This is a genomic window from Chryseobacterium sp. c4a (assembly GCF_009900745.1).
Classification (GTDB): domain Bacteria; phylum Bacteroidota; class Bacteroidia; order Flavobacteriales; family Weeksellaceae; genus Chryseobacterium.
In genome coordinates, this window is record NZ_WXVU01000008.1 from 115,343 (window position 1) to 210,711 (window position 95,369).

Here is a 95,369-nt window from a genome sequence, read left to right on the forward strand (position 1 = left end):
CCTACAGGAAAAAGGATTTGTAGACTTCATTGTAAAAAGAACTGAAATTCAAGACACTGTTGCTAAAACCGTTAATTTATTAGCTGCAAAAGCATAATTTCTGTAACAAAAACAATACAATCTCTCTCTAATTAGGGAGAGATTTTTATTTATGAGGACTTTTAAGATATTTTTCAATACCATCCGGAGTATGAGTTTTAAGAAGATCATCCGTCTTTTATCGCTTGTTCTCCCCCATCCTCTTTTTGCCATACTGAGCTTTCATGCTACCGTTAAGGCATTTACCATTGCACAAGCAAAATTCCCTGAAACCGCTTCTAACAACGGTATCGGAAATGCTTTCAGACATGCCTTATGGTGCTGCTTTATCATGATGTATTGCTGCAAAATTTCTTCCCCAGAAAAAGCATTGGATTTCTGCAAAAGAATGACCGATATGCATGAAGAACTGTTTCCCAATCAACCTCTGGAAACCAAAATGGATCTCCACAACAACAAATTCGGAATGGATTACTTTATGGAGCTATTACCGGGAATTCACCGCCAATTTTTTGAAAAAAGCTTTTTTATAGACGGATTGGTAAAAAAAATGAATGATGCCAAAGTTCTAAAAAATCTGGATGATGATTTTGAAGGACATCTCGTTTATCTGGAAGAGTAATATTTATTGTTTCAAATGCTAAGAATACGCTGAGAGATTAAAAACTTTATGCATACTTTTCATTCACAAAGACACTTCGTTCAGCGATGGTTTCCAATAATCCCTGTGGCTAAGTGTAACGCCGTTGCGATCGTAAAATTTTCACTCCCAAATAAAAATCCTTGCCAACTCAGCGTTAAAATAAATCAGCATACAAAAGGCTGAAATCAAAGATTTTCAAAAGATTAAATGCATTTTTTAGCCACATGACTTAAACTTTCTATAAACTTAGTGGTTTAATTCTTTTGTGACTTTTGCAGTTTGAAGTATTTTTGATAAGTTTAAACAATTAAATCAATCAAATGGTTCTCAGCAGAATTTGGTCGGCTTTCATTATCATTGCCATTGCCATTGCCAGTATAAAATATATTTCATCAAGCCATTATAAAACCATTTTCAACGATATGGTCGTAGGAAAAGGGGGTGACACGGTGAAGATTGCCACCCAGCCTATGAGCAGCCTCTCCCCTATTGTGAAGGACAGTCTGATGAAAAAAAATGATTTTGCTGACAGCAGAATTCACTATAAAACAGATTCATTAAAGCAAAACGTAAACGTTTATCGCGTTCAGGAAGCCGATGGAGTTATCGGAACCTCTGAAACCGCAGTAAAAATATGCTTGGGATTGATTGGAATTATGACTCTTTTCATGGGATTCATGAGTATTGCTGAAAAAGCAGGGGGAATCAATCTTTTAAGCCGATTCATCCAACCTTTCTTTTCTAAATTATTTCCTGACATTCCCAAAAACCACCCGGCATTCGGGCATATGCTGATGAATTTCAGCGCCAATCTTCTAGGGTTGGATAATGCCGCTACTCCATTCGGATTAAAGGCGATGGAAAGTTTACAGACTCTAAATCCCAATAAAGATACAGCCAGCAATTCGCAGATTATGTTCCTGTGTCTTCATGCGGGAGGAATGACTCTTATTCCGGTATCCATCATTGCGATCAGAGCTTCAATGGGATCCAAAACACCTACTGATATCTTCCTGCCTTGTATGATAGCTACTTTTGCAGCAACTTTAGCTGCTATGATTATTGTTTCTTTATATCAAAAGATCAATCTTCTTCGTCCGGTAGTAATTGCTTATGTAGGAGGAATTTCAGCAATTATTGCCTTATTGGTTGTTTATTTGGTACAATTAAGCAAAGATGAACTTGATGATTTCAGCAAGGTATTGAGTAACGGTCTTATTCTGTTTATCTTCCTTGCTATCGTACTTGGAGCCGTTTATAAAAAGATCAACGTTTTTGATGCCTTTATTGAAGGTGCTAAAGAAGGATTCACCACCTGTGTAAAGATTATCCCTTACTTGGTTGGAATGCTTATCGCTATTTCTCTTTTAAGAACTTCAGGCGTTTTTGATGTTATTATTGACGGCATGAAATGGGTAGCTAACGTAGCCCACCTTGATCCAAGATTCGTTGATGGTCTTCCTACGGCGTTAATCAAACCTTTATCTGGTTCAGGAGCAAGAGGTATGATGGTAGATACGATGGCAACTTTCGGAGCAGACAGTTTCCAGGGTAAATTAGCAGCAGTTCTTCAGGGAAGCTCAGATACGACGTTTTACGTGATTGCAGTCTACTTTGGTGCTGTAGCCATTAAGAATACTAGATATACGGTAATTGCTATGCTTTTAGCAGATTTAGTCGGTATTATTACTTCTATTGCATTGGCTTACTTATTCTTTGCTTAATAAAGACTGTTTACCCGTTTACCAACAACTTTAAACATTAAACTCAAAACTTTAAACCCATTATGATCACAGATAAAGAATTCACCCTAAGACTTATCCGTCAGCTTACACAGGCGCTGGAAAAATTAATTCTGGACAAACCTGAAGAAAGTTTATTACAAAAAGAACTTGATTTTGATACTCTGATGAGAGATATTTTCAAGATGAATTTCACAGAAGTATCTTCAATGACTAAAGAGGAAATGATCGCACTTGTCAATGAAAGGCAGGAAAGAGATCATAAAGACTATTATGAGATGCTGGGAAATCTCTTCTATTTCAAAAGCAGAGAAGAACAGAATAAAGATTTCCAGGATAAGGCCAAAACATTCTATGAGCTGTATCTTCAGACCAGCGGAATTTTTGCCCTTCCTGTAATCAACAGAATCAATGAATTAAAAAAAGCACTTGAATAAAGTGCTTTTATATTTTTAGAATGTAATTTTATAAGTTCCGCTGGAAGAAACATTGGCTTTCTCGGCCTTTACATATTTCTTTACCCAAGCAACGGATGTAGATGATACACAAGGATCTGAAATTCCCCCTGTCCTTTTTGCAGACACTACATTTCCTGCTTTGTCTACCGTATAGGCAATTGTAATGGATCCGCTGGCTGTACAGCTATGAGAAGGCTGGGCACCCCCTCTTCCCATTGTTCCGGGAATATACCCTACCAGTTTTCTGTCAATTCCTACTTTACTATCTCCATTTCCTTCTCCACCTAATGGGTCTCCTGCATTTCCAGGGCCATTTCCATCACCTTGTCCACCAGGTTTCTGTCCTTTTCCACCAAGAAACTTTCCAATAGCGGCATTCCCTTGTCCATCACCGTTTCCAGTCTTTGAATTGGCTTTTACAGCTCCAGATTTTTTAGTGTTCTTTGCTGTACTGGTGTTGGTAGCCTCTTTTTTCTCTACTTTTTTAGATTCCTCTTTTTTAGCAACTGTATTTTTTGAATTATTCCCGGTAATCACTTTTTCCTTAGCTTCTACTTTCTTAGGCTCAGGTTTTACGACAGGTTCAGGCTTTACCTCTGTCTTTGTTTCAGGAACAGGAACTTCTACGGGTTCCGGTGTTGTTACTTCTGTCTCAGCAGCTAAGCTTCCCGGTTGTTCTGCGGGTTCTTCAACACCGTTTCCATTTCTGTTGTCCCCAAAGTTGACCAGCATTGTAGTGACTACCTCAGGTTCTTTATCCAGTTCAGGTTTTAATTTATAGTAAAAAACAAAAAGCAAAACGGCAGCCCAAATCAGGATAGAGAGTAATGCACTCTTTACCCGATCTCGGTTTTCTTCGTTTTTGTTTGCGGTATAGCTTCTCATCTTAAAAAATGATTCTTAGCATTTATTTATCTTTAACCGTTGCAATAGCAATGTTAAATTTATGTTTTTCAGCGATTTCCATAACAAAAACAACATCTTTATGCATGGTATTTTCGTCAGCTCTGATCGTGAAAGATTTATTAGTCTGCCCTGTTAATTTATCGGTGATAATCTGCTCAAGCTCTCCTTTATTTACAGGATTATCATCCACGAAATAAGAGCCATCCGGCTTAATACTTACGACAACAGGATTGGGGATATTATCGTCAACAGCTCCGGCTTTTGGCAAATTCACCTCTATTGCACTTTGATTGGCTGCAGAGGAGGTAATCATAAAGAAAATCAGCATCAACAGGATCACATCTGTCATCGCTGCTAAACTGAATTCCGGATTGGCTTTATTTCTTCTTTGAATTTTCATCGTAAGAAAGATTTATAAAGGTTTGTTGATAAGATCTAAAAATTCTCCTGACATATTCTGAGCCTTCAATACAAACTTGTCAATTCTCGTTAAAAGAATATTGTAACAGAAATTGGCAGGAATAGCTACAGCAAGACCTACTGCTGTTTGTCCTAATGCTGTATAAATACCTTCAGAGAGTGTTTTTGGAGAAAAAGATCCGGTTGCGTGTGATAAATTAAAGAAAGCAATAATCATCCCGATTACCGTTCCCAAAAGACCTAACATCGGTGCAATACTTGGTACTACAGCTAATAGATTCAGGTTTTTCTCCATATTGGCCACTTCTACCTGAGCTTGCGCTTCCATTGCACTTACAATATCGGAAACAGGACGTCCTAGTCTTGAAATTCCTTTTTCAAGAATTCTTCCTTCCGGAGAGTTCTGTGTTTTACAATAATCAGCAGCAGCCTCTATTTTTCCTTCCTTAATAAAGTCTTCAATATTATTCATGAAGTTGGAATCCGTCTTTGAAGTAAGCCTTTTAATAAAGAAAAATCTTTCAAAAAACAGATATAGGGAAAATACTCCAAGTAATAATACGGTTACCATCACTATTTTAGCGAAGGCTCCTCCGTGGAACATGATTTTCCAGAATGAAAATTCTAAATTGTCTGCGGCAACTGCAGGTGTAGTGATTTGTGCAAATAAAATCTGAGAAAGTTCCGTTAACAGCATTAAATGTGAATTTTATTAAAGTTTCAACGACAAATGTAGTGGAATATTATGAATTGCTCTCTTAAAAATTGCTTAAAAACAACTTAAATTTTGTTATGATTTATAAACAGCAAATTTCTTTCCAAAAGAAATTTTGAAAAGAAATCTGCTATTAAAAAGGAGTGATAAGTAGGCTTAGTCTTCGTCTACTTCAATATCATCCTGTTTGAACTCGCATTTTAACCTAAAAGGAATCGGAGTATCTGATCCGGTATAGAAATCATCAATGGTTCCCTTCCATATCATCTGAAGCTCTCCTTCTTCATTCTTCTCGAAAAGAAGTTCATTGTCATAAACATAGGCTTCTTCATCATCGAAAAGATCTACCTCTGTATAGGTATCTTCCTCAGAATCATTGATTTTGATTGTTTTTCCTTCTATTTCCGCAGAGTCGATAGGAAAATCGAAGATCTCAAGTGAAAGCTGCGGAAAGTTGTACTGTAATGAATCATCGTCTACGTGATCCAAACCGTCATCCGTGATAATTTCAACCTCTAAAAAATGTTGCTGGTTGCTGTAAACTGCTTTACAATAAGTATTTCTGATATTGTATTTTAGCGTTTCCTCCGGATGGTAAATTTTTAAAATCCCTTTCATTTTTTCTTAAAAAAAGAACTGTAATAATATGATTGTTAAACGTTTTAGACAAAGATAAAAAATTGATTTAATGTGAAAAGGATTTTGGATATTATTTTTTAAAATCAATTCATAGAATGTGAGGAATCTCCCAATAATACTTACTTTTGCTTTATAAAGATTCTGAAAATGAAAAATATTTTATCGAAAAGTATTCTGGGACTAGGACTGATAATGGGTCTTGCTTCGTGCAAAAAGACCGATTCTCCGCTTACAAAGGTAACTCCTACCAATCTGGATTCTATTGCCTCCAATTATTACGAACAGTATCTTAAACTATACCCTTTAGACGCTACTGCACAGGGAGATCTAAGATATAACGACCAGCTTCCCATCAATATTGATAAAGATTTTATTTCAGGAGAAGTGGCTTTTTACAACTCTGTACAAAAGCAATTGGAAAATGTAGATTATAAAACACTTTCTGATGAGGATAAAGTAGTATATGATGTATTGGATTATACTTTAAAAGATAAAATTGAAGCGTATGCTTATCATCCTGAATATATTCCATTCACTCAATTTGGGGGTCTTCCCTTAAACTTTCCTCTGTATGGAAGCGGACAAGGAAGCCAACCATTCAAAACTGAAAAAGACTATAGCGATTGGCTGAAAAGAATGGAAAAATTTCCTGAATGGATGGATGCTGCTACAGATAATTTCCGTGATGGAATCACCAACAAAGTTGTTCTTCCTAAAAAACTGATTGTCAAAATGATTCCTCAGATGAAAGCTGAAGAGATCACGACTCAGGATATGGAAAAAAACATTTTCTATGGCCCTATTAAAAATTTCCCTAAGAGCTTTACTCAGGCTCAAAAAGATAAATTTTCAGCACTTTATAAGGATGCCATTACCAAAAAAATCATTCCTGCCTATACTAAAATGGGAATCTTTCTCGAAAAAGAATATTTACCAAAAGGTAGGGATACTGATGGATACAACAGCCTTCCCAACGGAAACGAAATTTATGGCTACTACGTAAAGAGCTGGACAACAACGAAAAAATCACCAGAGGAAATCAACAAAATCGGACAGCAGCAGGTTGCTATGCTTCGTGCAGAGATGGAAAAAGTAAAGCAACAAGTTGGTTTTACAGGAACGTTGGAGGAATTTATCACGTACGTAAAAACAGATCCAAAGGCAATGCCTTATAAAACTTCTAAAGATGTTTTAAATGGGTTTAACAGCATTCTGACAAAGATTACTCCAAAGCTGAAAACCATGTTCAATGTAACTCCTAAAACAAAGTTTGAGATCAGACAAACAGAAAAGTTCAGAGAAGCAAGTGCAAGTGCAGAATATATTCCGGGAACTCCTGACGGAAAGAGAGCAGGAATTTTTTACGTTCCCCTTCCCGATCCTACTAAATTCAATGTGACTTCAGGCATGGAATCTCTGTTCTTACACGAAGCAATTCCGGGACACCATTATCAGGTTTCTCTTCAGCAGGAAAATACAAAGCTTCCCAAATTCATGAGATTCGGATGGTTTGGTGCTTATGGTGAGGGATGGGCACATTATTGTGAAACTTTAGGCCCTGAGTTTGGGTTATATACTGATCCTTACCAAAAAATGGGATATTTAAGCGACCAAATGCTGAGAGCAGTAAGATTGGTAGTAGACACAGGAATACATACTGGAAAAATGACCAGAGAAGAGGCTATTAAATATTTCCTTAGCAATATCTCTTATGATGAAGGAGCTGCAGTTGCTGAAGTGGAAAGATATATGGCGATGCCGGGGCAAGCTTTAGGATATAAAATCGGATCTTTAAGAATTCGTGAATTGAGAGAAAAATATCAAAAAGAGCTTGGTAATAAGTTTAATCTGGCAAGCTTCCATGATGAAGTATTAAGTCAGGGGTGCCTTCCATTGGATGTTCTGAACAGAAAGATGGAGCTTTGGGCGAAAAAACAAAAATAAAAATTATAGGTACTGAAAAAAACAGTACCTTTTTTATGCTTTAATTCTTCAAAAAAAATTGAATAAAAATGATCATAGAAAGCCTAAAATCTCTTTACAGCAGAGATTTAAACAAATTAAAAGCAGAAATTGAAGCCTACCAAAAGGAAGAAAATCTTTGGATAACAGATAAAAACATCTCTAATTCCGCAGGAAACTTATGTCTTCATTTGGTAGGAAACCTTAATCATTTCATAGGTGAGCAGCTTGGAAATACAGGCTACGTAAGAGAACGTGATCTGGAATTTTCACTAAAAAATGTTCCAAGGGCAGAACTTATAGAAAAAGTGGCGGCTACTGAAATTATGGTAAATAATGTACTTAGTCAATTATCAGAAGAGGATTTGAAAGAAGAATATTCACGTATGCCTTCTGAAGATAAAATGTCTACAGGATATTTTTTAATTCACCTGATTGCTCATTTGGATTATCATCTGGGGCAGATTAATTATCACAGAAGATTATTGGATATTTAATATTGTACCATCTTTCCTTAACGCAAAGGTAAAAAGGCACATGGTGCCATATTTCAAGTTCGCAAAGGCGTTTCACTCAGCAAAGAAATTATTATCTTGGCTGAATGAAGTCCCCTTGCGAACTATTTATAAAATAATATTTATAAATCTTTGCGATTTCTGCGTTAAGATAAAAGAGTGTTATTTTTCAAACATCATTTTCGTAATAAAATCTTTATCTCCTTTTCCTCTTGCCGGAGAATATTCTCTACCATAGAAAATAATCTGAAGATGAAGTTTATTCCACACTTCTTCAGGGAATAATTTCTTGGCATCTTTTTCTGTTTCTACCACATTTTTACCTGAGGTAAGCTTCCATTGGGTCATCAGGCGGTGAATATGGGTATCTACCGGAAAAGCGGGAAACCCAAAACCTTGGCTCATTACTACCGAAGCCGTTTTGTGTCCTACACCCGGAAGCGCTTCTAATTCTTCATAAGTCTGAGGAACAATACCATCATGTCTTTCTAGTAAAAGTTCGGCCATTCTCTTTAAGTTTTTGGCTTTGGTATTGGATAATCCTATTTCTTTAATTAATTCCTTGATCTGAAACTCTTCCAGCCTTGCCATTCTTTGTGGAGTTCCCGCTACCTCAAAAAGATTTGGAGTCACTTCGTTTACTTTTTTATCTGTTGTCTGTGCAGAAAGGGCAACAGCAACCATTAAAGTATAAGGATCCGTATGATCCAAAGGAATAGGTGTGGTAGGATATAATTTATCCAGTTCTATCTGAACGAGCTCAGCTCTTTGTTTTTTTGTCATTTTACCCTTAAATTTGAACAAAATTAAATCATTATGCTGAAAGTTGGAGATAAATTACCTCAATTTGAAGGAATAAATCAGGATGGAGAAGCAGTTTCTTCATCAAAATTAATTGGAAAAAAACTCGTTATTTTCTTTTATCCTCAGGCGAGCACTCCAACATGCACCGTTGAAGCCTGCAATCTGAGTGATAATTATTCTAGCCTTGAAAAAGCAGGATATCAATTATTGGGCGTAAGTGGTGATTCTGTAAAAAAGCAGAAAAACTTCCATAGCAAATTTGCTTTCCCTTACGACCTTATCGCCGATGAAAGCCATGATATTCTTGAAAAATTTGGGGTTTGGAAGGAGAAAAAAACGTTTGGAAAAACGTATATGGGAATTGTAAGAACCACTTTTATTTTTGATGAAAACGGAGTTTGTACAAGAGTTATTGAGAAAGTAACTTCAAAAACAGCTGCTGAACAGATCTTAGAAGGATAATCTCCTATACTGATAAAAAGAAAAAATCCACAAAGCTTTTTTGTGGATTTTTTGTATGATAATGCTTGATTTTACTCAGTTTCGTAATAATTCAGCTCTTCTGTTTCACCTGGAAGAGTAACATGCTTTTTAAACTTCAGTCCTAATTTTTCAATCAGTTTTTGTGAAGAAAGGTTATCTTTTGAAATGATTGCAGATATCTTAGACAATCCGAATTCGTCCATTCCGATTGATTTTACCTTTTGAGCGGCTTCATACGCATACCCTTTACCTTCAAACTCTTCCAGTAAAGAATATCCAATATCCACAACATCAAGCCCTTCTCTTTCAAAGATTCCCACGGCTCCTATTTTTTCGTTAGTATCTTTAGTTACCAAAAGGTAGTTTCCGAATCCCAATCTTTCAATCTGTGGGACAAATCTGTTCTGAATATAGTTTTCAGCATCTTCAATACTGTTTACATTTCGGTTGCCTATATATTGAACAAATTTAGGTCTGTTATAAAGTTCAAAAATAAAATCTCTGTCTTCGCCACCGGACATTGGACGAAGTATTAATCGCTCAGTTTCATAGGTATTATCTGCGCTTGGGTGTTTGTTTGGGCTCATCTTTCTTTGGTTCTTCTTTTTTCTCGACCTTTAAAAGTCTTGGATTATTAGCACATTTTTTATTGTAAAGCTCAATATAAGTTCCGTTATCTTTTATATTCGATACAAGTCCGGTTTTCTTATTCACCGTTACTGTATAATGTGTTTTCTGATAAGGACATTCCATTGAAGTTAATTTTCCAAGATCCAGATAATAATTCGTTTGATCTTCGTGGTAATTTCCTGCAAGATCTTTGAATTCTTCATCAATCATATAGCCGTCAGCAGCCAATAGTATAGCGGCCTCCTGAGCATTATCAGCTTTTCCTACAAACTTCTTTAAAGCTTCTGTATCAAGAATATAATTAATTTTCCCTCCGGAAGAATATGCTATATAATAAAAGCTATCTTCATTAGGAAACAGATTAAATCCGGAAAACTGAGGAGTATAGTTTAATTTTCCACCGGAGATTTTGATCTCCTCTCCTTTTCCATAGCTATTGTATACCAAAGTCCAGGAATCTACCTTATCATCAGGTTCAATTCGCTGTAAGGTATTAGGAATACTAGAAAACTTTTTCTTTTCCTGAGCATATCCTAACACTGTAAAAAGTAAAAGTACTAACGCTGTGAATCGGAGTGTAAATTTAATCATAGCCTAAAAATAAGCATAAAAGATACCAAATACTACATAAATTTATCTCCTTTCTTGAAATTTTTCAGATCCAGGACATAATCTTTGATCAGCTGGTCATTGTCTCTAGGACAAATAAGAAGAGCCTTGTCGGTATCTACCACAATATAATTTTCAAGACCATCAATAATGACTGCCTTGTTGTTATTTTTTAATCGGATAATATTTCCTTTTGAATTATAAGAAAGTAAATGCTTTAGTTTCACAGCATTTCCATCCTCATCTTTTTCTGTATTTTCATAAACGGAAGTCCATGTTCCAAGGTCACTCCAGCCCAAATCAGATGGAATAACATACACGTTTTTAGCTTTTTCTAAAATTCCGTTATCAATCGAAATTTTCTGAACTTTAGGATAAATGGTTTCTATACAGCTGTTCTCTTTTTCCGAATTATACTCGCAAGCCATAAAATGCTGTGTCATTTCGGGAAGGTACATTTCAAATGCATGGTGAATACTTTTGATATTCCAGATAAAAATCCCTGCATTCCAAAGGAAATCCCCACTATCTAAGAAACTTTGAGCAATTTCAAGGATTGGTTTTTCTGTAAAAGTTTTTACTTTGAAGTATTCCGAATTTTTCTTTTCTACAAACTGAATATATCCGTAGCCAGTATCAGGTCTTGTAGGAGTTATTCCCAATGTTACCAAATAATCATGCTTGGAAGCAAGATCAAAAGCCAGCACTACCTTTTCCAAAAAAACATCTTCTTTCAGGATCAGGTGATCTGCCGGAAGAACGATCATGGTAGCATTTGGATTGATTTCAGCAATTTTATTCGCCATGTATAGATTACATGCCGCTGTATTTTTCATCAGAGGTTCCCCCACAATATTTTCTTCAGGAATCTCCGGAAGCTGTTGATGAGAAAGAGCAACATACTCTTTATTGGTAATAACGAATATATGTTCTTTAGGAATTACCTTACTGATTCTGTCATAAGTTTGCTGAATCATGGTACGGCCTGTTCCTAAAATATCCTGAAATTGTTTGGGAAATTTCTGCGTACTCATTGGCCAGAATCGGCTCCCGATTCCTCCCGCCATTATCACGCAGTATCTATCTGATTTTAACATTCTTAGCTACATTTTTCTACCCTCGCTAAAGGCTTGAAAGAATACTTCCTTCCAGTAGCCAGGTTCTTACAAAGATAGTTCTTTTTAATCAGACCTTCTAATAAATACTTTTCGTTGCGATATATAAAAAATTCTCCCTTTTGAAGTTGTTCAATAAAATGTAGTCTATCATCCTGTTTTTCAGTATGAAAATATCTCACTAAATCAGGGCTTGCCATAAAATTAGCCTTGGGTGATTTTGAAAATTTCACGATGATAGGTTTCAGCTCTTCGTCATAAATTTCCAGACTTTCAAGAAGCATATTTCTAAAGGTTTCTTTCCATTCATTGCCATGAGGAGAAATTTTCCTTCCATATTTTTCAAACGCGATCAGATGTGCCAGCTCATGAGTCAGCACAAAGAAAAAAAGCTGTGGGGTAAGCGTAGAGTTTACCGTAATTTCATGAGAATTGTCTGGAAGCTTTCTATAATCTCCCAGTTTAGAATTTCTGTTTCGTGTAACTTTTATATGAATATAATAGTCGGAAAACCAAATTCTTAAGTATTTAATTGTATTTTGTGGTAAATATTTTTCTAACGATTGGATAGACATTTTACAAACTTAGTGGAATTCCTGCATAGAAATTCAATAATTTAAGACTGAAAAGATAATTATATTTCGCCTGAGCTACAGATCCCTGTGCATTTGCATAGTTATTTCTAGCAACATTAACATCATAAATTGTTGTTTTTCCTGCGGCATAACTTTTGTCGGCAAAATCAAGGGCTAATTTGGAACTCTTTTCTGCTTCTACCGCTGCCAGATATGATTCATGATTTGCATCAGCATCAAATTGAGCTTTTTGCACGTTCTGTCTTACCGTTTGCTTCTGTTGTGCCAATGTATTTTTAGCAATACTTTCATTAATCCTAGACTGCTCTACCTGCAATTTTGTAATCCCTTTATTAAAAATAGGAATATTTACAGAAAGACTGGCCTGCTGTCCGAAGTTGTCATTATACTGTTGGAAAAATCCTTTTTCCTTAATATAAACAAGAGCATTACCGATATTATCGGTATTCAAAAGGTTGTTATAGAATGTTCCAATTCCAACACTTGCTGTTATAGTAGGCCAATAAGCCGTTTTTGAAACCTCTGTCTGAGCTTCTGCAGAATTGATTCTGCTTTCAGCTGCTTTAATCTGAGGCTGGGATTCATAGGCAATTGACAGCACATCATCTACAGACTTAAGTTCAGGAGAGAGCTGATCTGAAACAGGAACATCTTCCACATCAAAATCTTTATAATCAGACAATTGTAATAGCTGAACCAGAGCAAATAGGCTACGTCCAACATTCACTTCCGCTGTTTTTAAATTTTGTTTTTCTCTGGCTAATGCGGCCTCTGCTTCTGCTAAAACAGTTTGAGCTGTTGTTCCTACAGATGTTGTTATTTTAGCTCTGTCATACTGTTTTTTTGCATTCTCAACAGCACTTTCAGAGATTTTTACAATCTCTTTATTTAATAATGTGGTTAAGTATTGCTGAGCAATCTGCAATGAAATATCATTTTTAATAGTTTCCACATCATATTGACTGGCCTGTAGATCAAACTCTGTTTTTCTAACAGTTTTTTCTAATCTGCCATTATTATACACTAGGATGTCTGCACCAATATTGACACTGTTACTGAACCTGTCATTTCTTAAACTTCCCGTTCCGAAAGACGTTTGTCCAAAACTGACAGTATTTCCTAAAGACGCTGAAACAGAAGGTAAATGCCCTTTTTTAGCAATTTTAAGATTTGCATCCTGTGATTGTTTGTTATATTGATTTTGGATAACCTGAAGATTATGCTCCACTGCATAGCTTACACATTCTTTTAAGGACCATTTCTTCTGAGCACTTAAACCCAGACAACTTAGTCCAAAAACGATAATCCAAACTTTTTTCATATTATGTAGATGTTTATTTGTTTTTAATGGTCATATGGAATCGTGCTATCTTTATACAGTATTTGTGTCTGCAAATCACAGCGATTTCATATTAAGATTTTTCCCTATTAGACGAAGTAAATATAAAAAAGTTACAGATTGAAAAAAATAGTTTCATTTTCATAAAACTTTTGAGAATTTTGTACCATGACAAATGAACAATATCAGGAAGCGATCGATTGGCTTTTCATACAAATGCCCAACTATCAAATAGATGGTCAAAAGGCATATAAACCGGGGCTTGACAACATTACCAAGCTTTGTGCTTATTTTGGAAATCCTCAGGAAAAAATAAAATGCATTCACATTGGCGGTACCAATGGAAAAGGATCTTCAAGCAATATGCTGGCCTCTGTACTTCAGGAAGCTGGTTATAAAGTAGGATTATACAACTCTCCCCATCTTATTGATTTCACAGAACGTATTAAGGTAAATGGTAAAAACTGTAATAAGGAGTTTGTCTTCAGTTTTATTCAAAAGCTTAAAAGTATTCCTGAAGATATCCGCCCGTCATTCTTTGAATTTACGACCATCATGGCTTTTGAATATTTTTATCAGCAGCAGGTAGACTATGCCATTATTGAAGTTGGGCTGGGAGGAAGATTGGATTCTACTAATATTATACAACCTCTGGTTTCTGCGATTACGAATGTTCAGCTTGACCATCAGAATATACTAGGAGATACGATTGAAGAAATCGCGGGAGAAAAAGCGGGTATCATTAAAAAGAATATTCCCGTCGTTTCAGGTGATGAAAAGGATGCTGTAAAAACAATTATCAGGGAAAAAGCCATCAAAGAAGATGCACCTTTTATAGATGCTACCCGACTTCACTCGGATCTCAGCTCGGATCTGAAAGGAAATTATCAGCAAAAAAATATTCGTGTAGTTCTGGGCATTGTTGAAGAACTAAGAAAACTACAGGTAAAAATTACAGATAAGGATCTGGAGACCGGATTACTGAATGTTCATCAGAATACAGGATTTATTGGTCGTTGGTTTGAATTTTCAAAGGATCCGCTTACCATCTGTGATACGGGACATAATCAGGCAGGATTAGAACATGTTTTTTCACAATTAAATTCTATAGACAGGCACAAACATATCATTTTGGGGTTTGTGAATGACAAAAAAATTGATGAAGTAATGAGTTTACTTCCTGAAAATTCTGAGTTTTATTTTGCCAAACCCTCCATAAATAGGGGAAGACACCCAGAAGATTATGAGAATTTACTTCAAGAGGCGAAAATTTTTTATAAAATTTTTAATTCCGTGCAAGAAGCGTATCTATCTGCAAAAGAACGATGTACAAACGAAGAAATGATTTTTATTGGCGGAAGTAACTTCATTGTTGGAGATTTTTTAGAAAAAAATTTAGAGTTTAAAGAATAAGTTGTATATTTGCACCACTCTAAACGAGAAAACAACAAAAAAGTCTAGAGGGTTCTTAGCTCAGTTGGTTCAGAGCATCTGGTTTACACCCAGAGGGTCGGGGGTTCGAATCCCTCAGGACCCACAGAAAAGGAAACGAAACCTTTAAAAAAAATTCGGGTTCTTAGCTCAGTTGGTTCAGAGCATCTGGTTTACACCCAGAGGGTCGGGGGTTCGAATCCCTCAGGACCCACAAAAAATCTCTCAGATTTCTGAGAGATTTTTTTATTTCTAATATACATCTGCTATTATTCTACACAAACCGGATAAAGTTTATTTCATCTTCCTGAAAAGCAATCCAAGCTTATATATATCCAGATAACGGAGACTCACATTTCCGCGAGAAAGCTTTCTTTTTATACCTCCTTCCCCTATATTGAATAAAAGCCCTAAAACAACTTTAAAAGGAGTGTTTTTAAGCTTATTATATGCCTTTACAAGTTTAACTTCTGATAATTTTGAACTCAGCGCTTCATCTTTAAGCATATGAGATAAACTTTCCACAGACTCTTCTACTTTACCGAGATAAATGATGTTGTTTTCCAAATCATTATTAAGAATCGGATTATCAATATGGTCTATCTTTATATTTGCGGCTTTTAAATCCATTGCAAAAAGAAGATCTTCATAGCCATATTTCTGAAAATCAGGATTAAAACCAACCTTACTCAGTGCTTCTTTTCGAATTACAAAATTATTGGTCTGAAAACTTAAATAAGGCTTTTCTCTACGTAATTTTACAGGAAGGTTTTCTCTTTCAACCGCAAATTTCCACCTCAAATAATGCTGTTCATCTGCTGTACCTAACACCTTTCGTCCTCCATAAATAATTTGAGTATCCGGATTTTTCTGTATACACTCTATGTATTTTTTTAAGAACTCCCCTCCTACTATTTTTCCATCACAATCCAGGAATAAAAGATATTCTCCTGTTGCATATTGCAAAAAAAGATTTCGGATCCGGGAACGGCCGATATTATTTTCAAGAAAAATAAAGTGAGGAATACCATTCTGGAGCTCCTTATTGATCTGTTTAAATTCTTCTTTCGAAGCATCATCTATCAATATAATTTCAGCATCAATTTTCTGGCTATCAATTTCTTTTTTTAAATCAAAAACAAATTCACGGACATCGAAATTGTAGACAGGAATACAGATTGAAAGTTTCATTTGCTCAGATTTTCTCAACCACCTTTTGAATACTGAACTCTTCAAGGCATGCCCAGTCTCCCCTGTAGCATTCTTTATCTCCAAAAACAGAGCATGGTCTGCAGGAAAGGTCTTTCACCTGTACCACATCTTCTTCACTCTGTCCAAATCCTAAAAATCCGGCATAAGGATGTGTTGCACACCATATAGAAACACATCGGGTTCCTACAAGGCTCGCCAAATGCATATTTGCAGAGTCCATGGAGATCATTACTTCAAGTTCCGAGATCTTTTGAAGTTCTTCTGTAAGGCTTAATTTTCCGGACAGACTTTGAGTATTCGGAATCTGGCTTTCCCAAGCCTCAAGAGTTTCTGTTTCTTTTTTTCCGCCTCCAAAGAAGTATACCGTATGTTTTTGGGCCAAAAGCCTAGCCAATTCAAATGACTTTTCCAGTGGAAGCATTTTTCCTTTATGCTGGGCAAAAGGGGCAAATCCAATTCCTGATTTACGATCAGAAATCGGTCTAAGCTTTTGAGAAAGCTCTACTTTAAAACCCATTGCACGGAAAACATCCGCATACCGTTCAACTGTTTTTTTCAACTGAACTTTATCCAAATTCCAGACATCGGTAAGATGTTCTTTCTCTTCTTTGCCTTTATCTATTTTAAAGACTTTTAAGCCTTTTCTCCTGTAGATTCTGTCCAAAACCTTAGTTCTGATCACATCATGAAGATTGGCAATATAATCAGGTTTAAACTCTTTAATCAATTCGTTTGCTAATCGGCTCAACCCAAAGAATCCCTTATAATCATCTACATTAATTCCTTTAAATATTACATTAGGAATACCTGTAAATAAAGCTTCAAAATTCTTTCTGGAAACCATGACAATCTCCACATCGGGATTTTGCTCCAAAAATTCCTTAAAAACAGGAACCGTCATGGCAACATCTCCAAATGCAGAAAAACGATATGCTAAAATTCTGGTCACGATTATGATTTCAGCTGGTAAGCAACTGCGTAAAATTTGATTTGTTTTGTCATAGCCATCAAACCATTCGCTCTGGATGGTGAAAGAAATTCCTGTAATCCGATCTCTGAAATGAATTCAAAATCAGAATCTAAAATTTCCTGAGTAGAATGCCCACTGTAAATGCTTACTAAAAGAGAAACGATACCTTTTGGTAAAATTCCGTCCGAATCAGCATTAAAGAAAAGTTTACCATCTTTAAATTCAGCATCTATCCACACCTTACTTTGACAACCTTTGATGAGGTTATCATCTGTTTTCTTGTCTTCTGAAAGACCTTTTAGTTCTTTTCCAAGATCAATGATGTACTCATATTTCTGCTCCCAATCGTCAAGAAACGCAAATTCGTCGATTATTTCCTGCTGTTTTTCTTTAATGGTCATTTTAAACAAATTTCTTTGTGCAAAGATAGTAAATTATGCTTTAGGCCTAAAGCTGTAAGCGATAAGCTAATTTTGGAAATATTATCCTGTTAGAAATAGCCTATTATTTAAAGCCTAATGAATTAGATGCGTTTTGAAAAACTTGTAAAAGTTTTATTTCTTCATTTTCCCAGCACAGTGTTTGAGATGCTTTTTCCAACTCAGGCTGATAGCTTATCCTTCCCTTTTCTAAAACCTTTTTTACAGCCTTGGCAATATTCTCTGGATGATGGTCTTTAATTATCTCGCCTACATCAAAATGATTTTTAATATTCTGAAGCTCAGGAAGGTTTGACAGAATTAAAGGAACTCTGGCCTGGATGCAATCTAAAACTTTATTAGGCAAAGAATACAGGTAACTGTCTCCTCCATTTTCTTCAATACTCATCCCACAATCGGCGGTGACTGTGATTTTTCTTAGGTCTTCAGGATTCAATTTTCCTAGAAACTGAACTTTATGCTGAAGTTTTTCACCCATCACCAATTCTTCATATTCTTTTTTTCTGGGCCCATCTCCTGCAATTTTTAATAGGACATGATCCAGATGATGCATCGCAAGAATCACTTTATCAATTCCTCTGAAAGGATTGATTGCCCCTTGATATAAAAGTATTTTAGGATTATTTTGTGGAATATCAATGGGAAAACCCAACCGTTTAGGTGCATTTTGAACCACTATCGGACTGATGCCATATTTTTTATGAAACCATTTTCCATAACTTCCGCTCGCCGTAATCATCCAAGTAAGCTCCGGAATGACAGTCTTTTCGACATAACGCCACAGTTTTTGTGACATTTTGCCCTGAACAGCAGGCATTTCGGAAAAAATCTCATGACTATCAAAAACCAATGGAATATTTAATTTTTTAGCGATAAGATAGTTGGGATACAATGCATCAATATCATTGGCATGAAGAATTGTATTTTGATCTGCCTTTTTTTTGAGCTCATGGTACAGCTTCCAGTTAAATTCAAAATAAGCCGTTTTCAGGCTTTTTGATGCCAAGTGGATTCTTGAGAATGGATAAGGGCGCTGCATTTTTTCAGCACCATTCCAATCATTTCCTATCAGCTCAATCTTATACCCGTTTTCATGTAAAGTCTGGCATACCTTTTCAATACGCTGGTCTGTATACAAATTACTGAAGGCAGATGTGATGACTTTTTTCTTCATTAGGCTTTCTTGCCAAACAATAAATGATAGATTTGGATAAAGCAGATAAGCCCATTCGGGATGATAACCGGCCATAATGGTCCGCTAAAGAAGCCATAAATGACAAAACAGATACAGCCGATCATGTTAACAACTCTGATTTTTCTTACATCTTTCAATATGAAACTCAGTACGATAAAAACTGAGGCTGAGTATCCGATGTAAGTGGTAATTTCAGGATTCATTGGAATTTTTTAAGGATAACAAACTTAATCATTTTCAATAAGATAATAAAATTTTTTCTGCCATAAAGTCATTTATTGATTTTTGGTAAAATATTTGTAATTTAGATAATGAATAAAAAGCAATGTTGCTTTTATTCTAATGAGATATATTATGGATTATAAGTTTTCACAAGGTTTGAGCCAAGTGTTCAAACAAAGCAAAAGCGAAGCTAAGAGGCTGAAAAGTGAATTTCTTAATACAGAACATCTACTTTTAGGTATTATAAAAACGGAAAACTCTGCTAAAGAAATCCTTCAAAACCTCAATGCGGATTTAACACAAATCAGAAGAAAAATTGAAACTCTAAATACAGCAAGTCTAAATCCTATTTCTGAGGAGGTTACCAATATTTCTTTCACCAAAATGGCAGATCATGCTATTAAACGTGCGGAGTTAGAATGCCGACAATACAAAAGCAATGAAATTAATACCGTTCACCTGCTTTTAGGTATTCTATATAAATATGAGGATCCTACTTCAAATATTTTGGGAGCTTACGACATCGACTATGAAGGTGTTTCAAGAGAGTACCAGACTATGCTTAAAAATTCCGGGCAGTCTCCACAAATGAGTGCCTATGATGACGACGATGAAAGAGAGGAATTTGAGCAAATGAGAAAGCCTACAGGAAACTTGGGCTCAGCGAAAAGCAAAACCCCTACATTGGACAACTTTGGTAGAGACTTAACGTCTTTGGCCAGAGATGGAAAATTAGACCCTGTAATCGGACGTGAAAAAGAAATTGAGAGAGTCTCTCAAATCTTATCCCGTAGAAAGAAAAACAACCCACTTCTTATTGGAGAACCTGGGGTTGGTAAATCTGCGATTGCTGAAGGGTTAGCTTTAAGAATTCAACAGAAAAAGGTTTCAAGAGTTCTTTATGGAAAACGTGTGATCACTTTGGATCTGGCAAGTTTAGTAGCCGGAACTAAATATCGTGGTCAGTTTGAAGAAAGAATGAAGGCCATCATGACCGAATTGGAGAAAAACAGAGATGTCATCCTATTCATTGATGAGCTTCACACTATTGTAGGTGCAGGAAGTTCTACAGGAAGTTTAGATGCATCTAATATGTTCAAACCAGCATTGGCAAGAGGTGAAATTCAATGCATCGGGGCTACTACTCTGGATGAATACCGTCAGTATATTGAAAAAGACGGAGCTTTAGAAAGAAGATTCCAGAAAGTAATGGTGGAACCTACCTCTATTGATGAAACCATTCAGATCTTGAACCAAATTAAGGATAAGTATGAAGAACACCACAATGTAATTTATACTCCTGAAGCTATTGCAGCGTGTGTCAATTTGACATCAAGATATATCACAGACCGTTTCTTACCAGACAAAGCGATTGATGCGATGGACGAAGCTGGGTCAAGAGTGTATATCAAGAACATGAAAGTTCCTACTGAAATCATTGATTTTGAAAAGAAAATCGAAGATATCAAGGAATTGAAGCAAAAAGCGGTAAAAGCTCAGGATTATCTTGAGGCAAGAAAGCTTAAAGATGAGGAAGAACGTCTTCAGATGGAGCTGAATGCTGCTCAGGAAAAGTGGGATAAAGATGTAAAAGAGAAAAAAGAAACCGTAAGCGAAGAAAATGTTGCAGAAGTGGTTTCTATGATGAGTGGAGTTCCGGTAACGAAGGTTGGTAAAAATGAGCTTGATAAATTAGCTCAGATGGATGAAAAACTGAACGGAAAAGTAATCGGTCAGGAAGACGCTGTGAAAAAAGTAGTGAAAGCTATTCAAAGAAACAGAGCTGGTCTTAAAGATCCTAACCGCCCAATCGGTACCTTTATCTTCCTTGGAACAACAGGAGTTGGTAAAACTGAGCTTGCCAAAGTAATGGCAAGAGAGCTTTTCGAATCTGATGAGTCTCTTATCCGAATCGATATGAGTGAATACATGGAAAAATTCGCTGTTTCAAGATTGGTAGGAGCGCCTCCGGGATACGTTGGATATGAAGAAGGCGGTCAATTAACTGAAGCGGTAAGAAGAAAACCTTATGCTGTGGTTCTTTTGGATGAGATTGAAAAAGCTCACCCTGATGTATTCAACATTTTGTTACAAATCCTTGATGAAGGGCACGTAACGGATAGTTTAGGAAGAAAAATTGATTTCAGAAATACCATCATTATCCTTACTTCCAACATTGGAACAAGAGATCTTAAAGATTTCGGAGATGGTGTAGGATTTGGTACTTCAGCTAAGAAAACTACATCAGACTCAAGAGCAAGAAGCACGATCGAAAACGCCCTTAAAAAGGCATTTGCTCCGGAATTCTTAAATAGAATTGACGACATTGTGATCTTCAACTCTCTTGTACAGGATGATATCAAGAAAATCATTGATATTGAACTGAACAAGCTGTATGGCAGACTTGAAAAATTAGGTTATAAAGTAGAATTAACTGAAGAAGCGAAAGACTTTATTTCTGAAAAAGGATGGGATAAAGACTTTGGTGCAAGACCATTGAAAAGAGCCATTCAGAAATACATTGAGGATTTATTGGCAGAAATGCTTGTCAATAAGCAACTGAATGAGGGTGAAACCGTAGTTCTAGACCTTAATGAAGCGAAAGACGGATTGGTAGGAAAAACTGCTAAGCCTAAGAAGTCTTCAGCTGCTGAGAAATCTTCTCAATCTTAAATAATTAATTTAATTTCAATAGAAAAGCACCGGGAATTTCCTGGTGCTTTTTGCTTTTAATAGGTTTTGGCTAAAGCCAATTGATTTTCTTAATTTTCATTGAATGGGCTAAAGCTCATCCTATTGAATTTATATTGTGAAGTTTAAATGATCTGCGTAATCTGGAAAACCTGCGAGATTATATTTACACACAATAATTTTTGTTGGAAAACGCTAAGACACAAAAGGGTCTTATATATGATACGTTTTTTAAGGTGCAGGGATTTTAATGGAATGCTGCTGAGTTTTTCAATATATATAATGGTTAGAGACCTACCACAAATCCGATATTCGGAACTAAACCATTTGAAAATACACTAGAATGTTCTTTCCAAAGTACATTATACATCAAACCGATCTGCATAAAAGAGTTGTTCCCTATTCTCTGCATATATCCTCCTCCAAGGTATAGTGCATTTTCTTCTCTGTTGTACTTATAATCGTAGTATTTATCGTTATAATTGATGAAATAATGCTGAAAATTGGCACTTAAATAAAATGATCGTGCAATATAATAATTCGCAAATGGGCCTATTCCAAACATGGTGGATCTATAATAATCGGAGGTCTGCCACGACACACTTCCCACCGCTCCTGCTTCCAGATCTTCAGTAAGACGATATCCTACTCTTGGGGAAGCCTGCAAATAAAAAGAGCTGTTGCTTCCAAATCCAAGGCCTATTCCACCCCCAAATGTCCATTTATTGTTTTCCTGCACGGGAGCACCTATTGAAACCTGGGAAAATACAGATCCTGAAGCCATCAGCATCATGGAAATAATAAACTTTTTCATATTTAAATATTTTATTTTGTTCTAAGGATATGGGTAAATCACCATCATTTTACAGGTATTTACGTTGCCTAAACCCTATTATTGGTGATTTTGATATTACTATCGTTTTTATCAATGTTTAAAATTATGGTTTTTTTACGAATTTTTTAGTCGTATTTTTGCCGCGTCAAACTAAGAACTCCCGTTAAGAGTTTCGTAAAATTGAAATACAATGAAAATAGTAGTAGGCCTCTCAGGAGGTGTAGACTCCAGTGTTACAGCATATTTGCTACAACAGCAAGGTCATGAAGTAGTGGCTTTGTTTATGAGAAACTGGAATGATGCTTCGGTAACATTAGAAGATGAATGTCCATGGATCGAAGACAGTAATGATGCCCTTATGGTGGCTCAAAAGCTTGGAATCCCATTCCAGGTTATCGATATGAGTGAACTTTACAAGGAACGTATTGTAGATTATATGTTCGCTGAATACGAAAAAGGAAGAACTCCGAATCCTGATGTTTTATGTAACAGGGAGGTAAAATTCGATGTCTTTATGAAAACTGCAATGTCTTTAGGAGCTGATAAAGTTGCTACCGGGCATTATGCAAGAGTAAATTCTACTATTGATGAGAATGGAAAGGAAGTTTTCCATCTTTTGGCAGGAAAGGATAACAATAAAGATCAATCTTATTTCCTTTGCCAGCTAAGTCAGGATCAGCTATCAAAAGCCCTGTTTCCTATTGGAGAGCTTACGAAACCCCAGGTAAGAGAAATTGCTAAAGAAATCGGATTAGTAACCGCTGATAAAAAAGATTCCCAAGGGTTATGCTTTATTGGAAAGGTAAGTTTACCTCAGTTTTTACAACAGCAATTGAAACCAAACGAAGGAGAAATCGTAGAAATTTTCAAAGACTCTCCTTTATTTGCTGAAGAACAACCTACATTTTCAACGAAAGAGGAAGAGCTTAGTTTCTTATCAAGAAAAATCAATTATAAAAAGGCTGACGGAAAAGTAATCGGAAAGCATCAAGGTGCTCAGTTTTTCACGATCGGACAAAGTAAGGGATTAGGAATTGGCGGTCATAAAGAAAGCTGTTTCATTGTCTCCAGAGATATGGAAAACAATATTCTTTTTGTAGGAGAAGGCAGTCATTTCCCTGGACTTTTCAAAAAGGCCTTGAAAATAGACAACTCTGAACTACACTGGGTTCGTGAAGACATGAGACTTCAACCAGGAGAATCTATGGAAGTAATGGCCCGATTCCGATACAGACAGCCTCTACAAAAAGCAACACTTTATCAATTTGAAGATGCTTTTTATGTTGAGTTTGATGAGCCTCAATCTGCTATTGCTGAAGGACAGTTTGCGTCATGGTATATTGATGAAGAACTAATTGGAAGCGGTGTGATTTCGTAATAGTTCCGTGATGCGGGTTATTGGCTCCGTGATGCGGGATTCGGGTTATTGGATTTCATGCTTCGAAATACATCATCATAATATTGATGGCAAGATTTAGAAATACTTGTTCATTGAACCGGAAATCAGACACAATTAAGACTCATATTTCATGATATATAAAGCCCGAAGCATTTTTGTTTCGGGTTTGTTTTTAAAATTACTTTCCATGTTCACTTTGGGGATTCAGTGCACTCAACAAGAGTATTACAATTAATTCCAAAATCAGGATCATCGTTAAAAACCCAATAGGTTTTCCCAACATGATTCCCCGGATCAGCTTGACTATCCCCACTCCCCCAATACACATCAAAGAATAAAAAGTGATCTGTGAAATCTTTTCTCCTAGTGATTTCAGAATAAAAACAGAGGCATAAAACCCAAGCACCAAAATCAGATAGAATTTTAAGAAATCCGGGCCCTTGAGTATTAACGGATTCATTGTCTTACATTCAGAAACAAGCCATATAAAACTTATGGCAACTGGTATAAAATGGATGATTAATTTTTTCATGATTCATTATTATTTTATGTATTCTTTTTTATCCACCACAACCGCCACATCCTCCACATCCTCCTCCGCAACCGCCTCCACAGCTGCTTCCTCCGCTGCAACTGCTTCCACCACCGCTCGAATCGGAGTCGCCCCCATTTTTATCTTTAGTGTTTGCAATGGCAGATATAACTCCTCCAAAAATGACAATTCCTACGAAGGAAAAGAAGATTGAACTCATTGTTGTTATCACTTCTCCAAGGCAGGAACTAAGCATTAATAATAACATCAGAAATGGAATCCATCTCCATATTCGTGATTTGTTTTTTACATTTTCAATAGTATCTTCTTTTGTCCAGATATCCTGAGGTGCTTCAGATTGAAAAATCTCTTTATAGCTTTTCAAAGTATCTGTGAACCAATTTTGATGTTTAGCTTTTTCATTAGAACCTCCTTTTGATGGATGATGATGCAGAGATCTTTTTAAAACATTCGGGCAAAACTCTTCCCAATAATTTTGAGTGTAAATCAAATGCAGATGCCAGACTTTGTCAACGATTGCACTTGGAGAGGCTCCTTTGGGAAGAATACAGCAGAGATAAACAAATTTTTTATACTCTTCGATTGCTTTTCTGGTAAAATCCAGACTCCAGTTTTCTTCTTTTGCCAACTTTTTAGAAAAAGGAAAATCAGCGTCGGAAGCATCGAGTGAAAATCCTTGAATTCTATTCCAAAGGGACTCATCTTTTAATAACATTCTTGTTTCCATTGTTTTTTCTTTTGTTTTTCTATGTAAATATCCATTGATCTTATAATATAAAAGTCTTTAAAAAGTCTTTTTTGGTTTGATAAAAATCATAAATTAGTCTTACAAAATCATGGTATGAAAAAGGAAGACATTCTGCATCTTGAGAAGCTAATGAATTTTCTGAGCAGACAATTTTTAAAGAAAAACCACTGGGAAGATGTTACCAAAACAGAATGGTCTTACATCTGTGCTGAGCTTAATGATCTTATCATCAATGAACATTCTGAAAAGGGTATAAAAAAAATCCCCACTCTTCTGGGAACTCATTATCTCTATGAGCATTTGATTATCAATAAACTGAAAAAATTTAATCAGAATGAAAAAGCGATATTAAGTAAACCTAATCTAGCTAAATTAAGCCAGATTGTCAAAGTTTTAGGGTATTCAAATTATATTGATTTTATCAACTCCAATACAGAGGCCTTCAACTTTAACGATCTCAAGATTGATATGAATAATGTAGCCCAGAATACAGCCCTTTTAGATCGTCTTGTAGGCTGCTGGTATTCTTATAATAGAAATCTTCCGGAGAATCCTACCCAGACCCGGGAAGACAGAATCTGGCGTTCTGCCATGGAAATCTATAAGTCTGAAACGACTGGCGAATATTTCATAGAAAGAAGCGGTGGTGATCATCATAAGTATTTCGGAAAGGTAACAGCGTACTCTGACTATGTTTTTATCATCATGAACAGCAATACTTTCATTCGGCAAAGGCATTTTATCTCCAGAATAAAAGACAGTAAAGAAAAACTTAAAAACCCTGATTATAAGCTGCATGAGCTTCATTTCATCAGTACCTGTATCAGTTTCAATCAGGAACCTATTGCCTTATTTGAAATCTTCCGAAAAGCAGACCGAAAAAGCTTTATTTCGGATTCCATCAGTTTTCCTATTGACAGTGATGAAATTCCGGAATCGATTCTTAAACAGCTTGAGGATACTGAATCTAACAGGATTGATTATAGATAGGTGAGCGGATACGGGTTTCGAGATTCGGGGTTCGGGATGCGGGATTGGGGGTTTTGAGCATGATAAATCTGGTGTGAATATGGGAAGAAGGTTTTCTTTAATTTTTTTTGAAATTTTTCTGTAACGTATTTTGAATTGTTATACTTACCTGATAAATAACAATAAAAATATCATTATGAAAACTTCTAATTCCTACAAACAGTACAAAGCAGCAAACAGTATCTTGCTTTTTATCGTATCCATTTTTTTTGGCTATAATCTTTACCAGGAAATCTATCATCCGGAAAAATCGCAGCTTCTACTTTGTGCTATTCTGGTTGCGCTTACTTCAGTAATGATTCAGAAATATGGAATCAAAACTGATGAAAAAAATAAAATATAACATCAATATCTATTCACCATATCCACCCGGAACAATCTGTTTCGGGTTTATTATGCCTAAAATACTTTTAACCTTTAAAAATCAATACTTTACCGCAATAATTCCATAATTTAATAGTTCTAAATATGAACCCTCAATGCTGCTGCTATGGAATATTATGAATTGTATGAAGTTTTGAAACGCCATTTTGATTCCAGAAAAGACATTGTGGAGATCAGTGATTTGAATATAACAATTGAAACTATTCCTTTTGAGTCTAAGGTTTCGGACGTACTGTATGGTTCTGATAATCCGGATTGTCCTAAACATCATCACCCTCTGAAAATTGATGAAAACGCCTACCTACTCTATCATCAATCTTCCATAGATATTAAAGATTTTGAGATTGAATGCAATAAGAAGTTTGAATATCATATACTGAAAAGAGCTGATGTAACAACAGCTGATGGTTGTATTATCTTTTTCCATGGCCTGAATGAAAAGAAATGGGACAAATATCTTCCATGGGCTTATGAATTGGCTCAGAAAACCCACAAAGCAGTTATGTTGTTTCCCATTGCCTTCCACATGGATCGTGCGGAAGCGATGTGGAGCGACCGTCACCAAATGACAGAAATAGTAAAATTCAGAAAGGAAAAATATCCTGAGAACACTCATTTTTCCTATGTCAATGCTGCCACAAGTTCCAGGTTGGAGGCTCATCCACAACGGGTTTTCTGGTCAGGATTACAAACCTATTCAGACATCATTGAAGTTGTAAAAGAAATCAAAGACCATAAAATTAAAGGTATAGCCTCCCATGCTAGCCTGGATCTCTTTGGATATTCAATAGGTTCATTCCTTTCCATGATTATCAAAATGGCAAATCCTTATCATTTTTTTACTCAATCCAAGGTCTTTTGTTTTTGTGGTGGGATGACTATTGACCGGATGTTTCCGATTTCAAAATATATCATGGACTCTCAGGCAACCATTAAAATGCAATCTGTTTTTACAGAGTTATTAAGCTCTGATTTTAAGTTCGACAATCGATTGAAACATTACCAGGATGATGTACTTCATCCTCAGGAAAGCTGGTTCAAAAAAATGCTTAGGTATAATTATTTCCAACGGGAAAGGGAGGAACGAATTCAAGATATTCATTCTCAGATAAAGGCTTATGTATTGGAAAAAGACAGTGTTGCTCCACCTATAGAAGCCTTGAATACACTACAGGGCGGTTACAGGAACATTAATGTAGAGGTTGAAATCCAGGATTTTCCGTTTGAGTATTCTCACATGGTTCCATTTCCATTGACGCATAAGCACAAGGCTGAAATAACAAAGGCTTTTCATCAGTTTACAAAGTCTGCCAGTGATTTCTACTCCCAATCATCAGGAGAAAATAGAGAGGAAAAGTCTGAAAAGCAGGAGAATTAGATCCATGGTTCTGTTTTTTTGGAGTTCAATATGCGGATTACGAGATGCTGTGCCGGATAAGTGTTGTTAGGTGACCGCTTCGGGATGCAGGATTCAGGTATTTTGCATTTTTTAGCTTACCAACCAATCTTTAAAATCTTTCACACGATCCCGGCTTACGGTAATTTCTTCCTGAGGTTGAAATTCAAGATCTACTTTATAGTAAGGCGAAGTATGAATGTTCTTAATATAATCGGAATTGATAATAAACTGCCTGTTGGCTCGGAAAAACTTTTTATCATCCAGAATATCTTCCAGTTCATCCAACGTAAAATCTGATGGATAAGAGCGTTCCTCCGTCTGAAGATATACAATCTTATTTTCACTGAAAAAGCAGCTTATTTCGTGTGTCTGAACGATTTTCAGGTTGTATCCTATTTTCACTAATACTCTTGAAAGAATAGATTTTTCTTTTCTGATCAATTGTTTGATATCCTGAGAGCCAATGTCATTATTGGAAGGAATAAAGGATTTGAATTTCTCAATTGCCCCTGAAAGATCTTCTTCAAGAATTGGTTTTAGCAGGTAATCTATACTATTTAATTTAAAAGCTTTTAGGGTGTACTGATCAAATGCAGTTGTATAAATGATAAAGCCTTTTGTTGGGACTTTTTCAAAGATATCGAATGACAGTCCGTCTCCAAGAACAATGTCTGAAAAGATCAGCTGTGGATGTTCGTTTTCAGAAAACCAGGTGATGCCTTCTTCTACTGATTCTATTTTAGCAACCACCTCAATATCAGTAAAATTACTTAACATTCTCTCTAGTTTCCTTGAAGCAGGTTTTTCATCTTCGATAATGACTGTTTTGATCATTGAGCTTATAGTTTTAGTTTTAAAATCCGGGAAATAAAATTAGATAAAAAATAGTCAGGTTTAAAAATCAATTGTTTTTTTATTTTTCGCTGCTTCTTTTTCAATGATTTCTTGTTCCCACTCGTCATTAAAAATAAATAAGGACATTGCTTTCATCACCAGAATGAGTCCCCAGATTCCTAAAAATAAGTGTCCTCCGAATATCTGGTAACGCATTTCATCATTAAACCAGTCATCTCCAATAATAATTACAGATATAATTCCAAACCACATTAGGCTTTTATAGAATTTTTTCAATTGCTGAACTCTGTTGTATGCTCTGTTGTACGTTGTATTTTCCATGATATATTATTTTTTGAGTTATTATAATGTTTTGATTTTTCCTTTTTCTTCAGCCATCAGTTCTTTGATCTTTTTCTCTTCCCAGCTTTTTCCGATTCCGAATACATTCACAGCGTGAAAAGCAATCCCGATTCCCCAGCCCAACATTGGCCATAAAAACCATAAATATCCGGGAGAAGTCATAAGATTCAGAAAAGCTAAAAAGGAAATTACGATACAGTAAGAAGTAATGTTTCCATAGAACTCTTTTAGTTCTTTTACTCTTTTAGATGCTCTTTCGTAAGCGGTTGTTTCTTTATTAAAAGTTTCCATTTTTTTATTTTTTAAAGGTTGATTTGTTTTTCTTGAGTCAAATGTATGGCGGAAAAGAGCCTCAAATCAATTTTATATGACCGAACGGTAGATTATGCTACCCGAATGGTAGAAAATACAGATGTAATGAATTTTTATTGATTTGAAATTGGGATTACTTTTAATACTGGTTGTTGGAAAACACGAGGGCGCAAAGGAATAAAAAAGAATGATGTTTTAAGGCGCAAGAAAATCGAAGATTTTTAGCAAGCGTATATTTTAAAGGGAATATTCTATATCTGTGTGGTTATAAAAAATTTAACACAAAGGAGACACAGGCTTATATACTGATTACAAATAATTTACCTGTACGTCTATCATTGAATAGTGTAAAAGAATGCTTGTGAATTAAGAATATCAGTAGATAAACGGAATGAGTTTCTTTGTAGTTTTTCTGTATTGGATATATTCTTCTCCAAATTGTTCTACAAGAGCCTGCTCTTCTATTTTAATTCTGTAGGCAAAGGCTAAAAACGGAGGAACAAAGGCAAAGATCAATGAAAGCCAATTATTGAGATATAATCCAAGTCCTAATGAGGTAAGCAGGGAAAAAGCGTAGGACGGATGTCTTAAATACTTATAAAAGCCTTCTTTTTTAATTTGATGATCTTCTTTAATGGTCACATCTACGGTAAAATATTTCCCTAAAGATCTGATAATAATGAAACGGAAAATAATTCCGATCAGAATAAGAGCTTCTCCAAAATACATAATCCAATTTCCATGGGCTATCGGCAGTATTGACAGATTGGAACTTGTTACTGCTGCTGCAATAGAAAAAGGGATGGCCAGCCACAGAATATTGAGGGTAGATTTATCCTTTCCTTTTTTATCTTCTTTGCCTGATTTCAGCATGTTTTTGTAAAGAAACTCACTGAGAAACCATGCAATCATAGATATTATAAACAGAATTTCTAAAGCTTTCATTTTGACTGATTATAAAAGTTTTATAGTGTATGAATCTCTTCAAAAGTATCCCGATATATGGTTTTTAAAAATCTTTTTTCCGATATCTTATTGTCCTACAAGTCCTTCTTTTCTTTTTCCATAATCTCCCGGATCTTCTTTTCTTCCCAGTTCTGCAGATAGCTGTTTTTCGAAAGAAAAACAACCGCGCCATGGGCTACCAGCCCTATTCCCCAGAAGGTAAGCGTAAAGAAATTTTTGAACTCAAAATAGCTTTCTCCGGGCTTTAGATTAGCACAGTTATACACAACAATCATTGCATTTACAGCAATATAAACAAATAAATGGGCATAAAAACCTCTTAATCGCTCAACATATCTTTTAGCTCTTTGATATTGAATATCATTTTCGTTAAATGTTTCCATCATTTTTATTTTTTTGATTGTTCATTATTTCGCGGATCTTTTTTTCCTGCCAGGATTCTCCTACCCCAAATACCTGGAAAGCATGAGAAGCAACTCCTATTCCCCAGCCCAATACCGGAAACCAAAACCAGTGAAATGAGCTTTTAGTAAAGAAGTTTATAAAGATCAAAAAGGGAATAACAATACAGTAAGAAATCAGGTTGATATAAAAATCTTTGATCTCTTTCATTCTCTTCTGTGCTTTTTTGTAGGCTTTAAAGTCATCATCTTGTTTTTTACTGACAATATTAGGCTTATTGACTAACATCGGAAGTTTTACTTTAAAGTAGTCTTCAGATTTTTCAATGAAAACATTTCTTTTGGTAAGCAGGGAATACCGCTGTACAATATTAGCCAACCCGATTCCTGAACTTTCTTTGATCTGTTCTCTTACCTGTAAATTATTCTCAATACAAAGGATATCATTTTCGGCAAAGACTCTAATGACCAATGGCTTTGATGAGGTTGCAAAATTGTGTTTGATACAGTTTTCTAAGAGAAGCTGTAAGGACAGAGGTACTACATATTTTTTATAGTCTTCTTTTTTAACATCAAAAGTAAAATCGACACTATCTTCGAATCTTGTTTTTAAAAGATCACAATACGTTTTTGCAAATTCTATTTCATCCTCTACTGTTACCAGCTCTTTATCTTTTTGTTCAAGTACATAACGGTAAATCTTTGACATTGAAGCGGTAAACTTTTGTGCCTGCTGTGGATTTTCGTCAATCAGTGAACTTAAAACATTTAAAGAATTAAAAAGAAAATGTGGATCCAGCTGGTTTTTTAAACTTTCAAACTGGGCATTGGCAGACTTTGCAATCAACTTCTGCTCCACAACTTCTTTTCTGGAAGTCTTCTTCAGTTCCTGCATAAAATTCTTAGCGTGAAGAAAAGCAGAAACAAGCAATGCAATATTGATGGTAAACCAGTTGGCAAAATTATATTTACCGGAAAAATATTCTTCCGTAGTAGATGCTTTCTGAATCAATACAAAATTGACGTAATTACAAAAATAGACCAATATAATATTGACGATAATTACGGAAACAATACTGATTACAGCTCTTTTGGAGGTTTCATCCGACCAAGGAAACCTTTTGTTGAGGAATCTATTGAGCAGTCCATTTCCGCCTCCCAGCACAAAAGTATAAAGAAGTGAAATAAGTATGGTCAGTACAAAGTTTTCCAGGTTTTTCTCATCTGTAAAGGCAAAAAAGAAAAACATAGAGACAATGAATGAAATCCCAAACATTGTTATAATATCCTTACGTTTCATGATTCGTTTTCTTGGTTCAAAAATAGCTTTTATTAAAGGTATCAAAAATTATTTCTTACCGAAGGGTTAGTTTTTATCCCTGAATCGCATGTATTAATTGAATTGAATAAAAACCTAACTAGTCCATGAATTGAAAGGAAATCAGAATTGATAACTGATTCCGAAAGGCTTATAGAGTAGGAAATATCAAAAAACTAAACATGAAAAAACAAAGCAGATTAAAAAAGCACCGCGTATAGTGCTCTTTCTTTTTGATGTTGAATCTAGATTGGGTTCTCTTTTCATTAGAACAAAAAACCTCCACAATGTGAAGGTCAATTAAATTACTTTGTATTTTCAGTGGACAAACTCATAAAGTATTCTGCTTCTCTCTTTCCCCAATTCGGATCCAAAGATGTTTTAGGTTTAAAAGTATTAAATTTTGCGATTGCTTCTTTGAACATTTCTATTCCTTTGGTCTTACTTCCTCCATACTGTTCAGGAGTAAAATAAACATCCTCTGCTTTTATAAGGGCAATTCTTGGATTTAATGGATCTAATTTTTCAGCTCTAGTAAGCTCTTCTGAAGCCCTTGCACCATCTGTCATGAAACGTTGCTGCGGGTTAACCATCATTCTTAAAGAATAAGCCATCTTTTTCAACAGGTGAATTTCAGCATTATCTCCTCCCGCAAGACTTTGTGCAGTACCCAGGTATTTTTCAGCCTGTGATGCTACCCCATCCAAATCTTGTGTATTTCCATTTCTCATCATAACCCTTCCTTTTTGAATCTGTGAAAATGCAGCATAATATGGAGGAAGCCATTGTGAGCTTTCTTTACTGCCTATTCTCTGGAAATCATTAGACAATGTTTGAAAGTCTTCAGGAGTTTTACAGGTTTCTATTTTTGCAATTTTTTCAGCCATTATTTTTTCATAATCTGTCTGTGCAAAAGCAGTTAAGCTAATTAGAACTAAAGCAAAGCTTAAAAGGTATTTTTTCATGATATCAAATTTTAAAAGTTGGTTGATTGTTTATTCGAAGTTATGTTTTTATAAATTATTATTGATGGCATCTTCTGTTTTATCGACTCCAAAACTGAAAAAGGCACCTACAAAGACAAAAGTATTTACCGGAGGAACTACAGCTGAACTTCTTGATCCGTCTGTTGAAAAATTGTATCCATATACATTTTTAGATCCAAGAACATTTGAAATACTTAACACAAACACTGTAAATGATTTTGCGTCTTTTTTTCCGATACTGGGAACATAATTAAAGCTAATATTCAAAGCATTGTAATCTTTAAGCCTGCCTTCATTTCTGGTATAATTAATGGTTTCTCCATTTTTCATTTCTGTCGCAATATCATAATATGGGCGACCTTTGGCATAGGTATAGGATAAGTTTACCCCTAGTTTCCATTCTGGAATGAATCTTTTCACCACTGCCGAAAGAGTATGCTCTGCAGCAAAACCTGGCTTTAAGCTTACCGGATAATTGATGAAGTCTCTTTTTGAGTCCAAGAAGGAATAAGTAATCCAGTAATCTATATTTTTAAATGTCTTTTTATTGTCTCTCCAAAACAATTCCAGGCCTTTTGCATATCCGTAACCATCATTATTGAGAGCTGTCTGAATCTGTTGGCTTTGTTGATTCCCTGGCAGGATATTATAGGTTTTAATAAGCTGGTCATATTTTTTATAAAAGGCTTCAAAACGCAGACTTCTTCCTTCTGAGCTTCTTAAAAGCTGAAAAATATAGTGTTGTGATTTCTGAAACCCCAAGTCAGCAGGCCCATTGATGTATTTACTTTCCGGATTCTGATAAAAAATTCCATACGCTACATTGGTAGTCCATTTATCGGAAAGTCTGTATGCCAGTGCAAAACGAGGTGCTATATTACTTTTACCCAAGTAAGATGAATTTTCTGCTCTCACCCCGATCTTTGCAGACAAAGCGTTACTGAACCCCAGATCTGTTTCTATAAATGCTGAAGAAATCAAGTCTTTATAATGTTTCTGAACACTTTCAAAATTGAGATTTTCATTGGTATTATTTAATTCAAACCCACCTCTTAAAGCACTGATTTTATTAATCTTTCTTTCAAGAACTGTTTTGAAGTTTATGTAATTTCCATCCGTTAATAATTGGCTATAATTATCTTCTACCCCTTTGGTTTCTGTAGAAAAATTAAGATCTGATCGGTTATAAGAGTAAGATCCGCCTACATTTAGTAGATATTTTCCAAATTTTTGTCTGAAAGAGAGATTATGATACATGGTTTTACCTTTTAATCTCACCAGCCCAAATTCGTATCCCGGTTCCAGACTTTCTGTTTTTACGCCCATTTTATTGGTATTAAACATTCCATAATATTTAAAAAAACCTCCTGATTTCGTTTTGAATCTAAAATTTACATCTCCATTCAATCCCTGTGGGGCATCAATAAAGTCCGTATTAAAATTGAAAACCTTCTGCATCAGGCTTAGTAGAGAATATCCTGCTGAAGCACCGTATGAGTAATTTTTTTGTTCGCCTAATTTTTGAAATCCACCACTCAAAAAAATAGGAGAAACACCAAAGTTGTAAGAGCTCTGATCCGGAAGATCAACACTTTCCAACATCAATGCTCCTGAAAGGGCCTGTCCATATAATGCTGAATATCCACCACTTGAAAAAATATTTCCTTTAAAAAGTGAAGTATTGAACTGATCTCTTCCTGCAATCCCGGGAACAGAATTCGAAAAATAATTATTGATAAGACTTCCATCCATAAAAATCTTAGATTCGGAAGCCGTACCTCCTCTGATGAAAAGTCCCTCAGACTCTCCTACTTTTTGCACACCGGGAAGATAGGTTAAAGCTGATGTTATCTGCCCGTCTGCTCCTGCTGTGGTATAAATATCAAGAGGTGTAAGTAAAGCTGTTGCCCTTTTCCTGTCACTAGCCTCTATAGAACCCGCAGAAACCACTACCGCATCAATTTCACTGATCTGCTCTTTAAGATCTGTATTAACTACAACATCCTGATTTTCAATAGTAATTTCTTTTTCAATTTCTTCATATTTGGGATGGGTGAAAGTTATTTTATGACTTCCTTTTTCTGTAGTATTGAAAGAGAAATTCCCCTGCGCATCGGTAGTTGCTCCATCATAAGTATCTTTTAGAGTAACATTTACTTCATTTACTCCTTTATTTTTAAAGGTTACTTTTCCTGAAATCTTTATCTGGGAATATCCCAAGGTAAAAGTTATCAGCGCTATTAGAAAAAGTATTTTATGTCCTTGTGTTTTCATGGTTATTAATTTCTGGATCAAAAGTACTATGACAAATACCTTTCTGTAAAAAAAATATTACTGAAAGGTATTCTTTGGTTACTGAATGGTAAAAAAGAAGGAAGCAGGAAGTTACTTTTAGGCGGAATTACTGACATTCACTACCAAAGCAATTGATTTTAAAAGACATATGCTTGTTCTTTGTGACTTTCATAACTTCCAGCTTCAAGCTTTCTGCTTGAATTTAATTACTGAATCGGGATACAGAAATCCACCATCATCTTTCCCTCCGGATGCTCTTTAAAGTTGGTATGATAGATCTCGAACGGGAACGTTCTTCTCATAGAATAATTGTGCTCATTCATCCATAAAAATAAGGATACCCAGCATTGTTCAAAATCGTTGAGGGTGACTTCTCCACTTCCTACAATAAATTTTCCGGGTTCTATTGTTTCTGAAAAAACTTCTCCTGTTGGTTCTTCCAGTTTTTCATCTAAAAGCATACAGGCATGAATTCTTACCTTATCTGGTGGGGTTACTTTAAAACTGTCATGATAGACAGAAATCATTTTTACATTTTCCTGAGGAAACAGCTGTTTTTTTTTAGCCCAGTCTACCAACACATTGTAAGAAGGCTCTACCCCGGCAATTCCAAGGCTCATTACTGCAGCCAGATTCATTTCCGGCATTTCTTTTACTTCAATTTTTAAATTCATTGTTGTCCAATTTAATAGGTTTTCAATAGTGCAAATGTATTGGCTGAAAACCGTATCAATTTGTCCGTTCTTGCTTTGTGTTTGTAAAATCTTGTGAAATGCTTCGGGAGCTGTTTTACGGAATTCTGAAGGTGGTAATCCGTAATATTTTTTAAAGGTTTTGCTGAAAACGGAGTGATTTGAAAAGCCAAGATCCAGGTAAATTTCCTTGATCTCCATATCTTTTTTTACTGCCAAAAGAAAGGCACTTTTTTCTATTTTTTTCCTGATAATATAGTTCTGAAGGGTTTCTCCTGTGATCAGTTTGAATATTCTGTGAAAATGAAACGGCGAATAGACACTCATCTCTGCCATTTTTTCCAGGGAGAGATCAGCGTCGAGGTTCGCATCGATATATTGTATGGTTTTTACAATCCGTTTTTTATATGCTTCCAAAATAAAAGATGTAGGAGGACAAAGGTATTGATCCTGAGTTTAGTTCAGTTGTCTTTTATTGCTAAATAATGATACATTCTTTTTTTAGATGCAAAGGTTTGTTTTCATAACGTTGTATTTTTAGAAGGCTAAGATGGAATCAACTTCGTTGATTTGACGAAGCGAATGAATAGCTAACGCTTCTTTTTACAAGATAAGAAACTGATTATCTTTTATTTATTTAATTATTTTTTTATTTCAATTCTTTATCTTTTCTCATCGCGAAGTATATGCAACAGCTGCCAATTACTGCTAAAACAGCTCCTAAGATGAAAGGAGCACCGCTATAAGTAATCAGTGAACGTGGAGAGGTAAAATAAGCAAAGACCCAGGTCATCAGCAATGGCCCGAAAATAGAAGTTAAACTGAGAATACTGGTAAGCCCGCCCTGTAATAATCCTTGTTGATTATCCGGTACTTTTGAGGAAATCATTGCCTGAAGTATGGGAGATGCCATTCCGCCAAGGGCATAAATCGCGATGACCACAAACATCATCCAGCCTTTATTGGCAATTCCGAATAACAGCATGCTTAGACAAAAGAACGCCAGGAAAATAATAACGGATTTCTTCTGTCCCAGTTTATTGATAAACAAACCAATCAATCCTCCTTGAAAGATAACCATCAACAGTCCCAGAAATCCCATTGAATAGCCTATCATGTCTTCTTTCCAATTGAATTTATCCATCACATATACACTCCATGAGCTTTGTACGGAATGTCCTGCCAAAGCAATCAGAATAAAGGCTACGATAAATGCAGGAGCTAATATTTTTTTATTCATGCTTTTCATCACCCCTATAGGATTGGCCGTTTTCCAGGAAAATGGGCGGCGATTACTTTCTGATAATGATTCCGGCAGGACAAAAAATCCATAGACAAGGTTAAGCAAGCTTAATCCGGCGGCGGCATAAAAAGGGATTCTTTCGCCGTATTGTCCGAGAAATCCACCGATCAGAGGGCCAATAATCATTCCTACTCCAGCCACTGCACTCATAATTCCAAAATACTGACCTCTTTTTTCAGGCGTGCTGATATCTGAAATATATGCCGCTGCTGTTGTCATACTTGATCCCATAATTCCGTTGATAATTCTTCCTACAAAGAGCCATGCAATATCAGGGGCCAATGCTAGAATGAGATAATCTATTCCGAGTCCCAAAAGTGAGCATAATAGTACAGGTCTACGTCCATATCGGTCGCTTAATCCTCCCAAAACGGGAGCAAACAGAAACTGCATTAAAGCATATACGGATATAAACCACCCGATATACTGAGCGGTGATGCTTATGTTATCTGCGTTGGACAATTTTGTAATCAGAGTTGGTAGTACAGGTCCAATGATTCCTATTCCAATGATATCGATCAGGACTGTGATATAGATAAAGGTTAGCGCGTGTTCTTTTTTTCCAGGCATAAAATTGCTTTATGGGTGAATTGATAATTTATCATTTAGCTGTACTGGCATTCATCAGATTTTTAATCACCTGTGACAGATAGTTAAAATTCTGATTGATAAAGAAATGGTTTCCGTTGACAATCTGACATTCGCATTCTGCTTCCGTATAATTAGCCCAGTTTCTTATATTCAGTGCGTATTTTTCGCTTTTTCCCATTACTGCATAAATGGGAGTCTGTATTTTTATATTGGGAACCTGATTGCTTTTGTTCTCCAGAAGACTGAAGTCGCCTCTCAAAACAGGCTCAAAAAAGTCTAATAATTCTTCATATTGCATCACCTCATCGGAAATTCCACCCAGTTTTCTTACTTCAGTAAAAAACTCTGTTTTGGGTAGATGGGCAATAGGATTGGTTTCTTTAATTCCCGGGCCCGGATATCCTGTTGCTACAAAATGGATGGGGGCATCACCCTCTTTTTCCATTGCATGACAAATTTCAAATCCCAATATTGCTCCCATACTGTGCCCATACATCAGATAAGGGACTTCTTTCTGTCTGGCTTTTTTTATCTGTTCCAAGACATCTGCAACTGCTTCCTGCTTATTTTTTAAAGGCGGTTCTGACATTCGGTCACCTCTCCCCGGAAGTTCCGGAGTTTCTACCTGAAAATGGGATTGCAGTGCATCTATTAAAGGACGGAAGGAGTTTCTGTCTCCGCCGGCATAGTGCAGTAAAAATATCTGAGGTTTTGATAATGTTCTGTTCATAAGTTTTTATTTTCTATTGCTACATTAAAAGCATGGGAGACCGTAATCTCCCACTCTTTTTTATTTTCCCACTGTTTGATTGATGATATTAATAATCTCTTCTTCTTTTTCCAGCATAAACTGGTGGGCTGCTTCAATAGGATATACTGATAGCAGCTTCTGATCTCCTATGATTGAGTCTACATTGTTATAAGTACAATCCATCATATAATTGTTAAATGATTCGTCAAATCCTTCTCCTCCCAGCATTGCTTTTAATAAAACTACTTTTGTAAAGCTAAGGGTATCAGAAATATGTTCTCTGGCAATGGTAAATTCTGCCGACATAAAGCTTTTCGTAGCAATAAAATGGCTGTGGTCTACAGGAACCTCCAATTTGCTGCTCAATTCTTCATCAGACGGGAATGAAAGGAAACTTTCTAATTTCTGATCTGAAGCATAGAAAATGGTATCCAACAGATAGACTTTAATCTTTTGACAACCTTGTTTTTCCAGTTGAGAAGCAATTTCCAGCGCAATGGTTCCTCCCAAAGACCAACCCAGTAAAATATATTCTTCCTGCTGCGTCTCTTTCTGTATCTGAGTGATATGATCCAGATAATATCCTGCCAGTTGATGCAGATTATCAATCTTTTCTTCATGGTACAGGTTATAAGAATCCACGCCATAGCAATCGTAGTTTGTTTTCAGCTGTTCTGCCAGAGACTGATATACCTCGCTTCCTCCGTTTCCTGGATGAATAAAGAATATATTCGGATTATTATTCACGGCATTCAGAATGGATACTGTTCTGTATTCTTTGCCATATTTTCCTATAAGAGCAGCGAGTTTACTGATGGTTCTTTCTTTGAAGACATCTACAATCTTCACTTTCACATCCAATATCTGTTGGATTCTGCTAATCAGCTTTATCGCCATGATACTGTTTCCGCCTAACCTGAAGAAATCATCATGAATGCTGATGGATGCAGAATCAACAGCTAATACTTCTCCATAGATTGCTGCAATCTGTCTTTGAAGCTCATTTTCCGGAGCGGCATATTCTGATATGCCTATAAATTCTGGTTCAGGCAATTGTTTCCTATCTAACTTACCGTTAATGGTTAATGGTAAAGCTGTTAAATGAACAAAAACATTAGGAACCATATACTCCGGAAGTGATTTCATCAGGAATTCTGATATTTGGTGCGGATCAATGACCGGATCGGAAACATAATATCCCACAAGGTGTTTCATATTTCCTTTGTCTTCTTTCACCAGAACGGCTACCTGACGAATTCCCGGATATTGAAGCAGGGTATTTTCAATTTCACCTAATTCTATTCTATGCCCGCGGATCTTCACCTGGAAGTCATTTCTTCCCATATATTCCAGATCTCCGTTAGCCAGTCTGCGCACTAAATCCCCTGTTCTGTATAAACGGTTATTTTCACCTCTATCTTTCTGATCTTTTGTCTGGTATGGGTTTACCATAAAGCGTTCTTCAGTAAGTTCCGGTCTGTTCAGATACCCTCTGGCAATACCTGCTCCACCAATATACAGCTCTCCTACCGCTCCTGTTGGTACAGGACGATATTGAGCATCAAGAACGTATAAAGTTGTGTTGACGATTGCTTTACCAATATTCAATGGATTTTTATCTACTTTATAATCATGAAGTGTCGCACAGACTGTCCCTTCTGTTGGCCCGTATTCATTGATAAGCGTAATATTTTCAATGTTTTTATTCAAAATCGGGAAACTTTCTCCTCCTGCATGGATTAGTTGTAAGCTTGTTCCGTTATCTACAATTTCCCTCAACAATACTGGCGGAATAAAGGAAACTTCTATGGTATTGGCTTTAATATAATCATTAAGCTCATTCACTGAAGTTCTAAGCTCGTTACTATACAACCAAAGGGTATTTCCGTTACATAAAGACGGGAATGTCTCATATACAAAGGCATCAAATACATAATTGGAGTACACCCCTACATTCTTATATTTTTCAAGCTGATGAGCTTCTTTCATAGCATCGATCAGATTGATAACTCCCTTATGCTCAATCATTACTCCTTTCGGAAGTCCTGTCGTTCCGCTGGTGTAGATCACATAGGCTAAATTCTCTGAAGTGGCGTGAGTAACAGGGTTATGATTATCTGCTGCTGCCAATTTATCTATTATTCCTTTATCATTTAATGAAACCAAATTCACTTCTAAAGGAACTTCACTGAATTTCTCTCTTACTTCTTCCTGAATAAGAATCACCTCAGCTCCCGTATCTTTTAAAATATGGTTTATTCTGTCTGCAGGATATGACGGATCCATTGGCACATACGCTGCTCCGGCTTTTAATACGGCAAGAATGGCCATCAGCATATCTTCTGAGCGTTCAAGACATAATGGTACAAGATCATCCGGCTGAAGCTGGTATTCTTTGATAAGATAATTGGACAATTGATTGGCTCTTTCGTTCAGTTCTTTATAGGATAGTTTCACTTCCTGATATACCAATGCTATCTCATCAGGTGTTTTGGCAACCTGAGATTCAAACTGTTGATGAATTGTATTCTTGTCCTGATATGCTTTTCGGTTATCATTCCAAATCTCTGTGATCTGTCTGTTCTCTGTTTCTGAAAGAAGAGAAATCTCTCCTATTGTAAGACCATCAGCATCGAATTTTCCAAGCTGTACAATCTGACTTAACAGGTATTGATACGTTTCTGCTATGCGGTTTATCGTTTCTTTTTTAAATAAAGAAGTGGCATAGTTGAAAGACATCTGAATCCCTTCAGGGCTCTCATTAATCATGGTCGTCAGATCAAATTTAGCAGCCTGGTAGTCTACATCTCCATCAAAAGGAAGGAAAACAGGTTCTTCTTCCTGAGCTACAGCATCACCACCATTGCTTGTTTGAAGGCCAAACATCACCTGGAAAACCGGATGTCTTGAGGTATCCTGTTCTACGCCCAGTTCTTCCACCAGTTTTTCAAATGGAAGATCCTGATGAGCCTGAGCATCTGTCACAGATTTTGAAACCTGTAGAATGAAATCCTTAATATTTTGTTGAGGATCTATTTTTTCTCTCAGCGCTAATGTATTTACAAAGAAACCGATAAGGTCTTCAAGACCTGCATAATGACGGTTAGCGATAGGGCTTCCTACTATAATATCTCCCTGTCCTGAATAAGTAGAAAGGGTTAGATAATAACCGCTCAACATGACATTGTATAAACTTACTCCAAGGTTTTTAGAAATGTCTTTCAATCCAAGCGCTGTTTCTTCAGGGATATTAAATCTAATGGTATCTCCCTCATAAGAAATCTCAGCAGGTCTATGGAAATCTACCGGAAGGTCTAAGCTCTGATAGTCATCCAGTTTTGTTTTCCAGTAGTTAATCTGGTTATCAAGACGTTCCCCTGTAAGATAGTTTCGCTGCCATAAGGCAAAATCCTTGTATTGAATCTTTAATTCAGAAAGTTGCGGCTGTTCTCCTCCGGCAATGGCATGATAAGCTTCAGCCACTTCTTTCAGGAATATGTCTGTAGACCACCCATCAAATGCAATATGGTGAATAACTACTGAAAGATAGCTGATATTCTGTAATGTGAAGATATTGATTGCGACCGGAATCTCTTCTTCCAGGCGGAATACTTTATGAGCACTTCTGTTCACTAATTCCTCCAGTTCTTCTCTGCTTTCTGCGGCTATAGTCTTTATTTCCGGAAGAAGATCGGTAACGACCTGATAGCCTACTCCATTTTCTGTAGTCAGAATAAATGTACGAAGTACTTCATGGCGTTGGATTACTGTCTCTAAAGCTTTGCATAAAGCCCAAATATCAGTTTTTGTGCCTAGAGTAACCGTCATTGGAATGTTATAAGCACTGCTTCCGCCTTCATAGGATTCTATAAACCAAAGCCTTTCCTGGGCAAAGGACAATCTCTGTTCTTCTAATGAATCTACTTTTGAAGGAAGGATGGTTATTTGATCTTCCCCGGTATTTCCCATTAAAGCGACTGATAAAGAGGCCACTGTTTTATGATTGAATATCATAGCAACATTAGCCTGCATATCTAATGTCAACCTAATCTTACTGATAAGTTTTATGGCCATGATACTGTTTCCTCCCATTCGGAAGAAATCATCATGAATGCTAATACTTTTGGGGTTAATTCCTAATACTTCACCATAAATCTGGCACAGGTTTTCCTGCAGTTCATTTGTTGAAGCGGTATACTCACGACTTCCTTTTAATTCAGGTTCCGGTAACTGTTTTCTGTCCAATTTTCCATTAAGGGTAACAGGTAATGTTTTTAAGTGTACAAAAATACCCGGCACCATATATTCCGGTAGTGTAGCGGACAGGAATTCTGACAATTGTTCATCATTCAATTCACTATCAGAAACATAATATGCTACAAGATACTTTACTCCCGCATTGTTTTCTTTAGCCAATACTGCTACCTGGCGGATATCGGAATGTTTTACCAGGGCATTTTCAATTTCTCCAAGCTCGATACGGAAACCACGAACTTTCACCTGGAAGTCATTTCTACCCAGATATTCTATATTTCCACCGGACACCCATCTTACTAAATCACCTGTTTTGTATAGGGTTCCGTTATACTTTTCTTTCTTTTCTTGATCTGTCTGGAATGGATTCTTAACGAAACGCTCTTCCGTCAGTTCCGGTCTTTTCAAATATCCTCTGGCAACTCCTACACCGCCTATGTATAGTTCTCCCACCCCGCCGATAGGAACCGGATGTAAGAATTTATCCAGTACATAGACTGCTGTATTGGCAATTGGCTGCCCAATCAATACATTCTGAATAGCAGGATCATTACAGTCATAATACAGAACATCTACGGTAGCCTCAGTTGGCCCGTAAAGATTGTGAATTTCAGCGTGATTCATTAGTCTTCGTGCATCCTGTACCTGTTTTAGCGTTAAGGCCTCTCCACTACAGAAGATATATCTCAGACTTTTCACCATAGACTGTAATTCTTCTTTGATGTCTAATGTTTCTTCGAAGGCACTTAACATAGACGGAACAAAGTGTAGAACAGTTACATTGGCCTTTTGAATAACTTCAGCTAAGTATTCGGGGTCTTTGTGCCCTTCCGGACGTGCAAATACGATACATGCTCCATAGAAATGAGCCCAGAATAATTCCCAAACGGAAACATCAAATGTATAAGGTGTTTTCTGCAGGATATTATCTGTTGGCACTAAAGGATAGGTATCATTCATCCAGACAATACGGTTCACCACACTTGTATGCTCTACCATTACTCCTTTTGGAAGTCCTGTGGTTCCGCTGGTGTAGATGACATAGGCAAGATTGTCCGGTTGAATAGCTGTTACGGGATTAGAGTGATCTTCTTTTTCAACGATCTGTTTGAATGAGGTATTATTTAAAGAAACAACATCTACATTCATATCCTGTAATTTCTCTGCTGTACTTTCCTGGGCCAATATAATTTTGGCTTTGGTATCGGACAGGATGTATTCTATTCTGTCTACCGGATAAGAAGTATCCATTGGAACATAAGCTGCTCCGGCTTTCAATACAGCAAGAACTCCAATCATCATGTTTTCTGAACGTTCTAAGCATAAAGGTATTAAGTCATCCGGCTGAATGTCATAGACTCTGATAAGGTAATTGGCCAAACGGTTTGCACGCTCATTCAATTCAAGGTATGAAATTTTCAGATCCTCATACACTAAGGCAATATTATCCGGAGTTTTCAAGACCTGATCTTCAAATAGACTGTGAATTGTTTTATCTGAAGGATAAGCCAATTGAGTATCATTCCAGGCAAGCATCTGCTGCCATTGACTTTCTGAAATATAAGAAAGAGCGTCGGAGGTCATTTCAGGGTTATCAAGAAGCTGGTTCAGGATAATTTCCATTCCATCCATCAGCTGCATCATGGTTTTATTTTCAAAAAGAACGCCTTCATAGTTCAATTTCAACAATACGCTTTCTCCCTGTTCTGAAGCCATTATTCCTAACGGATAATCCAGTTTTTCCACTGAATCTTTAAATACAAAGCCTAATTCATTACTTCCTTCTCCTTTTGGTACAGGATAGTTTTCATATACAAATAAGCTGCTGAAAATACGACGTCCTTCCTGGTGAAGCTCTGCAAGATTGATATCACTATGGGTATTCAGATCACTGATCCTGTTTTGAATTTCCATGATACGATCTATGATGCGGCCATCTTCATGATTCACAATTAACGGTAAGGTATTGATGTACAATCCTGCTGAGGATTCTATACCATCCACCGGTAAACTTCTTCCTGAAACAGTAGTTCCCACTACGGTTGTCTGCAATCCACTGTATAGTTTTAACTGGCTGTGCCATAAGTATTGCAATACAGCATTTACCGTTAATCCATGAGCTTTTGTGAAGTCTTTCAGATTATGGTATCTGTCTCCGCTTATCAATAGGGTTACCTTCTGGTGATCTTTGATATGACGGTATGTTCCTAAATCGATCTGTCTTTGATCTTCTTTGACAAGGCTTTTCAGGTCTTCCTGATCTTCAAGAAGGGTCATGTATTGATCCCAGAAGCTACGGCCTGCTTTTTTGTTGATCTGTAAATATTTCTGACTTGCTGCATATGCATGATCTACCGACAGGATATATTCTTCATTATTAAGCTGGCTCAGATATGCCTCATGAACACTATTCATCATGACAGGCATGCTCCAGCCGTCCAGTATCGCATGGTGGTTACTGAATAAACAGCTGTAATATTCTTCATTTCGTTTGAAAAGATAGACTCTGAACAGGTTTCCTTTGGTAAGGTCATAGCCTTCAAAACGATCATTATGAGTGATTTCCTTGATCAATTCTTCCTGTGCTTCTTCAGACAGGGTACTGATATCCTGATATCTCCAGTCTAATTTTCCTTCTTTATCTATAACCTGTACAATTTCTCCATTCCAGTCGAATCTGACTCTCAGGGATGGATATTGTGCCTGAGTTAATTTCCAGGAATTTTTTAGTTTTTCTGTATCTATTTTAGCCTGATATTCCCACATCAATTGTACTCTGTAAGCATCATCTGTTTCTCCCTGGTTCAGAGCGTGATACACGAATCCTTCCTGTAAACTGTTGGCCAGATACACGTCTTCTATTTCTCCTTTCTCCTGAATCGTTGAAAGCTGCGCTTTTTCCACTACATGATCTACATCTGATGCTGTAAGGTAGCTTCTATTCTCTTCTGAAAGGTTCTTAATAATGGATTCCAGATTCTGTTTGAAGCTTTCCGCTAAAAGTGTAATCTTTTCAGCTGGAAGATATCCTGAAATCCCAAAGCGAAGCTGACCATCAACAACAGCACCATTGATGCTTACAAAATGACTGTCACGGTTAGCAGGATCAACACCAGCTCCGGTATCTTCAGCAGCAATAAACCATGTTTTCTCACCGGATACTTCTTCTTTGTCAAGCTGACCTAAGTAATTGAAACTGATCTTCGGTAATTCACGGTTTGTATATCCTACTAAACTTCCATAACCGATTCCATTATTCGGGATGCTTCTTAAAGATTCTTTGGTAAGGATAACGGTATCTTTTGATGATTTTCCTGTTTCCAGCTGTACCGGATACATTGTGGTAAACCACCCCATTGTTTCTGTGATGTCTAACTGGCTGAATACTTCTTCACGACCATGACCTTCCAGCAGAATAGCATGACGTTCATTCCCGGTAACCTGTGTAAGAGCCTGCGATAAAGCTGACAGCAACAAATCGTTGATCTGGGTATGATATACGTGATGTACTCCACGGATAAGGGTTCCGGTGGCTTCTTTATCCAATTGAAGGTGGCCGTGGTGATATTCTTCGGTAATCAGTTTAGATACTATTGAATTACTTTCTTCAACAATATCAGCGATATGGTTCCAATAGGTGGTTTCTTGATCTCTGGATTCCGGCTTTTCTTTTTTATAGTTTCTGATGGCTTCTACCCATTGACGGTAGCTGCTTCCCTTCTGAATCTGATAATTTTCTCCTTTTTCAAGGGTTTGATAGATGTTTTTCAAATCTTCGGTAAGGACTCTCCAGCTTACGGCATCAATAATCAAGTGATGGAACGCAAAGAATATTCTCGCACTACCATCCTGATACCCATCAATATATCCAATCTGATACAATGATCCTTTTTCAATATCAAAGTGAGACTGCCATTCTGTGAATATATCAGCCAGTTCCTCCGGTTTCAGACCAGAAGCATTAAGGTAATTGATCGCAGGAGCATTTTCTCCTGATTTATACTCTTGAGTATGACCTGTATATCCTAATCTGAAGGCGTCATGTTTTGCCAGTAGCAAGTCTATAGCCCGTTCAAATAGGTTTTGATCAAGCTTCGGAACATTGATGATAAATGCCTGGTTCCAGTGATTGAATGCTGCAAGATAGCCGGATTCTTTTTGCTCAAAGAACCATTCCTGTACTGGTAAAAGCGGAACTTCTCCTGTCGGGATTCCCTGTTCGGTAAGAATGCTGGCTTCACTTCCCTGTTTTTTATCTTCTATCAATTGAGATAGTGAGGTTACCGTTCGGGCCGTAAAGACTTCTTTTACACTTACTCTCACTTCTAATTGCTGGCGGATCTTCCCTACCAGCTGAATACTGATAATACTATCCCCCCCTAATCTGAAGAAATCATCATGAATACTGATTTTATCCGGATCCAGTCCCAGCACTTCTCCATAAATCTGGCAAAGTCCTGCCTGAAGCTCTGTTTCAGCGGCTACATATTCTTTACCTCCTGTAAATTCTGGTTCCGGTAAAGCTCTTCTGTCCAGCTTTCCATTAATGGTAAGCGGAAGTTCAGTTAAGTGAACAAAAGCACTTGGCACCATATATTCCGGCAGAGATTCTGATACATATTCCGAAAGCTGGTGAGTATCAATCTCTGAATCTGAAACATAGTACGCTGCAAGGTATTTTACCCCTGATTTATTTTCTTTTGCTAAAACAGCAGTTTGACGAATACCTTCCAACTGAAGCAGGGTATTTTCAATTTCTCCCAATTCAATTCTGTGACCACGGATCTTCACCTGGAAGTCATTTCTTCCTCTGTATTCCAACTCTCCGTTTGGCAGCCATCGAACTAAGTCTCCGGTTCTGTATAAACGGCTGTTTTCGTCTTTTTCTTTCTGTTCCGACGTTTGGAAAGGGTTTACCATAAAACGTTCCTCTGTAAGCTCCGGTCTGTTCAGATAACCTCTGGCAATACCAGCTCCCCCAATAAACAATTCACCTACAGCTCCTACAGGAACAGGGCGGTATTGAGCATCGAGAACATATAAAGTGGTATTGGCAATCGCTCCTCCAATATTTAATGGATTTTTATCTTCTTTATATTCATGAAGAGTGACACAAACGGTTCCCTCTGTTGGCCCATATTCATTAACAAGGGTAATGTTTTCAATATTTTTATCCAATGCCGGGAAGCTTTCTCCTCCTGCGAAGATGAGTTGTAAGCTTGTTCCGTTTTCCACAATTTCTCTCAATAAAACTGGTGGAATAAAGGATACTTCTATGGCGTTGTTTTTAATATAATCATTAAGCTCATTGACTGAAGTTCTAAGCTCATTGCTATACAACCAAAGGGAATTTCCGTTACACAACACAGGGAACGCTTCATATACAAAGGCATCAAATACATAATTGGAATAGCATCCTACTTCCTGATATTCTTCAAGTCGGTGTGCTTTTATCATTGACCTGATGAGGTTGATCACTCCTTTGTGTTCAATCATTACTCCCTTAGGAAGTCCGGTAGTTCCACTGGTATAAATCACATAAGCAAGGTTTCCTGCATGAACTTCTGTAACAGGGTTATTAGTAACTTCTGTTTCAAGTATTGCTTTAAGAGTAACTTCATCCAGTGAAATAACGTCTATATTCTGTAATTTATCGATAGTGCTTCCCTGTGCAATGGCCAATTTTGCCTGGGTATCTTCCAGAATATGTCCTATTCTGTCTGCAGGATATGATGGATCCATTGGTACATAAGCAGCTCCAGCCTTTAATACAGCAAGGATCGCAATCAGCATATTTTCTGATCTTTCAAGGCATAATGGAACCAAGTCATCAGGTTGAAGCTGATACTTATGGATCAAATGGTTTGCTAAGCGGTTTGAACGCTCATTAAGCTCACGATATGAAAGTTTAAAATCCTTGTAGACCACAGCTATTGTATCAGGATTTTTTTCTGCTTGATATTCAAATACCTTGTGAATAGTCATTTCTGACGGATAGTCTTCCTGTGTAGCATTCCATTTTGTAATGATCTGCTGAGTTTCCTCTTCTGAGATCAGTGAAAGGTCGCGGATTGATGTCTGATCCGGATTAGTTTCTATCATCTGGTCTAAAAGAAGCTGATAAGAATTGGCCATTCTAGTAATGGTTTCTTCTTTAAATAAAGCTTTGGCAAAATTGAACATGATCCGGATGTTTTCTCCGTCATCATCAATCATGGTAGTAAGGTCAAATTTCGCTGCTTTATAATCTACTTCTCCTGCAAAAGGATGGAATAATGCTTCATTTTTATTAGCTTTAACCTCTCCATCGATACTTTGAAGTCCAAACATGACCTGGAAAACAGGGTGTCTTGAAGTATCCTGCTCCACACCCAATTCATCTACCAGTTTTTCAAATGGAAGATCCTGATGAGACTGGGCTTCATTGACAGATTTCGATACCTGAAGAATAAAATCACTGATATTCTGTGCCGGATCTACTTTTTCTCTTAAAGCCAAAGTATTGACAAAGAAACCGATGATGTCCTCCAGACCTGCATGGTGGCGGTTGGCAATTGGGCTACCCACCACAATATCGTCCTGTCCGGAATAAGCAGACAGCATCAGATAATAACCTCCCAGCATTACACTGTACAGACTTACTCCCAGCTTTTGTGAAAGGGCTCTAAGTTTTTGCCCCTGCTCTGTATTCAGGTTGAAGTAAAGATTTTCTCCTTCATAGGATATTTGAGATGGTCTTTTGAAGTCTGAAGGTAATTCAAGGTTCTGGAAATCATCCAGTTTATTTTTCCAATATCCAATCTGATTGTCAAGACGTTCTCCTGAAAGATAATCCCGCTGCCATAATGCAAAGTCTTTATACTGAACTTTTACCGGTGAAAGTTCCGGTTCTTTTCCATCAACAAGAGCATAGTAAACGGAAGCTACTTCTTTTAAGAAAACGTCTATAGACCAACCGTCAAAAGCAATGTGATGAACAACAATAGAGAGATAAGCCTGTCCTGAAAGTCTGAAAACATTGATCTCTACAGGAATCTCCTCATCCAGATTGAAGACTTTATTCACGCATTTGTTGACTGCATTTTCAAGTTCTCCTTCGCTATTGACTTCCGTGGTTTTTATCTCAGGTATAAGATCTGTAACGATCTGATATCCTATTCCGTTATCAGTAGTTCGGATCATTGAACGGAGTATATCGTGACGCATGATCACCCTCCTCAAGGATTCTTCAAAAAGATTCAGCTGAATATTTTCATCTAATCTTGTAATGATAGGAATGTTATAAGCACTGCTTCCGCCTTCATAGGATTCTATAAACCAAAGTCTTTCCTGAGCAAAGGATAATCGTTGCTCTTCAGGAGAATTTACCTTGACTGGAACTATATTTATTCCATTTTCATCATGATTTTCATGAACTAGAATACTGGAAAGAGAAGCAACTGTCTTGTTATTAAATACCATTCCTACATTGACCTGCAGATCCAGATTTTGTCTGATTTTGCTGATTAGTTTAACAGCCATGATACTGTTTCCTCCTAATCTGAAGAAATCATCATGAATACTGATGGCTTCAGGACTGATGCCTAATACTTCACTATAAATGATAACAAGCTGTTTTTCAAGCTCTGTTTCTGGTACTGTGTAATTTTTACTTCCGGTAAACTCTGCTTCCGGTAAAGCTCTCTTATCCAATTTACCGTTAATTGTTACCGGTAAAGAGGTTAAGTGAACAAACACTCCCGGAACCATATATTCGGGCAATGATTCTAAAAGGAATTCTGAAAGTAAAGATGCTTCTATTTCATTTTCAGAAACATAGTAACCTACAAGATATTTTAACCCGGCTTTATTTTCTTTGCCTAAAACGGCAACCTTACTAATTTCAGGATAGTCCAGCAATTTATTTTCAATTTCACCCAGTTCAATTCTATAGCCACGGATCTTCACCTGGAAGTCATTTCTTCCGATGTATTCCAACCCGCCATTGGATAACCAGCGGACTAAATCCCCGGTTCTGTACAGACGTTCATTCTCTCCTTTTGCTTTCTGATCTTCAGTCTGGAAAGGGTTGATAATAAAACGTTCTTCTGTAAGCTCCGGTCTGTTCAGGTAACCTCTTGCAATTCCTGCTCCTCCTACATAAAGCTCTCCTACAGCCCCTACAGGAACGATACGGCGATATTTATCCAATACATAAGTGGTCATATTTCCGATTGGTCCTCCGATGTTTACTGGGTTTTCATCTTCGTTATAATGGTGTAATGTAGCACATACTGTAGTTTCTGTTGGTCCGTAAGCATTGATCAGATCCACTCCATATTCTTTATAAGCTGCCATCACCTGTGGATTGGTAACATCACCGGCTACCACAAGCTTCTCTAATGGTAAGATATATTCTCTTATTAATAATACCGGCGGAATGGTTGCAACGCTAATCTTATTTGCTTCAATATAATCTTTTAAGGAAAACAGATCTGTCTGAAGTTCTTTTTCCAAAATGTAGAGCGTATGTCCATGGGTAATGGATGGATACAATTCCCAAACATGGGCATCAAATACATAATTGGCGTACCATAGACAGTTCTTCCGTTTATTACCTGTCAATCCGAATTCTTTAGCTTCCTGATGGATCAGATTGGCAACACTTCTATGCTCAATCATTACTCCTTTAGGTAATCCTGTTGTTCCACTGGTGAAAATAACATACGCTAAATTATCTGGTTGAGTATTGGTAACAGGATTATTAGTTGATTCTGTTTCAAGCGTTGCTTTAAAGGTGACTTCATCTAATGAGATCACATCTACTGCATGGTTTTTCAACTTTCCGGAAGTACTTTCCTGACCTAAAATCAATCTTGCTCCGGTATCCTGAAGAATATGCTCTATTCTATCTGTCGGGTAAGAAGGATCCATTGGAACATAAGCGGCTCCGGATTTTAATACGGCTAAAATAGCGATCAGCATGTTTTCAGAACGGTCTAAAAATAGGGGTACCAATTCGTCCGGCTGAAGTTTATACTTAGCAGTTAAATGGTTGGCTAAACGGTTTGATCTTTCATTCAGTTCTTGATAAGAAAGTTTAACATCTTTATATACTAAAGCTATATGATCAGGTGTTCTTGCAACCTGTTCTTCAAACAACTCATGAATTGTTTTGTCTGATGGATATGTAGTTTCTGTGGCATTCCACGTTTGCATTAATTCAAACTGCTCTTTTGGAAGATAAGAAAGTTCACCGGATGTAATTTTCCAGTTTTCTAATACTTGAGCCAAAATACTCTTCATCCCTTCCGTAAGGTTTTCCATTGTTTTTTGTTCAAAGAGCGCTCCTTCGTAGTTGATTTTCATGATTACACTATCTCCATGTTCAAAAGCCATGATTCCCAATGGATAATCCAGTTTTTCTACTCCCCCTTTGAAGACAAATCCTACTTCATTACTATCTTCTCCTGCTTCCGGCACCGGATAGTTCTCATACACAAATAAACTGCTGAACATACGGTTGGAGTCCTGATTAAGCTCAGCAAGGCTCATATCACTATGGGTATTCAGCTCACTGGATCTGTGCTGAATCTCTGAAATAACATCAGTCACCAAGCCTTCTTTATGCTGTACAATCAATGGAAGTGTATTGATGAATAAGCCTGCAGAGGATTCTATACCATCTACAGGTAAACTTCTTCCGGATACAGTAGTTCCAACAACAGTAGTTTCCACTCCGCTGTATATTTTCAGCTGATTATGCCATAGATATTGAAGAACTGCATTCACAGTGAATCCATTTTCTGTCGTAAATCTTTTCAACTGCTGATACTGTTCATCTGCAATTGTCATGGTCGTCAGACTATGCTCTTTGATCTGACGATAGGTTCCAAGATCGATATGTCTTTGAGAGTCTTTAATCAGGCTGCTCAGGTCTTCACGATCTTCAAGGGTTGCTATATAGTCTTTCCAGAAGCTTCGGCTGGCATCTTTATGCTGTTGGAGATATTTCTGGGTATTGATGTATGCCTCATCGGTGATCCATTCAGATTGGTGATCTTTAATCAGACTCAGATAAATATCATGGATTCTCTTCAGGATGATCGGCATACTCCATCCATCCAACACGGCGTGATGGTTACTGAACAGACAAGTATAATGTTTTTCTGAACGTTTGAACAGATACACTCTGAACAGTCCGCTTTTTGATAGATCATAGACTTCAAAACGGTCTTTATGGGTCAATTCCTTAATCAGTTCCTCCTGTTCTTCTTCATTCATTCCGGTTATATCCTGATAACGCCAATCCAAAGGACTTTCTTTATCAATAACCTGAACAATTTCTTCACTCCAATCGAATCTGAGTCTCAATGCAGGAAACTGCTGTTGGGTATGTGACCATGCTTCTTTAATCTTATCAATATTGATCTCAGCAAGATAATCCCAGGTTAACTGTATACGATAAGCATCGTCTTTATCTCCCTGACTCAATGCATGATATACAAAACCTTCCTGAAGGCTGTTCGCAAGATATACGCCTTCAATCTCACTAGATTCCTGAAGACTGAAAAGTTGTTTAGCACTTATGATATGGTCTACATCTGATGGGGTAAGGAAGCTTCTTGTTTTCTTAGACAGCTCATCAATAATAGTAACCATCTGGTTTTTAAAATTTTGAGCAAATTGCGTTACCTTTTCCTGAGTCAGATGGGCTGAAATTCTGAAACGAAGTTCTCCATCTACAACAGCTCCGTTGATTCCGATCAGATAACCGCCACGATTGGATTCTCCGATGGAAATTCCGCTATCTTCAGCTGCAATAAACCATGTTTTTTCTCCTGAATTTTCTTCCTGGTCAAGCTGTCCGAGGTAGTTGAAACTCACTTTTGGAAGTTCCTGATCTGTATATCCTACCAGGCTTCCATAGCCAATTCCATTGTTTGGAATGCTTCTTAGAGCTTCTTTGGTCAGCACTACGGTATCATTCACCTCTTCACCTGTTTCCAGCAATAATGGATACATAGAAGTAAACCAACCTACTGTTTCAGTAATATCAAGGTTTCCAAATACTTCTTCACGTCCATGGCTTTCCAATAAGACAGCATTATGGATGTTTCCTGTAAGATCTCCAAGTGCTGCAGCTAATGCAGACAATAAAAGATCATTGATCTGGGTCTGATATACATGATGGCTTCCTCTTATCAGTTTTTCTGTATATTCTTTATCCAGTGCAAGAATATCATGGTTTTGCTCCTGAACAGAAAGGGCTTCCAATGCACTATTGGTTGGATTCACTGTTTTTGTGATGCTGTTCCAATATGACAATTCCAGGTCTCTTGCTTCTGAATTTTCAGATTTGTAGCCTTTTATGGCTTCTGTCCATTGACGGTAGCTGCTTCCTTTCTTTATCTGATATTTTTCTCCTTTCTCAAGGGATTGGTAAATATTCTTTAAGTCTTCAGTGATGATTCTCCAGCTTACTACATCGATAATCAGGTGATGGAAAGCAAAGAAAATTCTGGCTGTATGATCCTCATATCCTGTAATATAAGCTATATGATATAACGCACCCTTTTCTAAGTCAAATTGTTTCTGCCATCCTGTAAATATTTCGGATAAATCTTCTGAATTTATTGATGAAACATCAAGATAACTAATCTTTGCAGCAGCTTTCTCATCTCCATATTGCTGGCTATATAATCCGTTTTCTTTCGGATACTGCATTCTGAATACATCATGCTTTTCAATCAGAAGATCAATGCTTTGCTCAAAAATCTCCTTATTCAGTTCCGGAACATTTAATAAGAATGACTGATTCCAGTGGTTGAAATCCGGAAGATATCCTGATTCTATTTGGCTGAAGAACCATTCCTGAATCGGTAAAAACGGAACATTTCCGGTCAAAATTCCCTGTTCAGTAAGCAGTTCAATCTGTATAGCAGATTTCTTCTCTTCAATAAGTTTTGCCAATACTGCCGGAGTTCTTGATGAAAAGACTTCTTTAACATTGATTCTTATATCCAATCGTTGTTTTATTCTTCCTACCAATTGAATACTGATGATACTGTCTCCTCCTAATCGGAAGAAATCATCATGAATACTGATTGTCTCAGCATTGATTCCCAGTACTTCACTATACACGGCAATAAGCTGTTTTTCAAGCTCTGTTTCTGGTGCAATATAGTTTTTGCTTCCTGTAAATTCCGGTTCAGGTAATGCTTTCTTATCTAGCTTTCCATTGATAGTTAATGGTAAAGAAGTTAAATGAACAAAGACTGAAGGAACCATGTATTCTGGTAAGTATTCTGATAAGTATTCTGATAGTAGAGATTGATCTATTTCAGTTTCAGAAACATAATAGCTCGCAAGGTATTTTAACCCTGCATTATTTTCTTTGGCTAAAACGGCTACCTGGCTAATTCCAGGATAACCCAGTAATTGATTTTCGATTTCTCCCAATTCAATTCTATACCCACGGATCTTCACCTGGAAGTCATTTCTTCCGATATATTCCAGCTCTCCATGAGACAACCAACGTACTAAATCTCCCGTTTTATATAAACGGCCGTTCTCTCCTTTTGTTTTCTGATCTAAAGTCTGGAAAGGATTTACAATAAAACGCTCTTCTGTAAGATCTGGGCGGTTCAGATATCCTCGAGCAATTCCGGATCCGCCTACATAAAGTTCTCCTACAGCGCCTACTGGAACGATTCGGTGATGAGTATCCAGGACATAAGCTGTCATATTTCCGATCGGGCCTCCAATATTGACTGGGTTTTCATCTTCGTTATAGTGATGCAAGGTTGCACATACTGTAGTTTCTGTTGGCCCGTAAGCATTAATCAGATCTACACCATGTTCTTTGTACATCGCCATTACCTGTGGATTGGTAACATCTCCGGCTACCACAAGCTTCTCTAATGGTAAAATAGAGTCTCTCGTTAATAATACCGGTGGAATGGTTGCTATTTTAATGCTATTCTCTTCGATATAATCTTTTAAAGCGGACAGATCCGTTTGAAGTTCTTTTTCTAAAATATAGATCGTATGACCATGGGTAATGGATGGGTACAATTCCCAAACGTGCGCATCAAAGACATAATTCGCATACCACAAACAGTTCTTTTGAACTCCGTTTTCAAGCAATCCGAATTCTCTGGCTTCCTGCTGGATCAGGTTGGATACATTGCGGTGTTCAACCATTACTCCTTTTGGTAATCCGGTCGTTCCACTGGTGAAAATAACATATGCTAAATTATCAGGTTGAGTCTTGGTAACAGGATTATTAATTGATTCTGTTTCAAGTGTTGCTTTAAAGGTAACCTCATCTAATGAGATTACATATATTGCTGCATTTTTCAGCTTTTCTAATGTACTTTCCTGACCTAAAATCAATCTTGCTCCGGTATCTTGAAGAATATGTTCTATTCGATCTACCGGGTAAGAAGGATCCATCGGAACATACGCTGCTCCGGATTTTAATACTGCTAAAATAGCGATCAGCATATTCTCTGAACGATCTAAGCACAATGGGATTATTTCGTCAGGTTGAAGGTTATAAACACTGATTAAATGATTGGCTAAACGGTTTGATCTTTCATTCAGTTCCTGATAAGAAAGCTTGACATCTTTGTATACTACAGCTATGTGATCTGGCGTTCTTTCAACCTGATTTTCAAACAGCTCATGAATTGTTTTATCTGATGGATATGCAGTTTCTGTAGCATTCCATTCTTCTGTAATGTTTTTATTTTCTTCTGGAGATACCAGGTGAAGATTGCCCAGTCTGATGCTTTCCAAATTGATATCATCAGTACCGAAAACCTGATCAAGAAGATATACATAAGAATTGATCATGTTTGTGATCGTTTCTTTTGAGAAGATTGCTTTTGCATAGTTGAAAAAGCCTTTTATGGTTTCTTCTCCGTCATCAATCATCGCTGTGAGATCGAATTTGGCCACCTGATAGTCTGTCTGCCCCTCAAAAGGATGGAATAATGCATCTTTGTTATCAGCATTTCCTCCGGAGCTTTGTAATCCGAACATCACTTGGAAAACAGGATGGCGGGACATATCTTTTTCTACACCCAACTCTTCTACCAGTTTTTCAAACGGAAGATCCTGATGGGACTGAGCTTCTGTAACAGACGCTGATATCTGAAGGATAAAGTCTTTAAGATTCTGCTCCGGATCTATTTTCTCTCTTAGTGCAAAAGTATTCACAAAGAATCCGATAATATCTTCAAGGCCTTCGTGATGGCGGTTGGCAATAGGGCTTCCTACCAGAATATCATCCTGACCGGAATACGCTGACAGCATCAGATAGTAACCGCTCAACATTACGCTGTATAAGCTTATACCCAATTTTTTAGAAGTATTTCTAAGATTTGCGGCTACTTTTGGATCGATAATAAAATCAATAGTATCTCCTTCGTAAGAAACCTGAGCAGGTCTTTTATAATCTGTTGGAAGATTGAGGGTTTGATAATCATCCAGTTTTCTCTTCCAATATCCAACCTGACTCTCAAGACGTTCTCCCGAAAGATAGCTTCTCTGCCATAATGCAAAGTCTTTGTATTGAATCTTTAATTCCGGAAGTTCATATTCCTGATTATTAACCAAAGCATCATACACTGTTTGCAATTCTCTCAGGAATATATCAGTAGACCATCCGTCAAATGCAATATGGTGAATAACAACAGTTAAATAATGATCGCTTTCTAATCTAAAAAGATTAATCGCTATAGGATATTCTTCATCAAGACGGAAAATCTTGGCTGAAGCACTGTTTATTACCTTATCTAGTTCTTCTTTTGAATAGACGTGGTGGGTATGAATCTCAGGAATCTCATTCATTACGATCTGATACCCTTTTCCTTCGTCTGTGGAACGGATAATGCTTCGTAATACTTCATGTCGCATTATAATAGTCTCCAGGGCTTTGCAGAGCTTCGGAATATTGACTTTTGCATCAAGACGAACCGCCATAGGAATATTGTACGCATTGCTTCCGCCTTCGTAGTTTTCAATGAACCAAAGTCTTTCCTGAGCGAATGAAAGTCGTTGTTCTTCCGGAGAAGATACTTTTATAGGAACGATAGCATCCTGTTCGTTAATATTTTCACCTGCCAAAGCATCAGCAAGAGAAGCTACTGTTTTATGAGCAAATACAACTGTTACACTTACTCTTATATCCAATACTTTTTTGATATTACTGATAAGCTTGATGGCCATGATACTGTTTCCTCCAAGACGGAAGAAATCGTCATGAATACCAATGCCTGAAGCATTTAATCCCAAAACATCGCCGTAGATCTGACATAGCTTTTCCTGCAGTTCATTTTCAGGAGCTGTATATGTTTTTTCTCCTGTGAAATCCGGCTCCGGAAGCGCTCTTCTGTCTAGTTTACCGTTGATGGTTACCGGAAGTGATTCTAGATGTACAAAAGCAGCCGGAATCATATATTCTGGTAAAGCCTCTGAAAGGAATGCAGTAAGCTTATCTGATTCTATGGACGTTTCTGAAACATAATATCCTACCAGATATTTCATTCCTGCATTATTTTCCTTGGCTAATACTACAGATCGTTTGATGCCTGAATATTGTAATAATGTGTTTTCTATTTCGCCTAATTCTATTCTGTAACCACGAATCTTCACCTGGAAGTCATTTCTTCCGATATATTCCAGCTCTCCGTTGGCATGGTAACGTACTAAGTCTCCTGTTTTGTAAAGAATTCCGTTATTCCCTTTTTCTTTTTGTTCTAAGGTTTGGAATGGATTGCCGATAAAACGTTCTACGGTAAGCTCAGGTCTGTTCAGATACCCTCTGGTCATCCCTTCTCCACCGATATAAAGCTCACCGATAGCTCCTACAGGTACAGGATGAAGATGATTATTCAACACATATACCGTGGTATTGTTAAGTGGTCTACCAATATTGGTATTCTTTCCTTCCGGGTTAACAATGGATGTGATCGTAACCTCTGTAGGCCCATAGGAATTCACCAGCCTGAAGTTTCTTCCGCTTAATTTTTTAAACAGATCTGCCGGCATCGCCTCCCCTCCGGAAATTAAAGTGCGCAGATTTTTAACCTGAGTAAAGTCTATGCTTTGCAATACCGTTGGCGTAAGGTGTATATAAGAAACGTTATGATTATTAAGCGTTTGTATAAACGCTTCTTCGTTGAGAATCTTTTGATTTTCAATAAATAATAAGCTGTTTCCTTTCAGTATTGCAAGCAACATCTGCTGAATGGAGGCATCAAATATATAATTGGCAAACTGAAGAATTACTTCCTCATTTCCTAACTGATAACGGATAAATAAATCCTCAATCAGGTTGATCACTCCTTTGTGCTCTACCATTACCCCTTTTGGAAGTCCTGTTGTTCCACTGGTATAAATAACATAAGCAAGGTTGGTTGATTTTACCTGAGTAACAGGATTTTCAGCCCTTGAATTCTCTAGCTTATCAACTATTTCTTTGCTATTTAACAGAATCGTTTCTGTTATTCGGGACATGCCCTGTTTTTCTTCTACTTCTTCCTGAGTAAGAATAATTCTTGCCCCAGTATCCTGCAAAATATGTTCAATTCTGTCTATCGGATAGGTTGGATCCATCGGAACATAGGCTGCCCCGGTTTTTAATACCGCCAAAATGGCAATCAGCATATGTTCTGAACGCTCAAGGCATAGCGGAACCAGATCATCAGGCTGAAGGTCATAATTTTCAATAAGATAATGGGCCAGACGGTTTGCCTTTTGATTCAGCTCCTCATAGGACAATTGAATATCTTCGAATATCAAAGCAATGTTATCCGGAGTTCTTTCTGCCTGCTCTTCAAACAGCTTATGAATGGTATATGCTTCAGGATAAGCTATTTCTGTCGCATTCCAGTCTATGGTTATTTTTTGATATTGTTCTGAAGTAAGATAAAACAGATCTTCGGATTTGATATCGGAGGTCTTCAGAAGCTGCTCAAGGACTGTTTCCATTCCCTTAAGCAATTGTTCCATCATTTCATTTTCAAATAAGAAGCTGTCATATTTGATCTTTAGCAGTACCTCATCTTCATTCTCGTAGGCAACAATTCCTAGCGGATAATCCAGACGTTCTACGGATTCTTTTAATACAAATCCTAATGTTCCCAGTTCGTTATCTTCTTCTCCATTAGGTACCGGATAGTTTTCATACACAAATAAACTACTGAAAATTCTTCGCCCATCCTGCTGAAGACTTGCAAGATTAACACTACTATGGGTATTCAGCTCACTGATTCTACGTTGAATTTCGGCAATGATATCTACTGCTTTGCCTTCTTCGTGGTTCACAATCAATGGTAATGTATTGATATAAAGTCCTACTGAGGATTCTATACCGTCTACCGGAATACTTCTTCCTGATACAGTTGTTCCAACCACTGTTGTAGCACTATTGCTGTATAGACTAAGCTGTTTATGCCATAAGAACTGAAGGACAGCATTAACTGTCAATCCATTATCAGACGTGAATTTTTTCAATTTCTGATACTGCTCGCCTACAATCAGCATTTTTACTGCCTGATGGTCTACAATATGTTTATATTCAGCGAGATCGATATGTTTCTGAGATTCTTTAACCAGACAATTCAGGTTTTCCTGATCTTCAAGAAGTCCCATATAGTTTTTCCAGAAGCTGCCGTTTCTATTTTTATTTTCCTGAAGGAATTTCTGGGCTTCGGCATAAGCCGTATCCGGAGCTGGTGAAAGCGCATTCCCTTTAATTAACGCAAGGTATGCTTCGTGGATCATCGTAAGGAATACAGGCATACTCCAGCCATCAAGAATAGCATGGTGATTGCTGAAAAGACAGGTATATCGTTTGCCAGAACGTTTGAACAGATAGACTCTGAACAAGCTTCCTTTGGCCAGATCATACACCTCAAAACGATCTTTTTGAGTCATCTCTGCAATTAAAGATTCCTGATCTTCTTCAGTTATGTCCTGAATATCCTGATAACGCCAATCCAGTATTCCTTTTTTATCAATAACCTGTACAATCTCTTCGCTCCATTCAAATCTAAGTCTCAGTGTCGGAAGCTGTTCCTGAGTGTATGACCATGCTTTTTTAAGCATTTCAGGGTTGATTTCGGCAAGATAATCCCATACGATCTGCACTCTGTACGCATCGTCTTTATCTCCCTGACTTAATGCATGATACACAAATCCTTCATGTAAACTATTAGCCAGATAAACGCCTTCTACTTCTCCTGATTCCTGGATCTGCATCAATTGTTCTTTTCCAACAATATTTCCGGTATCTGAAGGGGTAAGCCAGTTTCTTTTTTCGATGATTAATTCATCTACTGTTCGCTGAATATATTCTTTGAATCTTTCTGTCAGAAAATCAAGTTGTTCCTGTGAAAGATATCCTGAGATTCCGAAGCGAAGCTGTCCATCTGCAATGGCTCCGTTTACCGTAATAATATCGTTATCACGATTTTTGTCACCCATAGATTTCCCACTGTCTTCTCCGGCGATATACCATGTTTTCTCTCCTGTGCCTTCTTCCTGATCAAGCTGTCCAAGATAGTTGAAACTGATCTTTGGAAGTTCTCTTTCTGTGTACCCAACAAGGCTTCCATATCCAATTCCGTTGTTTGGAATACTTCTCAGGGATTCCTTGGTCAGAATAACGGTATCTTTTACATCATTTCCTGTTTTCAGAAGAAGTGGATACATCGAGGTAAACCAGCCAACAGTTTCTGTAATATCCATGTTTCCAAATACATCTTCACGTCCATGTCCTTCAAGCAGAACGGCATGAGCAGATGCTCCGGTAAGATCTGAAAGTGCGGATGCCAATGCTGATAACAGTAAATCATTAATTTGGGTATGATAAACGTGATGTACTTCTCTTATCAGCTTTTCTGTATAATCAGCTCCCAGCATAATACTGGAATAATGATATTCTGAAGAGGATATGGATATTAGAGAATTGTTGCTTTCTTCAACCGTGTCTGTAATGGTTTTCCAATAAGAAGACTCTGTTTCTCTCGATTCAGGATCTTCAAATTTATAAGACTTTATAGCATCAATCCATTGACGGTAACTGCTTCCTTTTACAGGAGCTTCAACCGTGTTTCCTTTTTCAAGGGTCTGATATATATTTTTTAAGTCTTCTGTAATGATTCTCCAGCTTACAGCATCAATGATCAGGTGATGAAGTCCAAAGAAAATCCTTGCACTTCCATCTTCATAACCTGTTATATATCCAATCTGGAATAATGGCCCCTGCTCTATCTCAAACTGGGACTGCCATTCTGTGAGGGTGTCTGAAAGTCTTCCCTGTTGTATTCCTGAAACATCCAGATATTTTAATTCCGATATCGTATTGATTCCGTATTGCTGGGTATATTTTCCGTTTTCTTTCGGATAATGAATTCTGAAAGCATCATGTTTCTCAATAAGCAGTTTTACACTCTGCTCCAGCAATTCTTTGTTTAGTTCTGGAACTTTAATCAAAAAGGACTGGTTCCAGTGATTCAGATCTCCAATATAGCCTTCTTCTACCAGCTGGAAGAACCATTCCTGGATAGGAAGGAATGATAAAGCACCTGTCAGCTGTCCTTGTTCTGTTAAAACACGGGTTTGCTCTTCTTTTGCTTTATTTTCGATCAGTTCGGAGATATTTTGAACTGTTTTTGAGGCAAATACATCTTTAACACTGATTCTTGTGTCTAAGCGCTGTCTTATTCTGCTCACCAGCTGAATACTGATGATACTGTCACCTCCTAATCTGAAGAAATCATCATGAATCCCTATTCCTGAGACATCCAAACCAAGGACTTCACCATAGATCTGACATAATTTTTCCTGCAATTCATTTTCAGGAGCTGTATATTCTTTTCCACCAGTAAATTCTGGTTCAGGAAGCTGCCTTCTGTCCAGTTTTCCATTGATTGTCAATGGTAATAAGGATAAATGAACAAAAGCTGCCGGCACCATATATTCCGGGAGAACTTCGGATAGGAATACTTTGATTTTCTCCACGTCCAAAGCAGCATCGGAAACGTAATATCCTGCAAGGTATTTCATTCCAGATTTATTTTCTTTGGCAAGAACTACAGTTTGTCTTACTTCCGGATATTCCAGGAGTCTGTTTTCTATTTCTCCTAATTCAATTCTATACCCGCGGATTTTTACCTGGAAGTCATTTCTTCCGATGTATTCCAATTCACCATCAGACAGATATCGTACTAAATCTCCAGTTTTGTACAGGATTCCGTTTTTCCCGTTTTCTTTCTGTTCTAAAGTCTGGAAAGGGTTTTGTATAAAGCGTTCAGCCGTAAGTTCCGGTCTGTTCAGATATCCTCTGGCAATTCCGGCTCCTCCCACATACAATTCTCCTACCGCACCTACAGGAACGGCACGAAGATGAGCATCAAGGATATACATCGCCTGATCCGGGATATTTTCTCCAATCAGAGAAGCTTTATTGAGATCTTCTACGCTTAATTTTTTATAAGTAACATGGACGGTTGTTTCGGTAATTCCATACATGTTAATCAATTCCGGTTTTGAACGGTAGCGCTCATACCAAGGTTTTAAAGAAGCAAGATTTAGGGCTTCTCCTCCAAATATTACATACCGTAGCTCCGTCAGTTGTTCTTCACGCTGAAGGGCTGTATCAATAAACTGATAGAAAGCAGTTGGGGTCTGATTTAATACGGTAAGTCCTTCTTTCAGGCATAAACTGAAGAATAAATTGGTATCCTTTGTCTGTTCTGAAGATGGAACTAAAAGTTTTCCGCCATACAGTAATGCCCCCCAGATCTCCCATACACTGAAATCAAATACATAGGAATGGAATAAGCTCCATACATCCTGATCATTAAACTGATACCAATGATCGGTTGCACTGAAAAGTCGCGCTACATTCCTGTGTTCCTGCATTACCCCTTTAGGCATTCCTGTCGTTCCACTCGTATAGATTACATAAGCCATGTGGTGTGACTCTACCTGAGTTACAGGATTAGAAATATTGCTGTTTCCAAGAGTTTCCGTTACTTCAGGACTGTTCAGGATAAGCATGGCTGCAGTTTCACCACAAGCTTCTTTAACGCTTAATGCTGAACTGTTGTGCGCCAATACTATTTTTGCACCTGTATCATCAAGAATATGTTTAATTCTTTCTACTGGATATGAAGTATCCATCGGAACGTAAGCAGCACCAGCTTTTAAAACCCCCAGAATCGCCACAAGCATATCTTCTGAACGCTCAAGACATAATGGAACCAGATCATCCGGCTGAAGATCATAAGTTGTAATCAGATAATTTGCCAGACGATTGGAACGTTCATTAAGCTCTCTATATGACAATCTCACGTCCTGATACACTATCGCCGTGTGATCCGGAGTTTTTTCAACCTGTGCTTCAAATAGACCGTGAATGGTATTCTGATCTGAATAATGAGTTTCTGAAGCCCATAATTTGGATACGGACTGTTGTTGTTCTTGAGAAATAAGAGTGAATTGAGATAACTTAATATCTTTCTGTTCTTTAGAATCTGCTATCTGCTCAAGCATGAACAAATAGGAATTCATCATATTATTAACCGTTTCTCTAGAGAATACCGATTGAGCATAGTTGAACATTCCATGAATGGTTTCATCACTATCATCAATCATAGTGGTAATGTCGAATTTAGCCACTTCATAATCTACTTTTCCTGTAAACGGATAAAGAATTGACTGATTCTCAGAAAGGTTTTCACCAAAACTTTGAAGCCCAAACATGACCTGGAATACCGGGTGACGGGAAGTATCTTTTTCCACTCCCAATTCTTCCACTAATTTTTCAAACGGAAGATCCTGATGAGACTGTGCTTCAGTTACTGAGCCAGCTACCTGCCTGATAAAATCTTTAACATTTTGTTCCTGATCAATGGTCTCTCTCAAGGCCAGAGTGTTCACAAAGAATCCGATAATATCTTCCAATCCTGGATGATGGCGGTTCGCAATAGGGCTTCCTATCACAATATCATCCTGTCCTGAATAAGCGGAAAGCATCAGGTAATAACCTGCTAAAAGGATGCTGAATACGCTTACACCAAGATCTTTCGACAATTCTCTCAGCTTTTGACTTTGCTCTTCGTTGATTCGGAAATAAATACTATCTCCGTCATAAGACATCTGAGCCGGTCTCTTGAAATCTGATGGCAGATCAAGGTTCTGGAAGCCTCCTAGTTTATTTTTCCAATAATTAACCTGGATATCAAGACGTTCTCCCGTCAGATAATTTCGCTGCCATAAAGCAAAGTCTTTATACTGCACTTTTAAAGCCGGAAGATCATGTGCTTTTTCTTCTTTAATGGCTTCATAAATATGGATAACTTCTTTCAGGAATACTCCTGCAGACCATCCGTCAAATGCAATATGGTGGATAACCACAGACAGATAATAGTCATTTTCCAGTTTGAAGATATGAGTATTGACTGGTAATTCCTGTTCCAAATTGAATATAGTATTGGCAATACGGCTTACTTTTTCTTCCAATTCAGCCATTGTTTTTACTTCCTCCTGATGAATTACCGGGATATCATCTATCACAGCCTGCCAGCCTAACCCATCATCGGTCATACGGATCACGGAACGAAGTACTTCATGACGCATTACAACGGCATCCAAAGCTTTACATAATGCCTGAAGGTCTGTTTTTTCATCCAGACGGAAAACTAATGGAATGTTATAAGCACTGCTTCCACCCTCATAATTTTCGATAAACCAAAGTCTTTCCTGAGCAAAGGATAATCTTTGTTCTTCCGGAGCATTTACCGTGACAGGAGTAATGATGATCTGTTCTGCCGTATTATTTTCATCTGCCAATACAAGAGAAAGTGAAGCTATCGTCTTATGACTGAAAACAGTTGCTACAGCAACCTGCATTCCCAAAGACTGTTTTATCTTACTAATCAATTTAATGGCCATGATACTGTTTCCTCCCAATCTAAAGAAATCATCATGAATACTGATGGCTTCAGCCGGAATGCCTAACACTTCAGCATAAACTTCAGATAATTTTTTCTGTAGATCTGTTTCAGGAGCTGTATATTCTTTTCCGTTAGTAAATTCAGGTTCCGGCAAAGCTCTTCTATCCAGTTTTCCATTAATTGTCAATGGTAAAGACGTTAAATGAACAAATACTGCCGGGATCATATACTCCGGTAAGGATGCTGATAAATGATCTGAAAGTACATCAGAATCTATCACTGTATCAGACACATAATATCCTGCAAGGTATTTCAGTCCTTCCTGATTTTCTTTGGCTAAAACTACGGTTTGTTTGATTTCAGGGTATTGCTGCAGCGTATTTTCAATTTCTCCCAACTCAATTCTATGTCCTCTTATCTTCACCTGGAAGTCATTTCTTCCCATGTATTCCAATTCACCATTTACCAGCCAGCGTACCAAATCTCCGGTTTTATACAGACGGTCATTTTCGCCTCTTTCTCTCTGTTCCTGAGTCTGGAAAGGATTTATAATGAACAGTTCTTCGGTAAGTTCCGGCCTGTTCAGATACCCTCTGGCAATTCCGGCTCCACTGATGTACAATTCACCTATTGCTCCTTCCGGAACGATGCGAAGATGCTGATCCAGCACATAAGTGCTCATATTATCAATTGGGCCTCCAATGTTTAATGGATTGTAATCTTCTTTATAATGGTGTAAAGTAGAACATACGGTTCCTTCTGTCGGGCCGTATTCGTTAACAAGAATGATATCCTCAATATTCTGATCTAAAACCGGGAAGCTTTCTCCTCCAGCAAAAATCAGTTTCAGACTTGTTCCGTTTTCCACAATTTCTCTTAACAGAACCGGAGGAATAAAGGAAACTTCTATTTTATTTTCATTAATATAATCGTTCAGTTCTCCTACTGAAGTTCTGAGATCATTACTGTACAACCATAAAGTATTTCCGTTACAAATCACCGGGAGCGCTTCGTAAACAAAGGCATCAAAAACGTAATTGGAGTAGCATCCTACTTCCTGATATTCTTCAAGTCGGTGAGCCTTGATCATTGATTTGATGAGGTTTATCACTCCGCGATGTTCAATCATTACCCCTTTAGGAAGCCCAGTTGTTCCACTGGTGTAAATGACATAAGCCAGATCAGTAGATTTTATACTGGTTACAGGATTATTAGGATCAGCTGTTTCAAGTATTGCTTTAAAAATTACCTCATCCAATGCAATAACATTGGAATGCTCCACTTTATCGGCTGTATTCTCTTCTGCCAATACGATTTTAGCATCTGTATCTTTCAGAATATGATGGATTCTGTCTGATGGATATGAAGGATCTATTGGTACATAAGCTGCACCGGCCTTTAATACCGCCAGAATAGCAATCACGATATTTTCTGAACGCTCAAGACATAATGGTACAAGATCGTCCGGTTGGAGATGATAAGTTTCAATAAGATGGTTGGCTAAGCGATTCGCTTTTTCATTCAATTCTTTGTAAGACAGTTTAACATTCTGATATACTAATGCCGTATGATCCGGAGTTTTGTCAACCTGATGCTCAAACAGCTCATGAATGGTCATTTCTGACGGATATTCCTTGCGGGTGGCATTCCAGCTTTCAGTAACCTTTTTATAGTTTTCCTGCGAAACAAACTGTAATCCGGAAAGCTCTATTTTTTCATAGTCATCCGTTTCTGCAATCTGATCAATCAAAAACAGGTAAGAATCGATCATATTCTGAATCGTTTCCCTTGAAAATATAGCTTTAGCATAATTGAACATTCCATGGATATTTTCTCCATTGTCGTCAATCATCGTAGTGAGATCAAATTTTGCGACCTGATAGCCCTGTTCACCGTCAAACGGATAAAATAGAGCCTCATCATTCTTAATCAATACTGTTTCATTCTGTAATCCGAACATCACCTGGAAAACCGGATGCCTTGAAGTATCCTGCTCGATTCCCAGTTCATCTACCAGTTTTTCAAATGGAAGATCCTGGTGAGACTGTGCTTCTGTAACGGATTTTGATACCTGAAGTATGAAGTCTTTAAGGCTTTGTTTCGGATCTATTTTTTCTCTTAAAGCAAGGGTATTGACAAAGAATCCGATGATATCCTCCAATCCGGCATGGTGACGGTTGGCAATTGGGCTTCCTACTACAATATCATCCTGTCCGGAATAAGCGGAAAGCATCAGATAATACCCTCCAAGCATTACGCTGTACAAGCTTACTCCAAGATCTTTGGATAGATTTCGGAGTTTTTCACCCTGATCTTTAGTCAAATTGAAGTATAAGTTCTCTCCTTCGTATGATATCTGCGAAGGTCTTCGGAAATCTGTCGGAAGATCAAGATTCTGGAAGTCCTCAAGCTGATTTTTCCAGTAACCAATCTGTTGTTCTAAACGGGTTCCTGTAAGATAATCTCTTTGCCATAAAGCGAAATCCTTATACTGAATTTTCAATGTAGGAAGCTCAGCAGATACTCCTTTAACCAGATTATTATAAATGGTCTGTACTTCGTTCAGGAATATATCGGTAGACCATCCGTCAAAAGCAATATGATGGATGACAATGGATATATAAGTCTGATTTTCAAACACAAACAACTCTATATGCACCGGAATTTCTTCATCAAGGCTAAATACTTTATTAGCACATTGATTGATACGTTGATCAAGCTCTTCTCTGGTACTTATTTTTGTAGTTTTAATTTCCGGAAGTAAGTCTGTAACCACCTGATATCCTATTCCTTCTTCAGTCGTTCTGATCACAGAACGAAGTACTTCATGACGGTTTACGACTGTTTTTAAGGCAGTACATAAAGCATCAATATCAGTTTTTGCGTCCAGAACAGCCGCCATTGGAATATTATAAGCATTACTTCCTTTCTCATAAGCTTCTATAAACCAAAGTCTTTCCTGAGCAAAAGATAATCTATACTCTTCCGGAGTATTAACTTGAATAGGTTTTAAACTTAGCTGCTCTGTTGGATTATTGTCATCCATCAGTGCTTTTTCAAGGGTAGCTACTGTTTTATTACTGAATATTTTAGCAACATTTACCTGAAGATCAATATTTTGCTTGATTTTACTGATCAGTTTAATGGCCATGATACTGTTTCCTCCTAATCTGAAGAAATCATCATGAATACTTATGTTTTCAGCATGTAATCCCAGTACTTCTCCATAAATCTCTACAAGCTTTTTCTGGAGGTCATTCTGAGGAGCTGTATATTCTTTATTTTCGGTAAATTCAGGTTCAGGAAGCTGTTTTCTGTCAAGCTTACCATTGATTGTCAGCGGTAATGCTGTTAAATGCACAAACGCAGCAGGAATCATGTATTCAGGAAGGGTTTCTGACATAAATTTTGAAATCAGACGAGTATCTATTCCTTCATCTGCTACATAGTAACCCACAAGATATTTCAGTCCTGCCTGATTTTCTTTCACCAAAACGGTTCCCTGGCGAATTCCCGGATAATGAAGTAATCTGTTTTCGATTTCTCCCAGTTCTATACGGAATCCTCTGATTTTTACCTGGAAGTCATTTCTTCCGATATAATCAATATTTCCATCCGGAAGCCAACGTACAAGGTCTCCGGTTTTATAAATCCTGCTGTTTTCACCCTTTATTTTCTGTTCTTCTGTCTGGAAAGGATTATGGACAAATCGTTCTTCTGTAAGTTCCGGTTTGTTCAGATATCCACGGGCAACGCCTATTCCTCCAATATAAAGCTCGCCTACAGCACCTACAGGAACCGGACGATAAAACTGATCCAGAACATATACGCTTGTGTTATTGAGCGGACGACCAATGCAATTGATCTCCCGATTGGTATTGACAAGGGAAGTAATGGTAACTTCTGTAGGCCCATAAGAGTTGACAAAGAGGAAGTTTCCTTTCTTCAGTTTGTTATAAAGATCTTCAGGCAAAGCTTCTCCTCCGGAATCTAATGTCCGTACACTTTCTACCGTTGTAACATCGATATTTTGCAATACGGAAGGGGTAAAAGGCAGATAGGTTACTTTATGATCCTTTAATTTTCTGATGTATTCTTCTTCATTCAGCATTTCCTGGTTGTCTATGAACAAGAGTTGACATCCGTTCAATAAACCTAAGAAAATCTGTTCTACCGAAGCATCAAATACATAGTTGGCAAACTGAAGAATGATTTCGGATTCATTCAGATCGTAGCGGGTGTAAAGATCACTCACCAGATTGATCACTCCTGTATGCTCTATCATTACTCCTTTAGGCATTCCTGTTGTTCCACTGGTGTAGATTACATACGCCAGATCATCTGCCTGAGCTTGGGTAAACGGATTATCAATACTGCTGTTTTCAAGCTTTTTTATCAGTTTTTCATCATCTAACAGCAGAATTTCTGCTGTTTCCGAGTGAATTTCATTGAATTTTGCGTCAGTGCTTTTCTCGGTGATCACTATTTTCGCTTGTGTATCCTGAAGAATATGTTCCATCCTATCTGTTGGATAGGTGGGATCCATAGGAACATACGCTGCTCCGGATTTTAATACCGCTAAAATGGCAATCAACATGTTCTCTGAACGCTCCAAACATAAAGGAACAAGATCATCCGGCTGAAGATTATAAGTATCGTTCAGATAGTTGGCAAGACGGTTTGCGCGTTCATTAAGCTCTTTATAGGATAAGGTTACATCCTGATATACCAATGCGATACGATCTGGTGTTTTAGCCACCTGAGCATCAAACATGCTTTGGATTGTTTTACCTGCTGGAAATTCAGTCCAGGTATTATTCCAATCCAGGATTATTTTTTTCTGATCTTCTGAGGTGATATAAGACAGATTTTCAGAAGTCATTTCAGGATTTTTCAATAGCTGATTCAGAATGGTTTTCATTCCTTCAAGCAACTGGTTCATCATCCTGTTTTCAAACAGATGTCCTTCATAGCTTAGCACCAAAGAAACTTTTTCATCACGTTCAAAAGCGGTTACTCCCAACGGATAATCCAATCTTTCTATTGCATCCCTGAATACAAATCCTAATTCATTGTTATTTTCTCCCTGAGGCACAGGATAGTTTTCGTAGACAAATAAGCTGCTGAAAATCCTGCGCCCGTCACGCTGAAGATTTGCCAGATTAACATCGCTATGGCTATTAAGCTCGCTGATATTCTCCTGTATTTTTGCAATATGATCTTTGATTTTACCTTCTTTATGGTTTACAATAAGCGGTAAAGTATTGATGTATAATCCTGCAGAAGATTCTATTCCATCCACAGGAAGGTTTCTTCCTGATATGGTAGTTCCTACTACAGTTACTTCAGAGTTGCTGTAGATTTTCAGCTGATTATGCCACAAATACTGCAGAACAGCATTCACAGTAAATCCATTTGTCTGAGTAAATTCTTTTAATTGCTGATACTTCTCTCCTTCTATCAAAAATTCTACATCCTGATGGTCTTTAATATGTTTATAAATTCCCAGATCTGTATGTCTTTGACTTTCTTTTAACAGATTAGTCAGATCTTCCTGATCTTCAATCTGATCCATATAGCTTTTCCAGAAGCTGCTGCTGATCTCTTTATTCTCCTGAAGGTATTTCTGAGTATCTGTATATGCTGTATCTACAATAAGCTCAGGCTGGTGATCTTTGTTCAGTTGAAGATAAGCTTCATGCACACTGTTCAGAATAACAGGCAGGCTCCATCCATCCAGGATTGCATGGTGGTTGCTTAACAAACAGCTATACTGGTTCTCTCCTCTTTTGAAAAGGTAAACCCTAAACAGATTGCCTTTGGATAAATCGTGAATCTCAAAACGGTCTTTTTGTACGATTTCTTCAATCAGATTCTTCTGAGCCTCTTCATTGATTCCACTGATGTCCTGGTATCTCCAATCCAGATTTCCTTTTTTATCAATAACCTGAACGATCTCTCCATTCCAGTTAAATCTTATTCTTAATGCAGGATAACGTTTTTGAGTAAACTCCCATGCTTTTTTCAGGTTTTCAGGACTGATTTCGGCAAAATAATCCCAAATCAATTGTACTCTATAGGCATCATCTGTTTCTCCCTGATTTAAAGCATGATATACAAACCCTTCCTGCAAACTATTAGCAAGATAAACACCTTCTATCTCACCATCTTTCTGAATATCTGCAAGTTGAACTTCTTCCACAATATAATCTACATCAGATGGAGTAAGGAAGCTTCTGTCGACTTGTAAAAGTTTGTCAACAATTTCTTCTATTTTTGTTTTAAATGATTCTGAGAACAGACTCATCTGGCCATCCTTCAGATAACCAGAAACTTTAAATTGAAGTTTACCATCTATTACAGCTCCATTGATGCTGATACAATAGCTGTCTTTATTTTTATTTCCGATGCTTAAGCCACTGTCTTCTGCTGCAATAAACCAGCTTTTTTCTCCGGTTTCCTGATCCAGTTGTCCCAGATAATTGAAACTGATTTTAGGAAGTTCTCGTTCTGTATAACCTATCAAGCTGCCATAGCCGATACCGTTATGAGGAATACTTCTCAGAGATTCTTTAGTTCCAGCCAAAGTATCTGCCCAATCCTCGCTTTGCTTTAAAATCACCGGATACATAGAAGTAAACCAGCCTACCGTTTCCGTAATATCAAGATGATTGAATATTTCTTCACGGCCATGGCTTTCCAGTACAACAGAATGATTTTCATGTCCGGTTAATTCTGAAAGTGCTAGGGATAATGCAGAAAGCAGTACATCATTAATCTGTGTATTGTAAACCTGATGAACTCCTCTGATCAACTTTTGGGTTATTTCTTCAGAAACTATCAATTGACTCTGCTGATAGTCTTTACCTATGAAATGTTCCAGATTTCTATTATTCTCTTCAACCGTATCTGCAATCGTATTCCAAAGTGAGTGTTCCTTTTCCTGAGATTCTGAGCTGTATATTTTTACAGCTTCTACCCATTGGCGGTAACTGCTTCCTTTGGTATGAGAAGTAACGGCTTTTGTATCTCCTTTTTCGAGAGACTGGTAAATATTTTTTAAGTCTTCTGTAATAATTCTCCAGCTTACTGCATCAATAATCAGGTGATGGAAGGCAAAATAAATTCTGGCACTACCATCCTGATATCCATCAACATATCCGATATTATATAACAAACCACTTTCAATATTAAAATGAGACTGCCAATCGGTAAAAATCGATGATAACTCTTCCTGATTCAGATCAGAAATATTGAGATAATGGATAGAAGTCGTTTTTCCTTCACCATACTGCTGAATATATTTTCCATGCTCATTTTGATACTGAAGTCTCAGGGCATCATGTCTTTCGATCAGATAATTTACAGATAGTTCCAGCAGTTCTTTATCCAGTTCAGGAACCTGAATCAGGAAAGCCTGATTCCAATGGTTGAACTCTTCTAAATACCCTGATTTTATCTGATCAAAGAACCAATCCTGGATTGGTAAAAGCGGAACATCTCCCTTCAATAATCCCTGTTCTGCAATAATGTGTGTCTCTTCTTCTTTCTTTTTATTCTCTATCAGTACGGCTAGAGAGGCTGTAGTACGGGCAGCAAAAACTTCTTTAACAGTTAATCTAACATCTAATCGTTGACGGATTCTTCCCACCAACTGAATGCTGATAATACTGTCCCCGCCTAATCTGAAGAAATCATCATGAATGCTTATACTGTCTGAAGAAAGTCCTAAAACTTCTCCATAGATCTGACATAGTTTCTTCTGCAGCTCTGTTTCCGGAGCTGTATATTCTTTATTTCCTGTAAAATCAGGTTCAGGAAGCGCTCTTCTATCCAGTTTTCCATTGATTGTCAAGGGTAAAGAGGTTAAATGAACAAATGCTCCCGGAATCATATATTCTGGTAATGATTCGGATAAATATTCTGAAAGTAATGCTGAATCTATCGCGTTTTCAGCAACATAATAGCCTGCAAGGTATTTTAAACCTGCTTTATTTTCTTTAGCCAATACTGCTGACTGACGAATTCCCGGATAGGTTAACAGCTTATTTTCAATTTCGCCTAATTCAATTCTATAACCGCGAATTTTTACCTGGAAATCATTTCTTCCGATATATTCCAGTTCACCATTTGACAGCCAGCGAACCAAGTCTCCGGTTTTATATAATCTTTTGTTCTCTCCTTTTACCTTCTGATCTGATGTCTGGAAAGGATTAGTGATAAAACGTTCTTCTGTAAGATCAGGTCTGTTCAGGTAACCTCTTGCAATTCCTGCTCCGCCGACATACAATTCTCCCACTCCTCCTACCTGAACGGGTCTTAAATGTTGATCTAAGACATAAACATTCACATTCCCGATTGGGCCACCTATATTTAATGGATTTTCATCCTCATTATAATGATGCAGAGTCGCACATACGGTACTTTCTGTTGGCCCATAAGCATTGACTAAGTCTACTCCATGCTTTTTATACAGAGCCATAACCTGCGGATTGGTAATATCACCGGCAACTAAAAGCGTCTCTAAAGGAAGGATATATTCTTTGGTTAATAAAACCGGAGGAATGGTGGCAACTTTGATATTATTTTCTATGATATACTGCTGTAATCCAATCAGATCTGTCTGTGTCTCTTTATTCAAAAGATGAATCGTTTGTCCATGTACAAGTGCCGGATACAACTCAGCTACGTGGGCATCAAATACATAGTTGGCATACCAAAGACAATTCTTCTGCGAAACAGGCTGCTCAGAAGTGAACCCGTATTCTTTAGCGTGCTGCTGTATCAGGTTGGCTACTCCTTGATGTTCTATCAATACACCTTTAGGCATTCCGGTAGTTCCACTGGTGTAAATAACATAAGCTAAATTATTTTCCTTAGTCTTGGTAACTGGATTATTAACATCAAAGGTTTCAAGTATTTCTTTAAAGGTAACCTCATCCAGATCAATAACATCAACGGCCTTATTTTCCAGCTGTTTCACGGTACTTTCCTGCCCTAAAATAACCCTGGCTTTCGTATCCTGAAGAATGTGTTGTATTCTTTCGGCTGGATAGGAAGGATCCATTGGAACATATCCTGCACCAGCTTTTAATATAGCCAACATTGCCATCAGCATGTTTTCGGAACGTTCCAGGCATAAAGGGATCAAATCATCCGGCTGAATATTATAGGTATTGATCAGATAGTTTGCCAGGCGGTTTGATTTTTCATTCAGTTCCTGATATGACCATTCAATATCCTGATATACTAAGGCTGTAACATCAGGTGTTTTGTCCACCTGATCCTCGAATAATTGATGGATTGTTTTATCAGAAGCATAATCAGAATTTGTTTGATTCCAATCTTTGGTGATCTTATTGTAATTTGAATCTTCCAGCAGACGGAATTCATTGATTTTTATATTTTTATCGCTACTCTCTCCTATTTTAGCTAATTGATCCAAAAGCAGAATATAAGTGCTCTGCATTCTCAGAATTGTTTCTTCTTTGAAAAGTGAGGTCGCGTAATTGAATATTCCTCTGATCGTTTCTTCTCCATCATCAATCATCGTCGTCAGGTCGAACTTCGCTGCCTGATAGTTGATCTCATGATGTAAAGGAGTAAATATAGCTTCAATATCAGTATTCACTCCAAAACTTTGAACCCCAAACATCACCTGGAAAACAGGGTGTTTTGAAGTATCCTGTTCTATATCCAGCTCTTCTACCAACTTTTCAAATGGCAGTTCCTGATAAGACTGTGCTTCTGTTACCGATTTTGAGATCTGAAGAATAAAGTCTTTAAAATCCTGCTCTGCACTGATCTTTTCTCTCAGTGCCAGTGTATTTACAAAGAAACCGATCATATCTTCAAGACCTTCATGATGACGGTTGGCAATCGGGCTTCCTACGACAATATCATCCTGACCGGAATAGGCAGAAAGCATCAAATAATATCCACCCAGCATCAGGCTATAAAGGCTTACTCCCCATTCTTTGGAAAGGTTTCTCAATCCTGAGCCTACTTCTGTAGAAAGGGCGAAGTGAGCACTAGCTCCGTCATAAGAGATATTAGCCGGTCGTTTAAAATCTAAAGGCAGATTAAGTGCCTCAAAGCCTTCAAGGGTATTTTTCCAATAACTGATCTGCTTTTTCAGTGTCTCTCCTGTAAGATAACTTCTCTGCCATAGAGCAAAGTCTTTGTATTGAATTTTTAATTCCGGAAGCTGAGGGTTTTCACCTTTAATAAAGGCATTGTATATGGTTTGTATTTCTTTTAAGAAGAGATCTGCAGACCATCCGTCAAATGCGATGTGATGAACCACAACGGATAGATAATAATCCCCTTCCTCTTTGAAAATGACCGCTTCCACCGGAATCTCTTCTTCCAGATTAAATATTTTATGGGCACACTGATCAATATTTCTCTCCAATTCTTCTTTGGAGTTAACTTCTGTATATTTAAACTCAGGAACAAGGCCTGTAACCACCTGATAACCTATTCCATTTTCCGCAGTACGGATTACTGAACGAAGCACTTCGTGGCGCATTACTACAGTCTCTAACGCTCTTTGAAGAACGTCAAGTTGTATATCTTTACCTAGTCCGAAGACCATTGGAACATTATAGGCATTGCTTCCGCCTTCAAAATTTTCAATAAACCATAGTCTTTCCTGGGCAAAAGATAATCGCTGTTCCTCCGGAGAAGAGATTTCTATTGGAACAATCTTTACCTGAGCATCTATGCCAGACTCATTTTCAATAATATGAGAAAGAGTTGCTACGGTTTTATGAGTAAATACAACTGCTACTCCTATTGATATGTCTAAAGCTTTTTTGATGCTGCTGATCAGTCTTATAGCCATGATACTGTTTCCTCCGAGACGGAAGAAATCTTCATGAATTCCAATGACTGAAGCTTCCAGCCCCAGCACATCTGCATAAATCTGACATAGTTTTTCCTGCAATTCATTTTCAGGAGCTGTATATGCCCTACTGATGGTAAATTCCGGTTCTGGTAATTGTTTTCTGTCTAGTTTTCCATTGATGGTCAATGGAAGCTGTTCAAGATGAACATACACACTAGGAATCATATATTCCGGTAAGGTTTCTCCCAGGAATTCAGAAATTTCATGAGATTCTAATGCAGAATCAGATACATAATATCCGGCAAGATACTTCAACCCTGCTTTATTGGTTTTAGCCAGTACTACAGATTGGCGGATTGATGGATTGCTCTGTAATTTATTTTCAATTTCTCCAAGCTCAATTCTATAGCCTCGGATCTTTACCTGGAAGTCATTACGTCCGATATATTCTATTTCTCCATCGGCATGGTATTTTACTAAATCCCCTGTTTTATAAAGTTTCCCGTTTTTACCCTGCCCCTTCTGCTCTTCTGTCTGAAAAGGATTGGGAATAAATCGTTCTGAGGTAAGTTCCGGTCTGTTCAGATATCCTCTCGCAATTCCGGCTCCACCAAGATAAAGTTCTCCAACAGCTCCTACCGGAACCGGACGGTGAAGAGCGTCCAGTACGTATACTGAAGTATTTCCTACAGCGTGTCCGATTAAATGAACGTCTCCATGCTCTACTTTTTTGTAAGTGGCATAAATTGTAGCTTCCGTAGGCCCGTAAAGGTTATAAAGAGTGATATATTCCGACCAGTATTTTCCGGTTTCATAATCACAAGGCTCTCCGGCATACAGTAGTCCTTTGAGGTTTGGATATTCAATACGAGGCAATACGGACAACATTACCGGAGGTAAATAAGCATATTCTATCTGATGTTCAAGCAGATATCTGCTTATGGAATCTGCATCTTTTTTAATGGTTTCATCCAATATATGCAGTTCATTTCCATACAATAAAGCATTAAAAAATTCTGATACTGAAACGTCAAATACATAAGAGGTATAAGCCGTTATCTTCTCATTTTCACTGAATCCATAAGCATCTCTTACCTGTGTTACTACATTTACAACACTTTTGTGTTCTATCATTACCCCTTTAGGAACGCCTGTAGTTCCGCTGGTATAGATCACATAAGCAAGATGATCTGAAGTGGTTTCAGTCACTGGATTTTCAGGGTTGCTCTTTTCAATGAGTTCTCTGAATGAAACCTCATCCAGCGCAATAATGCTCTTTGAAAGGTCTACATCCTGAATTTTTTCAGCTATTTTTTCCTGAGTAAGAATGATTTCCGTATCAGTATCATCCAAAATATGTCTTATTCTGTCTGCCGGATAGGACGGATCCATCGGAACATAGGCTGCTCCGGTTTTCAAAACAGCAAGAATAGCCACAATCATATCTTCTGACCGTTCCAGGAATAAAGGAATCATATCCTCAGACTGAGGATTATAGGTTTCTATAAGGTAGTGGGCAAGACGGTTCGCTTTGGCATTCAGCTCCTGATAAGACAGCTTTACATTTTGATATACTAATGCTGTACGATCCGGGGTTCTCTGCACCTGATCTTCAAATAATCTGTGAAGGGTACTTGACTCCGGATATTCTATTTCTAATGAGTTCTGATCTTCAATGATCTTTTTATAATCTTCTTTAGCCATCCAATGAAGACTATTGATTGTAATGTTTTCTTCTTTTTGATGTCTAAGATTTACAAACTGTTCAAGAAGGAGCACATAAGTATCTTTCATACGCAGAATCGTATCTCTGTTGAAAAGGGATACTGCATAATTGAATATTCCACGTACGGTTTCTCCATTGTCATCGATCATCATGGTCAGATCAAACTTCGCAGTCTGATAATCAATATCACCATCAAAAGGAAGTAATACTGCTTCATCAGCATTGCCTGTATATATTCCGCCTTCAAAACTCTGAAGCCCAAACATCACCTGGAAAATCGGGTGACGGGACATATCCTGATCTATTCTGAGTTCTTCTACCAGCTTTTCAAATGGAAGATCCTGATGAGACTGAGCTTCCATCACCGATTGGGAAACCTGTAAAATGAAGTCTTTGAGATCCTGTTCCGGGTCAATTTTCTCTCTTAATGCAAGTGTATTGACAAAGAATCCAATGATATCCTCCAATCCGGCATGATGACGATTCGCTACAGGACTTCCCACAATGATATCATCTTGTCCGGAATAGGCTGACAACATCAAGGAATATCCGCTTAACATTACACTGTATAAACTTACTCCTAAATCTTTTGAAAGCGCTCTCAGGTCTGTTACAAGATCAGTTGGTATATTGAAATATTCTGTAGCTCCCTGGTAAGAAGTTTGTGCCGGTCTTTTAAAATCTAATGGGAGATCCAGCGTCTGGAATCCTTCAAGTTTATCTTTCCAGTACTCTATTTGCTGATCGAGTGTGTCTCCTGTAAGATAATTTCTCTGCCATAAAGCAAAATCCCGATATTGAATAGGTAAAGCTTTAAGCTCCGGTGTTTTTCCTTCTGCTAAACTATTATAAATACTGCTTAACTCTTTGATAAAAATATCCGTAGACCAGCCATCAAAAGCAATGTGATGCACTACAACGGATAAATATTTCTGATCTTTTAGCGTGAAAAGGGAAACATTCAGTGGAAGTTCTTCTTCTAAACGGAAAACTTTATTATTGGCAATATTGATCACCTCATCAAGCTCTTCTCTGGTCTGAACATCCTGTACAGAAAGCTGAATATTTTGTTCTGTAACTACCTGATATCCTATCCCATCTTCTGTTGAACGAATGATACTGCGTAGTACTTCGTGACGCTGAATCAATAATTCGAAAGATTCCTGAAGAAGCTCTGCCTGAATATGATTGCCAAGCTGAAATACCATAGGAATATTGTAAGCATTGCTTCCTTCCTCATATTTTTCAATAAACCAAAGTCTTTCCTGAGCAAAGGATAAACGCTGTTCTTCTACAGAAGCCACCAGTACAGGGGTAATTTTTTCCTGTTTTTCAATATTATTTTCGCCGCTTAGCACCTCAGCAAGAGAAACAACTGTTTTATGACTGAAAACCATTGCTACATTAGCCTGTAGTTTCAATTCATATTGTATTTTGCTGATCAGTTTTATTGCCATGATACTGTTTCCTCCCAGACGGAAAAAGTCATCATAGATACTGATGGTTTCACTATTTAATCCCAGTATTTCACCATAAATCTGGCAAACTCTGGCTTGTAATTCATTTTGTGGCGCTGTGTATTCTCTGTTTCCTGTAAATTCAGGCTCTGGAAGTTGCTTTCTGTCCAGTTTTCCGTTAACTGTAAGCGGAAGTTCCGTAAGATGTACAAAGGCTCCGGGAATCATATATTCCGGAAGAGATCCGGAAAGGAATACTGTAAGATCTTCAGCATTCAATTCTCCCTCAGAGACATAATATCCGGCAAGATATTTCATTCCGGTCTTGTTTTCTTTTACTAAGACAACGGCCTGTTTTACACCTGGATACTGGTGAAGTTTATTTTCTATTTCTTCCAGCTCAATTCTGTATCCTCTGATTTTTACCTGAAAGTCATTACGCCCGATATATTCTATATTTCCATCCGGAAGCCAACGTACAAGATCTCCCGTTTTATATAGTTTTCCTTCTTCCTCTTGAAAAGGGCTTTCTATAAAACGTTCTGCAGTCAGATCTGCTCTGTTAAGATAACCTCTTGCAATGCCTGCTCCGCCAAGATACAATTCACCAACAGCGCCAACAGGTGCAGGCTGAAGGTATTTGTCCAGAACATAGGCCGTTGTATTTCCTACAGGTCGCCCGATAAGATGTACGTCTCCATGGTGTACCTGTTTGTACACTGCATAAATCGTTGCTTCCGTGGGCCCATAAAGGTTGTAAAGCTTTGTATACTCAGACCAGTATTTTCCTGTTTCATAATCACAGGGTTCACCAGCATACAATAGCCCTTTTAAAGATGGATATTCCACTCTTGGTAATACGGAAAGCATTACAGGAGGCAGATAAGCATATGTTATTTCGTTGGAAAGTAAATATCTGCTGATAGAATCTGCATCTTTCTTGATCTCTTCACCCAATATATGCAGCTCATTCCCATAGAATAAAGCATTGAAAAACTCGGATACCGATACATCAAATACATAAGAAGTATAGGCTGTTATCTTTTCTCCTTTACTGTAACCATAAGCTTCCTGTACCTGATCTACCAGGTTTACCACATTTCTGTGCTCTACCATTACCCCTTTAGGAACCCCTGTAGTTCCGCTGGTGTAGATCACGTAGGCCATATTCTCCGGACTTACCTGCTTAGAAAGGTTACCGGAATCCATTCCGGTTATTACATTTTGAAAAGCTGAATCATCCAATATAATAGTATCAGTCTCAAATGTTTGTAATTTTTCCCGCGTTGAATATTGGGCTAAAACTATTTTTGCTCCGGTATCGCTAAGAATATGTTCCACTCTGTCTGAAGGATATGAAGGATCCATCGGAACATAAGCTGCTCCTGTTTTTAAAACAGCAAGAATAGCAACCAGCATATTTTCTGAACGCTCCAGACATAAAGGAATCAAATCTTCAGACTGAATATCATAAGTCTGAATAAGATAGTTGGCCAGTTGGTTTGCTCTTTCGTTTAGTTCGTTGTAAGTAAGTTTGGTTTCGTTAAATACAAGGGCTGTATGATCAGGTGTTTTTACGACCTGCTCTTCAAATAATTGATGGATTGTACCACTCAAAACATGACCTGAACCTGTATTATTCCAATCTTTGATTACTGTCCGGAATGCTTCATCTTTTAAGAGCTGATAATGGGTTATTAAATTTTCTGTTTTTCCTTCCAGTAATTCTTCAAGAATATCAATAAACAGTTTTTGATAAATCTCCGTAAAATTGAATACCAATTCTTGGCTTAATACCTGATTCGCATATCGGACTTTATAGTTAAGCTGTCCATTCCTTACTTCCTGCTCGAATGATAGTTTTCCTACCAAATCCACATTCAAATCACTGTTGATAATGACATCACTAGCGCCTTCATAATGGATCACGACATCTTTAAGACTGGTTTGTACAAATCCATATTCTAAAATATCGGAAGTTGGTGCATAGCTTATTAAATCCTCAACCGGAAAGTATCTTGCTTTGCTTATTTTTAGCTGATTGGTGTATTCTATATTCTGATCAATAAGATCCTGAAGTGAAGTGTCTTTATTGAATCTATATCCTTTTAAAACCGTGTTAATATGGGCTCCGAAGATAAAATCCTGTCCTTCTGTAATCCCAACAGGATAGTTAATCACAAGATTATCTACTCCTGAAATTTTGTGCAATAAGACAGCTAACACCAATTGCCCGTACGTATAAGGGGTAAGTTTATATTTTGATGTTAATTGTCTTACTTTAGAAAAAGTAGATTCGGGAAAGCTGAAACGAAGTTCACTTATCGGGTTTTTAGGATATTCTGAATTGTTTTCTGAGATTGATTCTGAAGATTTGTTTTTTAAAAATTTAAACCCAATATTTTCTACCTCTTTCAGATTGGTTCTCCAGAATTCTGACATTTCAGATTTTCCTTTTTCCAATATTCCTTCAAGCTGGATTCTTAGGTTTTCATATAATTTTTCCTGTTCTGTAAGATTAATTGGGTTCTCATAATCCGGATGGTTGTAATAAGTACTCAGTTCCGTGTAAATACTGTTGGCACTCAATCCATCTACAAGGATATGGGAAAAGATATGAATGATTCTATATCCGCCATTATTTAACTTAATGGCATAAAATCTCGCAAGCTGATCTTTTTCCAGATCGAAAGGCTGTAATGCCAGCTGCAGGATTTCTTCAGGACTTGGCTCCTGAGGAATAAATGTTAATATCTGGTCGCTTTCCTGAAGTAATGCTCTTCTTTTCCAGAATAAATCTCCTGACTTACTGACCACATTGCTATTGAGCAATAATTGATTATTAACAAATCTTACTAAGCTTATATTGAGTCTCTGAATGTCTATAATGCCAGACATCGACTGGTCAAATATAATATTATAATCGCTTCGAGAAGGGTTTAGCATCCATTCATTGAAAAAAATGGATTGGTATGGGGTTAGCTTCATAAGGAATGCTTCCATAAGATAAGGATATTAGGTAGGTTAGGGTTAAGTACGTTTTTATCTTTTTAATTATTCTCAAAATATTATCATTCAAATACTTTCGGACATCATCGATCTATTCTTTCATGAATAGGATCAAAAAAAAATATTGAATTGATAAGAGCAGAATAATTGCAATAGGTTTAAAGGTATTCTCTTGTTTAGTAAAAGAATATTATGTTTTATTTAAGTAGATGTGTAATTTTATCAGAGTTTTCATCATACGATTTATATGAAGTAAGCTGATCTATAGAAACGATTTTTTATAATAGTACGTCAATAATTACCTGATAGCCACCAACAAAATGTTGGCAGCCATCAAATAATCATTTATTTCAATTTTCACTTATTCTTTGATACAACGAACTGAACTTCCTTGTGCTGTTCCTGAACTTGAAACACCATGCGTTCCAAATTGTGAAACCTGGAAGATATAAGCTGAAGGGCTTGAGCCGCCTGCTTCACCACTCCAGTAGAATCCACTGCTTCCTGCATATGATGATGATATCGTTCCAAATGATGAATCTCGATTTCCTGCAGCAGGGATTGCTAATTTACTTGCAGCAGCAGCATTAATTCCACTACCCATTTTAGCCGCTAATAAATAGTTATCGAGTTGAGATCTATTAGGAACCGTAAATCCTTTAGGACATGGGTTGTTTGGTTTAGCACTGTTTTGCCATAAAGTTGGGTCATTATTGACTCTCCATCCGCCTCCTGTTCCAATAAACCTTGTATCCGTTGGATTATCATTAGCAGTAGAAGTTACAGCAGGGTAAACTGGGGTTCCACTTGAAGGACCAGTCCATCTAACCAATTCATGTCCATCTGGTCTTCTTCCCCATTGGAATAATGATCCATATGCTCTATAATCCTGTGCAGATGTTGCCTGCTGGGCAATGCTAAAATTAGGACTGTCTGTATTTGTGTAATCAGCTCCAAGGTTATTATTCAACCATGTGTAACCATCTTCTGCCTGAACTGGTAAATAAAGGAAATTATGGTTAAGAGCTCCTGCATTGTCTGTTTGTCCAAACCTTCTATCCGGAATACCTGGTAATATACGAACATCATAATTTTTAGATGTTCCGGAGTTATTGGATGGGAATTGGAATCTTGCCATTAATACTCCAAGATAATCATTTCCTATTCCGGCATTAATATCCAATTTTCGGGCATTCAAAGTACCTCCTATCGCCGTAAGTTTTGCTTTGATGGATCTGGTATTAGAGTCATATGATTGTGCTGGCCACGAAAGCATAAGCTGTCTGGAAATTCCGTCTTCTGTAAGGTTAGCAGGTACTGTTGTTATTGAACTCCATCCAGTAAGGGAACCACTTCCTGTAGTGGTAACAGGAATAAAGATATCCAATCCTGATGTAGGAATGAAACCTTGATAATCTGCTAGTTTATCCGGAACACCGTCTGCAGCTACAGGTCTGGCAGTTGTTGCTGGCCCAGTAGGCTCTGTATAAGGAGCATAATCATTATCATACACTGAGCCTATAAAATATATTCCTTCATTGATGGTAATATTAGGCGGAACCACAGGAGTACCATTATTTACCTGAAGAGTAATTGCAGGACAAGTACTTCCATTGATCGTAATGTTAAACACAGCAGAGCTGGCAGTAACCGGAGTACCCGCGACATTAAGCATTAAGTTCCCATTTCCCGTCGCAAAAGTACCGGCATTCAATGTAGCCGTTAACCCATTAGACTGAAAAGTCTGTGCAGCATAAGCACTTCCGTTACCTCCTGTATAAGGGATTGTTAAAGTCCCATTGTATGGTATATTTTGGGTGGCAAAGGTAGGATTAAATACTGCAGAAGCACATACTAAAGCAAATGGGCTTTCTTTCCAAAAACATTGTGACCAGGCTCCTCCTTGAAAAGCCTTCACGCATTGCTCTGCTTTATCATAGATCAGCATACCGTTTACAGGATTATTGATCACTCCTGTATTATTGATTCTGTTCAGTAATAAAGCTTTGTTATCAGATCCCAATTCTAAATCTGCACTTAGATGAGGTTGAGCCTTATTAATCCCAACCTGTGCAAGGGAAAAAGAGCATAAACTAATGCAAATAGGTAATAATAACTTTTTTTTCATGTTGAATTTTTCTTGTCGTTTAATAAAATTTGTCTTTTTAATATCCTTCTATGAGGCGCGATGAAATAAAGAATAGCAAATTCCCGTAAACAGATTCTGTAAATACCATATAGATACAAAATAGATGGGTAAACTCTGGTTTTACTCAGGATAATAATTGTTTTTCGATCGCTTTCAAATTTGATCAAAAACAATTATAATTACTCCTCAAGAAATTCGCAGAAATTACTTAGAATATATTGCAATGGTTCGGAACTGATCACCGGAAAATACCTATTGCTTTATTTTGAAGCAACAGAGCAGGTATTTCCTGCCACATTTACATTAAATGTGATACTTCCTGTTCGATCAGGAGTTCCTGTAATAGAATACTGTAAATTTCCGCTGCCTGTAGCAAATTGTCCGGCAGGTAAAGTAGCAGTTAATCCATTAGCTCGTATGGATGCAGCATCATAAACACCTCCATTTCCTCCTGTATAGGGAATTATCAGCACACCTTTATAAACCTGCCCGGCTATAGGACTGGGAGATACAGTAGCTGAATTACATGATAAGGAAACGGGATTCATCAATGCTTTTTTTCCAACCAGTCCTTTTCCAAGACATTTAGACCATTTATCTGCCTGAAATGCTTTTACACATTCTTCAGATATATCATAGATCATCATCCCGTTCGTTGGTGTTGTGATAACACCAGTATTAAGAACTCTGTTTAAAAGAAGTGTCTTGTTGTCGGAGCCTAGTTCAAGATCCGAGCTAAGATTCGGATTCTTTTCTTTGATACCTACCTGTGCAAAGGAAAGCACACTGATAGTAGAGGTAATCAGTAATAATACATTTTTCTTCATTTGTAAAAAGTCTTAGTGTTTAAAATAATTTTTTCTCCCAGTAAAGATATATTTTAAAAATGAATTTTCAAAAAAAAACCAATAAAAATTAAAATTTTTATCACCAAACTATGATTTTATATCTAAATTTAAACTATTGAAATTCACTTAAATAAAGGATTTTGTAAAGTATAAAACACAATTAACTCAAATTTAAAAAGGCAAAAAATGTGGTACCACGTTTCCAAGGATTTTATCACCTGACGCTATGCAACTCTGATAATTTTCATCAATAAAAATATCCTTTGTAAAGAATTTTTTACTCTCAATTTTACACTCACTATTTACAATTTCAAAAGAATCCAGAGGAATCATCATTCCTCCACCATGCGCTTTCATTACTGATTCTTTTTGTGTCCAGTAGGAAAAAAATGCCCTTATTTGATCTTCAGACCGGTTAATTTTATCAAATTCTTGCTCTGTCATCTGAAACTGAAAGTCCAGATAATTGATTTTAGGATCCATAAATTCAACATCAATTCCTATAGGAAATTCTGCAATAGCACAAACGACAAGTTCTTTGGAATGAGAAATATTGAAATGAAGAGGATGTCCTTTTAAATAAGGTTTATGATCCGGAGATCGTTCTATACATACTTCATCAATATGATAATGGGATTTTAGTCCCTCTTGCAAAAGCACCCTTCCCAAGAGAGAAAGCTGAGCATCCTGCCATCTCCTGTATTTTAGAATATCTTGCTGAAAATCTTCCGGAAAAGATTTTAAATATCTGTCTAAAATATACTGATGCTTTTCTTCACTGATAAATGTAAATAGAATAATCATTACTGATGTTCTTCAATTGTGTTGTATTACTATTAAAATGTGATGTGACATTCACCTACCAAAAGATAAAAATAAACAATTTTAATGGTCTTTTGTGTTCAAATTATTTAGATATTGAACCTACACATTCTGAGGTGAAACGGATCAAATTATAACGAGCCGTAAGACATCTGTTCAGAAAAAAGACTGAAATCATAAAGCGTTTTGGAAAATCTTTTTTAATTTTAACATAAATATCACTATAAATCATTTAAAAATGAAAGTACAAACACTAGCATTATTGGCAGGATGTGCATTTTTGGCTGCTTCATGTGGAACGACAAAAACGTACGCTGTAAATGCCAAAAGCGGAACTCAAACAGGTGGAACGGCAAAGTTTACTCAACAGGGAAATGAGGTAATCATGAAACTGAACGTAACAAACCTTACTCCTGGAATCCATGCAGTACACATTCATGAAAAAGGAGACTGCTCTGCAGCAGACGGAACTTCTACAGGCGGACATTGGAACCCATCCAAGAACGATCACGGAAAATGGGGTGCTGAGCATTTCCACATGGGAGATATTGGAAATTTGGTAGCCGATCAGAACGGAACGGCAGTATTAACTTTCAAGACTGATAAATGGTGTCTTGGTTGTACAGATGAATCTAAAAACATCATCGGAAAAGGTCTTATTGTACATGCAGCAGCAGACGATTTCCATACTCAGCCTACAGGGAATGCTGGAGGAAGAGTGGGATGTGTAGAAATTAAGTAATCATTCATTGACTCAATAAAAAACCGATAATTTTCATTATCGGTTTTTTTATGTTTATGATTTTATGCCCATTTCTGATACAATATTCATTGCTTCCTGCAGGTAAAGATCTTTTTTCAGATTCTTGATCCACATTTCAGATTTCTTTTTGAAGGCTTCATCTTTTTTCTCTCTTTCAATCTCACTTGGATACATCATGAACTGCAATCCGTTCTCAAATTTAGTCAGTACTTTGAATTTTTCAATCTGAGATTTTCTATGCTTCATCACTTCGTTGAATTTATCAATATTCAAAGTAATATTCTCCTCTTTATCCAGTTTTTCTCTCCATTGAGCGGATTCTAACAGAAGCTGATAGTTTTTGTTTTTAGCCATTCTGTCTGCACTTGCTTTTTCAAGAGCCTGAATATTAAAGTAGTTCAGTTTTTCAAATTTTGTAGCCGGAATTTTATCCCAAGCTAAAGCAAAATCATCATAACGCTCTCCTACTTCAGCATAAGTAAAGAAGTCTTTCATCTGAATATCAGAAACAATTCCTTTTCTCTGCGTAGATTCTCCGGTAATTCTATAGAACTTCTGAATCGTTAGTTTTAAAGATCCGAAGTCATCTTCAGTATTCAAGAATCTGTTCAGATCAACAAAAGTCTGAACGGTTCCTTTTCCAAAAGACTGTGGAGATCCTATAATCATTGCTCTTCCATAATCCTGCATTACACCTGCAAGAATTTCCGAAGCTGAAGCCGAAAGTTCATTCTGCATGATAACAAGTGGCCCTGTCCAGATTGGAGCTTCATATTTGTTCTTTAAGGTCTGGATTTTTCCATTTCCGTCTTTTACCTGTACATAAGGCCCGGCATCCATGAAAAGTCCCATAATATCCCCTACTTCCGTTAATGATCCTCCTCCGTTATTTCTAAGATCAAGAACAATTCCTTCAATATTCTGAGCTTTAAGTTTAACAATCTCATTTTTGATGTCATCAGAAGCATTTCTTCCTTTTGAATTTTCAAAATCAGCGTTAAAGCTTGGAAGGTTGATAAATCCGTATTTTTTACCATTCGGAGCATTCACTACAATACTTCTTGCAAAAGTGTCTTCAATAGCTACCTCTTCACGGATCATCGTTACATCCTTAATAGTACCATCTTTTTTCTGAACGGTTAAAGTAACTGGAGTTCCTTTTTCACCTCTGATTAACCTTACGGCTTCATCGGAAAGCATTCCTACTACATTTACAGCGTCATCTTTTGGTTTTGACTTTACTTTCAGGATTTTATCTCCTTCAGAAAGCTGCTTAGATTTCCATGCCGGAGCACCAATGGTAAGAGCCCCCAGGTAAAGGTTTCCTTTTTTCTCCTGGATCAATGCTCCAATACCAATTACTTTTCCTGTAAACTGAGTATCAAAATCTTCTTTATCTTTTGGAGAATAGTAGTTGGTATGTGGATCGAAGACTTCAGTATATGCATTCATATACACCGTAAACCAATCCATTTTCTTTCTCTTTTTGAATCTTGTAAAGGTATCTTTTACAAGATCTTTTACTTCATCGGTTGCTTTTTTGATCTTCTCATCCTGAGTAAGAACTTTAAGCTTAATGGTATCTTTTAATTTGTACTTCTGAATAGAATCTTTTTTCTCTTTTTGAGCTTCTTCTTTACTGTTCATAGATTCAACTTCCTGAAGGATGTTGTATTTGATGAACTTTTTCCATTCGTTATACTGTTCCTGCTTATTAGCGGGTACTTTTTTTAGCTTTGGCTCCAGGGTAAGGGTTTCATCTTCCTGAAGGTTGATAGGCTTACTGAAAATGTCCTGTGTAATCTTATCGATCTCATCTACTCTTTGGTAAAGTCTGTCGATAGTAAGCTTATAGAAGGTAAGATCACCTTGGTTGATATAATCATCAAGCTTTGTTTCATGCTTGCTGAATTCATCCATATCAGACTGCAGGAAATATCTTTTTGCAGGATCTACCAACTCGAAATAGTGTTTATAAACATCTTTTGAATAAGCATCATTAATAGGCTTCGGGCTATAATGCAGATAAGAAAGAGTGTTTTTTACGCTCACCATTATCGTCTGCATCTTTTCATCATCGTTCTTCGGCGAGTTGAAGCAAAACATTAGACTGGTTAATGGAATTAGTAGTAAAAATTTATTCAGTTTGAAATTTTTCCACATAAACTGTCTTTATTTATTAATTTTTAGAAAAATAAGTATTGTAATAAGTAGCAATAATTTGCGATCTGTTACAAAAGATCAAATTTAACACCTTATTTACAAATATCGTACAGTTTTAAGGATTTTTATTAAAAGTGATTAGAGCTGTTATTTATTTAGACCTTTTGTGATCATTAAATATAAAGTATATAAGCAATTTTCTATTTATTTTTCAATATACTATTTACTGAAAGGTTTCATAAAAACTCATAAATAAGTACCACAAAAGTTATTTTCAACATATAAAGGCATAAAATATGTTGATAATTAAGCATATAACTTTAAAATGTAATGTCATGAGAAGTTTATTATGGTTAATCGCAGTCATTTGTATCGTTGTATGGCTATTAGGAATATTGGGAATCGTCCCAGGAATCAGTACAGGTTATTTAATTCATGTTTTATTGGTTATTGCCATTATTGTTGTTCTTTATAATATTATTACAGGAAGAAAACCTTTGGAATAATACAAACAACCCTTGATATTATACCTTCTAATTTCAATGAATCATCTTCTTTGAGAGATAACAATTGTGTGCTAAAATTCAATGGTTATTAAACCCTTGGAAAGCTTTTCTTGTCAAGCATCCGGCTTATTTTTCGTATTAAGATACAGGTTGTTTAGTATTGAAATGAAATCAATGAATAATAAATCTGTTGTTTTATTGCGTCTTATTTTTAACTACATTTGATGTGTTGAAAAATTCTTTTTGTTCCATTCTCAAATGAACAAATTGTACTGTATTTGTATAAAAAATTAAGATAATATATGGAAAGACCGCTTATTCTGGTTACTAATGATGATGGAATTACAGCTCCCGGTATCAGAAATTTGATCAGTTTTATGAACGAAATTGGAGAAGTAATTGTAGTAGCCCCTAACTCTCCTCAAAGTGGTAAAGGACACGCTATCACTATTAATTCTACACTAAGCTACGAAGAAGTTACCCTTGATGGCCCGCAAACAGACTATTCTTGTAGTGGAACTCCTGTAGACTGTGTAAAAATGGCTCTTGATAAAATTTTGAAAAGAAGACCCGATATTGTAGTTTCCGGGATTAATCATGGAGCGAACTCGTCTATTAATGTAATTTATTCAGGGACAATGTCTGCTGCTGTAGAAGCTGGAGTGGAAGGAATTCCTGCAATTGGTTTCTCATTACTGGATTTCAGTTGGGAGGCAGATTTTACCCAAGCGAAAGAGTATATCCAAAACATTGTAAGAAGAACTCTTGAAAACCCAATGCCTAAAGGAATTGTTTTAAATGTAAACATTCCAAAACTTCCTGCATCTGAAATAAAAGGCGTGAAAGTTTGTAAACAAGCTAATGCTAAATGGGAAGAAAGTTTTGACGAAAGAGTAAATCCACATGGCAAAAAGTATTATTGGTTAACAGGTTACTTTAATAATATGGATGATTCTGAAGATGCTGATGAAACAGCTTTAGCTAATGGATATATTTCTATTGTCCCTGTGAAGTTTGACCTTACTGCGTATGAGTATATGAAAACATTAGAAGAAGTAATGGTTTTTGACACCGTAAAGGAAGCCAAATAATACTATTATTGAGATATCGAAAAAGCGTGAAATCAAACTTCACGCTTTTTGTTTTTTTAATCAGCAGATTTTTTAAAATAATACCTTATCCTCTTTTCTTAGCTCTTCCAGATAGTTTTTCTTATCATCACGGTAGAAAAGATTCATGGTTTCAAATGGAATTAATTTCAAATCCTTATTGACGATATGAACACAGGATTTTTTTACAGCTCTTACATCAAAATCATGGGCATCCATAAAATTCATAATGATAATTCTAAACAGATTATCATAATCCAGATTCGGAGCACTCACTTCCGGAAGGCAGCAAAGTAACTGATTAACTTTAGGTTGTACTTTATCCACGGAAATTCCTGTACTGAAAATATCCAGCAACTGCATGTGAAGACCTGTATCCTGTTCGTAAACAATGGTATTTTTGGATTCGTTATTCAAAAGATCGGCAGGATTAATATATCGGGTTAGAGGAATAATTTCTTCCTGAAGTTTTAAAATATATCCCATTGCCAAAGCATCCGGGTTACATGGAACTGGAATAATATCATCAGAATTTAAAAGAGGAAACTGATTCAGGATTTCCTGTCTTACTTCCGTTAAGGTGATTTTCTCATGAGCAGAATCGTCTCTGTTTCTTCCCGCAATTTCTACGGGCTGGAAGGTAATTCCTCTCACACATTTCTGTTTCAGAGCAAATTCAATGATTTTTCCGATCTCATCAATGTTTTTATCTTTTTGAAGGACAATTACTAAAGTTGTGGAAAGATTAAGTTCGTTCAGTTTTTCCAAAGCTTTCATCCTGACAGCTGTAAGATCTTTACCTCTGAAATCTTCCAGCACTTCCGGTTTAAAGGAATCAAACTGGAGATAAACTTCAAACTCAGGGGCATAGGTAGCTAATTTTTCTGCAAATCCAGGATCATTGGCAATTCTTATCCCATTGGTATTCAACATCAAATGCTTAATAGGTTTTGACTTTGCAATATCCATAATTTTAAAAAATTCGGGATGAATGGTAGGCTCACCACCACTGATCTGAACCACATCCGGCTCGCCTTCATTTTTAACAATTACATCAAACATAGCCTCAATTTCCTCCAGACTTCTATGGTTTCCGTAATGTGGAGAAGACATCGCATAGCATGTAGGGCAAGTCAGATTACATCGATCTGTTACTTCAACAATGGAAAGACAGCTATGTTGTTCATGATCTACACAAAGACCACAGTCGTAGGGACATCCATATTCTACATCTGTTCCGAAATGGAGGGGCATTTCCGAAGCTTTGTTATAGTTTCTTATGTTTTTATAGTAATGAACATCCGAAGCTATTTTCGTTTTAAAAAAGCCATGATCAGGACATCTTTTGGTCATGAAAACGGCCTCATCCTCTATAATAATTTTCGCTCCTACCCTTTTCAGGCACTCAGGGCAAAGACTGATTGTATAATCGTAATAAGTATAGTTTCTTACTGGCATAGTTAATTTTTAAATGTTTATCCACAGATATATCCGCTGATTAAACCGCAGACCAACAGACAAATAACAAAAGTCTGTATAAATTGTTTTCTGCTGAATTTTCTGTTATCCTTACTTTCATAGATGAGCTTCACAATAAAAGTAACAATAATGGAAAAAAACAAAGCGCCTATAATGATCATTCCAACAATCATAACTACCAGACCCGTAAGATCGCCAACTTCTAAAAGAGTTAATGATTTCATCTTGAATATTTTAAAGTGATTTTGGTATTTTTAATAGTATAAATGTAGTAAATAATTACACAAATACATACAAGTTGAATTGTCCCTAAATTTCCTGCAATTTCAACCCTTGGTTTAATGAAGTCTAAAAAGAATCTGAATATAAAATAACTCAGCATAAAGATCTGAAAGAGAAATCCTGAAGGATAATTTTTCTGTTTCTGAATATATTTCAAAACAACCCAAAGTCCTATCAAAAACCCAATTTCATATAAGGCAACAGGGTGTCTGAGATATTGATCTCCCAAATGCATTCCAAAAACAGAATCTGTAGGAATGCCATAGGTTTCCTCATAAATTCCTGTAAGAAAGCACCCGACTCTTCCAATAATTATGGCCAGCATTAAAGGGAAAACAATCAGATCTCCTGTACTTTCCTTGTGTCCCACTACTTTTTTAGCGAGTTCTACCCCCAATAATCCAAAAGCCAATCCTCCTACAATCGTATTACTCGACCAGAATTTCTGAAAGCTAAAGTTTTCAAACATAGTATGAGGATTCTCCAGGTTTCCAATGAGCTTGGAGCCCAATAATGCTCCGGCTGTGGCTCCAATTAAAACGGCAGCAGAAATATTAAAAGATAATTTTTCCGAAGATTTTCTTTTAAGATAAAAATAATACCGCATACCCAGGAACATTCCAACCGCCTCAAAAAGGGGATGTGCAAGAATTGTTTGACCGAAAATATGAAATGTTACAGGAAAATCCATGGTTCCAAAAATAATCTATTTCAGATTATTTACTACCTTTATTCTGACAAATAATTACAAAATGCGTATAGAATATGACATAAAATTAGGGTTTAAGGATGTAATGTTCCGCCCTAAGCGTTCTACCTTAAAATCCCGATCAGAAGTAGATTTGGAGAGGGAGTTTATCTTTAAACATACTAAAAAAAAATGGAGTGGCGTTCCTGTTATCGCAGCTAATATGGATACCGTGGGAACTTTTGAAATGGCTGTAGAACTGGCTAAAGAAAAGATTATCACGGCCATTCATAAACATTACACTCCTGAGGAATGGGATGAATTTTTACAAAGCCAGCCCGAAAGTATTCATCAGTATATCGCTTTAAGTACAGGCACAGGAAAGGCAGATGAAGAAAAAATCAGACTGATCCTCGAAAAGCATCCAAAAATTGAGTTTCTCTGTATAGATGTTGCCAATGGATATTCAGAGCATTTCGTTGAATTTGTGAAGACAGCAAGGGCTAATTTCCCTGATAAAATCATCATTGCTGGAAATGTAGTAACTGGAGAAATGGTAGAAGAGCTTCTTTTGGTAGGAGCAGATATCATTAAAGTTGGAATTGGGCCTGGTTCAGTATGTACCACCCGTGTAAAAACAGGAGTGGGTTACCCACAATTATCGGCTATTATTGAATGTTCTGATGCTGCTCATGGTTTGGGAGGTCATATTATTGCAGATGGAGGCTGTAAAGTTCCGGGAGATGTTGCCAAAGCATTTGGTGGCGGTGCCGATTTTGTAATGCTGGGTGGAATGTTTGCCGGCCACGATGAAAGTGGAGGTGAAATGATTGAAGAAAATGGCAAAAAATACCGTTTATTCTACGGTATGAGTTCAAAAACAGCTATGGATAAGCATTCCGGAGGAGTTGCTGAATACCGCGCTTCAGAAGGTAAAACGGTAAAAGTAGCGTATAAAGGCCCGGTTGCAGAAACTGTGAAAGATATTTTAGGAGGAGTACGTTCTACCTGTACTTATGTAGGAGCCTCTAAGCTTAAAGAACTTTCTAAAAGAACTACATTTATTCGAGTTCAGGAACAGGAAAATCAGGTTTTTAACTAATAATTTCTCTTCTGCAGGAAAGAAGATGAGTCGTCCTAAAATAGGTTGACATAAATTAAACAATATTTAATCCGGAGAGATATTTTATTTCTTCGGATTTTTTATGCACTTTATCTGGCGTTTCCATATTAAGACTTAAATGTGGTCTTTTAGTATTATAAAGATAAATACTTTCTTTTACTAATAAGTTTAGATCTTGAATATTCTTTGTTTTAGAAAAAAGGAATTCTTGTTTCAATATTCCATTAACCCTTTCTGCTAGCGCATTTTGAT

The 95,369-nt window shown here is 37.1% G+C and carries 55 protein-coding genes and 2 tRNA genes (1 of these 57 cut by a window edge); 19 read left to right on the top strand and 38 right to left on the bottom strand.

The window, feature by feature from the left end; translation table 11 throughout:
* From accD to GTR01_RS12595, 4 genes are all read left to right on the top strand, one after another.
* Window positions 1-97 carry the final stretch of an acetyl-CoA carboxylase, carboxyltransferase subunit beta gene (gene accD / locus GTR01_RS12580; protein ID WP_160138190.1) on the top strand. The gene continues 758 nt to the left of window position 1, outside the view, so only the last 97 of its 855 coding nucleotides appear in the window; its start codon lies beyond the left edge, outside the window; its stop codon occupies window positions 95-97.
* Window positions 98-151: 54 nt separating this feature from the next.
* The gene (locus tag GTR01_RS12585) at window positions 152-661 is read left to right on the top strand and encodes a DUF6973 domain-containing protein (protein ID WP_160138191.1); all 510 of its coding nucleotides are present in this window, start codon (window positions 152-154) and stop codon (window positions 659-661) included.
* Window positions 662-1,002: 341 nt separating this feature from the next.
* Window positions 1,003-2,406: a nucleoside recognition domain-containing protein gene (locus GTR01_RS12590; protein WP_160138192.1), complete on the top strand. Its 1,404-nt coding sequence runs from the start codon at window positions 1,003-1,005 to the stop codon at window positions 2,404-2,406.
* A gap of 62 nt (window positions 2,407-2,468) precedes the next feature.
* Window positions 2,469-2,861, top strand: a complete 393-nt coding sequence (locus tag GTR01_RS12595) for a hypothetical protein (protein WP_160138193.1) — start codon at window positions 2,469-2,471, stop codon at window positions 2,859-2,861.
* Between the two features lie 15 nt (window positions 2,862-2,876).
* On the opposite strand, the gene GTR01_RS12600 is transcribed toward GTR01_RS12595, so the two are convergent.
* The 4 genes from GTR01_RS12600 to GTR01_RS12615 all read right to left on the bottom strand — a co-directional run bounded on the left by GTR01_RS12600 (window position 2,877) and on the right by GTR01_RS12615 (window position 5,541).
* Window positions 2,877-3,767 carry a ferric siderophore ABC transporter substrate-binding protein gene (locus tag GTR01_RS12600; protein ID WP_160138194.1) on the bottom strand — a complete coding sequence of 297 codons (891 nt, stop codon included), beginning with the start codon at window positions 3,765-3,767 and terminating at the stop codon, window positions 2,877-2,879.
* A gap of 22 nt (window positions 3,768-3,789) precedes the next feature.
* Complete coding sequence (locus tag GTR01_RS12605; protein WP_160138195.1) at window positions 3,790-4,188, bottom strand: ExbD/TolR family protein; 399 nt, start codon at window positions 4,186-4,188, stop codon at window positions 3,790-3,792.
* Between the two features lie 12 nt (window positions 4,189-4,200).
* Window positions 4,201-4,905, bottom strand: coding sequence for a MotA/TolQ/ExbB proton channel family protein (locus GTR01_RS12610; RefSeq protein WP_068941094.1), 705 nt, complete (start codon window positions 4,903-4,905; stop codon window positions 4,201-4,203).
* Window positions 4,906-5,079: 174 nt separating this feature from the next.
* Window positions 5,080-5,541, bottom strand: a complete 462-nt coding sequence (locus GTR01_RS12615) for a hypothetical protein (protein ID WP_160138196.1) — start codon at window positions 5,539-5,541, stop codon at window positions 5,080-5,082.
* A 168-nt stretch (window positions 5,542-5,709) separates the two neighbouring features.
* Here GTR01_RS12615 and GTR01_RS12620 point away from each other — a divergent pair, with 168 nt between their 5' ends.
* Both GTR01_RS12620 and GTR01_RS12625 read left to right on the top strand, forming a co-directional pair.
* On the top strand, window positions 5,710-7,506 hold the full coding sequence (locus GTR01_RS12620; protein ID WP_160138197.1) for a DUF885 domain-containing protein: 1,797 nt from the start codon (window positions 5,710-5,712) through the stop codon (window positions 7,504-7,506).
* Between the two features lie 68 nt (window positions 7,507-7,574).
* Window positions 7,575-8,021, top strand: a complete 447-nt coding sequence (locus GTR01_RS12625; RefSeq protein ID WP_185155125.1) for a DinB family protein — start codon at window positions 7,575-7,577, stop codon at window positions 8,019-8,021.
* 180 nt (window positions 8,022-8,201) lie between these two features.
* Here GTR01_RS12625 and GTR01_RS12630 read toward each other — a convergent pair whose 3' ends face one another.
* Entirely contained in the window at window positions 8,202-8,822 is a 621-nt protein-coding gene (locus tag GTR01_RS12630; protein WP_160138198.1) for an endonuclease III domain-containing protein, read from the bottom strand.
* Window positions 8,823-8,855: 33 nt separating this feature from the next.
* On the opposite strand from GTR01_RS12630, the gene bcp reads away from it, so the two are divergent.
* The gene (bcp, locus tag GTR01_RS12635) at window positions 8,856-9,305 is read left to right on the top strand and encodes a thioredoxin-dependent thiol peroxidase (RefSeq protein WP_160138199.1); all 450 of its coding nucleotides are present in this window, start codon (window positions 8,856-8,858) and stop codon (window positions 9,303-9,305) included.
* A 71-nt stretch (window positions 9,306-9,376) separates the two neighbouring features.
* Here bcp and GTR01_RS12640 read toward each other — a convergent pair whose 3' ends face one another.
* From GTR01_RS12640 to GTR01_RS12660, 5 genes are read right to left on the bottom strand one after another with little or no spacing between them, the layout of a single operon-like run.
* Window positions 9,377-9,913: a GNAT family N-acetyltransferase gene (locus GTR01_RS12640; RefSeq protein ID WP_160138200.1), complete on the bottom strand. Its 537-nt coding sequence runs from the start codon at window positions 9,911-9,913 to the stop codon at window positions 9,377-9,379.
* Entirely contained in the window at window positions 9,882-10,547 is a 666-nt protein-coding gene (locus GTR01_RS12645) for a hypothetical protein (protein WP_160138201.1), read from the bottom strand. The genes GTR01_RS12640 and GTR01_RS12645 overlap by 32 nt, the downstream gene beginning before the upstream one ends.
* 32 nt (window positions 10,548-10,579) lie before the next feature.
* On the bottom strand, window positions 10,580-11,662 hold the full coding sequence (locus GTR01_RS12650; protein ID WP_228452229.1) for a mannose-1-phosphate guanylyltransferase: 1,083 nt from the start codon (window positions 11,660-11,662) through the stop codon (window positions 10,580-10,582).
* A 2-nt stretch (window positions 11,663-11,664) separates the two neighbouring features.
* Complete coding sequence (locus GTR01_RS12655; RefSeq protein ID WP_160138202.1) at window positions 11,665-12,255, bottom strand: SprT-like domain-containing protein; 591 nt, start codon at window positions 12,253-12,255, stop codon at window positions 11,665-11,667.
* A gap of 1 nt (window position 12,256) precedes the next feature.
* Window positions 12,257-13,597, bottom strand: coding sequence for a TolC family protein (locus GTR01_RS12660; RefSeq protein WP_160138203.1), 1,341 nt, complete (start codon window positions 13,595-13,597; stop codon window positions 12,257-12,259).
* A gap of 186 nt (window positions 13,598-13,783) precedes the next feature.
* Here GTR01_RS12660 and GTR01_RS12665 point away from each other — a divergent pair, with 186 nt between their 5' ends.
* The 3 genes from GTR01_RS12665 to GTR01_RS12675 all read left to right on the top strand — a co-directional run bounded on the left by GTR01_RS12665 (window position 13,784) and on the right by GTR01_RS12675 (window position 15,260).
* Complete coding sequence (locus GTR01_RS12665) at window positions 13,784-15,028, top strand: bifunctional folylpolyglutamate synthase/dihydrofolate synthase (RefSeq protein ID WP_160138204.1); 1,245 nt, start codon at window positions 13,784-13,786, stop codon at window positions 15,026-15,028.
* Window positions 15,029-15,077: 49 nt separating this feature from the next.
* Window positions 15,078-15,152: transfer RNA gene (locus GTR01_RS12670), tRNA-Val, on the top strand.
* A gap of 33 nt (window positions 15,153-15,185) precedes the next feature.
* A tRNA-Val gene (locus GTR01_RS12675) sits at window positions 15,186-15,260 on the top strand.
* A gap of 80 nt (window positions 15,261-15,340) precedes the next feature.
* Here the strand turns inward: GTR01_RS12675 and GTR01_RS12680 are convergent.
* From GTR01_RS12680 to GTR01_RS24605, 5 genes are all read right to left on the bottom strand, one after another.
* Window positions 15,341-16,237 carry a glycosyltransferase family 2 protein gene (locus GTR01_RS12680; RefSeq protein ID WP_160138205.1) on the bottom strand — a complete coding sequence of 299 codons (897 nt, stop codon included), beginning with the start codon at window positions 16,235-16,237 and terminating at the stop codon, window positions 15,341-15,343.
* A gap of 4 nt (window positions 16,238-16,241) precedes the next feature.
* On the bottom strand, window positions 16,242-17,207 hold the full coding sequence (locus GTR01_RS12685) for a glycosyltransferase family 9 protein (protein ID WP_228452230.1): 966 nt from the start codon (window positions 17,205-17,207) through the stop codon (window positions 16,242-16,244).
* Between the two features lie 2 nt (window positions 17,208-17,209).
* Window positions 17,210-17,629 (bottom strand): SufE family protein, encoded by a 420-nt coding sequence (locus GTR01_RS12690; protein ID WP_065395572.1) that lies wholly within the window; start codon window positions 17,627-17,629, stop codon window positions 17,210-17,212.
* Between the two features lie 103 nt (window positions 17,630-17,732).
* The gene (locus GTR01_RS12695; RefSeq protein ID WP_160138206.1) at window positions 17,733-18,842 is read right to left on the bottom strand and encodes a glycosyltransferase family 4 protein; all 1,110 of its coding nucleotides are present in this window, start codon (window positions 18,840-18,842) and stop codon (window positions 17,733-17,735) included.
* Complete coding sequence (locus tag GTR01_RS24605; protein ID WP_123909503.1) at window positions 18,842-19,066, bottom strand: uroporphyrinogen decarboxylase; 225 nt, start codon at window positions 19,064-19,066, stop codon at window positions 18,842-18,844. The genes GTR01_RS12695 and GTR01_RS24605 overlap by 1 nt, the downstream gene beginning before the upstream one ends.
* A gap of 151 nt (window positions 19,067-19,217) precedes the next feature.
* Between GTR01_RS24605 and GTR01_RS12700 the strand changes: the two genes are divergently transcribed.
* Entirely contained in the window at window positions 19,218-21,758 is a 2,541-nt protein-coding gene (locus GTR01_RS12700; RefSeq protein ID WP_160138207.1) for an ATP-dependent Clp protease ATP-binding subunit, read from the top strand.
* A gap of 304 nt (window positions 21,759-22,062) precedes the next feature.
* On the opposite strand, the gene GTR01_RS12705 is transcribed toward GTR01_RS12700, so the two are convergent.
* Window positions 22,063-22,590, bottom strand: coding sequence for a hypothetical protein (locus GTR01_RS12705; protein WP_160138208.1), 528 nt, complete (start codon window positions 22,588-22,590; stop codon window positions 22,063-22,065).
* Window positions 22,591-22,801: 211 nt separating this feature from the next.
* Between GTR01_RS12705 and mnmA the strand changes: the two genes are divergently transcribed.
* A complete protein-coding gene (mnmA, locus tag GTR01_RS12710; RefSeq protein WP_160138209.1) occupies window positions 22,802-23,989 on the top strand; it encodes a tRNA 2-thiouridine(34) synthase MnmA in 1,188 nt (395 codons plus the stop codon).
* A gap of 199 nt (window positions 23,990-24,188) precedes the next feature.
* Here the strand turns inward: mnmA and GTR01_RS12715 are convergent, their stop codons facing one another.
* Both GTR01_RS12715 and GTR01_RS12720 read right to left on the bottom strand, forming a co-directional pair.
* Complete coding sequence (locus GTR01_RS12715) at window positions 24,189-24,542, bottom strand: hypothetical protein (RefSeq protein ID WP_160138210.1); 354 nt, start codon at window positions 24,540-24,542, stop codon at window positions 24,189-24,191.
* Between the two features lie 28 nt (window positions 24,543-24,570).
* Window positions 24,571-25,290 (bottom strand): glycine-rich domain-containing protein, encoded by a 720-nt coding sequence (locus GTR01_RS12720; protein WP_160138211.1) that lies wholly within the window; start codon window positions 25,288-25,290, stop codon window positions 24,571-24,573.
* 114 nt (window positions 25,291-25,404) lie between these two features.
* On the opposite strand from GTR01_RS12720, the gene GTR01_RS12725 reads away from it, so the two are divergent.
* From GTR01_RS12725 to GTR01_RS12735, 3 genes are all read left to right on the top strand, one after another.
* Complete coding sequence (locus tag GTR01_RS12725; RefSeq protein ID WP_160138212.1) at window positions 25,405-26,301, top strand: hypothetical protein; 897 nt, start codon at window positions 25,405-25,407, stop codon at window positions 26,299-26,301.
* Window positions 26,302-26,476: 175 nt separating this feature from the next.
* The gene (locus GTR01_RS12730) at window positions 26,477-26,683 is read left to right on the top strand and encodes a hypothetical protein (protein ID WP_160138213.1); all 207 of its coding nucleotides are present in this window, start codon (window positions 26,477-26,479) and stop codon (window positions 26,681-26,683) included.
* A gap of 147 nt (window positions 26,684-26,830) precedes the next feature.
* A complete protein-coding gene (locus GTR01_RS12735) occupies window positions 26,831-28,102 on the top strand; it encodes a DUF6051 family protein (RefSeq protein ID WP_160138214.1) in 1,272 nt (423 codons plus the stop codon).
* Window positions 28,103-28,213: 111 nt separating this feature from the next.
* Here GTR01_RS12735 and GTR01_RS12740 read toward each other — a convergent pair whose 3' ends face one another.
* The 15 genes from GTR01_RS12740 to GTR01_RS12810 all read right to left on the bottom strand — a co-directional run bounded on the left by GTR01_RS12740 (window position 28,214) and on the right by GTR01_RS12810 (window position 86,986).
* A complete protein-coding gene (locus GTR01_RS12740) occupies window positions 28,214-28,957 on the bottom strand; it encodes a LytR/AlgR family response regulator transcription factor (RefSeq protein ID WP_160138215.1) in 744 nt (247 codons plus the stop codon).
* A 60-nt stretch (window positions 28,958-29,017) separates the two neighbouring features.
* Window positions 29,018-29,299, bottom strand: a complete 282-nt coding sequence (locus tag GTR01_RS12745) for a 2TM domain-containing protein (protein ID WP_160138216.1) — start codon at window positions 29,297-29,299, stop codon at window positions 29,018-29,020.
* A gap of 21 nt (window positions 29,300-29,320) precedes the next feature.
* The gene (locus GTR01_RS12750; RefSeq protein ID WP_160138217.1) at window positions 29,321-29,611 is read right to left on the bottom strand and encodes a 2TM domain-containing protein; all 291 of its coding nucleotides are present in this window, start codon (window positions 29,609-29,611) and stop codon (window positions 29,321-29,323) included.
* A gap of 396 nt (window positions 29,612-30,007) precedes the next feature.
* Window positions 30,008-30,577 (bottom strand): methyltransferase family protein, encoded by a 570-nt coding sequence (locus GTR01_RS12755; RefSeq protein WP_160138218.1) that lies wholly within the window; start codon window positions 30,575-30,577, stop codon window positions 30,008-30,010.
* Window positions 30,578-30,672: 95 nt separating this feature from the next.
* Window positions 30,673-30,984: a 2TM domain-containing protein gene (locus GTR01_RS12760; protein WP_228452231.1), complete on the bottom strand. Its 312-nt coding sequence runs from the start codon at window positions 30,982-30,984 to the stop codon at window positions 30,673-30,675.
* Complete coding sequence (locus GTR01_RS12765; RefSeq protein ID WP_160138219.1) at window positions 30,968-32,299, bottom strand: 2TM domain-containing protein; 1,332 nt, start codon at window positions 32,297-32,299, stop codon at window positions 30,968-30,970. Before GTR01_RS12765 ends, GTR01_RS12760 begins: the two co-directional genes overlap by 17 nt.
* A 323-nt stretch (window positions 32,300-32,622) precedes the next feature.
* On the bottom strand, window positions 32,623-33,282 hold the full coding sequence (locus tag GTR01_RS12770) for a hypothetical protein (RefSeq protein WP_160138220.1): 660 nt from the start codon (window positions 33,280-33,282) through the stop codon (window positions 32,623-32,625).
* 48 nt (window positions 33,283-33,330) lie between these two features.
* Window positions 33,331-35,577, bottom strand: a complete 2,247-nt coding sequence (locus GTR01_RS12775; RefSeq protein WP_160138221.1) for a TonB-dependent receptor — start codon at window positions 35,575-35,577, stop codon at window positions 33,331-33,333.
* 227 nt (window positions 35,578-35,804) lie between these two features.
* Window positions 35,805-36,707: a GyrI-like domain-containing protein gene (locus GTR01_RS12780; RefSeq protein ID WP_160138222.1), complete on the bottom strand. Its 903-nt coding sequence runs from the start codon at window positions 36,705-36,707 to the stop codon at window positions 35,805-35,807.
* Window positions 36,708-36,939: 232 nt separating this feature from the next.
* Window positions 36,940-38,163 carry a TCR/Tet family MFS transporter gene (locus tag GTR01_RS12785; protein ID WP_160138223.1) on the bottom strand — a complete coding sequence of 408 codons (1,224 nt, stop codon included), beginning with the start codon at window positions 38,161-38,163 and terminating at the stop codon, window positions 36,940-36,942.
* 31 nt (window positions 38,164-38,194) lie between these two features.
* Complete coding sequence (locus tag GTR01_RS12790; RefSeq protein ID WP_160138224.1) at window positions 38,195-38,914, bottom strand: thioesterase II family protein; 720 nt, start codon at window positions 38,912-38,914, stop codon at window positions 38,195-38,197.
* A 60-nt stretch (window positions 38,915-38,974) separates the two neighbouring features.
* The gene (locus GTR01_RS12795) at window positions 38,975-83,179 is read right to left on the bottom strand and encodes a non-ribosomal peptide synthase/polyketide synthase (RefSeq protein ID WP_160138225.1); all 44,205 of its coding nucleotides are present in this window, start codon (window positions 83,177-83,179) and stop codon (window positions 38,975-38,977) included.
* Between the two features lie 367 nt (window positions 83,180-83,546).
* The gene (locus tag GTR01_RS12800) at window positions 83,547-85,313 is read right to left on the bottom strand and encodes an FISUMP domain-containing protein (RefSeq protein ID WP_160138226.1); all 1,767 of its coding nucleotides are present in this window, start codon (window positions 85,311-85,313) and stop codon (window positions 83,547-83,549) included.
* Window positions 85,314-85,594: 281 nt separating this feature from the next.
* On the bottom strand, window positions 85,595-86,161 hold the full coding sequence (locus GTR01_RS12805) for a hypothetical protein (protein WP_160138227.1): 567 nt from the start codon (window positions 86,159-86,161) through the stop codon (window positions 85,595-85,597).
* A gap of 192 nt (window positions 86,162-86,353) precedes the next feature.
* On the bottom strand, window positions 86,354-86,986 hold the full coding sequence (locus GTR01_RS12810; protein ID WP_160138228.1) for a 4'-phosphopantetheinyl transferase family protein: 633 nt from the start codon (window positions 86,984-86,986) through the stop codon (window positions 86,354-86,356).
* A gap of 256 nt (window positions 86,987-87,242) precedes the next feature.
* Between GTR01_RS12810 and GTR01_RS12815 the strand changes: the two genes are divergently transcribed.
* Window positions 87,243-87,746: a superoxide dismutase family protein gene (locus GTR01_RS12815; RefSeq protein ID WP_160138229.1), complete on the top strand. Its 504-nt coding sequence runs from the start codon at window positions 87,243-87,245 to the stop codon at window positions 87,744-87,746.
* Window positions 87,747-87,800: 54 nt separating this feature from the next.
* Here GTR01_RS12815 and GTR01_RS12820 read toward each other — a convergent pair whose 3' ends face one another.
* Window positions 87,801-89,930: a carboxy terminal-processing peptidase gene (locus GTR01_RS12820; protein ID WP_160138230.1), complete on the bottom strand. Its 2,130-nt coding sequence runs from the start codon at window positions 89,928-89,930 to the stop codon at window positions 87,801-87,803.
* Window positions 89,931-90,265: 335 nt separating this feature from the next.
* On the opposite strand from GTR01_RS12820, the gene GTR01_RS12825 reads away from it, so the two are divergent.
* Both GTR01_RS12825 and surE read left to right on the top strand, forming a co-directional pair.
* Window positions 90,266-90,436 (top strand): lmo0937 family membrane protein, encoded by a 171-nt coding sequence (locus GTR01_RS12825; protein ID WP_160138231.1) that lies wholly within the window; start codon window positions 90,266-90,268, stop codon window positions 90,434-90,436.
* A 302-nt stretch (window positions 90,437-90,738) separates the two neighbouring features.
* Window positions 90,739-91,527 (top strand): 5'/3'-nucleotidase SurE, encoded by a 789-nt coding sequence (gene surE / locus GTR01_RS12830; RefSeq protein ID WP_160138232.1) that lies wholly within the window; start codon window positions 90,739-90,741, stop codon window positions 91,525-91,527.
* A 72-nt stretch (window positions 91,528-91,599) separates the two neighbouring features.
* Here surE and GTR01_RS12835 read toward each other — a convergent pair whose 3' ends face one another.
* From GTR01_RS12835 to GTR01_RS12845, 3 genes are read right to left on the bottom strand one after another with little or no spacing between them, the layout of a single operon-like run.
* Window positions 91,600-93,003, bottom strand: a complete 1,404-nt coding sequence (locus tag GTR01_RS12835; RefSeq protein WP_160138233.1) for a radical SAM protein — start codon at window positions 93,001-93,003, stop codon at window positions 91,600-91,602.
* 17 nt (window positions 93,004-93,020) lie between these two features.
* Window positions 93,021-93,248 carry a hypothetical protein gene (locus GTR01_RS12840; RefSeq protein WP_160138234.1) on the bottom strand — a complete coding sequence of 76 codons (228 nt, stop codon included), beginning with the start codon at window positions 93,246-93,248 and terminating at the stop codon, window positions 93,021-93,023.
* A complete protein-coding gene (locus GTR01_RS12845) occupies window positions 93,245-93,997 on the bottom strand; it encodes a prolipoprotein diacylglyceryl transferase (RefSeq protein WP_160138235.1) in 753 nt (250 codons plus the stop codon). Before GTR01_RS12845 ends, GTR01_RS12840 begins: the two co-directional genes overlap by 4 nt.
* Window positions 93,998-94,058: 61 nt before the next feature.
* Between GTR01_RS12845 and GTR01_RS12850 the strand changes: the two genes are divergently transcribed.
* Window positions 94,059-95,096, top strand: a complete 1,038-nt coding sequence (locus tag GTR01_RS12850) for a GMP reductase (protein WP_160138236.1) — start codon at window positions 94,059-94,061, stop codon at window positions 95,094-95,096.
* A gap of 55 nt (window positions 95,097-95,151) precedes the next feature.
* On the opposite strand, the gene GTR01_RS12855 is transcribed toward GTR01_RS12850, so the two are convergent.
* The coding region (locus GTR01_RS12855) for an integrase core domain-containing protein (RefSeq protein WP_160136654.1) at window positions 95,152-95,369 on the bottom strand (218 nt) is incomplete at its 5' end.

Bases quoted from the DNA above. Each gene is read 5' to 3' on its own strand.
- GTR01_RS12690 (WP_065395572.1), bottom strand. From the start codon at position 17,629: ATGACCATTAAAGAAAAACAGCAGGAAATAATCGACGAATTTGCGTTT.
- GTR01_RS12705 (WP_160138208.1), bottom strand. From the start codon at position 22,590: ATGAAAAAGTTTATTATTTCCATGATGCTGATGGCTTCAGGATCTGTA.
- GTR01_RS12700 (WP_160138207.1), top strand. From the start codon at position 19,218: ATGGATTATAAGTTTTCACAAGGTTTGAGCCAAGTGTTCAAACAAAGC.
- GTR01_RS12740 (WP_160138215.1), bottom strand. From the start codon at position 28,957: ATGATCAAAACAGTCATTATCGAAGATGAAAAACCTGCTTCAAGGAAA.
- GTR01_RS12610 (WP_068941094.1), bottom strand. From the start codon at position 4,905: ATGCTGTTAACGGAACTTTCTCAGATTTTATTTGCACAAATCACTACA.
- GTR01_RS12745 (WP_160138216.1), bottom strand. From the start codon at position 29,299: ATGGAAAATACAACGTACAACAGAGCATACAACAGAGTTCAGCAATTG.
- GTR01_RS12800 (WP_160138226.1), bottom strand. From the start codon at position 85,313: ATGAAAAAAAAGTTATTATTACCTATTTGCATTAGTTTATGCTCTTTT.
- GTR01_RS12655 (WP_160138202.1), bottom strand. From the start codon at position 12,255: ATGTCTATCCAATCGTTAGAAAAATATTTACCACAAAATACAATTAAA.
- GTR01_RS12595 (WP_160138193.1), top strand. From the start codon at position 2,469: ATGATCACAGATAAAGAATTCACCCTAAGACTTATCCGTCAGCTTACA.
- GTR01_RS12695 (WP_160138206.1), bottom strand. From the start codon at position 18,842: ATGAAGAAAAAAGTCATCACATCTGCCTTCAGTAATTTGTATACAGAC.
- GTR01_RS12605 (WP_160138195.1), bottom strand. From the start codon at position 4,188: ATGAAAATTCAAAGAAGAAATAAAGCCAATCCGGAATTCAGTTTAGCA.
- GTR01_RS12815 (WP_160138229.1), top strand. From the start codon at position 87,243: ATGAAAGTACAAACACTAGCATTATTGGCAGGATGTGCATTTTTGGCT.
- GTR01_RS12775 (WP_160138221.1), bottom strand. From the start codon at position 35,577: ATGAAAACACAAGGACATAAAATACTTTTTCTAATAGCGCTGATAACT.
- GTR01_RS12845 (WP_160138235.1), bottom strand. From the start codon at position 93,997: ATGGATTTTCCTGTAACATTTCATATTTTCGGTCAAACAATTCTTGCA.
- GTR01_RS12735 (WP_160138214.1), top strand. From the start codon at position 26,831: ATGGAATATTATGAATTGTATGAAGTTTTGAAACGCCATTTTGATTCC.
- GTR01_RS12665 (WP_160138204.1), top strand. From the start codon at position 13,784: ATGACAAATGAACAATATCAGGAAGCGATCGATTGGCTTTTCATACAA.
- GTR01_RS12585 (WP_160138191.1), top strand. From the start codon at position 152: ATGAGGACTTTTAAGATATTTTTCAATACCATCCGGAGTATGAGTTTT.
- GTR01_RS12750 (WP_160138217.1), bottom strand. From the start codon at position 29,611: ATGGAAACTTTTAATAAAGAAACAACCGCTTACGAAAGAGCATCTAAA.
- GTR01_RS12770 (WP_160138220.1), bottom strand. From the start codon at position 33,282: ATGAAAAAATACCTTTTAAGCTTTGCTTTAGTTCTAATTAGCTTAACT.
- GTR01_RS12805 (WP_160138227.1), bottom strand. From the start codon at position 86,161: ATGAAGAAAAATGTATTATTACTGATTACCTCTACTATCAGTGTGCTT.
- GTR01_RS12660 (WP_160138203.1), bottom strand. From the start codon at position 13,597: ATGAAAAAAGTTTGGATTATCGTTTTTGGACTAAGTTGTCTGGGTTTA.
- GTR01_RS12730 (WP_160138213.1), top strand. From the start codon at position 26,477: ATGAAAACTTCTAATTCCTACAAACAGTACAAAGCAGCAAACAGTATC.
- GTR01_RS12720 (WP_160138211.1), bottom strand. From the start codon at position 25,290: ATGGAAACAAGAATGTTATTAAAAGATGAGTCCCTTTGGAATAGAATT.
- GTR01_RS12785 (WP_160138223.1), bottom strand. From the start codon at position 38,163: ATGCCTGGAAAAAAAGAACACGCGCTAACCTTTATCTATATCACAGTC.
- GTR01_RS12645 (WP_160138201.1), bottom strand. From the start codon at position 10,547: ATGATTAAATTTACACTCCGATTCACAGCGTTAGTACTTTTACTTTTT.
- GTR01_RS12810 (WP_160138228.1), bottom strand. From the start codon at position 86,986: ATGATTATTCTATTTACATTTATCAGTGAAGAAAAGCATCAGTATATT.
- GTR01_RS12835 (WP_160138233.1), bottom strand. From the start codon at position 93,003: ATGCCAGTAAGAAACTATACTTATTACGATTATACAATCAGTCTTTGC.
- GTR01_RS12650 (WP_228452229.1), bottom strand. From the start codon at position 11,662: ATGTTAAAATCAGATAGATACTGCGTGATAATGGCGGGAGGAATCGGG.
- GTR01_RS12625 (WP_185155125.1), top strand. From the start codon at position 7,575: ATGATCATAGAAAGCCTAAAATCTCTTTACAGCAGAGATTTAAACAAA.
- GTR01_RS12765 (WP_160138219.1), bottom strand. From the start codon at position 32,299: ATGAAACGTAAGGATATTATAACAATGTTTGGGATTTCATTCATTGTC.
- GTR01_RS12790 (WP_160138224.1), bottom strand. From the start codon at position 38,914: ATGAACAGAACATTATCAAAACCTCAGATATTTTTACTGCACTATGCC.
- GTR01_RS12760 (WP_228452231.1), bottom strand. From the start codon at position 30,984: ATGATGGAAACATTTAACGAAAATGATATTCAATATCAAAGAGCTAAA.
- GTR01_RS12840 (WP_160138234.1), bottom strand. From the start codon at position 93,248: ATGAAATCATTAACTCTTTTAGAAGTTGGCGATCTTACGGGTCTGGTA.
- GTR01_RS12795 (WP_160138225.1), bottom strand. From the start codon at position 83,179: ATGGAAGCATTCCTTATGAAGCTAACCCCATACCAATCCATTTTTTTC.
- GTR01_RS12755 (WP_160138218.1), bottom strand. From the start codon at position 30,577: ATGAAAGCTTTAGAAATTCTGTTTATAATATCTATGATTGCATGGTTT.
- GTR01_RS12820 (WP_160138230.1), bottom strand. From the start codon at position 89,930: ATGTGGAAAAATTTCAAACTGAATAAATTTTTACTACTAATTCCATTA.
- GTR01_RS12850 (WP_160138236.1), top strand. From the start codon at position 94,059: ATGCGTATAGAATATGACATAAAATTAGGGTTTAAGGATGTAATGTTC.
- GTR01_RS12680 (WP_160138205.1), bottom strand. From the start codon at position 16,237: ATGAAACTTTCAATCTGTATTCCTGTCTACAATTTCGATGTCCGTGAA.
- GTR01_RS12590 (WP_160138192.1), top strand. From the start codon at position 1,003: ATGGTTCTCAGCAGAATTTGGTCGGCTTTCATTATCATTGCCATTGCC.
- GTR01_RS12715 (WP_160138210.1), bottom strand. From the start codon at position 24,542: ATGAAAAAATTAATCATCCATTTTATACCAGTTGCCATAAGTTTTATA.
- GTR01_RS12620 (WP_160138197.1), top strand. From the start codon at position 5,710: ATGAAAAATATTTTATCGAAAAGTATTCTGGGACTAGGACTGATAATG.
- GTR01_RS12825 (WP_160138231.1), top strand. From the start codon at position 90,266: ATGAGAAGTTTATTATGGTTAATCGCAGTCATTTGTATCGTTGTATGG.
- surE (WP_160138232.1), top strand. From the start codon at position 90,739: ATGGAAAGACCGCTTATTCTGGTTACTAATGATGATGGAATTACAGCT.
- bcp (WP_160138199.1), top strand. From the start codon at position 8,856: ATGCTGAAAGTTGGAGATAAATTACCTCAATTTGAAGGAATAAATCAG.
- GTR01_RS24605 (WP_123909503.1), bottom strand. From the start codon at position 19,066: ATGAATCCTGAAATTACCACTTACATCGGATACTCAGCCTCAGTTTTT.
- GTR01_RS12725 (WP_160138212.1), top strand. From the start codon at position 25,405: ATGAAAAAGGAAGACATTCTGCATCTTGAGAAGCTAATGAATTTTCTG.
- GTR01_RS12640 (WP_160138200.1), bottom strand. From the start codon at position 9,913: ATGAGCCCAAACAAACACCCAAGCGCAGATAATACCTATGAAACTGAG.
- GTR01_RS12600 (WP_160138194.1), bottom strand. From the start codon at position 3,767: ATGAGAAGCTATACCGCAAACAAAAACGAAGAAAACCGAGATCGGGTA.
- GTR01_RS12615 (WP_160138196.1), bottom strand. From the start codon at position 5,541: ATGAAAGGGATTTTAAAAATTTACCATCCGGAGGAAACGCTAAAATAC.
- GTR01_RS12630 (WP_160138198.1), bottom strand. From the start codon at position 8,822: ATGACAAAAAAACAAAGAGCTGAGCTCGTTCAGATAGAACTGGATAAA.
- mnmA (WP_160138209.1), top strand. From the start codon at position 22,802: ATGAAAATAGTAGTAGGCCTCTCAGGAGGTGTAGACTCCAGTGTTACA.